The 98,461-nt window shown below is 63.8% G+C and carries 78 protein-coding genes and 1 pseudogene; 37 read left to right on the top strand and 42 right to left on the bottom strand.

Features of this window, described 5'->3' with window-relative positions:
• The 5 genes and pseudogenes from LN450_RS01225 to xerD form a co-directional block, all read right to left on the bottom strand.
• On the bottom strand, window positions 1–2,606 hold a 2,606-nt coding region (locus LN450_RS01225), incomplete at its 3' end, for an adhesin (RefSeq protein ID WP_228892390.1).
• A gap of 646 nt (window positions 2,607–3,252) precedes the next feature.
• Complete coding sequence (purL, locus tag LN450_RS01220) at window positions 3,253–7,299, bottom strand: phosphoribosylformylglycinamidine synthase (RefSeq protein WP_011348588.1); 4,047 nt, start codon at window positions 7,297–7,299, stop codon at window positions 3,253–3,255.
• 317 nt (window positions 7,300–7,616) lie between these two features.
• Window positions 7,617–8,414: a DsbC family protein gene (locus LN450_RS01215; protein WP_011348589.1), complete on the bottom strand. Its 798-nt coding sequence runs from the start codon at window positions 8,412–8,414 to the stop codon at window positions 7,617–7,619.
• 226 nt (window positions 8,415–8,640) lie between these two features.
• Window positions 8,641–8,876 (bottom strand): annotated as a pseudogene (locus LN450_RS23215) (hypothetical protein); the annotation flags it as partial.
• Between the two features lie 18 nt (window positions 8,877–8,894).
• Window positions 8,895–9,866 (bottom strand): site-specific tyrosine recombinase XerD, encoded by a 972-nt coding sequence (gene xerD, locus LN450_RS01210; RefSeq protein ID WP_011348590.1) that lies wholly within the window; start codon window positions 9,864–9,866, stop codon window positions 8,895–8,897.
• A 355-nt stretch (window positions 9,867–10,221) separates the two neighbouring features.
• Here xerD and LN450_RS01205 point away from each other — a divergent pair, with 355 nt between their 5' ends.
• Complete coding sequence (locus LN450_RS01205) at window positions 10,222–10,689, top strand: RDD family protein (protein WP_031424375.1); 468 nt, start codon at window positions 10,222–10,224, stop codon at window positions 10,687–10,689.
• Between the two features lie 110 nt (window positions 10,690–10,799).
• Here LN450_RS01205 and LN450_RS01200 read toward each other — a convergent pair whose 3' ends face one another.
• From LN450_RS01200 to lptF, 3 genes are read right to left on the bottom strand one after another with little or no spacing between them, the layout of a single operon-like run.
• Window positions 10,800–11,099, bottom strand: a complete 300-nt coding sequence (locus LN450_RS01200; RefSeq protein ID WP_011348592.1) for a hypothetical protein — start codon at window positions 11,097–11,099, stop codon at window positions 10,800–10,802.
• A gap of 4 nt (window positions 11,100–11,103) precedes the next feature.
• Window positions 11,104–12,210: an LPS export ABC transporter permease LptG gene (gene lptG, locus LN450_RS01195; protein ID WP_008571792.1), complete on the bottom strand. Its 1,107-nt coding sequence runs from the start codon at window positions 12,208–12,210 to the stop codon at window positions 11,104–11,106.
• Window positions 12,207–13,289, bottom strand: coding sequence for an LPS export ABC transporter permease LptF (gene lptF, locus LN450_RS01190; RefSeq protein ID WP_008571793.1), 1,083 nt, complete (start codon window positions 13,287–13,289; stop codon window positions 12,207–12,209). The genes lptG and lptF overlap by 4 nt, the downstream gene beginning before the upstream one ends.
• A 107-nt stretch (window positions 13,290–13,396) precedes the next feature.
• Here lptF and LN450_RS01185 point away from each other — a divergent pair, with 107 nt between their 5' ends.
• The 4 genes from LN450_RS01185 to LN450_RS01170 all read left to right on the top strand — a co-directional run bounded on the left by LN450_RS01185 (window position 13,397) and on the right by LN450_RS01170 (window position 18,806).
• Window positions 13,397–14,869 carry a leucyl aminopeptidase gene (locus LN450_RS01185; protein WP_011348593.1) on the top strand — a complete coding sequence of 491 codons (1,473 nt, stop codon included), beginning with the start codon at window positions 13,397–13,399 and terminating at the stop codon, window positions 14,867–14,869.
• Window positions 14,869–15,240 carry a hypothetical protein gene (locus tag LN450_RS01180; RefSeq protein WP_008571795.1) on the top strand — a complete coding sequence of 124 codons (372 nt, stop codon included), beginning with the start codon at window positions 14,869–14,871 and terminating at the stop codon, window positions 15,238–15,240. Before LN450_RS01185 ends, LN450_RS01180 begins: the two co-directional genes overlap by 1 nt.
• The gene (locus LN450_RS01175) at window positions 15,240–15,665 is read left to right on the top strand and encodes a DNA polymerase III subunit chi (RefSeq protein WP_008571796.1); all 426 of its coding nucleotides are present in this window, start codon (window positions 15,240–15,242) and stop codon (window positions 15,663–15,665) included. Before LN450_RS01180 ends, LN450_RS01175 begins: the two co-directional genes overlap by 1 nt.
• A gap of 198 nt (window positions 15,666–15,863) precedes the next feature.
• On the top strand, window positions 15,864–18,806 hold the full coding sequence (locus LN450_RS01170; protein WP_039417228.1) for a valine--tRNA ligase: 2,943 nt from the start codon (window positions 15,864–15,866) through the stop codon (window positions 18,804–18,806).
• A gap of 298 nt (window positions 18,807–19,104) precedes the next feature.
• On the opposite strand, the gene LN450_RS01165 is transcribed toward LN450_RS01170, so the two are convergent.
• Window positions 19,105–21,984, bottom strand: a complete 2,880-nt coding sequence (locus LN450_RS01165) for a TonB-dependent receptor (protein ID WP_011348595.1) — start codon at window positions 21,982–21,984, stop codon at window positions 19,105–19,107.
• Between the two features lie 260 nt (window positions 21,985–22,244).
• Here LN450_RS01165 and LN450_RS01160 point away from each other — a divergent pair, with 260 nt between their 5' ends.
• The gene (locus LN450_RS01160) at window positions 22,245–24,218 is read left to right on the top strand and encodes a transglycosylase SLT domain-containing protein (RefSeq protein ID WP_039417230.1); all 1,974 of its coding nucleotides are present in this window, start codon (window positions 22,245–22,247) and stop codon (window positions 24,216–24,218) included.
• Between the two features lie 360 nt (window positions 24,219–24,578).
• On the opposite strand, the gene LN450_RS01155 is transcribed toward LN450_RS01160, so the two are convergent.
• From LN450_RS01155 to pssA, 4 genes are all read right to left on the bottom strand, one after another.
• Window positions 24,579–25,658 carry a pectate lyase family protein gene (locus tag LN450_RS01155; protein WP_011348597.1) on the bottom strand — a complete coding sequence of 360 codons (1,080 nt, stop codon included), beginning with the start codon at window positions 25,656–25,658 and terminating at the stop codon, window positions 24,579–24,581.
• Window positions 25,659–26,463: 805 nt separating this feature from the next.
• Window positions 26,464–26,946: a ribosomal protein S18-alanine N-acetyltransferase gene (gene rimI / locus LN450_RS01150; protein ID WP_007964194.1), complete on the bottom strand. Its 483-nt coding sequence runs from the start codon at window positions 26,944–26,946 to the stop codon at window positions 26,464–26,466.
• Window positions 26,943–27,398, bottom strand: coding sequence for an alanine acetyltransferase (locus LN450_RS01145; protein ID WP_008576989.1), 456 nt, complete (start codon window positions 27,396–27,398; stop codon window positions 26,943–26,945). The genes rimI and LN450_RS01145 overlap by 4 nt, the downstream gene beginning before the upstream one ends.
• Window positions 27,399–27,420: 22 nt before the next feature.
• The gene (gene pssA, locus LN450_RS01140; RefSeq protein WP_008576987.1) at window positions 27,421–28,194 is read right to left on the bottom strand and encodes a CDP-diacylglycerol--serine O-phosphatidyltransferase; all 774 of its coding nucleotides are present in this window, start codon (window positions 28,192–28,194) and stop codon (window positions 27,421–27,423) included.
• 131 nt (window positions 28,195–28,325) lie between these two features.
• On the opposite strand from pssA, the gene LN450_RS01135 reads away from it, so the two are divergent.
• From LN450_RS01135 to LN450_RS01125, 3 genes are all read left to right on the top strand, one after another.
• Window positions 28,326–28,727, top strand: coding sequence for a DUF4124 domain-containing protein (locus tag LN450_RS01135; protein WP_011348598.1), 402 nt, complete (start codon window positions 28,326–28,328; stop codon window positions 28,725–28,727).
• 344 nt (window positions 28,728–29,071) lie between these two features.
• Complete coding sequence (locus LN450_RS01130) at window positions 29,072–30,766, top strand: proline--tRNA ligase (RefSeq protein ID WP_011348599.1); 1,695 nt, start codon at window positions 29,072–29,074, stop codon at window positions 30,764–30,766.
• Window positions 30,767–30,909: 143 nt separating this feature from the next.
• Window positions 30,910–31,371, top strand: a complete 462-nt coding sequence (locus LN450_RS01125; RefSeq protein WP_011348600.1) for an H-NS histone family protein — start codon at window positions 30,910–30,912, stop codon at window positions 31,369–31,371.
• Window positions 31,372–31,426: 55 nt separating this feature from the next.
• On the opposite strand, the gene LN450_RS01120 is transcribed toward LN450_RS01125, so the two are convergent.
• The gene (locus LN450_RS01120; protein ID WP_011348601.1) at window positions 31,427–32,686 is read right to left on the bottom strand and encodes a threonine/serine exporter family protein; all 1,260 of its coding nucleotides are present in this window, start codon (window positions 32,684–32,686) and stop codon (window positions 31,427–31,429) included.
• A gap of 51 nt (window positions 32,687–32,737) precedes the next feature.
• Between LN450_RS01120 and LN450_RS01115 the strand changes: the two genes are divergently transcribed.
• The 4 genes from LN450_RS01115 (at window position 32,738) to LN450_RS01100 (ending at window position 36,465) form a co-directional block, all read left to right on the top strand.
• Window positions 32,738–33,967 (top strand): MlaE family ABC transporter permease, encoded by a 1,230-nt coding sequence (locus LN450_RS01115; RefSeq protein WP_011348602.1) that lies wholly within the window; start codon window positions 32,738–32,740, stop codon window positions 33,965–33,967.
• 85 nt (window positions 33,968–34,052) lie between these two features.
• Window positions 34,053–34,895, top strand: a complete 843-nt coding sequence (locus LN450_RS01110) for an ABC transporter ATP-binding protein (RefSeq protein ID WP_008576976.1) — start codon at window positions 34,053–34,055, stop codon at window positions 34,893–34,895.
• Window positions 34,896–34,897: 2 nt separating this feature from the next.
• On the top strand, window positions 34,898–35,824 hold the full coding sequence (locus LN450_RS01105) for an MlaD family protein (protein WP_008576973.1): 927 nt from the start codon (window positions 34,898–34,900) through the stop codon (window positions 35,822–35,824).
• Window positions 35,821–36,465 (top strand): ABC-type transport auxiliary lipoprotein family protein, encoded by a 645-nt coding sequence (locus tag LN450_RS01100; protein WP_011348603.1) that lies wholly within the window; start codon window positions 35,821–35,823, stop codon window positions 36,463–36,465. Before LN450_RS01105 ends, LN450_RS01100 begins: the two co-directional genes overlap by 4 nt.
• A 553-nt stretch (window positions 36,466–37,018) precedes the next feature.
• On the opposite strand, the gene LN450_RS01095 is transcribed toward LN450_RS01100, so the two are convergent.
• Window positions 37,019–37,618, bottom strand: a complete 600-nt coding sequence (locus LN450_RS01095) for an alpha-ketoglutarate-dependent dioxygenase AlkB family protein (protein WP_008576968.1) — start codon at window positions 37,616–37,618, stop codon at window positions 37,019–37,021.
• 115 nt (window positions 37,619–37,733) lie between these two features.
• Between LN450_RS01095 and LN450_RS01090 the strand changes: the two genes are divergently transcribed.
• Window positions 37,734–39,383, top strand: a complete 1,650-nt coding sequence (locus tag LN450_RS01090; protein ID WP_011348604.1) for an electron transfer flavoprotein-ubiquinone oxidoreductase — start codon at window positions 37,734–37,736, stop codon at window positions 39,381–39,383.
• A gap of 30 nt (window positions 39,384–39,413) precedes the next feature.
• On the opposite strand, the gene LN450_RS01085 is transcribed toward LN450_RS01090, so the two are convergent.
• Both LN450_RS01085 and LN450_RS01080 read right to left on the bottom strand, forming a co-directional pair.
• Complete coding sequence (locus tag LN450_RS01085) at window positions 39,414–40,046, bottom strand: CoA transferase subunit B (protein WP_011348605.1); 633 nt, start codon at window positions 40,044–40,046, stop codon at window positions 39,414–39,416.
• Entirely contained in the window at window positions 40,046–40,777 is a 732-nt protein-coding gene (locus tag LN450_RS01080; RefSeq protein ID WP_011348606.1) for a CoA transferase subunit A, read from the bottom strand. The genes LN450_RS01085 and LN450_RS01080 overlap by 1 nt, the downstream gene beginning before the upstream one ends.
• A 134-nt stretch (window positions 40,778–40,911) precedes the next feature.
• Here LN450_RS01080 and LN450_RS01075 point away from each other — a divergent pair, with 134 nt between their 5' ends.
• Complete coding sequence (locus LN450_RS01075) at window positions 40,912–42,258, top strand: phosphohexomutase domain-containing protein (protein WP_011348607.1); 1,347 nt, start codon at window positions 40,912–40,914, stop codon at window positions 42,256–42,258.
• A gap of 46 nt (window positions 42,259–42,304) precedes the next feature.
• Complete coding sequence (locus tag LN450_RS01070) at window positions 42,305–43,708, top strand: mannose-1-phosphate guanylyltransferase/mannose-6-phosphate isomerase (protein WP_011348608.1); 1,404 nt, start codon at window positions 42,305–42,307, stop codon at window positions 43,706–43,708.
• 289 nt (window positions 43,709–43,997) lie between these two features.
• Here the strand turns inward: LN450_RS01070 and LN450_RS01065 are convergent, their stop codons facing one another.
• The 5 genes from LN450_RS01065 to rfbB all read right to left on the bottom strand — a co-directional run bounded on the left by LN450_RS01065 (window position 43,998) and on the right by rfbB (window position 48,956).
• The gene (locus LN450_RS01065) at window positions 43,998–45,164 is read right to left on the bottom strand and encodes a nucleotide sugar dehydrogenase (RefSeq protein WP_008576953.1); all 1,167 of its coding nucleotides are present in this window, start codon (window positions 45,162–45,164) and stop codon (window positions 43,998–44,000) included.
• Window positions 45,165–45,504: 340 nt separating this feature from the next.
• Window positions 45,505–46,407 carry a dTDP-4-dehydrorhamnose reductase gene (gene rfbD / locus LN450_RS01060; RefSeq protein ID WP_039416342.1) on the bottom strand — a complete coding sequence of 301 codons (903 nt, stop codon included), beginning with the start codon at window positions 46,405–46,407 and terminating at the stop codon, window positions 45,505–45,507.
• Window positions 46,404–46,961 carry a dTDP-4-dehydrorhamnose 3,5-epimerase gene (rfbC, locus tag LN450_RS01055; protein ID WP_011348610.1) on the bottom strand — a complete coding sequence of 186 codons (558 nt, stop codon included), beginning with the start codon at window positions 46,959–46,961 and terminating at the stop codon, window positions 46,404–46,406. The genes rfbD and rfbC overlap by 4 nt, the downstream gene beginning before the upstream one ends.
• Window positions 46,958–47,845, bottom strand: coding sequence for a glucose-1-phosphate thymidylyltransferase RfbA (rfbA, locus tag LN450_RS01050; protein ID WP_011348611.1), 888 nt, complete (start codon window positions 47,843–47,845; stop codon window positions 46,958–46,960). Before rfbA ends, rfbC begins: the two co-directional genes overlap by 4 nt.
• Before the next feature lie 55 nt (window positions 47,846–47,900).
• Window positions 47,901–48,956 carry a dTDP-glucose 4,6-dehydratase gene (rfbB, locus tag LN450_RS01045; protein WP_011348612.1) on the bottom strand — a complete coding sequence of 352 codons (1,056 nt, stop codon included), beginning with the start codon at window positions 48,954–48,956 and terminating at the stop codon, window positions 47,901–47,903.
• A 235-nt stretch (window positions 48,957–49,191) separates the two neighbouring features.
• Here rfbB and LN450_RS01040 point away from each other — a divergent pair, with 235 nt between their 5' ends.
• The 7 genes from LN450_RS01040 (at window position 49,192) to LN450_RS01010 (ending at window position 57,163) form a co-directional block, all read left to right on the top strand.
• Window positions 49,192–49,938, top strand: a complete 747-nt coding sequence (locus tag LN450_RS01040) for an electron transfer flavoprotein subunit beta/FixA family protein (RefSeq protein ID WP_011348613.1) — start codon at window positions 49,192–49,194, stop codon at window positions 49,936–49,938.
• Window positions 49,938–50,882 (top strand): electron transfer flavoprotein subunit alpha/FixB family protein, encoded by a 945-nt coding sequence (locus tag LN450_RS01035; RefSeq protein ID WP_011348614.1) that lies wholly within the window; start codon window positions 49,938–49,940, stop codon window positions 50,880–50,882. Before LN450_RS01040 ends, LN450_RS01035 begins: the two co-directional genes overlap by 1 nt.
• Window positions 50,883–51,406: 524 nt before the next feature.
• Entirely contained in the window at window positions 51,407–52,510 is a 1,104-nt protein-coding gene (locus LN450_RS01030) for a DegT/DnrJ/EryC1/StrS family aminotransferase (RefSeq protein WP_011348615.1), read from the top strand.
• On the top strand, window positions 52,495–53,466 hold the full coding sequence (locus tag LN450_RS01025; RefSeq protein WP_011348616.1) for a glycosyltransferase family 2 protein: 972 nt from the start codon (window positions 52,495–52,497) through the stop codon (window positions 53,464–53,466). Before LN450_RS01030 ends, LN450_RS01025 begins: the two co-directional genes overlap by 16 nt.
• The gene (locus tag LN450_RS23210; RefSeq protein WP_011348617.1) at window positions 53,463–54,392 is read left to right on the top strand and encodes a WxcM-like domain-containing protein; all 930 of its coding nucleotides are present in this window, start codon (window positions 53,463–53,465) and stop codon (window positions 54,390–54,392) included. The genes LN450_RS01025 and LN450_RS23210 overlap by 4 nt, the downstream gene beginning before the upstream one ends.
• Window positions 54,379–54,816: a GtrA family protein gene (locus LN450_RS01015; protein ID WP_039416345.1), complete on the top strand. Its 438-nt coding sequence runs from the start codon at window positions 54,379–54,381 to the stop codon at window positions 54,814–54,816. Before LN450_RS23210 ends, LN450_RS01015 begins: the two co-directional genes overlap by 14 nt.
• Window positions 54,817–54,910: 94 nt before the next feature.
• Window positions 54,911–57,163, top strand: a complete 2,253-nt coding sequence (locus tag LN450_RS01010; protein ID WP_011348619.1) for a hypothetical protein — start codon at window positions 54,911–54,913, stop codon at window positions 57,161–57,163.
• 184 nt (window positions 57,164–57,347) lie between these two features.
• Here LN450_RS01010 and LN450_RS01005 read toward each other — a convergent pair whose 3' ends face one another.
• The 12 genes from LN450_RS01005 to LN450_RS00950 form a co-directional block, all read right to left on the bottom strand.
• Entirely contained in the window at window positions 57,348–58,283 is a 936-nt protein-coding gene (locus LN450_RS01005; protein WP_011348620.1) for an NAD-dependent epimerase/dehydratase family protein, read from the bottom strand.
• Entirely contained in the window at window positions 58,267–59,307 is a 1,041-nt protein-coding gene (gmd, locus tag LN450_RS01000; protein WP_011348621.1) for a GDP-mannose 4,6-dehydratase, read from the bottom strand. Before gmd ends, LN450_RS01005 begins: the two co-directional genes overlap by 17 nt.
• 106 nt (window positions 59,308–59,413) lie before the next feature.
• Complete coding sequence (locus LN450_RS00995; protein WP_011348622.1) at window positions 59,414–61,930, bottom strand: glycosyltransferase family 4 protein; 2,517 nt, start codon at window positions 61,928–61,930, stop codon at window positions 59,414–59,416.
• Window positions 61,930–64,077: a methyltransferase domain-containing protein gene (locus LN450_RS00990; RefSeq protein WP_011348623.1), complete on the bottom strand. Its 2,148-nt coding sequence runs from the start codon at window positions 64,075–64,077 to the stop codon at window positions 61,930–61,932. Before LN450_RS00990 ends, LN450_RS00995 begins: the two co-directional genes overlap by 1 nt.
• A 52-nt stretch (window positions 64,078–64,129) precedes the next feature.
• Window positions 64,130–65,416 (bottom strand): ABC transporter ATP-binding protein, encoded by a 1,287-nt coding sequence (locus LN450_RS00985; RefSeq protein WP_011348624.1) that lies wholly within the window; start codon window positions 65,414–65,416, stop codon window positions 64,130–64,132.
• Window positions 65,413–66,207 carry an ABC transporter permease gene (locus LN450_RS00980; protein WP_005914761.1) on the bottom strand — a complete coding sequence of 265 codons (795 nt, stop codon included), beginning with the start codon at window positions 66,205–66,207 and terminating at the stop codon, window positions 65,413–65,415. Before LN450_RS00980 ends, LN450_RS00985 begins: the two co-directional genes overlap by 4 nt.
• Window positions 66,208–66,289: 82 nt before the next feature.
• Entirely contained in the window at window positions 66,290–69,409 is a 3,120-nt protein-coding gene (locus tag LN450_RS23205; RefSeq protein WP_011348625.1) for a glycosyltransferase, read from the bottom strand.
• Between the two features lie 372 nt (window positions 69,410–69,781).
• Window positions 69,782–70,969 carry a cystathionine gamma-synthase gene (locus tag LN450_RS00970; protein ID WP_011348627.1) on the bottom strand — a complete coding sequence of 396 codons (1,188 nt, stop codon included), beginning with the start codon at window positions 70,967–70,969 and terminating at the stop codon, window positions 69,782–69,784.
• A gap of 99 nt (window positions 70,970–71,068) precedes the next feature.
• Window positions 71,069–72,439 (bottom strand): pyridoxal-phosphate dependent enzyme, encoded by a 1,371-nt coding sequence (locus tag LN450_RS00965; RefSeq protein WP_011348628.1) that lies wholly within the window; start codon window positions 72,437–72,439, stop codon window positions 71,069–71,071.
• A 235-nt stretch (window positions 72,440–72,674) separates the two neighbouring features.
• Complete coding sequence (locus LN450_RS00960; protein WP_003484103.1) at window positions 72,675–72,893, bottom strand: HP1242/YdcH family protein; 219 nt, start codon at window positions 72,891–72,893, stop codon at window positions 72,675–72,677.
• Window positions 72,894–73,244: 351 nt separating this feature from the next.
• Entirely contained in the window at window positions 73,245–74,135 is an 891-nt protein-coding gene (locus tag LN450_RS00955; RefSeq protein ID WP_011348629.1) for an OmpA family protein, read from the bottom strand.
• A complete protein-coding gene (locus LN450_RS00950; RefSeq protein ID WP_005914753.1) occupies window positions 74,132–74,515 on the bottom strand; it encodes a DUF4398 domain-containing protein in 384 nt (127 codons plus the stop codon). Before LN450_RS00950 ends, LN450_RS00955 begins: the two co-directional genes overlap by 4 nt.
• A gap of 98 nt (window positions 74,516–74,613) precedes the next feature.
• On the opposite strand from LN450_RS00950, the gene LN450_RS00945 reads away from it, so the two are divergent.
• Window positions 74,614–75,747, top strand: a complete 1,134-nt coding sequence (locus LN450_RS00945) for a PilT/PilU family type 4a pilus ATPase (RefSeq protein WP_008576907.1) — start codon at window positions 74,614–74,616, stop codon at window positions 75,745–75,747.
• A 397-nt stretch (window positions 75,748–76,144) separates the two neighbouring features.
• Here the strand turns inward: LN450_RS00945 and maiA are convergent, their stop codons facing one another.
• Window positions 76,145–76,807: a maleylacetoacetate isomerase gene (gene maiA / locus LN450_RS00940; RefSeq protein WP_011348630.1), complete on the bottom strand. Its 663-nt coding sequence runs from the start codon at window positions 76,805–76,807 to the stop codon at window positions 76,145–76,147.
• A 31-nt stretch (window positions 76,808–76,838) separates the two neighbouring features.
• Entirely contained in the window at window positions 76,839–77,897 is a 1,059-nt protein-coding gene (locus LN450_RS00935) for a fumarylacetoacetate hydrolase family protein (RefSeq protein WP_170808565.1), read from the bottom strand.
• A 308-nt stretch (window positions 77,898–78,205) separates the two neighbouring features.
• On the opposite strand from LN450_RS00935, the gene LN450_RS00930 reads away from it, so the two are divergent.
• The 3 genes from LN450_RS00930 to LN450_RS00920 all read left to right on the top strand — a co-directional run bounded on the left by LN450_RS00930 (window position 78,206) and on the right by LN450_RS00920 (window position 80,610).
• Window positions 78,206–79,594: a DEAD/DEAH box helicase gene (locus LN450_RS00930; protein WP_008576904.1), complete on the top strand. Its 1,389-nt coding sequence runs from the start codon at window positions 78,206–78,208 to the stop codon at window positions 79,592–79,594.
• A gap of 135 nt (window positions 79,595–79,729) precedes the next feature.
• Window positions 79,730–80,083: a 6-carboxytetrahydropterin synthase QueD gene (gene queD, locus LN450_RS00925; RefSeq protein WP_008576903.1), complete on the top strand. Its 354-nt coding sequence runs from the start codon at window positions 79,730–79,732 to the stop codon at window positions 80,081–80,083.
• A gap of 191 nt (window positions 80,084–80,274) precedes the next feature.
• Complete coding sequence (locus LN450_RS00920) at window positions 80,275–80,610, top strand: phasin family protein (protein ID WP_014091104.1); 336 nt, start codon at window positions 80,275–80,277, stop codon at window positions 80,608–80,610.
• Between the two features lie 112 nt (window positions 80,611–80,722).
• Here LN450_RS00920 and bioD read toward each other — a convergent pair whose 3' ends face one another.
• A complete protein-coding gene (gene bioD / locus LN450_RS00915; protein ID WP_011348633.1) occupies window positions 80,723–81,397 on the bottom strand; it encodes a dethiobiotin synthase in 675 nt (224 codons plus the stop codon).
• Between the two features lie 230 nt (window positions 81,398–81,627).
• Here bioD and LN450_RS00910 point away from each other — a divergent pair, with 230 nt between their 5' ends.
• On the top strand, window positions 81,628–82,110 hold the full coding sequence (locus LN450_RS00910; protein WP_005920832.1) for a GAF domain-containing protein: 483 nt from the start codon (window positions 81,628–81,630) through the stop codon (window positions 82,108–82,110).
• Entirely contained in the window at window positions 82,107–82,505 is a 399-nt protein-coding gene (locus LN450_RS00905) for a TfoX/Sxy family protein (protein WP_008571013.1), read from the top strand. The genes LN450_RS00910 and LN450_RS00905 overlap by 4 nt, the downstream gene beginning before the upstream one ends.
• A gap of 293 nt (window positions 82,506–82,798) precedes the next feature.
• On the opposite strand, the gene gph is transcribed toward LN450_RS00905, so the two are convergent.
• The gene (gene gph / locus LN450_RS00900) at window positions 82,799–83,449 is read right to left on the bottom strand and encodes a phosphoglycolate phosphatase (RefSeq protein WP_011348635.1); all 651 of its coding nucleotides are present in this window, start codon (window positions 83,447–83,449) and stop codon (window positions 82,799–82,801) included.
• Window positions 83,450–83,591: 142 nt separating this feature from the next.
• Window positions 83,592–84,671 carry a DNA polymerase IV gene (gene dinB, locus LN450_RS00895; RefSeq protein WP_008571016.1) on the bottom strand — a complete coding sequence of 360 codons (1,080 nt, stop codon included), beginning with the start codon at window positions 84,669–84,671 and terminating at the stop codon, window positions 83,592–83,594.
• Between the two features lie 346 nt (window positions 84,672–85,017).
• On the opposite strand from dinB, the gene fabA reads away from it, so the two are divergent.
• Both fabA and fabB read left to right on the top strand, forming a co-directional pair.
• Complete coding sequence (gene fabA / locus LN450_RS00890) at window positions 85,018–85,533, top strand: 3-hydroxyacyl-[acyl-carrier-protein] dehydratase FabA (RefSeq protein ID WP_011348636.1); 516 nt, start codon at window positions 85,018–85,020, stop codon at window positions 85,531–85,533.
• Complete coding sequence (gene fabB / locus LN450_RS00885) at window positions 85,533–86,741, top strand: beta-ketoacyl-ACP synthase I (RefSeq protein ID WP_011348637.1); 1,209 nt, start codon at window positions 85,533–85,535, stop codon at window positions 86,739–86,741. Before fabA ends, fabB begins: the two co-directional genes overlap by 1 nt.
• A gap of 277 nt (window positions 86,742–87,018) precedes the next feature.
• Here the strand turns inward: fabB and LN450_RS00880 are convergent, their stop codons facing one another.
• From LN450_RS00880 to LN450_RS00870, 3 genes are all read right to left on the bottom strand, one after another.
• Window positions 87,019–87,726: an SH3 domain-containing protein gene (locus tag LN450_RS00880; RefSeq protein ID WP_011348638.1), complete on the bottom strand. Its 708-nt coding sequence runs from the start codon at window positions 87,724–87,726 to the stop codon at window positions 87,019–87,021.
• Between the two features lie 138 nt (window positions 87,727–87,864).
• Window positions 87,865–89,889, bottom strand: a complete 2,025-nt coding sequence (locus tag LN450_RS00875) for a M3 family metallopeptidase (RefSeq protein ID WP_011348639.1) — start codon at window positions 89,887–89,889, stop codon at window positions 87,865–87,867.
• Between the two features lie 198 nt (window positions 89,890–90,087).
• Window positions 90,088–91,191, bottom strand: coding sequence for a PLP-dependent cysteine synthase family protein (locus LN450_RS00870; RefSeq protein ID WP_005914733.1), 1,104 nt, complete (start codon window positions 91,189–91,191; stop codon window positions 90,088–90,090).
• 91 nt (window positions 91,192–91,282) lie between these two features.
• Between LN450_RS00870 and LN450_RS00865 the strand changes: the two genes are divergently transcribed.
• From LN450_RS00865 to LN450_RS00840, 6 genes are all read left to right on the top strand, one after another.
• Window positions 91,283–91,741 carry a CopL family metal-binding regulatory protein gene (locus LN450_RS00865; RefSeq protein WP_011348640.1) on the top strand — a complete coding sequence of 153 codons (459 nt, stop codon included), beginning with the start codon at window positions 91,283–91,285 and terminating at the stop codon, window positions 91,739–91,741.
• An 86-nt stretch (window positions 91,742–91,827) separates the two neighbouring features.
• On the top strand, window positions 91,828–93,633 hold the full coding sequence (locus LN450_RS00860; protein WP_039417790.1) for a copper resistance system multicopper oxidase: 1,806 nt from the start codon (window positions 91,828–91,830) through the stop codon (window positions 93,631–93,633).
• The gene (locus tag LN450_RS00855; protein WP_011348642.1) at window positions 93,630–94,724 is read left to right on the top strand and encodes a copper resistance protein B; all 1,095 of its coding nucleotides are present in this window, start codon (window positions 93,630–93,632) and stop codon (window positions 94,722–94,724) included. Before LN450_RS00860 ends, LN450_RS00855 begins: the two co-directional genes overlap by 4 nt.
• 161 nt (window positions 94,725–94,885) lie before the next feature.
• Entirely contained in the window at window positions 94,886–95,410 is a 525-nt protein-coding gene (gloA, locus tag LN450_RS00850) for a lactoylglutathione lyase (protein WP_005914729.1), read from the top strand.
• Window positions 95,411–95,733: 323 nt separating this feature from the next.
• Entirely contained in the window at window positions 95,734–96,492 is a 759-nt protein-coding gene (locus LN450_RS00845; RefSeq protein ID WP_039417792.1) for a hypothetical protein, read from the top strand.
• Window positions 96,493–96,598: 106 nt separating this feature from the next.
• On the top strand, window positions 96,599–98,461 hold a 1,863-nt coding region (locus LN450_RS00840; RefSeq protein WP_039417794.1), incomplete at its 3' end, for a peptidoglycan-binding protein.

Genomic DNA, 98,461 nt, shown 5'->3' with positions numbered 1-98,461 from the left:
TTGGCACCCACCGCCGTACTGCCATCGGCATTGACGCGGGCATTGCTGCCGATGGCGGTGTCGTTGGGGCCATGCGCATACGCGCTGCCGCCAATGGCCGTGCCGGTAACGTGGTTGGCCACTGCTGCCGTGCCCACTGCCGTGGACGTGGCCGCCGGCGTGATGCTGCCGTCCACGGCAGCGGTGGGCGTGCCCTGCACCGCCGTGCTTGCGGAAAGCCCAGTTGCAGTGGCCGTCGCTGCAGACGACAAGGCACTGTCGGCTGTGGCGTCGGTTGCCAGCGCTGCCGGCTGCACGCCATCGGCTGTTGCGTCGACCGCTGCAGTGCGCGCCGTTGCCAGGCGTGCGACAGATGCACGTGAGGCAGCTGTTGCCGCGCCGCCTCGGGCATCCAGCTCGCTGACCTTGCTGTCCAACGCCGTCAGTGCCGCACCGACGTTGTTGTAGCTGGCCCCCTGGATCACGTAGGTCGGCGCAACAAATACGCCTTGCGCACCGATCGCCGCACCGCCGCCGAGGAAGCTGGCCGCATTGCTCAACGACTGGAACAACTGGCCGCCATTGATTGCATCGGTGCTGGCACTGGCAATCGTGCCCGCACCCACATTGACGATACGGCGCGTGGCCGGGCCGCCGCGGCCATTGCCGCTGCCCACCGACACCGTATTGGCATCGTAGGTGCGCGAGCCCGAGCCCAGAGCCACCGAATCGGCACCGCTGGCGCCAGCATTCGCGCCCAGTGCCACGGCATTGCTGCCGCTTTCGCGGACGAACGCGTTGTAGCCCAGCGCAACGCCGTTTTCGCCGACGGAATTGGTCTGCCGGCCCATCGCGGTGCTGTTCACGCCGCTGGCGCTGCTGTCCGCCCCTATCGCGCTGGCGCCGGTGGCCGCGGCACGGCTGCCGGAGGCAATCGCTACGCTGCGCTCGCCGGCAGCAACCGCACGGCTACCCAACGCAGCACTGCCCTGGCCAACGCTGGAGGCATTGAAGCCCACCGCGGTGGCAGATGCGCCAAGCGCGCTGCTTGCGCCACCCAGTGCCATGGCGCCCTGTCCCTGCGCAGATGCCGCCGCTGCGTCCGTGGTGGCCGGCGTCACTGCCAGATAGCCATCAATGCGTGACGTGGCGGCGCGCACCGTATCGAGCTGGGCCACATTCACCGCATCGGTGGCTTCGGTACCGGCTGCAACGCTGGTGATCTGGCGCGTCAAGCCGGCTTGCACATCGCCGACCGACACCGTATTGCTGCGAAACGCATAGGAGTGCGCACCCAGCGCAACCGCGCTGGATGCCGAACGATTCCAGGCATCGTCAACCCAGGATCCCACCTTCGCGCCGTAACCGATCGCCACGGCATCCACGCCGTTGGCCTGCGCGTCCGCACCAATGACGGTGCTGTCGCCATTGAACTGCGAGGTCATCGCACGCGCGCCTAACGCCACGCTATTTTCGTTGTAAGCGGTGCTGCCATGTCCGATCGAGATGCCGCCATCGCCGGACGCCAGGGCAAAGCCGCCCAATGACACGGTGCGTGGTGCGAACGACCCGGCGCTGTGCCCGATCGCTACCGCATCGGTATTGCCGGGCGCATTCGGAAACACGTTGGAATCGTAGCCAATGGCAATCGCATAATCGGATTGGCTTTGCGCACCCGAGCCCAGCGCAATGCCGCCAAGACCGGTCGCTGCGGTAATCGAGCCGAAGTTGCTGACGCCGCCTACGACAACGCTCTGTGCTCCGCTGGCCAACGCGGTGTCGCCAACTGCGACGCTACTGGCACCGTCGCTTCGCGCCCTGTAACCGAATGCGGTCGAGGTGTCTGCGCTGGCGCGCGAGGAATAACCGCCGGCAGTGGAAAGAAAGCCACTGGCGCTGGAAAGCCCGCCCACGGCGGTGGCACCGTCGCTGGAAGTCTGTGCGCGATACCCCAGCGCCGTGCTCTGCACGCCACTGGCGCTGGCGCCGCTGCCGATGGCGCTGGCATACGGCGTTCCCGCTACCGCACCACCGCCCACAGCCGTGGCGCCCACACCTGAGGCCTGCGTGGCCTGTTCGCGTTGGCCGATGACGAAGCCGTTGGCATCGTAATCAAACACGGTCGTTACGCCGCCAACCGCAATCGCCGATTCTCCCGCGGCCGCAGCGTTATGACCGATCGCGGTCGCGTCGCGGTCCAAGGCCAGGCTTCCACCGCCCAATGCCATGGTTCCATCGCCTAGCGCATTGCTCGCATTGCCCAATGCCACCGCATCCTCGCCGTCCGCGAATGCCGGGATCTGCGCATCGGCGGCGGATCTTGCTGCCGCTTGCGTGGCGCTGTCGTTGGCTCCTGCAGTAGCGACCTGAGCCACCGTGCCGGCCTCGCCTGGGCACTGCCGCCTGCCATCGATCAGCTGGCACTGCGTGGTCGCTGCCGCCGGTGTGCTCGCGGCGCCGGCCGCCCCGGCCATGCCGAACAACACGATCACCACTGCCGTGGCCAGCACTCCGCCGGCATGGTCGCGCGGCAGTCTCCCCTGCGTATTTCCCACCGTGCGAGCACGCGTCACCGTTTGGTCGTGAGCACAAGACGCGCGACCAGCCTCCAGATAAATTCGCTTCATTAACGCCTAACTCCCCATTTTGGTCTGGTGTGTAAAAAACCGACCACCGCACGAACAGATCGCACGGTCCCCCTGAGGTTTTATATTCGCGCGCACTTGCTTCAGCGATGGAGTTTTCCACCGCGAAAGATTCAACACAGTAAATAAGAAGATGCGGAGATCGAAAGATCGATAACGCCGGATGAATTTATTGAAAAAACCAACTTTCAAATGCGATTGCCGTCACACATAGCACGCAATCAGTCATGCGAAATAAATAACTAATACTTTTGTTAGTTATTTCAAAATGACCAGGTGCCGATTAATTATTTAGTCCCATCTTCGCTGCCACCACAAAAATAGTCTCGAAACAATTCCGAGGCGCATGTGGGTAATCGCGCGACCATCGTCATCGAGCCGCTCCATGGCCTGATTCGAGCGCGCCACACGCGCCACCGTCGCGTGTGCCCGATGCTGGCGAGGCCGGCAACCACGCATGGGTTTGCAATGGGCACCGCGCAATGGAGTGGTAGCGGCAGCGCGCGACAAACCTGCAACCGATTCCAATTGCAGATTCAGCGCGCCTGCCAAAACGACAACGGCCGTGTGCATCGCTGCACACGGCCGTCGGATCAGGTGTCAGCGGCTGCCGATCAGCCGCACGCCATCAACCGCACCACACCCGCGCGTTGCGGAACATCCGCAGCCACGGCGAGTCGTCGCCCCAGCCAGCCGGGTGCCAGCTGAGGTTTGCGCTGCGTGGCGTGCGCTCCGGGTGCGGCATCAGGATGGTGACGCGGCCGTCGCTGCTGGTCAGCCCGGTGATGCCGTCCGGGGAACCGTTCGGATTGAGCGGATACTGCGAGGCCACCCCACCATCGCCATCGATGTAACGCAGCGCCACGCGTGCAGCGGCCTGGTCCACGGCGCTATCGAACGCTGCGCGGCCTTCGCCGTGCGCCACCGCCACCGGAATCCGCGAGCCGGCCATGCCGCGCAGGAAGATCGACGGCGACTCCACCACTTCCAGCAACGCGGTGCGCGCCTCGAACTGCTCGCTGCGATTGCGCAAAAAGCGCGGCCAATGCTCGGCACCGGGAATGATGTCCTTGAGCTGGCTGAGCATCTGGCACCCGTTGCACACGCCCAGCGCGAACGTATCGCTGCGTGCAAAGAACGCGGCGAACGCATCGCGCAACGCCGAGCGCTCCAGGATGGATGTCGCCCAGCCGCGGCCGGCGCCCAGCACGTCGCCGTAGCTGAAACCGCCGCACGCCGCAAAGCCCACGAACTCGCCCAGGTTCACGCGGCCCTCGATCAGGTCGCTCATGTGCACGTCGTAAGGACGGAAACCGGCGCGCTCGAAGTTGTAGGCCATCTCGATCTGCCCGTTGACGCCCTGCTCGCGCAGGATCGCCACCTTGGGCCGCGTACCGGTGGCCACGAACGGCGCCGCCACATCGTCGGAAGGGTCGAACACCAGCTTCGGGCGCAGGCCTGGCGCCTTGAAATCGCGTGCCAGCGCGCGCTCCTCATCGGCGCTGTCCGGGTTGTCGCGCAGCTTCTGCATCGCATGGGTCACCGACCACCAGGCGTCGAACAACTCTTCCCAGCGCCACTCGGCCAGCACGCGGCCCTGCCCGCTCACGCGGATGCGCGGCGTGCCGGTGGGGCGCGCGATGCGCTGCGCGCATTCGGTCAATGCGTGGCGCTCGACCAGGTCGGCGAACGCGGCGCGGTCTTCGCTGTCGATCTGCACCACGGCGCCCAATTCTTCGTTGAACAGGCTGCGGAACGCATCGTCGCCCCACGCATCCAGCGTGATATCCAGGCCCTGCCGCGACGCAAACGCCATCTCGCACAACGCAGCAAACGCACCGCCATCGCTGCGATCGTGATACGCCAGCAACAGCCCGGCCTCGCGCGCGTCGCGGATCAACTCGAAGAAACTGCGCAGCCGCTGCGCATCGTCCAGATCCGGCGCCTCGCCGCCGAACGCCGGCAGCGCGCTGTCGTCGGCATACACCTGCGCCAGCACCGACCCGCCCAGCCGCTGCTTGCCGCCCCCCAGCCCGATCAACCACAGCTCGCTGTCTTCCCCGCTGCGCAGCAACGGGGTCAGCTGCGTGCGCACATCGGTCACCGGCGCGAACGCACTGATGATCAGCGAGACGGGGGAAACGCTTTTGTGAGAGACGGGATTGGAGATTGGAGATTGGGGATTCGCAACAGCGGCGGATTCCGGTGTGTTGCCAATCCCGAATGCCGAATCACCAATCCCGGCTTCAGCCCACTGCGCCTGCATCGACAGCGAATCCTTGCCCACCGGAATGCTCAGCTCCAGCGCCGGGCACAACTCCATGCCGATGGCGCGCACCGCGTCGTACAGCAACGCGTCTTCGCCGCTGTGGCCGGCGGCGGCCATCCAGTTCGCCGAGAGCTTGATGCTGTCCAGCCGCTGCACCGGTGCCGCGCACAGGTTGGTGATGGCTTCGCCCACGGCCATGCGCGCGGATGCGGCGGCATTCAACAGCGCCAGCGGGGTGCGTTCGCCGATCGACATCGCTTCGCCTTCGAAGGTCTCGAAGCCGGCCAGCGTGATCGCGCAATCGGCCAGCGGCAGCTGCCACGGGCCGATCATCTGCTCGCGTGCGGTCAGCCCGCCCACGCTGCGGTCGCCGATGGTGACCAGAAAGCTCTTGGACGCCACGGTGGGATGCGCCAGCACACGCAAACCGGCCTGCTGCAGGTCCAGCGACGCGGTCTGCAGCACCGGCCACCTGGGAGCGGCCGGATGCGCGGCATCGCGATGCATCTTCGGCGCCTTGCCGAAGAGGACGTCCATGGGCAGATCGATTGGAAGCTGGGATTCGGGATTCGGGATTGGGGATTGGTTAGAAGCGGCATCGGTTGCCGGCAATGCGCCGTTGCGAATCCCGAATCCCGACTCCCCAATCCCGTCACCAAGGACGCCATACCCCACCACCAGCCGCTCCTCTTCCGTGGCCACACCGACGGCGGCAAACGGGCAGCGTTCGCGGGCGCAGATGGCGGCGAACTCTTCCAGGCGCGCCTGCGGCACGCCGAGCACGTAGCGTTCCTGCGATTCGTTGCACCACAGTTCCAGCGGCGACAGCGACGGGTCGTCGGTGAGCACGCGGCCCAGGTCGATGATGCCGCCCACCCCCGAATCGTGCAGCAGCTCGGGAATGGCGTTGGACAAACCACCCGCGCCCACGTCGTGGAACCAGCGGATCGGGTTATCCACGCCCAGCGCCACGCAGCGGTCAATGACCTCCTGGCAGCGGCGTTCCATCTCCGGGTTTTCGCGCTGCACGCTGGCAAAATCCAGCGCCTCGGCGCTGTCGCCGGCCGCCACCGAACTGGCCGCACCGCCGCCCAGGCCGATCAGCATCGCCGGGCCGCCGAGCACGATCACCGCATCGCCCGGCTGCAGGCGCAGCTTTTCCACCTGGTTGCGATCGATCGCGCCCAGGCCACCGGCCAGCATGATCGGCTTGTCGTAGGCGCGGGTCAGGCCCTGGCCTTCGGCCAGCTCGAAGCTGCGGAAATAGCCGAGCAGGTTCGGGCGACCGAATTCGTTGTTGAACGCGGCGCCGCCCAGCGGGCCGTCGAGCATGATGTCCAGCGCCGGCGCCATGCGCGGGTTCAGCGCGCGCGGCGCTTCCCACGGCTGCGGCAGGGTCGGAATGCGCAGGTGCGAGACCGAAAACCCGGTCAGCCCGGCCTTGGGCTTGCCGCCACGGCCGGTGGCGCCTTCGTCGCGAATTTCGCCGCCGGCGCCGGTGGCCGCGCCGGGGAACGGTGCGATCGCGGTCGGGTGGTTATGCGTTTCCACCTTGATCGCAAACGCCGACGGCAGCACCGCTTCGCTGCGGTATTGGCCGGTGGCCGGATCCGGGCGATAGCGCGCGGCCGGCACGCCTTCCACCACCGCCGCGTTGTCGCTATAGGCCGACAAGGTGTGCTGCGGGGTCTGCTGATGGGTGTGCTTGATCATGCGGAACAGCGAGCGCTCCTGCGGCTTGCCGTCGATGGTCCAGCTGGCATTGAAGATCTTGTGCCGGCAATGCTCGGAGTTGGCCTGGGCGAACATCATCAGTTCGACGTCGGCCGGGTCGCGGCCCAGCGCGCCGAAACGTTCGCGCAGGTAGTCGATCTCGTCCTGCGCCAGCGCCAGGCCCAGGTCGCGGTTGGCCTGCTCCAGCCCATCCAGCGGCACGCGCTGCAACTGGCCCGGGTCGGGCACGTTGAACAGCGCTTCGGCGGCAGCGGCCGAACCGAGCAGGGATTGCGTCATCGGGTCGTGCAGCAGTTTGGCCACGGCGGCCTGAGCGGCCGCGTCGTCCGGCCAGCCGGCCAGGTCGATGCGGGTGCCGCGCTCCACACGCTGGATCGGCTGCCCGGCCCCGCGCACCAGCTCGGTGGCCTTGCTCGACCACGGCGACAAGGTGCCCAGGCGCGGCACCACGTAGCGCGAGGAGGCATCGGCATCGCGCGCGGCGGGCGCGGCGTTGGCCTGCAGGATCCGCTGCAAGGTGGCCTGGTCGGGCGACTGCCCGGCCTCGGCACGGATGAAGTACACGTGCCAGGCGCCAGTGATACGCAGCGCGGGAACAAGGGTTTGCAGGCGGGTTTCGAGCCGAGCGCGGCGGAACGGCGAAAGGGCGGAAGCGCCCTCGAGGACCATCATGTCCGGGGAACCGTGTCAGAAACGGGGCTGCAGATTGTAACGGAGCTGATGGATCGACGCCGGACCGGGCGTGCGATGGCCGGGAATCGGGAATCGGGAATCGGGAATCGGGAATGGGGAATCGTCGGGCGGGAGCGTTGTCGCCGCTTCCGTGCCAGAGAGTTGCGCCGGCCAGCATGAAGGGGGCGGCCAGATGGCGGCGACTCCCAGAAACGGCAAAGGCCCGGATGCGGTCGCACCTGGGCCCTTGTCATTGCGCAAGCGACCACCGCAACGTCGCCATCGGCGACGCCATGATGATCAGAGCCGAGACGGCCTCAGCGGCTGCCGCCTGCCGTGCTCACGGCACGCTTTTCCAGCGCCTCACGCAACTGCGCTGGCGGCAGGTAGCCACCGAGCTGGGTGCCGTCGGGCGCGAAGATCGCCGGCGTTCCGTTGACGCCCAGGCGCTGGCCAAGGTTGTATTCCATCGACACCGGGTTCTTGCAGTCCTTGGAGGCGACCGGCTGACCCGACTTGGCAGCGGTGAGCGCCTGCTTGCGATCGGCAGCGCACCACACCGCAATCATTTCCTTATGGTCCTGGCTGCCCAGGCCCATGCGCGGGAACGCGAGGTATTCCACCGCGATGCCCTGCTTGTTGAGCTCGCCGATCTCGCTATGCAACTTGCGGCAGTAGCCGCATTCCACATCGGTGAAGACGGTGACGGTGTACTTCGGGTTGGCCGGCGCGAACACGATGCGGTCGGCCTTGGGCACGGTGTCAAGCTGCTTGCGGCGGTAGGCCAGCAAGCCCGGGCTGGCGGCGAACTGCTTGTTCTGGATGTCGAACGGCTGCGCCTGGATCAGGTAACGGCCGTCGTCGCTGAGGTATAGCACCTGCCCGCCGACGACCACTTCGCGGAAGCCGGGGAACGGCGCAGCACCGATGTAATCGGGCTTGAAATCCGGGTCCAGCGCCTTGAGCGCCGTGCTCACGCGCTGGTCCACCGTGCCGGTGGCGGCGGGCGCGGCGGCGGGCTTGGCGCCGGCAGTGCTTGCCGCAGGCTGCGAGGATTGTGCGCAGGCGGTAAGGCTGATCGCGCCCAGCAGCGCGGCGATGGCAAGACGATACATTCACGCATCCAGATGGAATGAGGTGCCCAGATTCTCGCACAGCGCAGATGAAGCCTGGCCGCGGCCGCGACAGTTTGTGAACGCTGCAGGCACCCCGTTGCTGCACCTGTTGGACAGACGCAATACCGAGCGTGGCCTGCCGGGTCTGGCGGCGGGCTCGGCACTTTCGCCGTCGCAAGGCGCCTTGAAGGTGCCCGTAAGCGTCGTCCCCCGCTCTGATTGTTTCCTGGAGTGCACCGCCGCGTGACGTCCGGCGCTGAGCGTCAGCTCGAGGTATGACAACCAGGAGGTCACGCCAGCCGATGCCAGCCTGACCAGCAACGCCGCCGGAGCCGCCGAGCGTGTCTGGCGAGCCACCCAGCAACGTCGGCTGGCGATGTTGGTGCGGCCGCCAGCGCGGCGATGACCTGTTGGCAGTTCTGCCGCAACCGCGACAGGTGCGTCGCCGGCACGCATGCGCATGGCAGGGCGCTGGGCCGACTAACCGCGCGGATGATGGCTGGCGTGCAGTTTCTGCAGATGCTGGCGCGCCACCAGCGTGTAGATCTGGGTGGTCGACAACGAGCTATGGCCCAGCAGCATCTGCAACGCGCGCAGGTCGGCGCCATGGTTGAGCAGATGGGTGGCAAAGCTGTGGCGCAGCCCGTGCGGGCTGACCGTGTCCGGGTCGATACCCGCGACTGCTGCATAGCGTTTGACCAACGCCCAGAACTGCTGTCGGCTGAGCGGCCGGCGCGCGGCGTCGATGAACAATGGCACCTGCCCGTCCACCGCCGCCACCGGCTTGTTCGCGGCCAGCAGCGGGCGCGCCTCGCGCAGGTAACGCTCCAGCCAATGCTGGGACTCCTCGCCCAGCGGCACCAGCCGGTCCTTGCTGCCCTTGCCGGTCACCCGCAGCACGCCCTGGCGCAGGTTCACCCCCACTGCCGGCAGGTTGACCAGCTCGCTCACACGCAGGCCCGCGGCGTACATCAACTCCAGCATGGCGCGATTGCGCAGGCCTGCCGGGGTGTCAACGTCCGGCGCGGCCAGCAAGGCCTCGATCTGACTTTCGGTCAAGGCCTTGGGCAGCGAGCGTGGCAGTTGCGGCGGATCGATCAGGGTGGTGGGGTCGTCGCTGCGCACGCCATCGCGCAGGCACAGCCCGTAGAACGCACGCAAGGTCGACAACAGCCGCGCCGTGCTGCGCGGGGAATAATTGGCCTGGGTACGCCAGCGCAGATAGTCGAACAGGGCGGCACGGTCGATGCCGAGCAAGCCACCATGTGCGCCGTCGCGCCAACGCGCCAGCCCTTCCAGGTCGCGCCGATAACTCTCCAGGGTCTGCCGCGCCACGCCTTGCTCGGCCCAGAACCGGTCGAGAAACCGTTCGATCACGCTGGCATCGGCCGCCTGCACCGGTGGCAGCTGGCGGGCAAGTTGGCGGCGTTCGGCGGGACTGCTGGCAGACATCGCCACAGCATAAAACGCGGCGCGCGTTTTGAGCGCCGATGCGCGTGGGTTGCCGGTAGGTGTGTTGCCTGCGCGCGCGGGGCGGTAGATGTGCGCGTCATTGTTCTGCCTGATCAGCACGCGTCGGCCGCAGGCGCAAAGGCGACCCGGATCGCGACGCCAGCGCCGCCATGGCCGGTAGGTCCCGGCATGGGCATGCGCCCGATTGAACACGCCGCGTCTGCGCACCAGCCGTCGCGCCAGGATGCGGTTGATCGCCGTTCGATGCGTGGCGTGCGTCAGCGCGTGCAGGCACCAGAGCGCGGCTACTGCAGCGCGGCGTTGCGCCGTGCTTGGCGACCGTTATGCTCGCGCCATGACCTCGATCCCTTCGCCTCGCGTTGCGCGCCCCCCTGCCCTGGTGGGCTGGCGGCTGCTGGCGTTGTGCTACGACGCCTGGCCGGTGCTGGCGCTGTCGATGCTGATCTCCACCGTGTTCACGCTGGGCTTTACGCTCGCCGGGCACCCCGCGCGCGAAAACATCGCGCCTTTCAGCGGCTGGCAATGGCTGTTGTGGCTGTGCTGCTGGATCGCCGCAGGTATCTACGCCACCGTGAGTTGGCGGCGCGGCGGGCAGACGCTGGGCATGCGCCCCTGGCGGCTGCGCTTGATCGACCCACGGGTGTCATGGCGTGCGCTGTGGATCCGCTATGCCGTCGGCACCTTGTCGCTGGCGCTGGGCGGGCTGGGGTTCTGGTGGGCGTGGCTGGATCGCGACCGGCTGACCTGGCACGACCGTGCGAGTCACACACGGCTGGAACGGACTGCCAGGCCATTGAAGTAATCAGGTCGGCAGTCCATCACCCCCATATCCAGGCTCCGGCATGTTCCATGCATGCGACTTGCACCTGGAGTGGGATGGGGCCGGCGGCAGTGACCAAGCCAGGCTGCGGCTTATTTGGCGCCCAAGAAGACGCGCGCAATCAGCCACTGAAACGCATGCCCAACTGCATACAGCACTGCCAGAAATGGCGGAACCAACAACGCATAACTTGTCGCCCAAGGCATGTTGGTCAACCAGGCATCCGCGTGGAGAGCATCCAGTGCGATCAGCTGAGGCGTCAACGGCAGTTGCAGCAGAACGAAGTGGCCCTTGGGATCGCCCTGAGCGCTGAGCGCTCCCCACACGCAAAAAGCAGCCGCCGCCAGATGCAGCAGGCAGAGCGCCACACCCAACACGCTTACCCGCCGCATGCGCTCAGCTACTACGCCTGCGGAACAACCACGCCGACACACCCAGCATCACCATGGGCGGCAGCGCATAGGCAATGCGGTAATCCAGCTTGAGGGCGCCGGCCATGCGGCCGAAGAACAGCTGCAGCAGCCAGAAACCCAGCGCGAACAGGATGCCCAGGAACAGGCGCTTGCCCAGGCCACCGCTGCGCAGCGAGCCGAACGAGAACGGGATTGCCGCCATGCACAGCGCCAGCACGTTGAGCGGATAGAACCACCGGCTCCAGTACTGATCTTCGTAATCGCGCGCGTCCAATCCATTGCGGCGACGGTATTCGATGCTCTGCTCCAGATCGTGCGCAGAAAGATTGCGCGGCTTGGCCAGGCCAGCGGCCAGCGCGGCAGGATTCAGTTGCGACTGCCACGGCAATTCGGGAAAGGTTTCGCGCTGCACCGAGCGTTCCTGGAAGGTGTCGCGACGGACCTGACGCAGGGTCCAGCGGCCGTCGCGGTGTTCGGCCACCGAGGCGTAGGTCAACTGCTGCATCCTGCCACTGGGATCAAGGTGGTAGAGCCGCACATCGTGCAGATCCAGTGCAGTGCCACCGCCATCGAGCAGCTTCTCTTCACCGCTCAATGCATTGAGGAAGGTGTCGCCCTCGCGTGCCCACAGCCCGGCGTAGCGCGAAGACGCCATATCGCTGTTGAAGCGGGCACTGGCCTTGAGCGTGTCGGCCTGGTTCTGTGCCCACGGCCCGATGGTTTCGCCACTGATCACCATGCTGGCGGTCAGCAGCGCCATCGCTGCGACAACCGAGGCGGACATGCGCTTGCGCGACACGCCCAGCGCGCGCAGCGCCGTCAGCTCGGAGGTGGCGGCCAACTGGCCCAGGCCCATCAGCGCGCCAATCACCGCGGCAGTCGGGAACAAGGTATAGGCCCGGCGCGGCACGGTGTAGGCCACGTAAGCCACCGCGTGCCCGAAGGTGTAGCTGCCCTGCCCGATGTTCTTGGCTTCGCTGGCGAAGGCGTTGACCAGATCCAGCCCCAGCAGCACCGCCCAGGTCAGCAGCACGGTGAACAGCACCACGCGACCGACATACCAATCGTGGACCCGCGGCGTCAGCTTCATGCGCGCGCCCCCGGCCGACGCACGCGGCCATCGCGCGCATACGCCCACACCGCCACGGCCAGCAGCGGCAGCGTCAACCACCACAGGCCCAGCGCCGCCGGAGTCTTGCCATTGGCGATCCACTGGGTGCCGACGATCATCAGATTGGTGCCCACCATGTAGGCCAGAAACGCCAGCATGATCCGGCCATAACGCTGTTGCCGCGGCGCACTGCGCGACAACGGCAAGGTGAGCAAGGCAAACGCCAGCGCCAGCAACGGCGGCGCCAGGCGCTCATGCAGCTGGGCGCGCGCGGCAGGGCGCTCGTCGGACAGCAGCTGGGTGGTCCACATCACTTCGGGGTCGTTGGCATCGTGCACGCGGGTGCGGTCTGGCAGGGCGATATCGCTGCTGGCGAACTTCATCAAGCGGTAGTCCAGGGTCGCGCCGCTCGCCGGGCCCTCGGTGCGGTAGCCATCGTCCAGGCGCAGGTAACGGTCGGTCTTGCCTTCGAAGAACATCGCGCCGCGGTCGGCGGTGACCACATCGATGCGGTCGTTCTGCTGGCGCTGCATGAAGACCTTGCCCAGGCCCTTGCCGTCGGCAGAGATCGTTTGCAGGTAGACCACCCCGCCGCCGGACAACGGCGTGAACTGGCCCGACTCCAGGCCGGCCATCAGCACGCTGCGGTTGGCATCTTCCAGCATCGCCTCGGCGGTACGGCTCGCCCAGGGGCCCAGCCACAGCGAGCACAACCCGATGACCACCACCACCGGCACCACCAGCATCAGCATCGGCCGCAGCATGCGCCTGGGGCCCACGCCAATGGCGGTAATGACGGCCATTTCTGAATCGCGGTACAGCCGCGCCAGTGCCAGCAGCAGGCCCAGCATCAAGGCCAGCGGCAGGATGATGGGCAGATACGCCACGAATTGCAGCCCTACCTGCGACAGCAGCAAGCGCGCCGGGATGCGGCCGTCGGCGATATTGCCGAGGATATCCACCAGCACGCCGCCGACGCTGACGACCAGCAGCACGATCAAGGTGGCCAGGAAGCTCTGGGTGAAATCGCTAAGCAGGTATCGATCGAGCTTCGGCATGGGGTGGGCTTGTTTTAAACTCTCGGATTCGTTCGCGGCGCCGCCAGCCTAGTCCGGTTGGCGTAAACAGCCCGCGATTGTACGGATTTGCCTACGGAATCTGATCAATGGCCCTGCAATTCACCCTGAACCAAGACGCGCCGGCAAGCGCTGCCGTCGACTGCATCGTGGTTGGCGTGTTCGCCGACAAGACCCTTTCGCCCGCTGCCCAGGCGCTGGACAGCGCCAGTCAGGGTCGCTTGACGGCCTTGGTCGCGCGCGGCGACGTGGCCAGCAAGACCGGCAGCACCACGCTGCTGCACGACCTGCCCGGCGTCACCGCGCCGCGCGTGCTGGTGGTCGGCCTGGGCGAAGCCGGCAAGTTCGGCGTGGCGCCCTACCTCAAGGCCGTCGGCGATGCGACCCGCGCGCTGAAGACCGGCGCGGTCAGCACCGCCCTGCTCACCCTGACCGAACTCAGCGTCAAGGCCCGCGATGCGGCCTGGAACATCCGCCAGGCGGTGACCGTTAGCGACCATGCCGCCTACCGCTACACCGCCACACTGGGCAAGAAGAAGGTGGACGAGACCGGCCTGACCACCCTGGCGATTGCCGGCAACGACGCCCGCGCGCTCGCCGTGGGCGTGGCTACCGCCGAAGGCGTGGAATTCGCCCGCGAGCTGGGCAACCTGCCGCCGAACTACTGCACCCCGGCCTACCTGGCCGAGACCGCCGCCGCATTTGCCGGCAAGTTCCCGGGTGCCGAAGCCGAGATCCTGGACGAGGCGCAGATGGAAGCGCTGGGCATGGGCTCGCTGCTGTCGGTGGCACGCGGCTCGGCCAACCGCCCGCGCCTGATCGTGCTGAAGTGGAACGGCGGCGGCGACGCGCGCCCGTACGTGCTGGTCGGCAAGGGCATCACCTTCGATACCGGCGGCGTCAACCTCAAGACGCAGGGCGGCATCGAGGAAATGAAGTACGACATGTGCGGTGGCGCCAACGTCATCGGCACCTTCGTGGCCACGGTCAAGGCCGAGCTGCCGATCAACCTGGTGGTGGTGGTGCCGGCGGTCGAGAACGCCATCGACGGCAACGCGTACCGCCCGTCGGACGTGATCACCAGCATGTCCGGCAAGACCATCGAAGTCGGCAATACCGATGCCGAAGGCCGCCTGATCCTGTGCGATGCACTGACCTACGCCGAGCGCTTCAACCCCGAGGCGCTGGTGGACGTAGCCACGCTGACCGGCGCCTGCATGGTCGCGCTGGGTCACCAGACCGCCGGGCTGATGAGCAAGCACGACGACCTGGCCAACGAGCTGCTGGCCGCCGGCGAGCACGTGTTCGACCGCGCCTGGCGCCTGCCGCTGTGGGACGAATACCAAGGCCTGCTGGATTCCACCTTCGCCGACGTCTACAACATCGGCGGCCGCTGGGGCGGCGCGATCACCGCCGGCTGCTTCCTGTCGCGCTTCACCGAGAACCAGCGCTGGGCGCATCTGGACATTGCCGGCGTGGCCAGCGACGAAGGCAAGCGCGGCATGGCAACCGGTCGCCCGGTCGGTCTGCTGACCCAGTGGTTGCTGGATCGCGCCGCCTGATGTCGCCGCGCGCTGCACTGGCGCTCATCGCTGGCTTCTCCGTCGTGAATGGAGCCGCCAGCGCGGTGCCGGGCTGGACCAGCCCCGGCATCGATCTGCTCTGGATCGTCGTGCAGCTGTTGCTGTTGTTTGTGTGGCTGGCGGCCGACAGCCGCCGGCTTGGCTACCGCCGGCCGGCCTGGATGAATATCGGCATCGTGGCCTTGGCTGTGCTGTTCCTGCCGGTGTACCTGTACCGCTCGCGCCCGCCCGGGCGCCGCCTGCGCGCATTCGGCGGCCTGCTGTTGGCCGTGCTCGGCTGTGCGGCCCTGTTCGTGGCCGCCGGCATGACCACCGAATTGTTGCTCTCCTCCCGCTTTGTGACCGCCTGATGCCCCGTGCCGACTTCTACCTGATCGCCAAGCCGCGCTTCCTCAACGAACCGCTGCGGCTGGTCTGCGAGCTGGCGCGCAAGGCCAACGACGCCAACCTGCCCACCTTGATCCTGGCCCGCGATACGCAGCAGGCCGAGGCGCTGGACGACCTGCTGTGGGCGTTCGACGACGAAGCCTACGTGCCGCACCAGATTGCCGGCACCGATGAGGAAGACGAACTGGCCCCGGTGCTGATTGCCGCCCCGGAGTTCGCCGCCCCCTCGCGCCCGCTGGTGATCAACCTGCGCGACGACCCCTATCTGGGCGCCTGCGACCGCGTGCTCGAAGTGGTGCCGGCCGACCCCGCTGCCCGCGAACCGCTGCGCGAACGCTGGAAACAGTACAAGGCCCTGGGCCTGGAACTGACCAAGTACGACATGTGAGTGCGGCGGGGATTGGGGAGTTGGGATTGGGGATTCGTAAAGCAGATCTTGCGTCTCCAACGACTGCATCCAACCTCAGACAGCCGATCTTCGCTCCGCAGCACGAACACCGACGTTGACGAGTGGATTGCCGGTGACTCTCGCCGGCCCCATGACGCAACCAATCCCGAATCCCGAACAACGAATCCCGGCGCCCCTATGACCACCCTCGCCTCCAGCTACGACCCCTCTTCCTTCGAATCGCGCCTGTACGCGCAGTGGGAGGCAGCCGGTTATTTCGTGCCGTCCGGCAAGGGTGAGCCGTACACCGTGCTGCTGCCGCCGCCGAACGTGACCGGCACGCTGCACATGGGCCACGCGTTTCAGCAGACGTTGATGGATGCATTGGTGCGCTATCACCGCATGCGCGGGTACGACACCTTGTGGCAGGTGGGCACCGACCATGCCGGGATCGCCACCGAGATGGTGGTCTCGCGCAATCTGGCGCTGGAAGGCAAGGGACAAACGCGCGATTCGCTGGGGCGCGAGGGCTTCATCGCCAAGGTGTGGGAGTGGAAGGCCGAATCCGGCGACACCATCGAGCGCCAGATGCGCCGGCTGGGCACCTCCAGCGATTGGTCGCGCAGCACCTTCACCATGGACCCGCAGCCGTCGGCCGCGGTCAACGAAGCGTTCGTGCGCTGGTACGAGCAGGGCCTGATCTACCGTGGCCAGCGCCTGGTCAACTGGGACCCGGTGCTGAAGACCGCGATCTCCGATCTGGAAGTGGAAAACGTCGAAGAAGACGGCTTCCTGTGGTCGATCCGTTACCCGCTGGCCGATGGCGTCAGCTACGAACACGTCGAGCACGACGCCGACGGCAACGAGACGCTGCGCGAAACCCGCGATTATCTGGTGGTGGCCACCACGCGCCCGGAAACCATGCTGGGCGATACCGCGGTGATGGTGCACCCGGAAGATGCGCGTTATCTCACGCTGCATGACGCCCGCATCGTGTTGCCGCTGACCGGCCGGCACGTGCCGGTGATCACCGACGATTATGTCGACCGCGCCTTCGGCACCGGCGTGGTCAAGGTCACGCCTGCGCATGACTTCAACGATTACCAGGTGGGAGAGCGACATAATCTTCCCCTGGTAAACCTTTTCACCGTAGATGCGAAGATCATCGATCCACGCGAGCAGTATCCGGACGATGAATATCCCGTCGTCGATCAGGGGATTGATTGGCGGGAGCTCAATCAGGTCCAACGCAGGCGTACCGGCCAACATTTCGCCTACTCGATTCCATCCGCCTATGTCGGCCTGGACCGCTACGAAGCACGCAAGCTCGTATTGGCCCATCTGGAAGACGAAGGTCGATTGGTCGAAACCAAACCGCACAAGCTGCAGGTGCCGCGCGGCGATCGCACCGGCCAGGTCATCGAGCCCTACCTCACCGACCAGTGGTTCGTGAAGATGGATGCGCTGGCAAAGCGCGGACTGGAGCTGGTCGAAAGCGGCCAGATCAAGTTCGTGCCGCCGAACTGGATCAACACCTATCGCCATTGGATGGAGAACATCCAGGATTGGTGCATCAGCCGCCAGCTGTGGTGGGGCCATCGCATCCCGGCGTGGTTCGACGAGGCCGGCACGTGCTACGTCGGCCACGACGAGGCGGAAGTGCGCGCCAAACACGGCCTGGGTGCCGACGTCGCGCTGCACCAGGACAGCGACGTGCTGGAAACCTGGTTCTCCTCGCAGCTGTGGCCATTCTCCACGCTGGGCTGGCCGGATGCGCAGGCGATGGCCGAGCGCGGCTTCGCGCGTTATCTGCCGTCGTCGGTGCTGGTCACCGGCTTTGACATCATCTTCTTCTGGGTGGCGCGCATGATCATGGCCACCGACAGCTTCACCGGCCAGGTGCCTTTCCGCGATGTCTACATCACCGGTCTGATTCGCGATGCGCAAGGCCAGAAGATGTCCAAGTCCAAGGGCAACGTGCTCGATCCGCTGGACATCATCGACGGCATCAGCATCGAGGATCTGGTCGCCAAGCGCACCCATGGCCTGATGCAGCCGCGCATGGCCGAGAAGATCGAAAAAGCCACGCGCAAGGAATTTCCGGACGGCATCATCGTCCACGGTGCCGATGCGCTGCGCTTCACCATCGCCGCGCTGGCCACGCATGGCCGCGACATCAAGTTCGATCTGGGCCGCGCCGAGGGCTACAAGAACTTCTGCAACAAGCTGTGGAACGCCACGCGCTTCGTGTTGATGAACACCGAAGGCGCACGCTTTACCGGCGTGCCGCAGCCGCGCACCGAAGCGGAAAAGTGGATTTTGGCGCGCCTGGACAAGGCCACCGCTGAAACCCACGCGCATTACGCCAACTATCGCTTCGACCTGCTCGCGCAGTCGTTGTACGAATTCGCCTGGAACGCGTTCTGCGACTGGTTCGTGGAGCTGGCCAAGCCGGCGCTCAACAACCAGGACGCCGACGCGGCCGCCAGCACGCGCCACACGCTGCTGTATGTGCTGGAGTCGTTGCTGCGTCTGTTGCACCCGCTCACCCCGTTCGTCACCGAAGAGTTGTGGCAGCAGGTCGCGCCGCGCCTGGGCATCACCACTGCGACGATCTCGTTGCAGAGCTTCCCGCAGCCCGGCGATGTCGACACCAGCAGCTATGCCACCGCTGAAGCCGATGTCGAATGGCTCAAGTCGATGGTGTCGGCGCTGCGTCGCGTGCGCAGCGAATTGAACGTGCCACCGTCCAAGCAGGTGCGCCTGCTGCTGCAGGCCGACACTGCCGACGACCGCCCGCGCGTTGCCCGCTTCGCCTCGCAGCTGTCGTTCCTGCTCAAGCTCGAACGCATCGACTGGCTGGACGCTGGCCAGGACACACCGCCGTCGGCCGCCGCCATCGTCGGCGAACTCACGCTGCTGGTGCCATTGGAAGGCTTGGTCGACATGGATGCCGAACGCACCCGCCTGGACAAGGAAATCAAGCGCGTGGAAGGCGAGATCGCCAAGTGCAACGGCAAACTCGGCAGCGCCACCTTCGTGCAGAACGCACCGGCCGCCGTGGTCGAACAGGAGCGTGCGCGCTTGAACGACTGGACCACGCAGCTCACCGGCCTGCGCGAGCAGCGCGCGAAGATCTGAAGCGGTTGATCAGCTGCTAGCGTATCGAGGGCGTAGTGCCCTCGCCGCTGGCGGGACCAGCCGTTACATCAGCATGTCCGTCATGTCTTGATTGCAGACATGCGCACCGACCAGCTCGACTGGTCCTTGCCCGCCCACCGTCGCGGAACCCTTGGCGGCATGGATGCCGCCAAGGAGCCTAAGGACGTACTTGCGGCGTGTCCTGCGCCTGCGATGGTGGGCGGGCGACGACCCTGCATTAAAGTCGCAGCGCCAGTGCCCTTTTGCCAACGCATCGCACCAGCCAGGCGCCGTTGGACTAGAACTTCAAATCCACACGCGCATACCAGAAGCGTCCGCCGGGAATATCGTAGGTGGATGCGTCGTAACCATTGAGGGAGCACGACAGGCAGATCGGCGGATCCTTGTCGAAGACGTTGTTCAAGCCGGCCGTGAGTTGCAGGCCCTTGAGCCAATCGATGCGATAGCCCACCTGCGCGTCGTGATAGGTGATCGCATCCAAGCGGTTGGTTCCCACCGACGGATCCGAACACACCGCAAACTCCACCGCGTCACCGCACTGCTCGGTGAGCTTGGAAATGTGCCGCGCAGTCCACGAAGCCGTCCAGTTACCCAGCGACCAATCCAGTACCGCGTTGCTGGTCCACTCCGGAATTGCGCTGTCCACCACCTCGATGCCAGGCCCTTGCGGCTGTCGCTGACCCGCCGCACCCAGCGCCTCGTAGCGGCCTACCAAAGTGTTCTGCCACGATAGTTTGAAGCGCCCGAATGCGGTTTGCGGCAAGGTCCAGAATAGATCCACGTCCCAGCCGTCGGTCTTGATCGAGCCCAGGTTGGTCAAGCGGTTATTGAAGGCGTTGATGCCGCCGGTGGATGCCCGGCCGATGCCATCGCAGTACAACGCATCCAGCGTATCCACGCACAGATCCAGCTGCGTCTGCGCATTGATCGCCTGGATCGCGCCATCCACATGATGGCGATAGAAGGTCACCTCCAGGTCGAGGCGGTCGGACCAGCTGGCATCGCTAGCAAATCCCGGGCTGAAGACGAAGCCCGCACTGAAACTGCGCGAACGCTCCGGATCAAGTTGCGCGTTACCGCCGGTGGTGACCGAGATCTGCTGGTTGGCCTGCTGATAACCGGCAGGCACACCGAGTGCTGCGCAGCTAGCCGCACTGCCGCGCGGCGCCGTACCGCCCAGACCGATCGAGCACGGATCCGACAACTGCAGGTCCGCACGCGCCGCCGAACCGAACAACTCGCCGATGGTGGGCGCCCGGAAGCCTTCGGCATAACTGGTGCGCAACACGAACTCATCGGTGACCTGCCAACGCAGGCCGTACTTGGGCGTGAATTCGCCACCGAATGTCGAATAGTCCGAATAGCGCCCGGCGATATTCAGATCGAGTTTGTCGCCCAATGCCGAGTTGGCGAAGATCGGAATATTGAGTTCGAGATAGGCTTCGTTGACGTCGTAGCTGCCTGCCGTGGGTAAGGAGGGCACGCCGTTGTAACGCCCGGCCACGGTGAGCGGATCGGGCTGATAAGAGCCTTCGTACTTGCGGTATTCGTAACCGCTGGCGAACGACACCGCACCGCCGGGCAACTGGAACAACTCGCTGCTGAGATTGGCGGTGAACAGGCTCAATTCGTTCTGGCTGCGGTCGCGCACCACCGGTTGGATCCAGCGCAACATCTCCGGCGTGATGCTGCCGGCACCGCTGAAGATATCCAGCGGCACGCAGCCGGCCACGGCCGCGCAGGCAGCCGGGTCGCCCAGCGCCAGGTTGATGTTGTAGAGGTTGTAGCTGCCGTAGTTGGTTTGCTCGGCCTTGTTCTTGCTGTACATGCCGTTGACGTCCCAGAACCAGGTTCGCCCTGCGCCTTCGAACGTGCCGACCAGGCCGGTGCCGAAATATTGGGTATCGACCTGTTGCTCGTAACGCCGCGGCCCGCCTTCCACCGGCCTGCGACCGATCTGGATCAGATTGGTGGCCGAATCCAGATCGAATCCGAACGGGTTGAACGGATTGAGCGCGGAGATCACGATGTTGTCGGCCAGCGGGTTGCCGGTACCGGCATCGGGCCCGAGGAAGATGGGCTCCGGTGCGGCCTGGTTGGTCGATTCGCGCCGGTTGCCCAACGCCTTGACGTACCACTGCACGTCGTCGTTGAAGTAATAGCGGAACTGTGCAAACACGCCCTTGCGCTCGGACGGCGTCAGCAACAGGTTCTGCTCGGCAAAGTTGTAGCGGTCTGCGGTGCCGAAGCAGTGATAGTCGTCGCTGCGCGTGCAACCGCCGCTGCCATCGTATTGCGGTGTGCCCACGCCGGCATTGGGCGTGAGGTTCTGGCGCACGCCGGTGTTGGGATCGACGAACTGGAAGCGGCCATCCGGCGTTGCCGAGCTGGCGAAGGTCAGCCCGGTGCCAGGAATCGGGAAGCGGGCCTGCGCACGATCGCGCGCATAGATCGGATCCTGTTTGACGTAGCTGGCGCCCAAAAACAGGCTGAAATCCTCTCCGCTCTTACCCCAGGCCAGATCCATGCCCTGGTTGGCGCCATCGCCCTTGCCGTACTGCCCGTAGTTGAGCGTGACCTGCGCACCGTCGAACGTGCGACGGGTGATGATGTTGACCACACCGGCAATCGCATCCGAGCCGTACAGCGACGAGGCGCCGTCTTCGAGCACTTCGATGCGCTCGACGATCGCCAGCGGAATGGTGTTGAGATCGGTGGACGAACCCACGCCGGAGGCGGAGGATTCGTTGACCCAACGAATGCCATCCACCAACACCAGCACACGCTTGGAACCGAGATGGCGCAGATCCACCTGCGCCGAGCCTGCACCCACGCCACTGCCATCGGGCGGAAAGCCGAAGTTGCCGGACGAATTGAACTTGGCATTGAGCGCCGAACCGGACGCGGTGAGCTCCTGCAGCACTTCGCCGATGGAGGTCAGGCCGGTGCGTTCGATATCGGCACGATTGAGCGTCTGGATCGGTACCTGGCCCTGCAATTCGGCGGTCTTGATGCGCGTGCCGGTGACCTGCACGCTGTCGAGCGTGCGCGTGTTCGGTGCGGCCTCGGGCTGTTGCGCCCAGGCCAGTGTGGGAATCAGACACAATGACAACTGCACGGCCAGGCATGACCGACGGGGGCCAATCAGACGCTTCATCCTTTCTCTCTCCAGAAAAATTCTTGAGTGTCCGCACGCCCCCGTGCCCTGCGGTCCTTCCCAATTCTTAAACGAAACATTAACGCATCGCAACTGGCGGTGCAGCAGCGCACCGCGCGACAGCGGTCGCAACAAGGTGTCATCTGCACGCACGCGCGTGCTCGACCCATAGCGCTTGCAAGCGAAGACTTTCCTCACTATCACGCGCAAGCGACGCGCATTCACTCAGGCGCTCAGGCGTGCTTGGGTATCATCACTTCATGACTTATGCCCCCCGCCTTGCCACTGTTTTCATCGGCCTGCTGTGCCTTGGCAGCACCGCATTGCACGCGCAAACCCTCGACCCGCAGCTGACTGCAATGCGCGATGCCATCGCGGCCGCAGAGCGCGGCCAGACCGATGCCGGTCAGCTCGCTGCGCTGAGCCGCCATCCGCTGTATGGATGGCTGGAATTTGCCACGCTCAAGCGCACTATCGACACTGTCTCCAACGCGCAGGCGCAAGCATTCTTGCAGCGCTACGCCGGCCAGCCTGTGGCTGAAAGCTTCCGCAGCACGTGGTTGCCGGCAGTGGCGCGGCGGCAGGACTGGAACACGCTGCTGGCCAACTGGAAGTCCACCGACAACGTTGGCCTGCGCTGCGCGCAACTGACCGCGCGCCTGGCCACTGGCAAGGCCGATGCCCAATGGAGCCGCGATGCGCTGACGCTGTGGCGCAACGGCAAGGCGCTGCCCGATGCTTGCGATGCAGTGGTTGCCGGGCTAGAATCGCGCGGTGAACTCACGCCGGCGCTGCGCTGGGAACGTGTGGAAGCTGCTGCCGATGCACAACAGCCTGCAATCATGCGTACGGCCGCACGCGGGCTACCCGCCGCCGATCTGGCCCTGGCCACCGATTACGCTGCATTTCTCGACAAGGTCCACCCGCGTGCACTAGGTTGGCCCAAGACCGAGCGCAGCCGCCGCATCGCGGTGGACGGGCTGGCCAAGTTGGCCAAGAGCGATCCCGACGCTGCCGAGCAGCAGCTACCGCAACTTGCCGGTGCGCTCGGCTTCAGCCAGGCGCAGCGTGGGCAGGTGCTGTACCAGATCGCATTGTGGACCGTCGCCTCGTACCTGCCGGACTCGGCGCGTCGGCTCAATGCCGTACCGGACGCGTCCTACGACGAACGCCTGCACGAATGGCGTGCACGTGAGGCGATGTCGCGCGGCGATTGGCCGGCGGCATTGGCCGCGATTCGCAAGATGCCGGCGAGCCAGCGCAGCGACTCACGTTGGCAGTACTTCGAAGCCCGCCTGGCCGAAAAGACCGGCGCTGCTGCGGCGGCCCAGCCGCTGTATCGCGCCGCCGCGCAATCGCCGACCTTCCACGGATTCCTGGCCGCCGACCGCCTGCAGCAGCCTTACCGGCTGTGCCCCTGGGAGCCCAACGACAGCGCGCAGGCGAAGGCCGCTGTTGCGCGCGACCCGGCCCTGGTCCGCGCAATCGCGTTATTTCAGATCGACCGCCCCGGTTGGGCCGTGGCCGAATGGAACGATGCCGCCACCCGCTTCGACGACACCCAGCGCCGTCTGGCAGTGGAAGTTGCCGGCGACAACGGCTGGTTCGACCGTGCGGTGTTCGCGCTCGGCAAGCAGCCGGACGAACAACGGCTGTATGCGTTGCGTTTTCCGCTGCACCACGACGACAGCATTCGTCGCGAGGCCGCCAAGAATGCGATCGACCCAGCCTGGGTGGCTGCGGAAATTCGTGCCGAAAGCATCTTCAATCCGCGCGCGCGCTCGCCGGCCAACGCAATGGGCCTGATGCAGGTGTTGCCTGGCACTGGCGCGGCCGTCGCCAAGGGGATCGCCCTGCCCGGCTATGCGGGTGCCACCAGCCTCTATGAGCCGGACACCAACATCGCCATCGGCACGGCGTATCTGCGCCAGTTGCTCAACACCTACGTACTGCCCTACCTCACCATTGCCGCCTACAACGCAGGTCCAGGCCCCACCGGGCGCTGGCAGTCGCAGCGGCCGAATTTCGAGCCGGACTTCTGGATCGAAACCATCAGCTACAAGGAAACCCGCGACTATGTCGCGCGCGTGTTGGCCTTCAGCGTGATCTACGACTGGCGCCTCAATGGCGACATGCTGCCGCTCAGCGACCGGCTCATGGGCAAGCTGGTGGACAAGCGCTTGAAGCCGGTCTGTACCCCGGGCCAGGCAGGCAATAACACCACGCAGGATTGAGTGACGCCAGGTGCCCTGCACGGTTGCAGGGCCTTGGCGAGTGCGTAGCGCCGTCATTGCGTACGGCAGCTGACGCAGCATGGACGCCGCGCAGGGACGGGCAAGGATGTACCTGCAGCGCGTCCAGCGATCATGGATAGGCTTGGATAGGTTAAGGGTGCTGCAAGCAGCTCCCGACTGCCCGTTGCAACGCCGCTACTTCCGTGAGACCCCACATCGCCACGCGGAACGCACAACGCCCGCATCACTGCGGGCGTTGTGCAACGACGTACGGCGCTGACTTTGCAACCCTGCAACCAGTGGCGGTTAGAGCTTGCCGGCGCCTGCCTTGGCCTTGACGTCTGCAGCGACCTTGTCGGCCTAGAGCGGGTTGTAGGTATAGGGCGGGGTCCAGCCGATGTTGGTATTCCACGAGCACGACAGCGCCTTGCCATTGAGCAGGGAACCCTGATCGCGATACACGCTGCCACCATAGTCGGCGGCAATCTTGTCGCAGCTGCTGACACCGCTGATCTCGAACACGTTGCGCTCGGAGAAGATCTTCGACTCCTTGCCCACGCCATGCGCGTAAGAGAACGGATAGACCTTATTGCTGGTGCTGCCGACGTGGTAGTTGTTGTACAGATGCACCTGACCGAAGCGCACACGCGGGGCGCGCGCGGAAATGTTTTCGAACAGGGTGTTATGAATGGTGACCTTGAGCTTGCCGCTGTCGGTACTGGACGCGCTGTCGCTGGAGCCGATCAGGTTGTTCTTCTCGTGCGACTTGAAGGCCGAATACGAGACGGTGACGAAATTGGCGCCTTTCTTGATGTCCATCGCGCCATCGTGGTGCTGTTTCGGACGGCCATTTGCGGTGCCGTTCTGATCGTCAGTCCTGCGGCCATCGGTGAAGGTGACATGGTCCACCCACACGTTGCTGGCGCCTTCCACGGTCAGGCCGTCGTACTCCGCATTCCAGTTGCCGGCGCTGCCGTCATCCGGGTCCCAGACCGGTTCCGGGTCCCATGGATTTTCGATGGTGAGGTTGCGGATGATGACGTCGTTGGCCTTGACGTACATGTAGCCTTCGCGGATTTCCGCGTTGCTGGTGATGCCTATCAAGGTGGTCTTGGTCGGAATATCCAGGCGCGCACGTGACTTCATGTCCGAGGTCTTGGTGTACGGCTTGCCTTCGCTGACATCGATGATGCCGCTGACCTTGATGATGCGTCCGTTGCTACCGACGCTTGCGCTCAATGCAGCTTTCAACTCGGCGGCATTCTTGACGGTGTAGATATTGGCGGCAGCCGCTTTGGAGCCGCCCTTGGTGCCGCCGTTCTGGGTTGCCCAGCCCGTGGTTGCAACCTCCAACGCCGCATCGGCATAGGCAACGCCGGTGAGCAGCAACGACCCAACGAACAGCGACGCGGCGGCCGCCGTCGAAAATTTCGGCTTCATCTTGATCTCTCCCTCAGATGGGTTCGATGCGCCACGCAGCGGCGCACCCCTGGCCCAGCAGACTCGGAACGTATTATTCAGCTGTGGAATATTCCATTCCGCGGAACCGATACTAGGAGCATTGCAACCGCTTGTATCTAGACGTTTTTCGGACATGCATGCGTAATCACGCAAACGCTTGCGAGACACAAAAGAAGAGACAAAACGCTGCGATCAGGACACACGGAGACAGCGCAAGGACACTGCAACGCAGCAAGATTGGGTGTCACGCCATGCGGGGTGCCACGCGAGAAAGCGCGCCACCGTGCAAATACCTGTATTTTTCGGCGCGCTCGTCGTTGCAATCCATTGCCGCGCTGCGGCATTGGACATACACCGCAACGAAAAAAGCGCTTATCGGCCCATGGCGAAACATTCGCCACCTCGCAGACGGACGTATCTGCCAACGCCCTGCGCGAAGCGCAAACCCATCGCCGCAGTGTTGCCGGCATTCCACATGACCACGTTGGGATCGATTGCACAGGCGCAGCATTGTGTTGACCCCACGCGTTTTGATACGCATGGGTCAGCGCTGCCCTTAATCAATTGGGCTACCGTTTCGCTGCGGACCTCATCAAGCCGGGTGGTAGTGCGCAAGACCAGCCCGTTGGGCAAGCGTGATGCCACACGGGCCATGCGCAGGTGCGTCACGCAACCGCTCAGCGCAAGCATCGAATCGAAAAACCATCAGCGCCGGCATCCAGCGCAGCAATCGCGCACCGCAGCGACGCCAACCAGCCGCATCCTCAACGACGAGTGCGTGCGCTCAGGAAAACCCTTCGAAGAACAATTCGATCGCCATCACCAACGCGTCTTCGCGCCCGGTGTGGGATGGGTAATAGCGCGGGCGCCGGCCGATTTCGTTGAAGCCTTCGGAGTGGTACAGCGCGATCGCCGATGGATTGGACGGGCGCACTTCCAGGAACGCGCGCCGCGCACCGCGATCGCAGGCGCCCTTGATCAGCGCGCGCAGCAACACGCGACCGTGTCCTTGCGATTGCGCCTCCGGTGCGATGCAGACGTTGAGCACGTGCGCCTCGTCGGCGGCGATACTGATCACGCCATAGCCGATGACACGGCCGCCCTGCTCCATCACCCAGCCGGGGTACCCGGCCTGCAGGCAGTCGCGAAAGATGTTGCGCGTCCACGGAAATGGATAGGCGCGCAGCTCGATCTCCATCACCGCATCCAGGTCGCTCTCGCGCATGGCGCGCAGCGAGGTTGGTTGCGGCGCGTTCAATGCGCTCACGCCGGGTCCCGGCGCCGACGCAGCGCGCGCAGCTGCGGCCACAGCGCACGCTTGGCGGCCGGATTGCCGCGCAGTTCCGCCAGCGGCCAGGAGGCCATCAAGGCCTGGGTCGCAGGATCGCCCGGATTGCAGCCGGACGCGCGCAGCAAGGCCATCTGCAGGCGATCCGGCATGCCGACACGGCTGCGCCGTTGCGGCGCCGACGCTGGCGCAGTGCTGGGCGCGCGGGGCGCTTGGGCCGGTGCCGCCGGTGCATTCCGCCGCGCAACGGGCGCATTGGCCGTTGCAGGGTACGGCGCACGTTCCATACGCGTCGGTGCGGCCGTGGGTGCGCGCTCGGCAACCTCGACAGGCGCCGGCAATGCATCGACCGCAGCGCGATCCAGATACACGGTGTGCCCCAACGCCTGCAGATAGGACACCTGCAGATCGGACCACATCGGCTCGCTCATCGCCTCGCTCACGAAAACCGGCTCATGGCAGCTCGGGCACGCGCCGCCAGCGTCGCCACAACCACATCAACGGACCCGACAAGGCGTACAGAACCCCGATCACCAGCAACGAGCGCGCCAGATCGATCACCAGCAGCGCAATCACCACCGTGGCGATCGCCAGCGCCAGGAACGGCACGCGGTCGGCACGCGGGCCGCGCGCGCCGCCCTTGAAGCTCCAGAACCGGATCCGGCTGACCATCAGCAACGCCGCCACCACCGTGACCGCCAGCGCCACATAGCGCAGCTGCTCGCCATCGAAGCCCAGGCTGTCGTCGGCGAAGGCCCAAACGAAGGACATCATCAGACCAGCCGCCGCCGGGCTGGCCAGGCCGATGAACCAGCGTTTGTCGACCACGCCGACCTGGGTGTTGAAGCGCGCCAGCCGCAGCGCCGCGCAGGCCGCATACAGGAAGGCAGCCGACCAACCGACCCGGCCCATCACGCTACTGTCGTACTTCAGTGCCGACAGCGACCAGTGGTACATCACCAGCGCGGGCGCCATGCCGAAGCTGACCAGATCGGCCAGCGAGTCGTACTGCACACCGAATTCGCTGCTGGTATTGGTCAGACGCGCCACCCTGCCATCCAGCCCGTCCATCACCGCAGCCACGAACACCGCCATGGCGGCCTGGACGAACTGTCCATTGGCGGCGGCGATGATGGCGTAGAAACCGGAAAACAGCCCGGCGGTGGTGAACAGGTTCGGCAGCAGGTAAATCGTGCGCGAGCGCGGGGGCGGTCTCATCTCATCCATCCGCCAAGTGTAGGGCCTGAGGTCTGTCCGGCGGTAGCGCGCTGGCTGGTTCAGCGCCCTGCGCGCCCATCACTTGCCAGCGCCCGCTGCGGATGCTGCAATCGCGGCGGGAATCATCCAGGGGAAGCCACATGCAGCTGTCGTCCGGGCTTTGCGCCCTGTTGATGCTGGTCAGCGCCGCCGCCGGCGCGACCGATCTTTATAAGTGGAAGGACGCCAAGGGCGTGACCCACTACACCGAAACCCCGCCACCGACCGGCCAGCGCTATGAAGCGCGCCGAATCGATGCGCGCAGCGGCACCGCCGCCATCGCTGCAGCAGAGACGGCCGCGCCCGAATCGGCCGACTGCCTCACCGCGCGCCGCAATCTGGAACTGCTCAGCGGCAAGGGCGAGGTCTCCATGGCGGCCGGCGCCGATAGCAAGCCTGGCGCCGTCCTGGACCAGGAAGCCCGGGCGACCCAGAGGAACCTGGCCGACGCCGCCGTCAAGGCCTATTGCAAGCCGGCAGCCCCAGGCGGCCCGGCCACCTGAGCCGGGAAAAGCTCCCAGGGGACGGGAGTTGCCGTCCCGCCGCAGGGCTGCGGTTCAGCGCCTGGTGCCGCGGCCACCGGCAGAGCCAGCGCGCCCGACCCGATGGCAACACATGCGTAGGTGGTGGCAAGCGCGGCCCGGGGAGCTGCACCAGCGCCGGGCACCGGTGATGGATGCATGCGGACGACCGCGCGGCCTACGGCGCACATGCGCCGGCAAGCCTGCCACTCGAGCCGCCCCGCAGGGGCCTGCGCCGGCCAGCGACAACCGGCAACGCGCGCCTGGCAATGACCGGCAGGGCGCGAGGCTGGCAAACTAGCGGCTTTCCGCCCAAGCGAAGCCCGATGCGTCTTTCCCAGTTCCACCTGCACACCACCAAGGAAACCCCGGCCGACGCCGAGTTGGTCAGCCACCGTCTGATGCTGCGCGCGGGCATGATCCGCAAGCTGGCCTCCGGGCTGTACACCTGGTCGCCGCTGGGCCTGCGCGTGTTGCGCAAGGTCGAAGCCATCGTGCGCGAAGAGATGAACCGCGCCGGCGCAGTGGAAGTGCTGTTTCCCACCATCCAGCCGCGCGAGCTGTGGGACGCTACCGGGCGTTGGGAGAAGTTCGGCGGGCAGCTGCTCAAGATCAAGGACCGCAAGGAACAGGAGTTCTGCTACAGCCCCACCGCCGAAGAGGCCGCGGCCGAATTCGCGCGCCAGGAAATCAACAGCTACAAGCAGCTGCCGCTGAATTTCTATCAGATCCAGACCAAATTCCGCGATGAGATCCGCCCGCGCTTCGGCGTGATGCGTGCGCGCGAGTTCCTGATGAAGGACGCGTATTCGTTCCATCTCACTGACGAGGACATGGCACGCGAATACGACAACATGCGCGCCGCCTATACGCGCATCTTCACCCGCCTGGGACTGGATTTTCGCGCCGTGCAGGCCGATTCCGGCGCCATCGGCGGCGATGCATCGCAGGAATTCCACGTCATCGCCGACTCCGGCGAGGACTCGCTGGCGTTCTCCACCGGTTCCGATTACGCCGCCAACGTGGAAACCGCCAGTGCGGCACCGCCGGCCCCGCGCGCCGCGGCCAGCGAAGCAATGCAGCAGGTGGCAACGCCCACCCAGAAGACCTGCGAAGACGTGGCCCAGTTGCTCGGCATCGCGCTGCAGCGCACGGTCAAGTCGGTGGCGGTGATGACCCAGGCCGGCTTTGTGCTGGTACTGGTGCGTGGCGACCACGCGGTCAACGAGATCAAGCTGGCCAAGGTGCCCGGTCTGGCCGATTACCGCCTGGCCAACGAAAGCGAAATCCGCGAACACCTCGGCTGCGAGCCGGGCTTCCTGGGCCCGGTCAACACCGCGCGCCCGGTGCGCGTGGTGGCCGACCGCGATGTCGCCGCACTGGCCGATTTCGTGGTCGGCGCGAATGTGTCCGGCGCCCACCTGGTCGGCGTCAACTGGGGCCGCGACCTGCCCGAACCGGAAACCGTGGCCGATGTGCGCAACGTGGTCGAAGGCGAACGCGCGGCAGACGGCGGTGAACTGCGCCTGGCTCGCGGCATCGAGGTGGGCCATGTGTTCCAGCTTGGCAGCCAGTACGCGCAGGCGCTGCAAGCCACTGTCATCGACGAAGGCGGCAAGGCGGCGGTGATGAAGATGGGCTGCTACGGCATCGGCATTTCGCGCATCGTGGCCGCGGCGATCGAACAGAACCACGACGATGCCGGCATCATCTGGCCCGCGCCGATGGCGCCGTGGCAGGTGGTGGTCTGCGTGATCAATCCCAAGCAGGACCCACAGGTGCTCGCCGCCGCACAGGCCTTGCTGGACCAATTGCTTGCCGCCGGCCTGGATGCCGCCCTGGACGATCGCGGACTGCGCCCGGGCGCCATGTTCGCCGATATGGAACTGCTGGGCATTCCGCATCGGGTGGTGGTCTCGGAACGTGGATTGGCGGCTGGCACATTTGAATATCGCGCCCGTACCGCCGATGCAGCGGAAAGCCTGGATAAAGCAGCGTTATTCTCCCGCCTGGGGCATTGATCAAACCCCGGGTATCGGCTTCAAATGGATGAACACAAAGCGCCGAATTATTTCGGCGCATTTGTCACACCGGTTTTCTCACTTTATGATGGCCACCGCTGCCATGGACCGGCATTCTTTTTCTCTCATCTTCCGGAGCAGTGATGTCGATCGATCTTAGTGGCCTGTCGGCCAAGCAGTTGAGCGCCCTGATCAAAAATGCAAAGAAGCAGCAGACCGTGGTTGCCAAGCGCGCGCCGATCGCCAAGGTCCGCACGCAGCTGGTCCGCGCTGCAAAAGCCCAGGGTTATTCCATCGAAGAATTGTTTGGCGCTTCTGCCAGTGCCGGTCCGGGCCGTCCGGCCGGTGCCGGCAAGCCGGGTCCGCGTGCCGGCCGCAAGCTGGGCAAGGTGCCGCCGAAGTATCGCAACCCCGCCAACGCCCAGGAAACCTGGACCGGCCGTGGCAAGCAGCCGCGCTGGCTGGCCGAGTTGACCGCCGCCGGCAAGAAGGTGGAAGACTTCCTGATCAGCAAGGTCGGCGGTGCGAAAAAAGCAACCGCCAAGAAGTCCTCGCCGCGCAAGGCCGTCACCAAGCGCGCCGCCAAGAAGTCCAAGGCTGCCTGATTCAAACCAATAAAACGCCGGCCATGCCGGCGTTTTTATTGCGGGGTGTTTGCCCTTATAAATTCTTGCGGGCCGGAATGAGCAGATTGCCAAACAGCAATCCGGCCATCAATGCCATCACGATATTGGTCACCGCCAAGAGTGCGGCTTGTCCGACGCTGACATCCTGTTGCTGCACCAAGGTCAAAAAGCCACGCAAACTGACGCTCCCGGGCACCAGCATGATGATGCCGGGCAACCGGATCAGCGCACCGGGCTTGTGGACCACGCGCCCGAATAAATTGCCCGCAGCGGTCAATGCCATTGCCGAAGCGAATACCCCGGCCGGACCACCCCAGGCATGTCCTGCATAACGCGCGATGACATAACCTGACATGGCCGCCGCCATGATCCATAAATAATCGCGTCGATTGGCCTTGAACAGGACCGCGAACGCATAAGCGGCCACCACCAGCGAGGCCCATTCCACCCAGCCGGCCTGCGGCCGCAGGGCGGCCCCCTGGGGATGCAGGCCAACCAGTTGGGTCAGGGTCACCGCAATGACCGCACCTACGGTCAGCTTGAGCACCGTGGTGACCGCACCGGCCAGACGCGCGGTGCCGGAGACCCAATGCTGGCTGGCCAGCTCGTTGAACGCATTGGTCAATGACATGCCCGGCAGTAGTACCACCAGCGAAGCGATGATCACCGTGTTGAGGTTCAACGGCCCGATCAGCGAGGCCACCAGCGCGGCCACCACGCCCGCCAGCAGACCGGCCAGCGCCTCGCCGGCTTCCTTGGTGGCAGCGCGCTTGTCGGTGTACTGGGTGAGCAGGCCGATCGACATGCCGATCGCCCCGGCCGTGGCGATATCCAGCCATGGCAGCTTCCAGAGCCCGGCCACGCCGGCGGCGGCCAGCCCGAACGCCAGCACCTGCAGGGTCTTGCCGCGCCGGTCCACCTCGCGGTCCAGCCGGCGCAATGCGGTGTGTCCTTGCGCGATGCTCATGCGGCCGTTGGCCACGCTGTCGGCCACATAATCGGCCACGCTGAGCTTGTAGAGATCGTTTTCGCCCGGCGCGAGGCGAATCACCCGGGTGATGTCGCTGGAACCGATCGCCTTGGTGGGGTCGCTGAAGCTCAGGATGATGCCAGTGGGGTTGGACCAGGGCTCGCAGTCCAGGCCCAGCTTCTGCGACAACCCCACCACCGCTGCTTCCAGCCGCTGCGCGGTGGTGCCATAGGAATGCAGGCGCCCGGCAATTTCGGACACGAAGGCGACGCGCTGGGCGTAGGTGGCGCTGGCGGAAGGGAGGACGACGGTGGCAGCGGACATGCGTGGCGGGTCGGATCGGAGAAACGCCGTGTCCGGCGAGGCCGCCAGTGTATGCCGCAGCGCGCGTACCCGGCGCCCTCATCGACGGCCATCGGCACACCGCTGCGGTTGCGTCCCCATCCGTCGCTCACATTGGCCCTGTATGCTGGCGCCACGGACAGGCCACCCATGATCAAACCGCAACCTCCACGCATCGAACAAGACTCGCAGGATCAGGCACAGGTCCGCCTCGTTGGCAGTTGGGTCCTGGCGACCGCCCTGCCCCAGGCAGAACTGCTGCAGGCCGTACCCGACGGGGTGCGCCGCATCGACGCGCGCGGCATCCAGCAGCTGGATTCGGCCGGCGTACTGCAGCTGCTGCGCTTTGCCGGCCGCATGGGCCTGAAGGAAGACGCGATCGATTTCCGCGATGAGCACCAGGCACTGGTGTGCACCATTGAGGAACTCAACGACGAGCGCCCCAAGCCCAAACGCGATTACGGCTTCGTCGCCGCGCTCGACCGCCTGGGCCGGGCCACGCATCGCGTCGGCCAGGACATCCTGGAGTTGAACAGTTTTCTGGGCGAAAACCTGGTCAAGATCATGCGGCTGATCCACGAGCCGCGGCGCTTCCGGCTAACCTCCACCGTGCATCACATGGAGCAGGTGGGCCTGGACGCGGTGCCGCTGGTGGTGCTGCTGTCGTATCTGGTGGGCGCGGTGATCGCCTTCCTGGGCTCGACCATCCTGCGCGACTTCGGTGCGGAAATTTACGTGGTGGAGCTGGTGTCCATCGCCTTCCTGCGCGAATTCGCGGTGCTGCTGACGGCAATTGTGTTGGCAGGCCGCACCGCCAGCGCCTTCACCGCGCAGATCGGCGCGATGAAATCGCGCGAGGAAGTGGACGCGATCCGCACCCTGGGCCTGGACCCGATCGACCTGCTGGTGATCCCGCGCCTGCTCGCGCTGATCTTCACCCTGCCGCTGCTGACCTTCATCGCGATGATCGCCGGCCTGGCCGGTGGCGTCACCGTGGGCGCGTTCGACCTGGATATTCCGCCGCAAATGTATCTGGCGCGCATGCACGAAACCATCCAGTTGCGGCATTTCCTGGTCGGGCTCTCGAAGGCGCCGCTGTTTGCGCTGGTGATCGGCCTGATCGGCTGCCTGGAAGGGCTGAAGGTCAGCGGCACCGCGCAATCGGTGGGCGAACGCACCACGTCCTCGGTGGTGCAGACGATTTCCCTGGTCATCATCCTCGACGCGATCGCGGCGTTGTGGTTCATGAAGATGGGGTGGTGATGAAGCCGGGATTGGACATGCGTGATTCGGGATTCGTACAAAGCCGCAGCGCGGCGCTTGCACTGGTATTGGAGAGGAAGGTGCTGTGACCACTCCCGAATCCCCACTCCCCAATCCGGGCCCACAGGCCGAGGCCGACGACGAACAGCTGGCGATTTCCGTGCGCGGGCTCACCAACCGTTTCGGTAGCCAGACCGTGCACGAAGACCTGGATCTGGATGTGCGGCGCGGCGAAATCCTCGGCGTGGTCGGCGGTTCGGGCACCGGCAAGTCGGTGCTGATGCGCAGCATCCTGGGCCTGCGCGATCCCGATGCCGGCAGCATCCAGGTGCTGGGCGCGGACGCGCGCTCGGGCCGGTTCGCCGACCGCCAGCACATCACCCGGAACACCGGCGTGCTGTTTCAGGACGGGGCGCTGTTTTCGTCGATGACCGTGGGCGAAAACGTGCAGGTGCCGCTGAAGGAACACCATGGCGAGTTTCCCGAGCGCTGGTATTTCGAACTGGCGCTGCTGAAGATCAAGCTCGCCGGCCTGCCGGCCGATGCGCTGGACAAGCTGCCTTCGCAATTGTCCGGCGGCATGCGCAAGCGTGCCGGACTGGCACGTGCGCTGGCGCTGGATCCACCGTTGCTGTTCCTGGACGAACCCACCGCCGGGCTGGACCCGATCGGTGCGGCCGCCTTCGACCGTCTGATCCGCACCTTGCAGCAGGCCCTGGGCCTGACCGTGTTCCTGATCACCCACGACCTGGATACGCTGTACGCCATCTGCGACCGCATCGCGGTACTGGCCGACCGCAAGGTGATCGCCAACGCGCCGCTGGCCGAGGTCGAGCAGATCGATCACCCCTGGATCCAGGACTATTTTCACGGTCCGCGCGCCCGCGCCGCGCGCGCGGCCAAGACCGACTCCACCGAGACCGCCTGAGCATGGAAACCAAAGCCAATTACGTCCTGATCGGCGCCTTCACCATCGTGGCCGGCCTGGCCCTGCTGCTGTTCGGGCTATGGGCCGCCAAGTACTCCTCCGACCGCACCTGGCAGCAATACCGGGTGGTGTTCCGCGAGGCAGTGACCGGCCTGTCGGTCGGCAGCCCGGTGCAGTACAACGGCATCGCGGTCGGCTCGATCACCGAGCTGACCCTGGCGCCGAACGACCCGCGGCAGGTGGTCGCGCATGTGCGCGTCAACTCCACCACGCCGATCAAGAGCGACACCCGCGCCAAGCTGGCGATCACCAGCCTGACCGGCCCGTCGATCATCCAGCTCTCCGGCGGCACGCCCGAAGCGCCGGCGCTGACCAGCATCGACAAGAGCGACGCGCCGATCATCCAGACCACCCCGTCGGCGCTGCAGAACATCACCGACACCGCCAATCGCATCGTCGAGCGCATGGACCAGATGCTCTCGGACAAGAATGTGGCCAGCATTTCGGCCACGCTGCAGAACCTGGAGAAGATCAGCGGTGGCATCGCCGATCGCGACGAAGGCATGCAGGCACTGATCGTCAGCGCGCGCGACGCCGCGCGCAATCTGGACACCACCCTGACCACCACCAACGGCACCATCAAGCGGCTGGACCAGAACCTGGTACAGCAGCTGCCGGGCATCCTGGAAAAACTCGATGCCACCCTGGTCAAGCTGGATTCGGCCGCCGGCAATGCCGACAACATCCTTGGCGAGAACCGCGCGGCCATCAATAGTTTTGCCAACGATGGGCTGGGCCAGCTCGGCCCCACACTGACCGAATTGCGCGGCCTGATCCGCGACCTGCGCCGGGTCAGCGACAAACTGGACAACAACCCTGCGCGCTACCTGCTCGGCCGCGACGCACCCAAGGAGTTCGAACCGAAATGACTGCTATGCGTGTGTTGCGTCCCCTGTTGTGCGTGTCGTTGCTGGCGCTGGGCGGCTGCTCGGTGCTGGCCGGAGGCGACAAGAAGCCGGCCACCATCTACGCCCCGACGGTGCGCGTGACGCCCAATCCCACCTGGCCGCAGGTGACCTGGCAGCTGGTGGTGGCCAAGCCCAGCGCCGCACGCGTTATCGACAGCCCGCGCATCAATGTGCGCCCGACCCCTGGCGAACTGCAGGTCTACCACGGCGCTGGCTGGGCACAGCCAGCCACCGACATGCTGGAAGACAGCGTGGTGCGCGCGTTCGAAGACTCCGGCAAGATTGCCGCGGTGGCCCATATCGGCACCGGCATCCGCTCGGACTACAAGCTGGCGATCGACCTGCGCCGCTTCGAATCCGATTACGCCGGCCAGTCGCTGCCCTCGGCCACGATCGAGCTCAACGCCAAACTGCTGCATTCGACCGACCAACGCGTGGTCGCCTCGCGCACCTTCCTGGTCGCGCGCCCGTCCACCGGCACCGATACCGCCGCAGTCGCGGTGGCTTTCGAGCAGGCGCTGACCCAGATCACCACCGAGCTGGTCGGCTGGACGCTAACCGCCGGGCAACAGGACAGCCAGAACGTGCCGCGTTCGTTGTAAGCGCAAGCGACAGGCTTGAAGCGGCTGACAGGCGACGTCACGCCGGTCTCTTGCAGAGCGGCTGATCTGTGCCATGGCTGCAGGGCGCTTACCCGCCCACCATCGCCAGCCACGCTGCAAGTACGTCCCTGCATGCTTCCTGGCGGCATCCATGCCGCCAAGGGCTCGGCGAGGCTAGGCGGGCAAGGACCAGTTGAGATGCTCGGTGTGCACAGCTTTCAAAAAAGCACGTAGCGGCTTCTCGACGCGGTCTGCTCGTTCTTCAACACAGCAGCCAGTCGACTGTCTGGGCGGGGCGTCCTCGCTCTTCAATCACGTCATCAATGCACTTTCTGGTGCGGTGTCCTTGCCGCTTGCGGGACCGTTGGCGGCATGGATACCGCCATCGAGCCCGCATGGATGGGTTCACGGCGTGTTACGCAAGCGGTGAGGGAACCGCGCACTCGATCCACTCATCGTTTGACCTGGATTGCTGGTTGCGCCCACGCAAGCTGCGGCCGACACGCCCACCGGGCTCACTGCCCAGGCGAGCGCGCTGCAAGTTGCTAGCCGCTCATGGCTGGGACACGCGCACCGCGATCTGACGAAAGGTCAGATTGATGCGCTCGTCGACCGGCTTGGCGGTGCGCGGCAAAGCGTGTTTGTAGTGGCGCTGGGTGTCGCCGCCCATCAGCAACAGGTCGCCGTGACCGAGCTCCAGCATTTGCTTCAGGGCCGCATCGTCGCGGTGCTTGAACGCAAAGCGCCGCGTCGCACCCAGGCTCACCGAGGCAATCAATGGCTGCGCGCCCAGCTCAGGCTCGTCGTCGCTGTGCCAGCCCATCGCATCGCTGCCACTTCGGTAGCGATTGACCAGCACGCTGTTGAACCGGTGACCGGTTTCGTCCTCCAGCCGCATGCGCACGGGCTGCAGCACCTCCAGCCAGGGCTGTGGCGAGAACCGTGTGCCCGAGTAGCGATAGCTCGCCTCCGGATCGCCGATCCAGCTGCTCAGGCGCGGCGAATCCACCATGCGTCCGAACATCCGGATGCGGTGCACCTCCCAGTGCGCCTGCGCCAGCAGCGCCTGCATCAGCGCATCGGCCTGCGCGGGCGGCAGCCAACCGCGCCACCAGTTGATCTCCGCCCCCGGCAATGCCACCCGAATCTTCATGCCGGAAACGCTAGCACGCAGCCCGGCATGGCGCGGATGAATCGACCCGATTTGCCGCCGTCACATGCAATCCCGGAAAATGCGCAACAGCCATCGAGCCAACGGGAGCGGAGCAATGTCGGAAGCGGGAGTGGGCGCACACGCGTCAGAGGCGGTCGAGCGCGACGTCATGGAATACGACGTCGTCACCGTCGGTGCCGGTCCGGCCGGGCTGTCGTTCGCGATCCGGCTCAAGCAGCTCGATCCGAACATCAGCGTCTGCGTGATCGAAAAATCCAGCACCATCGGCGCGCATATCCTCTCCGGTGCGGTGATCGAGCCCGGCCCGCTGGATGCATTGCTGCCAGGCTGGCGCGACAATCCGCCGCCGATCTGCGTGGCGGCCACCGACGACGAATTCTGGTTCCTCGGCAAGGACAGCGCGCGCAAGTTCCCGGTGGTGCCGCCGGGCATGCGCAACCATGGCAACTTCATCGTCAGCCTGGGCGCGATGTGCGCCTGGCTGGCGCCGCAGGCCGAAGCGCTGGGCGTGGAAATCTATCCCGGGTTCGCCGCCGCCGAAACGCTGCACGACGACAGCGGCCAGGTGGTGGGCGTGCGCATTGGCGACATGGGTATTGCAAAAGACGGCACGCACAAGCCCGGCTACACCGCCGGCATCGACATCCGCGCCAAGGTCACCGTGCTTGCCGAAGGCGCGCGTGGCCACCTGACCAAGCGGCTGCTCAAGCGCTTCGACCTCACCGCCGACAGCGACCCGCAAGGCTATTCGATCGGCATCAAGGAGCTGTGGCAGGTGCCCGAAGGCCGCGTCACGCCCGGCAAGATCGTGCACACCATCGGCTGGCCAGCCGACAACCGCACCTACGGCGGCAGCTTCGTCTATCACCTGGACAACAACCAGATCGCGCTCGGTTATGTAAGCGGGCTGGACTACAGCGACCCGGCCTACCAACCGTGGGAAGCCTTCCAGCAATGGAAGAACCACCCCATGATCAAGCCGCTGCTGGAAGGTGGCAGCATTGTGTCTGCCGGCGCCCGCGCACTGGTCAGCGGCGGCTGGCAATCGTTGCCGAAAGTGGACATGCCCGGCGCCTTGCTCATCGGCGACACCGCCGGCCTGCTCAACGTACCCAAGATCAAGGGCACCCACCAGGCGATCCGCAGCGGCATGCTGGCCGCCGAACACCTGGTGCAATCGCAGCTGGCGCCGCAGGGCTTCGATGCCAGATTGCGCGCCTCCGAGGTCATGTCCGAGCTGAAGCAAGTCCGCAACATCAAGCCCGGTTTCAAGAAGGGGCTGTGGTTCGGCCTGCTCAACGCGGCCTGGGAAACCGCGCTCAAGGGCGCTTCGCCGTGGACGCTGAAGAACAAACCCGACTGGTCGGCGCTGCACAAGCTCGGCGAGTACGAACAGCCCAAGCGCGACTACGTCACCCGCGACCTCGCCCCGCGCGATCGCCTGCAAGCCGTGTATTTCGCCGCCACCGAGCACGATGAAGACCAGCCGGTACATCTGAAGGTGTTGGACACCGATGTATGCGCCACCCGCTGCGTGACCGAATACGACAACCCCTGCACCCGTTTCTGCCCGGCCAACGTCTACGAAATGGCCGCAGACACCGCCAGCCCCTCCGGCAAGCGTCTGCAGATCAACGCGGCCAACTGCGTGCACTGCAAGACCTGCGACATCAAGGACCCGTACGAAATCATCACCTGGGTCACGCCGGAGGGTGGTTCTGGTCCGAACTACCAGAATCTCTAAAAGCCAGGGGCCTGACAGGCCCCTGCTTATTTATGCGGCAATGAATGCAACGCCTGTTTTTTTGCGCAGTTCCTCCAGCTCCACTCCATCGGCGTGTTCAACCAGCACCAATCCATCTGCAGTGACATCGAACACCGCTAGATCGGTAATGATGCGGTCCACCACGCCGACGCCGGTCAGTGGCAGGTCGCATTCGCGCAAGATCTTGTGGCTTCCGTCCTTGGCGACGTGCTCCATCAACACCACCACGCGTTTGACGCCGGCCACCAGATCCATTGCACCGCCCATGCCCTTGACCATCTTGCCGGGCACCATCCAGTTGGCCAGATCGCCACGGTCGGTGACCTGCATTGCGCCGAGAATCGCCAGGTCGATGTGGCCGCCACGGATCATCGCGAATGAATCGTGGCTACCGAAATAGCTGGCACCGGCGCGGGCGGTCACGGTCTGCTTGCCTGCATTGATCAGGTCTGCATCCACTTGGTCTTCGCTTGGAAACGGGCCGATGCCAAGCAGGCCGTTCTCCGACTGCAGCCACACATCCACACCGTCGGGGATGTGGTTGGCGACCAGCGTCGGCAGGCCGATGCCCAGGTTGACGTAGGCACCATCGGTCAGTTCGCGTGCCGCGCGTGCGGCCATCTGGTCTCTGGTCCAGGCCATCACTGCTGTCCTTCGCGCACGGTGCGCTGTTCGATGCGTTTTTCCGGCGTGGCGTTGAGCACCAGGCGGTCCACGTAAATGCCGGGCAGATGCACCTGATCCGGATCGATAACGCCCAGCTCCACGATGTCCTCGACCTCGGCGATGCACACGCGTCCGGCCATGGCGCAGGCGGGATTGAAATTGCGCGCGGTCTTACGGAATACCAGGTTGCCGGCGGTATCGGCGCGCCATGCCTTGACCAACGCCACGTCGGCCTGCAACGCGGTTTCAAGCACGTAATGCTTGCCGTCGAATTCGCGCGTTTCCTTGCCCTGGGCCACGATCGTGCCGTAGCCGGTGGCGGTGTAAAACGCAGGAATGCCCGCGCCACCGGCGCGCAAACGCTCGGCCAGGGTGCCTTGCGGATTGAACTCCAGCTCGAGTTCGCCCGCCAGGTATTGGCGTTCGAATTCCTTGTTTTCGCCCACGTAGGACGAAATCATCTTGCGGATCTGCCGGGTGGCCAATAATTGACCAAGCCCGAATCCGTCGACGCCGGCGTTGTTCGAGATCACCGTCAACCCGCCGATCCCACTGTCGCGCACGGCTGCAATCAATGCCTCCGGGATTCCACACAACCCAAAGCCGCCCACCGCCAGGGTCTGACCATTGGCCAGTACCCCGTCCAGTGCTGCCTTGGCATCGGCATAGCGTTTGCCGCTTGCCGCACCGCGTCCGTCACTGCGCATCACCGCCCTCACCTCGCTGATGTGAAGCGCCCATTCTATCCGCTGACTGTTCCCTGTCCCCGGTCGCAATTCCGCCACACCCAAGACACGGCGCAGCCGCTAAACTCGGGCGTCCCCCACTTCAGGATTTGCCCATGACGCTACCCGCCTTCAAGGCCTACGACATTCGCGGCCGTGTGCCGGATGAACTCAACGAGGACTTGGCCCGCCGCATCGGCGTGGCGCTGGCGGCGCAGCTGGATCAAGGGCCGGTGGTCCTGGGCCACGACGTGCGCCTGGCCAGCCCGGCGCTGCAGGAAGCGCTTTCGGCGGGCCTGCGCGCCAGTGGCCGTGAAGTGATCGACATCGGCCTGTGCGGCACCGAGGAAGTCTATTTCCAGACCGATTACCTCAAGGCGGCCGGCGGCGTGATGGTGACCGCCAGTCACAACCCGATGGACTACAACGGGATGAAGCTGGTCCGCGAGCAAGCGCGACCGATCAGCTCGGACACCGGTCTGTTCGCCATCCGCGACACGGTCGCGGCCGATACCGCAGCGCCGGGCGAGCCCACCGCCAGTGAGCAGAGCCGCACCGACAAGACCGCGTACCTGGAGCACCTGCTCAGCTACGTGGACCGCAGCACGCTCAAGCCGCTCAAGCTGGTGGTCAATGCCGGCAATGGCGGCGCCGGTCTGATCGTCGACCTGCTTGCGCCGCATCTGCCGTTCGAATTCGTGCGCGTGTTCCATGAGCCCGATGGCAACTTCCCCAACGGCATTCCCAACCCGCTGCTGCCGGAAAACCGTGACGCCACCGCCAAGGCGGTCAGGGACAACGGCGCCGATTTCGGTATCGCGTGGGACGGCGACTTCGACCGTTGTTTCTTCTTCGATCACACCGGCCGCTTCATCGAAGGCTATTACCTGGTTGGCCTGCTGGCACAAGCCATCCTTGCCAAGCAGCCGGGCGGCAAGGTCGTGCACGACCCGCGCCTGACCTGGAACACGGTCGAGCAGGTCGAAGAAGCCGGCGGCATTCCGGTGCTGTGCAAGAGCGGCCACGCCTTTATCAAGGAAAAGATGCGCAGCGAAAATGCCGTCTACGGCGGCGAGATGAGCGCGCACCACTATTTCCGCGAGTTCGCCTACGCAGACTCCGGCATGATTCCGTGGCTGCTGATCGCCGAACTGGTGTCGCAGTCGGGCCGTTCGCTGGCCGATCTGGTCGAAGCGCGCATGCAGAAATTCCCCTGCAGCGGCGAGATCAACTTCAAGGTGGCCGATGCCAAGGCCTCTGTTGCCCGCGTGATGGAGCATTACGCGTCGTTGTCGCCGGAGCTGGATTACACCGACGGCATCAGCGCCGATTTTGGTCAATGGCGTTTCAACCTACGGAGCTCCAATACCGAGCCGCTGCTGCGCCTGAACGTGGAAACGCGCGGCGATGCCGCACTGCTGGAAACGCGTACGCAGGAAATTTCCGCCTTGCTGCGCGGCTGATCTACCATTCTCCCCCACCTTTGACGCACTGGAGTTTCCCCCGCCCATGAGCGACGTCCTACCCATTATCTTGTCCGGCGGCTCCGGCACGCGCCTGTGGCCGCTGTCGCGCGAGTCCTATCCTAAGCAATTCCTGCCGCTGGTCGGCGACAAGAGCATGCTGCAGTCCACCTGGTTGCGCGCGGCTCCCGTCGCAGGTCACGCCCCCATCGTGGTCGCCAATGAAGAACACCGCTTCATGGCCGCCGAGCAGTTGCAGCAGTTGGGCGTGAAGCCTTCGGCCATCCTGCTGGAGCCCAAGGGACGCAACACGGCGCCGGCAATTGCCGTTGCAGCGCTGGAAGCGACCCGCGACGGTGCCGACCCGCTATTGCTGGTGTTGCCTTCCGACCACGTCATTCAGAACGAAGCTGCGTTCCAGGCGGCAGTGACCTTGGCGGCGACTGCTGCTGAGCAAGGCAAGCTGGTGACCTTCGGCATCAAGCCGACTGCGCCCGAAACCGGCTATGGCTATATCAAGGCCGGCGCCGGTACCGGTGCAAGCGCAGTCGAGCGCTTCGTCGAGAAGCCCGACCTCGCCACCGCACAAAGCTACCTGGCAAGCGGCGAGTACTACTGGAACAGCGGCATGTTCCTGTTCCGTGCGTCGCGTTACCTGGAAGAGCTGCGCAAGTTCCATCCGGCCATTGCCGATGCGTGCCAGAAGGCGTGGGAAAACGGCAAGCGCGACGCCGATTTCACCCGTCTGGACAAGGACGCCTTCGCCGCCAGCCCGTCGGATTCGATCGATTATGCCGTGATGGAAAAGACCGCCGATGCGGTCGTGGTGCCCTTGGACGCGGGCTGGAACGACGTCGGTTCGTGGTCTTCGCTGCGGGATGTTTCCAAGCAGGATGCGCAAGGCAACGCGCACCATGGCGACGTGATCCAGCTCGATTGCCAGAACACGTATGCGTACGGCTCGCGCCTGATCGCCATGGTTGGGCTTGAGGATGTGGTGGTCGTTGAAACGCCGGACGCCGTGCTGGTCGGCCACCGCGACCGCATCCAGGAGGTCAAGGACATCGTCAGCCAGATCAAGACCGCTGGCCGTTCCGAGGCCACCTGGCATCGCAAGGTCTATCGTCCATGGGGCGCTTACGATTCCATCGACATGGGCCAACGCCACCAGGTCAAGCGCATCACCGTCAAACCCGGTGCAGTGCTGAGCCTGCAGATGCATCACCACCGCGCAGAACACTGGATCGTGGTGAGCGGCACGGCCGAAGTGACGCGTGGCGAAGAAGTGCTGCTGCTGACCGAAAACCAGAGCACCTACATCCCGCTGGGCGTCACCCATCGCTTGCGCAATCCGGGCAAGCTGCCGCTGGAATTGATCGAGGTGCAGTCCGGCAGCTATCTGGGCGAAGACGATATCGTGCGCTTCGAAGACACCTACGGCCGCGCTTGATCGCGCGTCTCACCGTAGACGGCAATATCGACGGCGGCCTTCGGCCGCCGTCCTGCGTTATCCGTGGCCACGTTTATCGCGATACGGCGCGCGCGCGGATCAGAGGCCACACGCCTCATTGGCTGTGTCGCACACCTGTGAATGCGGGCAACGCAGCTGCATCGCCCACGGTTCGCCACCGCGGGTACCTGCCTGCGAAGCAGGTACATAGCACCGCATCGCCGTGAGTCCCATGGGCGTCCTGGACGGATGGCATCGCCACCCGCCAGGACTCAAGCGCCTGTCTGGCTCAGTTGTCGCCGAACAGGTCGCGCGTATACACCTTGTCCTGCACATCCTGCAGCGCGTCGGCCATGCGATTGCTGATGATGACATCGGCTTCGCGCTTGAAGGCCTCCAGGTCGTTGACCACGCGCGAACGGAAGAACTCAGGATCGCTCAGCGTCGGCTCGTACACGATGACGTCCACGCCCTTGGCCTTGAGGCGCTTCATCACCCCCTGGATGCTGGACGACCGGAAATTGTCCGACCCGGCCTTCATGATCAGCCGATAGATGCCGACCACCTTGGGATTGCGCCGTAGCACGTCGGCGGCAATGAAGTCCTTGCGGGTCGTATTGGAATCGACGATCGCCCGGATGATGTTCTGCGGCACGCTCTGATAGTTGGCTAGCAACTGCTTGGTGTCCTTGGGCAGGCAGTAACCGCCATAGCCGAAGGAAGGATTGTTGTAGTGGCTGCCGATACGCGGATCCAGGCAGATGCCCTCGATGATCTGGCGGCTATCCAACCCATGGGTAAGCGCGTAGGTGTCCAGTTCGTTGAAGTAGGACACGCGCATCGCCAGGTAGGTATTGGCGAACAGCTTGATCGCCTCGGCCTCGGTCGGCTCGGTGAACAACACCGGCACGTCGGGCTTGAGCGCGCCTTCCTGCAACAGCCGCGCGAAGGTTTCCGCACGCGCCGAACGCTCGCCGACGATGATCCGGGACGGGTACAGGTTGTCGTACAACGCCCGGCCTTCGCGCAGGAATTCGGGCGAGAAGATGATGTTGTCGGTACCGAACTGCGCGCGCAGCTTGGCGACGTAGCCGACCGGAATGGTCGACTTGATCACCATGGTCGCCTGCGGATTGATCTCCAGCACCTTGGCGATCACGACCTCGATCGACCCAGTGTTGAAATAGTTGGTGTCCGGATCGTAGTCGGTGGGCGTAGCGATGATCACGAACTCTGCGCCGGCAAACGCCTCCTTGGCGTCCAGGGTGGCCTTGAAGTTCAAGCCACCCTGGGCCAGCGCGGCTTCGAGTTCCTTGTCGACGATCGGCGAGCGGCCTTCGTTGAGCAGCTTCACCTTGGACTCGACGATGTCCAGCGCCACTACCTCATGGTGCTTGGCGAGCAATACGCCATTGGACAGACCGACATAGCCGGTACCCGCGACAGCGATCTTCATTGGAATTCCTTGCGACATTGGATGGGGGAGGATGTAGCGCGCTGCATGCAGGTCGCGGCGTAATGACGGGACGGCCGAGCCCGCAATGGGGCTGGCGCGCCCGCTGGGGGATACGCGAGAACCTGCACGGTGCCGGCTGATGCGATACAGCGCACACCTGCATGCATCCAACGTATGCATCGTGCGTGGCATCCGCTTCAGCGGCACATCCACGTCGGCCGCGACCTGCGTGGAGCAGATCGCCGGTCCGGCGCGGATCAACCCTGATGGTAGCCGAAGCGAAGTGCAAGCTATGAGTCGGTGCTGAAGCCGCACCGATCGATGGCACCACCGACGACGCTCATCGTTGGGCGAGCGTGTCCAGCACCTGGCTCAGTCCATCCTGCCAGTCCGGCAGGCGGACGCCGAAGGTGTCCTGCAGGCTGTGGATATCCAGTCGCGAATAGGCCGGGCGCGTGGCCGGCGTGGGATAGTCGGCGGTGCTGATCGCCTCCACGCGCGGCGCACGGGCGAGCAGGCCGCGCGCGCGCGCCTGCGCGAAGATGGCTTCGGCGAAGCCGTGCCAGGTGGTCTGCCCGGCGGCGGTCAGATGCCACAAGCCGGAGGGTTCGCCCGGCTGGCGCAGCGCGTGCGCCGTGATGTCGGCGATTAACGCCGCTGGCGTTGGCGTGCCGATCTGGTCGGCGACCACGCGCAGCACGTCGCGCTCGGCGCCCACGCGCAGCATCGTGCGCAGGAAATTGTGTCCATGCGCCGCGTAGACCCAGGCAGTGCGGAAGATCAGATGACGGCCGCCGGCCGCCTGCACTGCCTGCTCGCCGGCCAGTTTGCTTTGCCCGTACACGCCGAGCGGCGCGGTGGCATCGTCCGGCCGATAGGGGTGCGTGCCCTGTCCATCGAAGACATAGTCGGTCGAGTAATGGACCAGGGGCACACCGGCGCGCGCGCACCATTGCGCGATGACCGCCGGCGCCTCGGCATTGGCACGGAAGGCGGCATCACGCTCCTGCTCGGCACGATCGACGGCCGTATAGGCGGCTGCGTTGACGACGCAACTTGGCTGCAAGCGGTCTAGCAAGCCAGGCAATGTTTCCGGCGCATCGAAATCCGCGGTCTCGCAGGTCGTACCGTCAGGTAGCTGCCCGCTACGGGTCGCTGCCACCACCTCTGCCCCGCCCCTTGCAAGTGCACGCAACAGCTCTGTACCGACCTGTCCGCTGGCACCAACCACCAACGTGATCATGCTGGGAAGGTTGGCAAGCGATCAGGCGGCACATCGGCCAGAAATGGTGCAGCTGCGTCCTTGGTAGAGAGCACAGGATTGCTGATCGGCCAGTCGATACCGATCGCAGCATCGTCCCAACGAACGCCGGCATCGGCCTCATTGACGTAGATATCGGTGCACAGGTAACTGAACAGTGCTGTTTCCGAAAGCACTGCAAAGCCATGTGCAAAGCCCTCCGGTATCCAGACTTGGCGACGGTTCTCAGCGCTCAGCAGGACAGCTGTCCAACGCCCGAAATGAGGCGAGCCAGACCGCAGATCAACAGCAACGTCATACACCTCACCGGCAAGGACGCTAACCAGCTTGCCCTGTGGACGTGGCCACTGATAATGCAGACCACGTAGGACACTCTTGGCGGAGGTGGAGACATTACTCTGCACAAAGTTCTGCGGCAGGCCGTGCTGCTTGAAACGCTCGGCATTCCACGTTTCGAAGAAGTATCCCCTAGCATCTCCAAAGACTGATGGCTCTATCACAACGCAGCCAGGCAACGTCGTTTCGATCACTTTCAACGGACCACTCCGCGCTTGGCTAGGGCGTTTAGATACTTACCGTAGTCATTTTTAGCCAGCGGCGCCGCAAGGCGCTCCAGCTGTTCGGTGTCGATCCAGCCCTGACCAAATGCGATTTCCTCAGGACAGCACACCTGCAGACCCTGCCGCATCTGGATGGTTTCGATGAAGTTGGCCGCTTCATGCAAGGACTGATGCGTACCGGTATCAAGCCACGCATAGCCACGCCCTAGCGGCTCGAGATGCAGCTTGCCGGCTTCCAGATAGCAGCGATTGAGGTCGGTGATCTCCAATTCGCCGCGCGGCGATGGCTTCAGGGCAGCCGCATAGTCGCTTGCTCTTCCATCGTAGAAATACAAACCCGTTACCGCATAGTTCGAACGGGGCTTCTCAGGCTTTTCGGCGATATCGATCACCTTGCCCTGCTGATCGAATTCGGCAACGCCGTAGCGCTCCGGGTCGTTGACCCAGTAACCGAACACGGTCGCCCCCTGTTCACGCGCATCGGCGCGGCGCAGGGTCTCGGTCAGGCCATGACCGTGGAAGATGTTGTCGCCCAACACCAGGCAGCTCGGCTTGCCGTCCACGAAGTCGCGGCCGATCAGATACGCCTGCGCGAGCCCGTCTGGACTCGGTTGCACGGCGTACTGGATATTGACACCCCATTGCGAACCATCGCCCAGCAACGACTGGAACAGCGCCTGCTCGTGCGGTGTGTTGATGATCAGGATGTCGCGGATGCCCGCCAGCATCAGCACGCTGAGCGGGTAATAGATCATCGGCTTGTCGTACACCGGCAGCAGCTGCTTGCTGACGCCCTTGGTGATTGGATACAGGCGGGTGCCGGAGCCGCCTGCCAGGATGATGCCTTTGCGTTGTGTCATGAGAGCTTCCTTGGAAGGTCGGCACGCACCTGAGCGGCCACCAGAGAGAGGGATGTCAGGACGCCGCGCCGATACGTTCCAGACGGTAGCTTCCGTCCAGCACGCCCTGTACCCACGCCTGATTACCAAGATACCACTCCACCGTCTGCGCGATGCCCTGCTCGAAGGTATAGGCAGGCTCCCAACCCAATTCGTTCTTCAACTTCGAAGCATCGATCGCGTAACGACGGTCGTGCCCGGGCCGGTCGGTCACATGGGTAATCTGGCTCGCGCGTGGCTTGCCGTCTTCGCGCGGACGATGCTGATCCAGCAATGCGCAGATGGCCTGCACGACCTCGATGTTCTGCCGCTCGGAATTGCCACCGACATTGTAGGTTTGGCCGACCCTACCGTTGCCCAGCACCGTACGGATCGCCTCGCAGTGATCGCTGACGAACAGCCAGTCACGCACCTGCTTGCCGTCGCCGTAGACCGGAAGCGGCTCGCCAGCCAGCGCCTTGGCGATCACCAGCGGGATGAGCTTTTCGGGGAAATGATATGGGCCGTAATTATTCGAGCAATTGGTGGTCAGCACCGGCAGCCCATAAGTGTGGTGGAATGCGCGCACCAGATGATCCGAGGCGGCTTTCGACGCGGAGTACGGTGAGTTCGGCGCATATGGCGTGGTCTCAGTGAACTTGCCGGTCTCGCCCAGGGTGCCGTAGACCTCGTCGGTGGACACGTGCAGGAAGCGGAACGCATCCCGACTCGCATCCGGCAACGCCTTCCAGTAATCACGCACTGCTTCGAGCAGGGCCAAGGTCCCGACGACATTGGTCTGGATGAAGGCGCCAGGCCCATCGATCGAACGATCGACATGGCTCTCGGCAGCGAAATTCAGCACCGCATCGGGCCGGTGTTCTTGCAGCAGGCGGGTGACGAGCGCACCGTCACCGATATCGCCCTTGACAAAGACATGGTCAGGATTGCCCTCCAACGACGCCAGTGTGTTCAGGTTTCCCGCGTAAGTCAGGGCGTCCAGATTGACCACGCGGACGCCGCGGGACACCGCTTCCAGCACAAAATTGCCGCCGATGAAACCGGCGCCGCCGGTTACAAGCCAAGTCGTCACTGTTTACCCCTTGTGTGCTGGTCACGCGAACCGTGCCGCGCTTTTTAAACCACACAGGATATACGGTCCCAGCCGCATCCGGCTTAAGCGCGGCACGTGCTGCGGCAAGCTTGGTGGTGCACCGCACCACCCATACGCCATCGCATGGTTCGCTTCACCCGGTTAGAATGCCCCCACTCCCGTGCCTGCCGCCGCGGCCGGGCCTTCCCGCAATAGCTGAAGGATCTCGTACACGATGAAAATCCTCGTCGCCTACAAGCGCGTGGTGGACTACAACGTCCGCATTCAGGTCAAGCCGGATGGCTCCGGCGTGGTGACCGAGGGCGTCAAGCTCTCGCCCAACCCGTTCGACGAAATCGCCCTGGAAGAAGCATTGCGCCTGCGCGATGCCGGCATCGCCACGGAAGTCGTGGTCGCCACCCTGGCGCCGACCGATGCGGCTGCGCACCTGCGCAACGGCCTGGCCATGGGCGCAAATCGCGCAATCCATGTGGTGACCGATGCGGCTGTTCAGCCGCTGACCGCCGCGCGCGCGCTGCTCAAATTGGTCGAGAAGGAACAGCCGGATCTGGTCATCCTCGGCAAGCAGGCCATCGACGACGACGCCAATCAGACCGGCCAGATGCTCGCCACCCTCTGGGGCCGCCCGCAGGCCACCTTCGCCGGCAAGCTCGTCGTTGCCGATGGCAAGGCCACGGTGACGCGCGAGGTTGATGCCGGCCTGGAGACGCTGGAAGTGGACCTGCCGGCAGTGATCACCACCGATCTGCGCCTGAACGAGCCGCGCTTCATCAAGCTGCCGGACATCATGAAGGCCAAGAGCAAGCCGCTGGAAACGCTGGCGTTTGCCGACCTGGGCGTCGACGCGCATGACAGCCTGACCACCACGCACTACGCCGCGCCGTCCAAGCGCAGCCGCGGCGTGATGGTCAAGGACGCCGCCGAGCTGGTGGCCGCACTCAAGCAGAAGGGGTTGCTGTAATGGCCAAGGTTCTCGTTGTTGCCGAACATCTCAACGGTCAGCTCAATGCGGCCACCGCCAAGACCCTCAGCGCTGCGCTGGCGATCTCGGCCAACTCAATTGATGTGGTTGTGCTGGCTGCCGACCCGGCCGCGGTTGCAGCGCAAGCCGCGCAGTTAGCCGGTGTTGCCCGAGTGCTGACGGTGGCGAACGCCGCAAACGAACACGCCATCGCGCAGGTGCTGGGGCCGCAGATCGCCCAGCTTGCCGGCCAGGGCTACACGCATGTCTTTGGACCCTCCACCACCTTCGGCAAGGACCTGATGCCGGTCGTGGCTGCACTGCTGGGCGTCAACCAGATCTCCGATCTGATGTCGGTCGAAGACGCTTACACCTTCAAGCGTCCGATCTATGCAGGCAACGCCATCATCACCGTCAAGGCCCCGGCCGAGCAGATCGTGGTCGCGACAGTGCGCAGTGCCTCTTGGCCGGAAGCGGCCGGCGGTGGAAGCGCGACGGTCGAGGCGGCCACGGTGGAGGCCGCGTTGCCGACCCATACCCGTTTTGTCGGTCTGGCAGCAGGCAGCTCCGACCGCCCCGACCTGCAGAGCGCAAAGCGCGTGGTCTCTGGTGGCCGCGGCGTCGGCTCGGCCGAGAACTTCCAGCATATCTACAGCCTGGCCGACAAACTCGGCGCCGCCGTAGGCGCCTCGCGCGCGGCAGTGGACGCAGGCTACGTACCCAACGAGCTGCAGGTCGGCCAGACCGGCAAGATCATCGCTCCGGAACTGTATGTGGCCATCGGCATCAGCGGCGCCATCCAGCACCTGACCGGCATCAAGGACGCCGGCACGATTGTGGCGATCAACAAGGACCCGGAATCGCCGATCTTCGAGATTGCCGATATCGGGTTGGTGGGAGATTTGTTTACGCTGCTGCCGGAGTTGGAACAGGCACTGGCCTGAGTGTAGCCGCCGCGGGCGTTCAGCTTCGCGGCGCCTTCAGAATTGTGTGGAATGGCGGGCAACCTTTCCGCCACGTTGGCTCGTGCCGCTATAATCCGCGATCACTTCGCGGGATACCTTGGATGCCCTTTCTGAGCTTCCAGGCCCCGGCCATTCGACGGCTGAAATCCCCTCAGCACTGCGTCGCCGCTTTTGCTGCTGGAACTGACGACTCGGCAAATCCAGGTGCTGCGGATGAAGATACGATAGACAGCGTGGCAAAGAGTCAGTATTTGCCGGCCGGCATGGCATACGGACTGTTTCAATCATTCCAGGGCGGGCGCTTGTGCTCGCTTGAGCGCGTCGCCCCATACCGCAGGTTTGGCGCAATACCAGATAAGTGGGGTCGGCACCCCCGCTCACTAGCCGAAGTCAGCTAGCCCGCTGACACCTGCCGCACACGATATCCTTCCGGTCAAAGATCCCTCCTGCGGCATGCCGCAGTATTTCAATCCAACCGCACATCACTTGATACTTCGGATTCCATGGACGCCCTGATTCCCGTCAACTCGTTATCCCGCCACATTGCACCCATACAGGATGCACTGTCTCAGATTGCAACCACGATCGTTGCAAGTGGCTACTATGTGCTTGGTCCGAACGTCAAAGCTTTTGAGCAGGAGTTCGCCAACTACTGCGGCAGTCGTCATTGCGTCAGCGTTGCCAATGGAACCGACGCTCTTGAGCTATCCCTAAAGGCACTGGGCGTCGGCCCCGAGGATACGGTGGCGGTTGTTGCCAATGCGGCGATGTACGGCACCAGCGCGGTCCTGGCCTGCGGCGCTTCACCGGTCTTTGTCGATACGGAAGCGGGGACCGGGCTGATGGCCGTACCTGCGCTGGAAGCGATGCTCGCCGGCGACTGTGCACCGGCAGCTGTGATCGTGACCCATCTCTATGGCCAACTGGCTGACATCGAAGCGATCGTCGCGCTGTGTCAACCGCGTGGCATAAAGGTCGTAGAAGACTGTGCACAGGCACATGGCGCAGAACGAAATGGCCGCCGCGCTGGTAGCTTTGGTGATATTGCTTCCTTCAGTTTTTATCCCACCAAGAATCTGGGCGCCCTGGGAGATGGCGGCGCGATTGTGACAAACCATGACGACTTGGCTATCCGTGCCGCACAACTGCGCCAGTATGGATGGACGGCCAAGTACACCAATACCCTGCGTGGGGGCCGCAACAGCCGCCTCGACGAATTGCAGGCAGCCATGCTGCGCCACATGCTTCCCCTGCTGGACGGCTGGAACCAGCGTCGCCGGGATATCGCAAACCGTTACGCTCAGGGATTGTCCAATCCAAGAATCGAAGTTTGCGGCGTGGTAGGGGCCGACAATGTGGCGCATCTGTATGTCGTGCGCTGCGATGACCGCGAGCAGCTGCGGTCGCACCTGCAATCCGCCGGGGTGCAGACGGAGATCCATTACCCGCTGTGCGACCATCGTCAACCCTGCCATGAGGGTGCATTCGATTCAGTGGTGTTGCCAAACACGGAAGCCGATGCGGTGCGCGTGACGACGCTGCCATGTTTTCCGGAGCTGACCGATGAAGAAATTGATCGGGTTGTCGAAGCATGCAACCGGTTCTGAGCAAGGTGCAGTCACCTTCCCTCAGTCTGGTCGTCCCGATCTACGGCAATGAAGGCTCGATCGACGACCTCCTGCAGGCTGTCGATTCGATCGCTCGCAGCGTCAACGGGAAGTTTGAAGCCATCTTCGTGGTAGATGGTAGTCCCGATCGCAGCTACGCCCTGCTGCGCGATAAATTGCCTGCCGTCGCTTTTAGTGCGCAGCTGGCGACCCTGACCAGAAATTTCGGCGCTTTCCCGGCAATCCGCACCGGCTTGCAACTCAGCCGCGGCGAATTGACCGCGGTAATGGCGGCCGACCTACAGGAACCTCCCCAGTTGGTCATCGATTTTTGGCAGCGCTACGCTAGCAAGCGATATGACGTTGCCTTCGGCGTGCGCGAGGCGCGGAGCGATCCTGCGGCCTCGAAGCTGGCGTCGACCCTGTTCTGGGCGACCTATCGGCGCATGGTCATCAAGGACATTCCCAAGGGTGGCGTGGATATCTTCGCTGTCAGCCGTGACTTCCTCGAACGGCTGTTGCTGTTGAACGAAGCTCATTCCAGCCTGCTCGCGCAACTATTCTGGCTGGGCGGCAAGCGCGAATTTGTCAGTTACCAGCGACGCGAGCGGCAGCACGGCAAGAGCGCCTGGACCTTGAGCAAGAAACTGCGGTATCTGTCCGATAGCGTCTTTGCTTTCACCGACCTGCCAGTCCGCATGCTGACGGCGCTGGGCCTGATCGCGCTGGCATTTACCACGTTGCTCAGTGCGCTGGTGCTGGCTGCGAAGTTTTCCGGACTCGTCGCAGTGCCGGGCTATACCCTGACTATCTTGACCATTCTCTTTTTCGGCGCACTCAATTCATTGGGACTGGGTATTGTAGGTACATACGCTTGGCATGCCTTCGAAAATACCAAGGCACGTCCATTGTCAATCATGCAGTCAGTCGAAAACTTCGAAAAGGATAACCAGTGAGCTATTTCGTGCACCCCAACGCTCTTTGCGAGAGCGCCACCATTGGCGAGGGCACCCGCGTCTGGGCATTTGCCCACGTACTGCCAGGCGCTCGCCTTGGTCGTGACTGCAACATCTGCGATGGCGTATTCATTGAGTCCGACGTCGTGATCGGCGATCGTGTGACGGTCAAGTGCGGCGTGCAACTATGGGATGGCGTGCGCTTGGAAGACGATGTCTTCGTAGGCCCTAATGCAACCTTCACCAACGATCTGTTCCCCCGCAGCCGGGTATATCCCGAGAAATTTCTCGGCACTTTAGTGGAATCAGGCGCGTCGATTGGGGCCAACGCGACAATCCTGGCTGGCACCACTATCGGCAGTGGCGCGATGATTGGCGCAGGTGCAGTGGTCACGCGCTCGGTGCCGCCCAATGCCATCGTAGTTGGCAATCCTGCGCGCATTGTGGGTTATGTATCCGACAAGGACGCGGATCAAGCGGCTTCACTGCCCGTCGTTCAGGGCATCACCGACACCATCGTTCCCGGCGTCAAGCTTTACCAGATGCCCAGCTTTTCCGACATGCGCGGATCTCTGTCAGTCGGAGACTTCGACAGCTTCCTTCCCTTCAATGCGCGGCGGTACTTTCTTGTCTACGGTGTACCCACCCAGGAGACCCGTGGCGAGCATGCGCACAAGCGCTGCCATCAGTTTCTCGTATGCGTTTCCGGTTCGGTCAGGGTGCTGGCAGACGACGGTGCGCGCCGCATCGATGTCGAACTCAACTCACCGAACCAGGGCATCCATCTGCCGCCGATGATCTGGGGCACACAGTACAAGTACTCCAAAGATGCCGTGCTGCTGGTGTTTGCGTCCGAGCCCTACGACACCGATGAGTACATTCGCGATTACGCGTCCTTCAAGAGTCTGGCGAATGCGGGCGGATGAGTCCCCACATGCCGATGCCCTGCTTCGGCGGCATCGGTCATTGTTCGCTGTGGCCCTACGCTTCCTGTTGGGCGGAGCACTCAACACGGGCCTGACCCTGGCACTGTACTGGGTGCTCCTTGATTTTATGTATTACCAGTGGGCTTATCTTGCGAGTTTCTGTGCAGGCATATTGCTCAGTTATCTAATCAACACCCGTTACGTCTTTCGTGCTCAACACAGCTGGTTGAAATTTGCAGCGTTTCCGGTCATCTATCTGGTGACCTACGCAGTTGGAGCCCTGGCGCTGAAAATCAGCGTAGGGCATCTAGGCGTGCCGGCGGCAGTCGGCCCGCTGATCTCCATCGTTGTCACGCTGCCAGTGTCGTTTATCCTGAGCAAGTTATTGTTGCAGCCTCCCAAGCCAGACTCCCACCAAGGCTGAGACATACACAGCGTAGAATGTTGCCCTACCTCCCGCCTGCCTGCCTGCCTGCCTCCCGTTGGCGCGGCGCATCCATTCTTGAATCGTGGATTACATGATTACCCTATTTCCTGCCACGGCGCCGGCCAGTCCCCTGATCAAGGCCGAATGGCTACCCCTGCTGTTAGGTGCCGTTATGTCCGTCGTGGCGGGCAGCCTCCTGCTGGTCGGCTGGCCGGCTGGCCTCTTGTCCTTGCTGGATTACCCATTCTCGTATAAGGGCGACGCCTTGAGCAGCCTCTGGCTGACGCAGCGAGCGATGGAAGGATGGATTTTTGAGAACGACCGCAGCGGATTCCCATTCGGCTCCTCCTTCCTGGATTATCCTGGAGCAGATTCCGGCAGCTTTCTGTTCCTGAAGCTCGCCGGCATGCTGACCGGCAGCAGTGCCGCCGCAATCAATCTGTTCTTCCTGCTGGGTTTTGCCGCGAACTTTCTGACGGCATATTGGGTAATGCGCTGGCTGCGCGTCGGTCGTTTGCTGTCCTTTACCACTGCCATACTCTTTACGTTGGCACCGTTCCATTTCCTGCGGTTGCAGCACATCTTCTACACCTGGTATTTCGGCGTCCCGATCTACTTCATGCTTGCGATTCGAATTGTGCGCGCCGATGTATCGCTGGATTTCTGGAGCGCGCGGCCCGCACGTAAGATCACGCTTGCCGCGCTGTACCTGATCCTGAGCTGTTTCGGCGTTTACTACACGGCATTCGGTCTGATCCTGATTGGAACGGCTTGCCTCATGGCGCTGTTCCAGAAGAACTGGACGTCCATCAGCCGCCTCGCAGCACCCGTCATTTTCTTCCTCGCGCTCGGTACGCTGGCAAATGTCGCACCCAATGTGATCAACGATCAGATCAACGGTCACAACCCGGAAGTCGCTGCTCGCGCGCCAGCAGAGTCCGAGATCTACGGCGTGAAGTTGATGCAGTTGATCCTACCGCGCCCCGACCACAGGCTACCCAAGCTGGCCAATGTCACGGCCCGGTACATGGCCAGCACACCGTTGATCAACGAGAACACGACCGCCTCCCTGGGCCTGATCGGTTCCATCGGCCTTGCCATCCTGGCGCTGGTCACGTTCGCGCGCCTGGCCGAGCAGCGCAATGAAGAACGCATTGCCCTGTTGGCGATTCTCTCCGGCGTCCTTCTGGCATTCATGACCATCGGCGGACTTGGCTCACTCTTCGCGCACCTTGTATCGCCCTCCATCCGCGGCTGGAATCGGGCCAGCATCTTCATCACATTTAGCACGCTGGCTGCGGTGGCCATTGCAGTGCAGATGTTATCCGACAAGGTGGGGCGTCGACACCACATGACCATTGCCTCGATCGCTGCGGCCAGCATGCTGGTCATCGGCATCTGGGATCAGACCTCAGCTGTGTGCGGCCAGTGTCAGTCCAGCGCGCGCACTGCGTACGAGCAGGACAAGCGTTTCATCCGCAGCATTGAAGCTGCCCTCCCTTTCGGTGCAGCAGTTTACCAGTTGCCCTACATGCCCTTTCCGGAAGTGCCGCCTAAGAATGCCTTGCACACATATGACCTTGCGGTGGGATTCGTCCACTCGCAGCACTTAAAGTGGAGCTACGCAGGCATGAAAGGCCGTGAGGGCGACCTGTTCTACCGGAATCTGGAAACCCAACCCGCCGCAGCGCAGCTCCAGGCAATCGGTCGCTTCGGCTTCGACGCTATCTATATCGACAAGCGCGGTTATGCCGACCAGGGAGCGCAAGTCATTGCTGAATGGACACAGGCCATTGGCGCGCCGCCAGCAATGACTCGCGAAGATGGAGCGGTTGTGGTCTTTCGTCTCCCAGGGGGGGCGAAGCCTGCAAGCATCGAAGCTGCCAAAGAGGCGGCGTTCGCCGAGCCTGCCGTAGATACCAGCATAACCCTCCCCTCGCTGCGCAGCCTACTGACACAAGGCTGGTCGTCAGATGAGGCATGGGGCGTCTGGTCCGCAGGTACAAGCTCATCGCTGAGCTATCGTGTCACCCCGACAACAGTCGGCAGAACAACAGTAATTTTGCGTGGTAACCCGTTTCTGGCTGGCCGCCATCAAGCGCTTCGCATCCGTGCCTCGGTCAACGGCGTTCAAGCGCTCGACACCCTAGTCACTCCAGCACAAGCCCTGCCGCTGGCACTACGGATTCCCGTCACAAGCCGCCAGCCGGGTGAAGTGGTGCATATCGTCCTGAACTACGAAACACCGGTCTCTCCCGCTAAGATCGGCATATCCGCAGACCAACGGCTGCTTGCCTTCGGGCTGACAAGTCTTGAAATCTGCAAGGCCGATTGCGACAGATAAGCTGCCGTGGCCGCACGATCGCCAGTGTCGCCTGCCACTTTCAGCTGGCGCAGCTCCTCGCGGCCGGCGGTTCATCAGTGCTTACCATAACGCCGAACCAATTCGCAAGGCGGGGCTTCGGCTGAATTTTCCAGCCGAAGCTCGATTGCCTTCAATTCCCTTGGATTGTTCTAACTGCCCAGTCCTAGTGCTGGCAGCTAGCTTCGAGCATCCAGCGCAGCGTGTCCTCTAACGCAAGACTCTGCCAATCGCCGATCAGCTCCTGCAATCTGGCATTGCTGCCAAGCAACTTCTTGACTTCATTCTCTCGAACGAATGCAGGGTTCACCTGGACGTCAATGTCGTGGCCAGTGATTTTCGAGCAGATCCCGATGATGTCCCCCAGCGAACTGGCGACACCCGAACACACATTGACGATCTGCCCTTCGGCCGCCGGTGCCTGCAGGAGCTTCCGGTAAGCCAGCACGACCGATCTGACATCGCCGAAATCGCGCCACACTTCGGTGTTGCCCAACTCGATGGAAGAGGCATGAGATGCGAAATGGGAAACGATCTTGGGAATCAGGAAATTGGTCGCCTGACCGACCCCGGTATAGTTAAAAGGGCGGGCAATCACCAGGGATAGCCGCTCGCGCCACAAGCTGGCGACATATTCCATGGCGAGCTTGCTCACCGCGTAGTCGTTCGCGGGCGCGGGTGTGACCGCCTCGTCGATCACGCCCTCAGTTGCATTGCCGTAGACATTGGCACTGCTGGCGATCAGCACCCTTTCCGGACGGTGGCGGCTTGCGGCCAACGCCTGCAAGAGGTTCCGGGTGCCGAGCAGATTGACACGATAAAAATCGTCAGCATCCCCGTGACCGACAAAGGCCACTGCCGCTAGATGTACAACGTAGTCGGCTTGGGCATGCGCAACGATGCGAGCGACGTCGGCAGCGTCGCGCAGATCCATCGGCCAGAACTCGTCGGTACCAGCCGTGCCGGTACCATCCGAACGCGTTCCGACGCCGATGACCGTGCAGCCCTGTTCCTTGAGCTGCTGGGCCATGTAGCGCCCGGTGAACCCGGACGCTCCGCTTATCAGAACCCGCTTACCCGTCAGGTCAGAATGAGAAGCCACGCTCGTTCCTCTTCAGATCAGCCTCGACCATCATCTGGCACAGCTGCTCCAGCGTGGTTTCAGGCTTCCAGCCGAGGATACGGGCCGCCTTTTCGGGATCGCCGATCAGCAGCTCCACTTCTGCAGGGCGGTGGAACTTCGAGTTGATGCGCATGACCACCTTGCCGGTGGCAATGTCCACCGCAGTCTCTTCAGCGTCCTCTCCACGGAACTCGACGTCGATGCCTGCGCCCTTAAACGCCATGCCGACAAAATCGCGCACGGTTTCGGTGCGATTTGTCGCGAGCACGAAAGTGTCCGGCTCCTCGGCTTGCAGCATCCGCCACATACCTTCCACATACTCGCGCGCAAAGCCCCAGTCACGCTTGGCGTCCAGGTTTCCCAACTCCATGCAGTCCAGCAGCCCGAGCTTGATCTTAGCCACCGAGTCGGTGATCTTGCGGGTAACGAATTCCCGGCCGCGCAGTGGACTTTCGTGGTTGAACAGAATTCCGCTGGATCCGAAGATATCGTAGCTCTCGCGATAATTCACCGTAATCCAGTGGGCATACAGCTTAGCAACGCCGTATGGGCTACGTGGCCAAAACGGCGTGTCTTCCTTTTGAGGGACTGCCTGGACCTTACCGAACATCTCCGAAGTCGATGCCTGGTAGAACCGGATCTTCGGGTTCACCAGACGAATCGCCTCAAGCAGGTGCAGTGCGCCGATACCGGTAATCTGCGCTGTCGTTGTCGGCTGATCGAAACTGACTCCGACGAAGCTCTGGGCAGCGAGATTGTAGATCTCGTCGGGCTGGATCTTCTGGACCATCGCGATCGTCGTCCCCAGATCCGTGAGGTCATACTCCACCAACTCCAGATTCGGATGTTTCGCGACGCCAACCTCCTCGAGGCGCCAGAAGTTGACGGAACTGGTCCGTCGATATGTGCCATACACCTTGTAACCCTTGCCAAGCAACAGCTCGGTCAGGTAAGCACCGTCCTGTCCGGTGATACCGGTAATGATTGCAATCTTGTTAGTCATCTACATTCTCTTCGGATATTTGTGAAAGCAACCCCGCTCTAGATCACGCCCATGAGCGCCCCGAGCATCGCCGTGCAGGAAGCGCGCCATCATAACTTGCCTGACCTCAATTGGCCTCCTGGCTCGGATATACCAGACTGGCGGCCGGCTTCAGAAGTGCGGCGGCAAGCTGATCGGCGCTCTGCGCCCAGGTCAACCAGGACAGCTCGTCAGTCCGCGGATGCGCGTTCTGTGTATGCAGTTCGAGCCATTTTTCGATGGCGCTCGCTATCTCCACCGGCGTGTGCCCTGCGAAGTAAGTTGCATGCTCGCCAGCAACCTCGCGGAACACCGGGATATCGCGGGCCAGAATTGGCAGTCGTCGCTGTCCCGCCTCGATCAGTGGCAAGCCAAAACCTTCGCCCTCAGAGGCGGCGATGAGGCAGGTGCAGGCTTGGTAGAGCTTTTCCAAGAGCTCGTCGCTGGCGGAGCTGAGCCAAAACAGATTGCGATGAAGCTGGGGATGCGTTTCCAACTTTTCGCAAAGCTCGTCCACCATCCAGCCTTTCTTGCCGACGATCACCAAGGCGATATCCTGCCCTGCAGACCATAGATACTCGAATGCGGCCAACACGCCGGCATACCCCTTGCGGGGTTCGAGCGTGCCCACCATCAAGAAACTCCTCACCTGCTTCAGGCGAGAGAGAAGCGCGTCGGCATGATCCGGCATGCCCCGACTGGGAGCGCTTCCTTCAAGATCAGCACCAAGGTGGAACCATGCGACGTCCGGCTGCTTGCCGATTCCATTTTCCAGCATCCATCCAGTCACATCATCTGCAACGGCCTGGGAAATACAGATCAACCGATCCGATACGGAAACGATACCTCGCAGCCAGCGCTCGTGGTGCTGCCCGCCGGGCCCGGGCCACCATTGTGGATTCCGCACAGGAAGGATGTCATAGACCACGAAATTGATCACTACCCCTGCAACATGAAAGTAATCGAACCAATCGGAGGCCAGATCAACAGCGTGTCCCACCAGATCCAGGCCGACGAAGACGTCGCCCGCGTGACACACCAGTGCCGCATCCTCACCGAAATCCTGACCTAGAAGGTGGCCGGCGTAGGCATTGGCGCACACATAGCGACGTGACTCGCGATCCAACCTGACGAGCTGGATGCGGTAGCCATGCGGCGGCCGGCGCAGCCACTCATTCGAGATAGCGCGCGTCACGCGCTGGATACCCGTCCCACGATCGTGCGCGGCCAGCTCGGTAACGTCGAGCATGAGCATGCGCTCCTCTGGCGCTATGCTGCGGTCCAACGCATCTGCTGCTGCAACCACTGCGAGCGTTTGCGTACTTTTCCGGCCAAGTGCGGCCATGGCTATATTGAGTGCCTGACCAGCATCGGTGCGCGGCAAGGATCGCAGATGCACGCTCTCGCAAGCGTCGAGAAACGCTGTTGCGCTTCTCTCCCAAGAGAACGCAGTAGCCCGATGCTCCGAAAAAGCGCGAGCTTCCGCTACGGCTGCATCATCCTCAAGCATCCAGCGGATCCGCTCGGACATCTCGGCAGTGTCATACGGATCAAACAGCATGGCCGGCTCCGTGGCAATCTCCGGAATACTTGAAGCGTTGGCTGCAATGACCGCTGCACCACATGCCATTGCTTCCAATACCGGCAAACCAAATCCCTCGTGCCAGGACGGAAACACGAAGAAGCGGCATTCGTTATACAGCGCAACCAGCTCTTCGTCTGAAACATAACCGGTAAAGATGATCTCGTCCGCTCGCAGCCCCCGCTCCAATGCGACGCGATTGAGATCGTCCACCAACGACGCAGGCATGCGTCCGGCCATGACCAGACGGGCAATCTTGCGCGTTGCCACGGGGAGTGCCGCATATGCATCGATCAAGCGGTTCAGATTCTTGCGCCGATCCGCTCCACCGGTATAGAGAAAGAATTCGCCTTCGATCCCGAACTTGGCGCGGACCAAGCGACGCGCCGGATGCTGGATTTCCAACTGTGAGAAGACAGCATCGCATCCTGCAGAGATGTTGAAGACCTTATCGCTGCCAAATTTCCCAACCCGGCGCGCCTCGTCAGCTGAACTTTCCGATATCGCTAAGACAGCATCCGCCCGCTGCAAAAAAGAAAATTTCTCCGCGTAAGCTTTGGCATAGACTGGGTCGTGATTGAGATAAACCTCTGGGTTCATCATCGGAATCAAGTCATACATCGTCACCACGGTCGGGATCTGGAAGACACGACCAATGCTGGTCAATGCGTTGTCGCCGTAACCTTCAAACAGACTGGATACATGCACGATATCGGGCTTCAATGAAGCCAGCGTTGCCTCCCGCACGATCTCGGCATGACTGCACCGCGTGCTATTTCCAGTATCGCAGGCATGCACGGGAAGAGGCACATGCCATACATGGATATTGCTCTGCGGAATGAGCCCCTTAAATGCAGTCCGAATATCCTTCACTGCCTCCGGAAATGCACCGTTCAATGCGAGATGGATATCGTGCCCCCGTGCATCGCGGGCTACTGTAAGCGCTAACGCCAGGCTATAGCGCCCGATACCCCGGAAACGACTCTCCGACTGTGCTCCCTGAAGATCCATCACGATGCGCATTAAGCAGACTCCCCATTGCGTATGGCCAACATGCGCTCATAGATCTGATGACCACGGGCAGACAGCCTCGCTGCCGCGACCGGCTCGGCAAGCACGGTGACATCCACAACCTGGTCGGGGCGCGGCCGATCCTCCATCACTGGCTGAATCACGCGATCAATCCCCATATCCGCCGCGACGGCGCCCCTGATCCTGGCATGGACAGAAGGCGCCATACGTAACCAGTTGTTTAGCGCACGGGCAAGCGCCGGGCGCTTGAGAACTCGGCGAACCAGAGCAAGTAGGATCCGCTTCAGCGATGCGCGAGGCGACCTCACCAAACGCGCCATCCCTCTTAAAGGGCGCGTCAGACGCCATGACGCGCTAGTCTGGATATCGTGCAGGTTTTGCTCGGCAGTGCTGGCACGCAGGCACCAGTGGTGGGCGTTTTGAAGTGAAGAATCGAGCTGCATGCGGAGTTCATCCAGCTGCTCACGGACGACCGTGAAGCTGGCACCTGAAGTTTCCAATCTCCGGCGGAGGTCATGGATGTTCGAGGTGCCCGACAGCTGCAGATGATGCAACTCGCCGATAGTGTCTTTCAGCCCATTGATCTCGCTGTTCAGCTTGTCGATGGCCTCTTCGCGCTCATTTGCGCGCAGATACCAGTGATGCGCGTTACTCAGCGACTCATTGAGCTTGGTCTGGACTTCGGCCGAGCGTGCTTCGGCCGCCCGGATGGCCTGCTCATAGATGAGAAGTGCACGCTCCTGCTTTCGCAACAGCCATACCCAGCCGGCTCCCTCTGCCTCCCCATCTTCTTGGCCGATCGCCTCCCTCAAAGCGCGAAACGTCCATTCCCCACTTGGGCGATTGAATATCGTATAGAACGCGACCCGGTAGCGAGCCGGCAGCATGGAGATATCGAGGAGCGGGCGGCGAACGGGCAAAGGCGGTGCGATCTGCCCCTGCACCAATTCCCGCAGCGTTATCAAAAGCGAAAGAAGCAGATCATCAGGCCAGACGCAATCAACTGCGCTAGTCGAGACGGCACCATAGTCGATAAAGGTGGCAGTGCCATTATCGTTGACAAGCAGGTTCCAACAGCGCAGATCGTTGTGGTAAAGCCCGACCGCCTCCAGCGCAACAAGTTGCGCAATGATGGAATCGGCTATCTCCTCGTAGGAATACGGGGCCTTGTCTTGGATCATCTCCGAAAGCAGGCGCCCTGGCAGCTGCTCTCGCAGAATCCATACATCGCGACTGTCCTCCAGGTTGTGCATCAGAGCCGGAACAGCCACCCCAGGAGGCGGATCACGCAAGAAGCTCACTTCGTTCTCGTACTCTGCGAGGTTGATCTTCTTCCTCGACGTCTCAACCAATGACATCTGCTTGAGAATCACGCCATCGGCAAAGTAGTAGCGTCGCGTCCCTGCGTGACTGTTCATCGCATGGGCGTGTGATTCCGTGCGCCACGAGAGAAATTCGCGGAAGTCATTACCAAGCAGCCAGTAACGGCTGCTTGCGAAATACAAGGGCCTGGCGATACCTGACAGATGCGTTCCCTGATGAGCCAGCACTCGGAGAAACGCATAGCGCTGCAGCAATTGCGCGGGATCACCCGGCTGCGATGCACCCCAATACAGCGGCTCTTCCCGCACAGCAAGCTCGTATATGCCAACTGCGATGCAGGCGTCGATCTGCCCAATCAACCCGACAATAGGCTCCAGGCCATGCTCATGAATCAGGTGATGAAAGACGCTCAGCCCGAGGACGAGATCATATCTGCCAACCTCCAGCCCCCCGACGATGTCCTCGATCCGGGCACATTCGAAGGTGGCGGCCACGAAGCCCTGCTCTTCCGCCAGCGCCCGGCAGACCGCTACATTGCGATCAAGAAAATCCGCACCATGGACGATGGCCCCCCGCGCCGCCAGGTTGAGGGAGAAATAGCCTTGCGCGCATCCAAGATCGAGCACCCGAATCGGACGCCCCAATGCCATCCGCAGGTGGTCGACCACATCGAGGATGACCTTCAGGCGGTCCTCGCAACCACGGGAGCTACCGTCGGAAATTTCTGGATGGCCAAAAATGGGCTGATACTTTTCGGGTAACGCAGCAACGAGATCGGCGATAGAACTGTTGCCCGGGGAAACGGAATGCGTCATCAATAGAAACCTGGAATTAGCGGCACGCCGGCGGCGCGGACACGGACGGCAATCAAGAAACGTCGGCGGAAAATTCGGCATTCAAGTCAACGATGCCCCAGAACTGCATGGGACGGCTGACATCCAGCAAGATGGAATCATAGCGCCTGTCCAGGGGCACCAACTCGCCGAGCGGATCGCCGCTCGACACCCCCAACGACACCATGTAATGCCCCTCATTGACGCTCAGCGGCAATGCGAAATGGCAGGTAATCACATCGCCTGCGCGTGGGGAAAGCATCTTCCGCCCGTCGCTCGCCAAAAATGAATTTGTCCCATAGAGGAACAGCCCTTCGAGCGTCTTCAACAACAGACCTGGGACCACGTTGTCAAAGTCACGCTCGAAAAAGATCTTCATGTGGAATTTCGTGACCGCACCGCTGTCGATACGCGCGGGAAAACGCTCGCCACTACTGGTCACCGCATAGTCGACGATCTTCGCTCCGCCCTGACCCCAACGATGCTCGTTGCGGTTATACAAAGGGCGAGTGTGGAATACGTCATCGATGCTTTCGCCTGGGATCGCTTTGATCGGAACGTCCGCACGCGCAGAATCAGGACTGCTCTTTCGCCCAAAAAGCTCGTCCAGATAAAGATTGGAAACTTCACGCGCCGGGCCGTCGGCATAGACGCCGCCATCTTTGATGAATAGCACGCGCTCGCAGTGCTTGACGATGTCACCCACTGCATGACTCACCAGGATCAATGTGGTTCCCAGCTCCTTGAATTCCTGGACGCGCTTGAAGCACTTCGCCTGAAAATAGGCGTCTCCCACAGAAAGCGCCTCATCGACGATCAACACGTCGGGGCGGAACGCCGTCGCTACGGCGAATGCCACCCGCACCTGCATTCCGCTGGAGTAGGTCCGCACTGGCGTATCGAAGTATTCTCCAACCTCGGCGAACCGCTCGATGCCGGGCATGGCCGCATCGATTTGCTGTTGAGAGTACCCCATCAAACCTGCTGAATGGTACGCATTCTGCCTGCCTGTCAGGTCCGGGTTGAATCCCATGCCCAGCTCCAGGATCGCCGCGATTCGCCCCGACCGGGCAATGACGCCTTCAGTAGGCTGCACGGTTCCGGTGATCAGTTTCAGCAGCGTACTTTTACCCGCACCGTTGCGCCCCACTACGCCAACGGATTCGCCGGTCTTGATCGAAAACGACACATTGCGCAGGATCCAATGTTCCTCGCGCGCCTGCACTGGAGCACCGAACCAACTGGCCGCCCGCAACCATTGACTGCTCCAGACCCGATAGGCCTTGCCAACGTCCTCAACACGCATTACGACATCGCTCATAGCGCATCCACCATTTCTTGACTGGCACGTCGGAACACCACTAACGACATCAGGCCCAGTATCGCAGTGGCCGCACATAGCGGCATCAATGAGCGCCAATCCGGTGTTGTGCCGTAAAGCAGTACCTGCTGATAAGCCGTCACCAGCGGAAACAGGGGGTTGAGTTTAAAGACCTTGGCGACGTCCTCGGGAAGAATGCTGATGTTGTAGACAATGGGCGTCAGCCAGAAAAGCGCCTGAAGCACCACTGGCACGACTTGGGCGATGTCGCGCATGAATACATTGAACACCCCTAGCAACAAGCCCAACGACATCGCGAAGGTCAATGTCAGCACCAGCAGGAACGGCAACCAAAGGACCTGCAACCCCGGATAATGACCAAGCACCGCAAACACGATGAAGATGGCGAGCAGCAGCAGAAGGTTGTTAACCAGCATTGCTCCTGCGGCAATGAAGGGAAGGCATATCCTTGGGAATGCCATTTTCTTCATCAGGTTTCCGTTTTCCACGAATAGCGAGACACATTTATTGATAGTCTCGTTAAACAGGCTCCAGCATAGTGTTCCAGACATCAAGTACAGCGCATAGGCATATTTATTGTCGATTCCAGGCAGCTTCGCCGCGAGAACCTCGGAGAGGATCGTTGCGAAGATCAGTACCTGCATCAGCGGATGGATGATCATCCACAACGCACCAAGCTTGCTTTGGATAAAGCGCATCCTCAATTCGTTCTTGATCGAAGAGAAGATGAAGTATCGGTATACCCATAGGGGGCGCAGCAGGTCTTTCATGAGATTAAGCTTACCGAAGAGAGCGGGATCAGAATTGTCACGATCGCGGAAACCGAAAGAGAGAGGCCGAAAAGAATGACTGTCACGAGCAGACTACCTCTGCAGGCCGCGGCGAGAAAATCGAAGGATCAGCATGCCGCTGCCACAGCAGTGCACGGACGATGCTCCATACACGCAACGCAGATTGCTGGATCTCCACGTTGTCCCCAAGGGTGGGGAGGATCGCCGTGTTCGCACTGACGCCCTGGCTCTTGAGCAGATTGAGATCGGCAAACCCCTCGACCAGGACGCGATCGCATCGCCTGAGTGCACGAATCAGCGCAGGCTCCCAAGGATCGGATGCGGCAACTCGACGCAACAGCACAACGACAATCCGACCACGATCGAGTTGATCCTCCAACAGGCCAGCGAACCAATGACCATGATGCAGGATGTGAGGACAATCGATTACCACCGCATTGGTCAGCTGATGGCCGATGACAGGAAGGGAGCGGGTTGGGCAATGGCGCGGTTCAGACAGGGAAACCAGGCCTGCCGGCATCGTCGCGCCTGAATATATGATCGATGCGTCGATCTCAAATAGCGTTAACTCGCCAGCCAGGCCACTGAGCTCAGCGAAAACGCCACCCGAGCTCTGAGCTGGCGAGGAGGGCGCAATCCACGCGATGAGAGGCGTGGCAGTGCGAATCGGCCGAGCCCACAGGTCGCGAACAAACGCCAGGAGCCGCTGCGCCACATCCGCCCATTTGAAGTGGCCCTGCAGGAGCTGTCGACCACGACGGGTCCGCTCGTTGCGCTGCTCGGCGGGGAGACGGTGCACTTCGCGCAAAAGTCGGCTTAGCCCTGTCCGGGAGGGTTCAGCCCAGACCGAGTGAGGGAGCCCAAATACCGTCTCAGCAGGCGCGAATGTGTAATCAATCAACCAGGCGGTCTGGTCGTTGCAGAAATCGCATTGACCACCCCACGCAGTGGTGATGACAGCAAGACCAGACAACATCGCCTCTGCCAATGGCAGCCCAAAGCCCTCGGCCCGGCTTGGCGCAACCATCACGTCGCACTGCGAGTAAAGACGTTTCAAGCTGGCACTGTCGAGATCTTCCTCGATCAGAATCACATGAGGAAAGTCGGCCCGGGCGCGTCGTACGCCATGCAGCAAACGACGAACTTCGTTCTGAGGGTTGGCGAAGGTCTTGATGATCAGCGATACGTCGTCGCGATCGCTGAAGGCATCGCCGTAGGACTGCAACAGGACGTCCACACCCTTGCGAGGAAGGCAGGAAGACACATGGAGAAAACTGAAACCACGTTGCTGCAACGAAGTACCCTCTGCCGCAGCAATTGATTCCCAGTGATCCACCCCGGCGCCACAAACGCCGAGTGGGATCGCGACCCCACTGTCCACCAATGCCTTGACCACATGTGTGGAAAGCGCGGAAATGCCTTGGACGAACTCGTTGAAATCGGCAACCCAAGCCTCGGGCACGGCCGATTCTTCCCAGGCATAGGCATGCAGCAGGTTGAAGCGGGAGTCCATGTCGGCAACGCGAGGCGGATACAGCAGCCTGCTGCACACGTCGGCCGCAACCGGCGCGCTTCCAGATGCGCGCGAATGAAGCCGCGCAATCTGCTGATCGGAAGCGAGGAATTCTGGATCGGCGTCGAAGTCTCCCGAGCCATCGGTCGAATGCAAGAGCACATTCAGCCCCTGCGCATCAAGCGCACGCGCCAGTTCACGATTTACCAGGGCGAGGCTATAACTGCTGTCAAACGGCCCTTCCACACGCCACGAGGGGAACTGGGGGAGCGGATGTTGCCTTCGCAACACGTCGCGCAGCAGATCTTCATTTGCATCCATGGCGACGGCCACTTGCACCAGGTCCGTATCCGCAACTGGCACGCGGCTGCCGCATGCGTGCGCCAAGTCCGTGACGAGCGCAGCACGCTTTTTCTGCAACGCCTCGCTCGTCTCTCGCCAGCCCCACTTAGCGGCCGGATGTAACTGGCCGTAGGCCTCGAACGCATCTAGCGCGCGCGACGCACTGCCTGCCCATGAGAATGCACGGGCGCGTTGTGGCCCATGGTGGCGGAGGCTGCGCGCAAAGTCCGTGTCTTCCAGAACGCGCCGCATCGCTCCAGCGATAGCTGCAGGATCGGTCGGATCGAACAAGGCATCGTCGCGCCCGATCACCTCCGGAATGCTACTTGCGCGTGCACCAATCACGGCGGTTCCACAGGCCATCGCCTCGAGCAACGGTAGGCCGAATCCTTCCTGCAAAGAAGGCAGGACGAACAGCTCAGCACCGCAATACAGTTCGACCAGCGACTGATCAGTCACGTGTCCCGTACAGACGATCCGGTCCGGCGACAACTTCAATCGACGCGCAACTAGCGCAAGCCGCGCGCGCTCCAACTCGTCCAGGTGGCCGGTGACCACCAGCTGATAACGTTCCTGCTTCTCTTTACCCAGCAGCGCATAGGCTGCGACCAAGGCCTCGAGATTCTTGCGAGGATCCATTGCCCCGCTGTACATCACGTACCCGCCGACAATCCCATGCTCGTGCGCAAATCGTCCACGCAGCACGCTATCGACATGGATCGGCCTGAAGATCTGCGAGGCCGCAGACGAGATATTGACCACGCGCTCCGGCGCTACCGACAACCGCTCGATTGCATCGTTCCGAACGTAATCGGAGATCGAGAGCAATACATCGGCCCGCTGCAGCGAGGCGACCTTATCTGCATACCATTCTGCGGCCCATGGGGTGGCAATGTATCGCGGATCATGGAGCGGGATGAGGTCGTACAAGGTTGCAGCAGTGCGTGCCCCCCCCGTTCCACGACCGATGGAGGTCACCGCTCCATCGCTCGCACCCTCGATCACGCTAGTGACGTGGACGATATCCGGCTGCAAGGCCTGCAGGAACGACTCGCGCATATGCTCGGAGGCCGTTCGCCGCCACGCGTTTGCCGGATCGCGCCAATGCACGGGCTGAGCCGTGCGGAACGCCACCACGCGCTCGCGTGGCAACAGAGCAGCAAGCGAATCGATCGCGTCGCTGGCAATATCGCCATTGATGACCAACCAGAACTCATGCGCGCGCGGCTCACGCAGCATCGCCTCAGCCAATGCAAGCGAATAACGCCCGATCCCTCTATGCCTGCTGGCGGTCTGGGCTGCCTGTAGATCGATGGCGATGCGCACGACTCAACGATCCCTGGCGGCCATCGCCCGACGCAGATCTTCGTAGATCCGGGCGGCACGCGCAGTCATGCGTCCTTGCGACGCCAGACCACTCGCCCTTCCATTGATCGCCAGGTGACCGGGCCCCATCAGGCCGCCAAATCCGAAACGTACCCCAAGGCGTTTGATCGCCATGAGTAGGCCCGGTGTCGCTGACAGCGCACGCATCAACCGGCGTTTCAGCGACGGTCGCACAAGGACATAGCGAATTGCCCCAGCCAGGACCGCACGTAGAAACCCGGTGCTCGGCAAAACTCGCGACGTGCGCGCCTTCATTTGGCCACTGCCAAGCCGCGCGATGAGCGCCAGGTTTCCGTTACGTGGATGTGCTGCTTAACGCGCAAGCGCCCACTCCAAATCCCCACGCAAATCCCCCACATCTTCAATCCCCACGCTCAACCGCACCAGCGCATCGCTGATACCAAGCTGGTCACGGCGGGCAACCGGAATGGAGGCGTGGGTCATGACGGCGGGATGGTTGAGCAGGCTTTCCACGCCACCGAGCGATTCGGCCAGGGTGAACAATTCGGTCTTTTCGCAGAAACGCTTGGCTGCGTCGAAGCCGCCCTTGAGGACAATGGAGACGATGCCGCCGAAGCCGGACATCTGGGTTTTCGCGAGCGCATGCTGCGGGTGCGAAGCAAGGCCGGGGTAAATGACCTTTTCGATCGCAGGGTGGGTTTCCAGCCATTGCGCGAGCGCCAGGGCATTCTCGCAATGCGCGCGCATGCGCAGCGGCAGGGTCTTGAGGCCGCGCAGGGCGAGGAAGCTGTCGAACGGGCCCTGGACGCCGCCGATGGAGTTCTGCAGGAACGCCATCTGCTCGGCGAGCTCGGCGTTGTCGCCAACCACCGCGATGCCGCCGACCATGTCCGAGTGGCCGTTGAGATACTTGGTGGCCGAGTGCACGACGATATCCGCACCCAGGCTGAGCGGGCGCTGCAGCATCGGGGAAGCGAACGTGTTGTCGACCACGATCAACAGGCCGTGCTTGCGCGCGATCGCGGCAATGGCAGCGATATCGACCAGCTTGAGCATCGGGTTGGTCGGGGTTTCGATCCACACCATCTTGGTATCGGGGCGGATTGCAGCTTCGAAAACGGCCGGGTCGGTCAGGTCGACGAAGCTGAAATCCAGGCCGGCGGTGCGACGGCGCACGCGCTCGAACAGGCGGAAGGTGCCGCCGTACAGGTCGTCCATCGCCACCACGTGGCTGCCGGCATCCAGCAACTCCATCACCGTCGAGGTGGCAGCCATGCCGGAAGCGAACGCAAATGCGCGCGTACCGCCTTCCAGCGCGGCAACGCAACGCTCGTAGGCGAAGCGCGTGGGGTTGTGGGTGCGCGAATATTCGAAGCCCTGGTGCTCGCCGGGGCTGGACTGCGCATAGGTGGACGTCGCATAGATCGGCGGCATTACCGCGCCGGTGCTCGGATCTGGCGACTGCCCTCCATGGATCGCCAGCGTTGCGAGCGACAGCGCGCGCTCGCCGTCATGGCTATGAGTGGTGCGATTGGACATGGAGGTTCCCGAAAAAGTGGGCGATTGTAACAAGCAGGTCTGAATGGCCCGTGCCGCGCGTCTCATCCGAGCGCGCGGCGGTGCCGGATTACTGCACGATCACTGCACGCGACGGCGCAGGTAGTTGAGCAGGTCGATGCGGGTGATCAAGCCAAGAAATTGCGTGCCGTCCATGACGATGGCGACCTGGCCACGGTCGAACACCGGCAGTAGCGCTTCGATCGGCGACGCGACGTCCAGACGATCCAGCTTGCTGACCATGGCAGTGGAAATCGGGTCGCGAAAACGGGCTTCGTCGCCATAGACATGCAGCAGCACGTCGCTTTCGTCCACGATGCCCACCAGCTCGCCTTCATCGATCACCGGCAACTGCGAGACGTCGTACAGCTTCATGCGCTGGTAGGCGGTGGTCAGCAGATCCTTCGGGCCCACCACCACGGTGTCGCGCTTGTTGTAAGGGCGCAGGATCAGGTCGCGCAGATCGCCATGTTGCGGGCGCTCCAAAAAGCCGTTGTCGAGCATCCAGTAGTCGTTGTACATCTTCGACAGATACTTGTTGCCGGTATCGCAGACGAACACCAGCACGCGCTTGGGCGTGGTCTGCTCGCGGCAATACTTCAGCGCCGCGGCCAGCAGGGTGCCGGTGGACGAGCCGCCGAGGATGCCCTCCTTGGCCAGCAGCTCGCGCGCGGTATGGAAGCTTTCCGCGTCGCTGATGGAATAGGCCTTCTTGACCCGCGAAAAGTCGGAGATATCCGGCAGGAAATCCTCGCCGATGCCTTCGACCAACCAGCTGCCGGACTTTTCGCTGACCGTGCCCTCTTCGATGTATTGGGTCAGGATCGAACCGACCGGGTCGGCCAATACCAGTTCGGTGTGCGACGAGGCGCTGGCGAAGGCGCGCGACAGGCCGGTCATGGTGCCGGAGCTGCCGCAACCGAACACGATGGCGTCCAGTTGGCCGCCCATCTGCGCCAGGATTTCCGGGCCGGTGCCGAATTCGTGCGCGGCCGGGTTGTCCGGGTTGCCGAACTGGTTGATGAAGTAGGCGCCGGGAGTCTCGGCTGCGATCCTGGCAGCCAGGTCCTGGTAGTACTCGGGGTGGCCCTTGGCCACATCCGAGCGCGTCAGCACCACGTTGGCGCCCATGGCCTTGAGATTGAAGATCTTCTCGCGGCTCATCTTGTCCGGCACCACCAGGATCAACTGGTAGCCCTTCTGCTGCGCCACCAGGGCCAAGCCCAGACCGGTGTTGCCGGCGGTACCCTCCACCAGGGTAGCGCCGGGCTTGAGATCGCCGCGCTGCTCGGCCGCTTCGATCATCGACAGACCGATACGGTCCTTGATCGATCCGCCAGGATTATTCGCCTCCAGCTTGAGGAACAGCTCGCAGACGCCGGTGTCCAGGCGCTGGGCCTTGACGATCGGCGTGTTGCCAATCAGTTCGAGTACGGAGGAATGAATCGCCATCGGGATATCGTCGCTGCGCCACGCGGGCTAGACCGGTCATTATCCGACGAACCGCCGGGGAATGCTCATTCAGCATTGAACCGATTGCACAGGCCGATGAACGAACAGGCTCAACCGTTCGCCGATGTGCCCCCGCCAGCAAACGCCGCTCCAACTAAAGACGCGGACGGTGGCAAGCCGACGAGGAGGCCGCCACCGCCCGCGACGGTGAACTTGTTCTAACGGTGGGGAAGGATCAGTGGGTGAGCTGGTCGTACATCCGGGTGAGCTTTTCTTTTGCCTGCAACTTCTCGCGCTTCATCTGGCCCAAGGTCACGTCGTCGATCGGGAGCACCCCGAGTTCGGCATCCATGCATTTCTTGTTCAATAGCTTGTGGCGTTGGTAGAGCTGCTTGAACTGGGGATCGGACTTCATCAATGCGTCGATTTCGGTCTGCGGTTGCCCTTCGAACATGGCGTTACCTCCTTCACTTAAAACAAGAACGCCCCGGCTAGCGAAGGCACGGGGCGCAGCTTGGGAATGGAAGACCAACGCGTTGCAAAGGCCGACACACCGGCGGAACCACCAACAACTGCTCCACCATGTTGTCTCGCTGCGTGCCTCTGCATCACTGGCCCGACCCTCCGTACTTCCCGGGCCGCGGAGTTGCTGCCCGGAGGTACGACCCTACGCCGGTCGCCCAGGGGGTTCAAGACCGAAACGGCCGCATTTGCCGTTCCCTGCCTCAATCAGTGACCGCGGTTCAACCAGGCGTCATGCACGGGTTAAAAGACCTTAACTTCCAATCACTTGCAACAAATGACATCAGGGCGCGACAACGACCTCGGCCGCGCGGGTCTTGCTGGCCGCGCCTTTGGTGCCGGTGACCTGCAGCCGCGAGGCCGACACGCCGCCTGCCACCAACGCATCGCGCAGTGCTTCGGCACGCTTCTTGGCAATGGCTGGATCGGTGTCGAAGCCGACGATGCTGACCCGGCCCTTCTTGCCGATGTTCAGATATTCGGCCAATGCCTTGGCCTGCCCGGCGGCATCCCCGGACAACGCCGCCTTGCCACCGAAGGCGCCACTGCCCAGGGAAAACACTTCGCCGCGGCTGTCGAACTTGGCGGCCGGCAGCTTGGCCCCGGCGACCAGCTCGGCCTCCTCATGCGCCAGTTGCACCGCCTTCTGCTGGGCCGCGTTGAGCTTGGCGGTCTGCTTGCCGGCCACGCTGGTCAACGCCAGCTCGGCGTCCTGGCGGGCGAGCGCTTCCTGTTCGGCGGCCTGGCGTGCCTGCTCGGCGGCCTCGGCCTGGATCTGCGCCTGCACGCGCAGGCGTTCGGCTTCCTGGCGCGCCCGTGCGGCATCGCGGCGGCTGGCTTCGATCAGCAAGTCGTTGCGCGTGCCTTCCAGGCGGTCCAATTCGCGCCGCGCCAGCGCGGTACGGGCGGTGAGTTCGGCGATTTCGACCCGGCGGTCGGCCAGAAACACCAGCTCGTCGCGGTCACGGCGTTTGGCCTCGGCCAGCGCAGCCACGCTTTGCTGCGCCTGCAGCCGCTCAAAGCGCGCCAGATCGTTGGTCTGCGGGTCGTTCTGTAGTGCGGCCAGGCGCCGGTTGAGCGCGTCGGCCTGCGGGTCGTCCTTGGCCGCCATCGCCAGCGGCGGCAACGTGGCCAGGCTCAACACACCGAGATACAGCAGGGGGCGCAGTTTCATCGGCCGCCCTCCCCGGTATTGAGGGTGTTCTGCAACTGCGCCACTTCCTTCCTGCGCTGTTCCAGTTGAGCGGTGACCACCGCTTCTTCGCTGCGGGCCTTGGCCAGGTCGGCGTCGGCGGCGGCGCGCAAGGCGATCTGGGGCACCTGCTTGCGCTGGCGCTTGTCCAGTTGCGCCTGCTGGGCCTGCATCAATTCCTGGCGGGCCAGGTTGACCAGATCCGGGGCGTATTGGTCGGCATCGGCCTGGGTGGCACGTTGCACGGCCTGTTCGGCGGCGGTGAGCTCCGGTGCCACCTGGGCGGCAGCCGGAGAGGAAAGGACCATGAAACAGGCGATGCCATACAGGGATCGCCGCAAGTATGCGAAGCTAGCCGTCATTAGGGGAGCCGTAGCGAGAAGTCTCGAGCACGGCCATTGTCGGAAGCCTGCGGCGGACTTGCAACGAGACGCTGCTGTTTGTTGGGGAACCATTGCGCATGGATATCGGCTACTTCCTGAAGCTGATGACCGAAAAGAATGCCTCGGACATGTTCTTGACCACCGGCGCGCCGGTGTACATCAAGATCGAGGGCAAGCTTTACCCGCTCGGCAATACGGGGTTGCCGCCGGGAATGGTCAAGAAAATCGCCTACTCGTTGATGGACGAAGGCCAGGTGCCGCAGTTCGAACGCGAGCTCGAGCTCAACATGGCCATCGCCCTGCCCGATGCCGGCCGTTTCCGCGTGAACGTGTTCAAGCAGCGCGGCGAGGTGGGCATGGTGATTCGCGCCATTCGCAGCCGGATTCCCAGCATCGAAGAGCTCAACCTGCCGCAGGTGCTCAAGGACGTCATCATGACCCCGCGCGGGCTGGTGCTGGTGGTGGGTTCGACCGGTTCGGGCAAGTCGACCTCGCTGGCGTCGATGATCGACCACCGCAACAGCACCACCACCGGGCACATCCTCACCATCGAGGACCCGATCGAATACCTGCACAAGCACAAGATGTCGATCGTGAACCAGCGCGAGGTGGGCCTGGACACGCACGCCTTTCAGAGCGCGCTGAAGAACGCCATGCGCGAGGCGCCGGACGTGATCCTGATCGGCGAGATCCTGGACGCCGAAACCATGGAGGCGGCGATCGCCTTCGCCGAAACCGGCCACCTGTGCCTGGCCACGCTGCACTCCAACAACGCCGACCAGACCATCGAGCGCATCCTCAATTTCTTCCCTGAAAGCGCGCACAAGAACGTGCTGATGAACCTTGCGCTGAATCTGCGCGCAGTGGTCTCCCAGCGCCTGGTCAAGGGCGTGGACGGGCGCCGCCGCCCCGCCACCGAGGTGTTGCTCAATACCCCGATGATCCGCGACCTGCTACGGCGCGGCCAGGTGCACGAGGTCAAGGCAGCGATGGAAGAGTCGCTGGAAGAAGGCATGCAGACCTTCGACCAATGCCTGTTCCGGATGGTGAAGTCGGGCGAAATCGAGCAGGAAGAAGCACTGCGCGCGGCCGACTCGCGCGACGGCCTGGCGCTGAAGTTCCGTCTCTCCGAGGGCGGCTCCGGCGAGCACGACCCGTATGCGGATTACGAAGCGGCCGCGGCACCGAAGATCAGTCACGGGTTCATCTAATCGGTTTGGCGGCGACGATCGGTGATCTTGCGGCACCGGGGGGCCGCTGGATCCTGGTGGTTAAGAGCGAACTCTGCGACGTGCTCCGCATTCGCGATGCCGATGCAACCGGCGCCCTCATCCGGCGCTGCGCGCCACCTTCTCCCGCTTGCGGATAAGGACGAGATCGGCGCCCCGCTTGCGGCAGGAGGAAAAGGCCGGCGGCCTCCCTCCTGCGGGAGAAGGGAGGGATCGGCGCTCGCACGGTGCTTTCAGGTGCCGGTGCCGAAGCTCTCAAACTTACATTTCGTTGTCGCCTGGCGTGACGCCGACTGCCCGAACCGGGTGATTGCCTGCCCTTTTCCCGTGGCACGGAAGAAGGTCCCGAAGGGCGGATGAGGGCTGTGACAGCCTGCCCTCAGCCCACCGCGTCGGCCTGCATCTCCGGGCGCGCCGCGTCGAAGGCCGGTAACTGCAGGCAGGCCTGCTCGATGCGCCGCAGGGTCGGATACGGCGCCAGATCGACCTCGAACCGGTGCGCGTTGTAGAGCTGCGGGATCAGCACGCAATCGGCCAGGCCCGGTGCATCGCCGTGGCAGAAGCACCCGGTCTGCGCATCGCGCGCCAGCTGCGTTTCCAGTGCCGCAAAGCCCCGCTCCATCCAGTGCCGTGTCCACTGCTGGCGTTGTGCGCCCTCCAGCGCGAACTCGCGCTCCAGCACCTGCATGACGCGCAGGTTGTTGAGCGGGTGCACGTCACAGGCGATGAGCTGCGCCAGTGCGCGCACCCGGGCGCGTTCGGCAGGCGCGCGCGGCAGCAGCGCCGTGGTGCGCGCGAATGCCTCTTCCAGATACTCCAGAATCGCCAGCGACTGCGTGATGACCACATCGCCATGCCGCAACGTCGGCACCAGTTCCTGCGGATTGAGTTGCGCATAGGCCGGCGCGTGCTGCTCGCCCCCATCGCGCACCAGATGCACCGGGCGGGCGATGTAATCCAGCACCTTCAGCCCAAGACCGATGCGCACGCGATACGCCGCGCTGGAGCGCCAGTACGAAAACAGCTCCAGGGCCGCGCTCATACGCGACCGCCTGTCGTCGCTGCGCCGCAGGTCATGGCAGCGGCTGCCGCTCGACGCGCTGTTCGATCGCACCGAAGATGCTGGCGCCACTGGCATCGAACATCTCGATCCGCACCATGTCCCCGAACGCCATGAACGGCATGCTGGGCTTGCCGTCGCGCAGCGTCTCGACCACGCGTTGCTCGGCAAAACACGAGGCGCCCAAGGCGGTGTCCTGGTTGGCGATGGTGCCCGAGCCCACGATGGTGCCGGCCGACAGCGGACGGGTCTTGGCGGCGTGGGCGATCAGTTGGGCGAAGTCGAACTGCATGTCGTTGCCGGCTTCGGGCGCGCCGAACCAGGCGCCGTTGACGTGCGTGACCAGCGGAAGATGCACCTTGTTGTCGCGCCAGGCATCGTCCAGCTCGTCGGGGGTGACGAACACCGGCGACAGCGCCGAACGCGGCTTGGATTGCACGAAACCAAAGCCCTTGGCGAGCTCGGCCGGAATCAGGTTGCGCAGCGAGACATCGTTGACCAGGCCCACCAACTGGATATGCGCGGCCGCCTGCTCGGGCGAGGCGCCCATCGGCACGTCGTCGGTGATGACCACAATCTCCGCCTCCAGGTCGATGCCGTAGTCCTCGCTGATCACCTTGATGGCATCGCGCGGGCCATAGAAGCCGGCGCTGGTGGCCTGGTACATCAGCGGGTCGGTGTAGAAGCTTTCCGGCACTTCGGCATTGCGTGCGCGGCGCACCCGCTCCACATGCGGCAGGTAGGCACTGCCGTCGACGAACTCGTAGGCGCGCGGCAAGGGGGCGGCCAAGGCCTGCACATCCAGATCGAACACGCCGTCGGCGCTGCCATCGTTGAGCGAGGCCGACAAGGCATTCAGGCGCGGCGCCACATTGCTCCAGTCCTCCAGCGCGCGCTGCAGCGTGGGCGCGATGCCGGTGGCGCGCACGGCGGTGCGCAGGTCGCGCGAAACCACGATCAGGCTGCCGTCGCGACCGCCTTCCTTCAGGGAACCTAGCTTCATGACCATCCTGTGCTGTGGCTGATCGGACGATTGTACGGCCTGCCGCACTACTGGTTGCACCTGAAACAACTGACCGTGACCACAACCGCGAAACCGCGATTTTGTGCAGCGCGCCAAACGCGAGTACACTTGCCGGGTCTGCATGCGGCCGTCCGTTTCCCTTAGGGACAGCCGGCGAGGCCAGGATCGATCGATCCGCTCGCCCGCCCCACCCGACGCCTTTCGTGGTGCCGACAAACCCATCGCTCCTTGATCGGGTTGATCCACCATCTCGCAGCGCGGTTCACGGGAACGCTCCGAGCCTCACCTTCTTGCATCTGCAATGCGTTTGCGCTCCGGGCTTGGCTTGGCGGCGACGCTTTACTTGGAGCTTCCTGATGTCTTTTGAATCCCTGGGCCTTGCGCCCTTCCTGCTGCGCGCGTTGGCCGAGCAGGGCTACGAAACCCCCACCCCGATCCAGCAGCAGGCGATCCCGTTGGTGCTGGCCGGTCACGACCTGCTGGCCGGCGCGCAGACCGGCACCGGCAAGACCGCTGCCTTCGGCCTGCCGCTGCTGCAGCACCTTGGCACCGCGCCGCAGACCGTCAACGGCCCGCGCAAGCCGCGCGCGCTGATTCTGACCCCCACCCGCGAACTGGCCACCCAGGTGCACGACAGCCTGCGCGGCTACAGCAAGTACCTGCGCATCCCCAGCGCGGTGATCTATGGCGGCGTGGGCATGGGCAACCAGCTCGATGCGCTGCGTCGTGGCGTGGACCTGCTGATCGCCTGCCCGGGCCGCCTGATCGACCATATCGAACGTCGCAGCGTGGACCTGTCCGGCATCGAAGTGCTGATCCTGGACGAAGCCGATCGCATGCTCGACATGGGCTTCCTGCCGTCGATCAAGCGCATCCTGACCAAGCTGCCGCGCCAGGACCGTCAGACGCTGCTGTTCTCGGCCACCTTCGAAGAGAACATCAAGCAGTTGGCGCTGGAGTTCATGCGCAACCCGATGCAGATCCAGGTCACCCCGAGCAACACCGTGGCCGAGAGCATCACTCACCGCGTGCACCCGGTCGACGGCGCCCGCAAGCGCGATCTGCTGCTGCACCTGCTGGCGCAGGACAGCCGCGAGCAGACCCTGGTGTTCGCGCGCACCAAGCACGGCAGCGACAAGCTGGCGCTGTTCCTGGAGAAGTCCGGCATCAAGACCGCGGCGATCCATGGCAACAAGAGCCAGGGTCAGCGCATGCGCGCGCTGAGCGACTTCAAGGCAGGCCGGGTGACCGTGCTGGTGGCCACCGATATCGCCGCGCGCGGGATCGATATCGACCAGCTGCCGAAGGTCATCAACTACGACCTGCCGATGGTGGCCGAGGACTACGTGCACCGCATCGGCCGCACCGGCCGTAACGGCTCCACCGGCGAGGCGATTTCGCTGGTGGCGCAGGACGAAGCCAAGCTGCTGCGCCAGATCGTGCGCATGCTGGGCCGCGACGTGGAAATCCGCGACGTGCCGGGCTACGAGCCGCAGACCCCGATCCGTTGGGGCAACAGCGCGCCGGGTCGCGCCGAGCAGCCGGGTGGCGAGCGCGCGCCGCGCAAGAGCCACGCCCGTCGTCCACATGGCGATGCACCGCGTCAGGCGCATGCGCATGCCGGCCCGAAGAAGCCGGGTGGCCAGCGCAGCGGCGGGCCGCGTCAGGCCAACGCTGGCGCGGGCGCAGGCCGTCGCGATGGTGGACGTGGCGGCAATGGCCGTCCGGCCAACCGCGGCGCCTGAGCGCTGGGCATGCGCTAAGAACAAGGGCCGCGATGCGGCCCTTGTTCTGTCCGTCCCGGCCTGCCCGGTCTCTTGCGGGATCCTGCCCTGTGCAGTCACGCATCCCTCCCTCTTCCTGCTTGCCGAACCACCATCATGGACATCTTCAAGGTCTTCACCCTGGAAGCCGCGCACCGGCTTCCCAACGTGCCGCCTGGGCATAAATGCGCGCGCCTGCACGGCCATTCGTTTCGCGTCGAGCTGCATGTCAGCGGCGAACCCGGCGCCGAGACCGGCTGGATCATGGATTTCGGCGACATCAAGGCGGCTTTCCAGCCGATCTACGACCGCCTGGACCACCATTACCTCAACGACATCGAAGGGTTGGAAAACCCCACCAGCGAACGCCTGGCGATCTGGATCTGGCAGCAGCTCAAGCCGGCGCTGCCGCAGCTGAGCGAGATCGTGGTGCACGAGACCTGCACCTCCGGCTGTCGCTATCGCGGCTGAGCGGCAGCGCAGTGGGGTGACCTGAAGCCGCCAGCTGGCGGCTTTTCTCATCTGAGCGGCCAGCTAAGCTATTGATGTTAAAGCGCTTCTACGCACGTTTGGAAAATCTTCAGGAAACGTGTTGCATCGCAGCAACATCGGCGTATGCTGCAACGCAACAAACGGTCACGGCTTTCCCCAAGGGGTTCGCAATGTCGGCGCAGTTCGAAAACAGCTTCACCAATCAGTTCGCGTCTGTCGCAGCACGTGCCAACCAGTTGGCCTTGGAGACACTGGAACGCAACGTCAACGCGACCAGCAGCTTCTTCGGCGAGTTTGCGCAGGCGCGCGATCTGGGCGCCTACCAGACGCTCTGGCCGAAAGGCTTGCAGGTTGCGCGCGACAACCTGGAACGCCTGGCCTCGGTCAATCAGGAAGTGGTCGGGCTGGGATTGAAGATGTCCAGCGAGCTTGGGCAGTTTGCCAAGCAGCAGTTCGAAAACGGCAGCGACCAGGCCGGCGCATCAGGCAAGACCCGGCGTAAGTAAGCGCCAATAAATTCAGCGTCTTTGCATGGGTCCCTCCCCCCGTGCAATCCGGCCCGACAGATCCCTCCCTCTGTCGGGCTTTTTTATTGCCCGCGCGAGCGCGCCGTGCCAGCTAGCGCGGCAACTGCAGCCCGTGTGCCTGGGCGGCAGCGTCGGCGCCCGGCCGCCACGGGATCCGGCCCCAGCACGGCATCGCCAGGCGCTGGCGCAGCATGCCGATGTTCTCTTCGATGCGCTCCATCTGCGGATCGATTTCATTGGCGATCCACCCGATGCACTGCAGCCCATCGGCGGCGATGGCCGCAGCAGTGAGCCGCGCGTGGTTGATGCAGCCCAGCCGCACGCCGACCACCAGCACCACCGGCAGCTGCAAGGCGCGCACCAGATCGGCTTGGTCCAGGGTCGCGCTCAGCGGCGCGGCCCACCCGCCCACCCCTTCCACCACCACCACCTCGGCCTGCGTGAGCAATTGCGCGAACGCGTGTGCGATGGGCTCCAGCGCCAGCGTTACGCCGACATCGGCCGCCGCCAGTTCCGGTGCCAGCGGCGCCGGCAAGGCGTAGGGATTGAGCGTGGCGTAGTCCGGCTGCGGATCGCTGGCCGCCTGCAGCGCCAGCGCGTCTTCGTTACGCCAACCCTGCGGCGTGTGCTCGCAGCCGCTGGCCACCGGCTTCATGCCGACGGCGCGATGGCCGCGTGCGCGCAAGGCGTGCAACAGCGCGGTGCTTCCCATGGTCTTGCCGATGCCGGTATCGGTGCCGGTGACATAAAAAGCTGGATGCTGCATACGCCTGATCCTGCGGCCGCGCCGCCATTGCCGTGAGGGCGCGCAGCATACCGTGCGCGCTGCACGTGCGGCTGAGGACAGTTGGTGTCGTTTGCCTGCGAAGCCACATTGCCCATGTGCGGGCCCCTGGCTGCCTTGGCCAATGATCGCGATTCAGTGCTGGAAAGCTCCTGCGCGTTCCTTGCCCGATCGCAACCACGCTGCAAGACGGCCACTGCTAAACTTTGCCGATGTTCGCCACCTCTTCGCTGACCGGCAGCAAGCCGGAACAATATGCCCAGCTCACCGCCCAGGCCCAGGCACTGGTGCACGGCGAGCCGGACCGGATCGCCAATGCCGCCAATCTGGCCGCGCTGATCTTCCATTCGTTGCCGTCGCTCAACTGGGCCGGCTTCTACTTCTACGACGGCCGCGAGCTGGTGGTGGGGCCGTTCCAGGGCCTGCCGGCGTGCGTGCGCATCCCGCTGGACAAGGGCGTGTGCGGTGCGGCCGCCAGTACCCGGCAGAGCCAGCGCATTGCCGATGTGGACGCGTTCCCCGGGCATATTGCCTGCGATTCGGCATCGCGCTCGGAGCTGGTGATTCCACTGGTCAAAGGCGATGCGCTGATCGGCGTGCTGGACCTGGATAGCCCGGAGCTGGACCGCTTCGATGCCGACGATCAACGTGGCCTGGAAGCCATTGCGCAACTCTTCGTAGACGCGCTGGCGTGACCACCGAGCGGATGCGCAACATCGGGCCCAAAAGCGCGGCATGGCTGCGCCAGGTCGGGCTGCGCACGCAGCAGGACCTGCAAGCGGTGGGTGCGGTGGGCGCATTCGTCAAGGTGCGCCGCGCGGGCTTCAAGCCCAGCCTCAACCTGCTGTATTCGTTGGAAGGCGCGTTGGCCGATTGCCATTGGCAGGACGTGCCCGAAGCGCGCCGGCATGCCTTGCTCGCTGAATATGAAGCGGCCAGCGCGCTGCTGCCGGTGCGCGGCCGTGCCGTCGGCGGTCCGGTGGAAACCGTGCACTATGTGCGCGCCGACAACGACGATACGCACGGCGACGCGGATACGGCAACCGACCTTTACGACGCTGCGGATGCAGAGCGAGCAGGCGAGGATTGAATCGGCCGGCAGCGCCCGGCAATCGGCTGATCGATGCAGCTGGCCCATACGCGCGCTCATGCATGCAGCCTCGCGTCGCACTACGCATGGCCCGTTTCAGAGCCTGAAGCGCAAGGTCCTGCGACGACACGCACCGGTCGGCATGCATGGCTCACCACCGTGTCTTGGGTGCTGGCTGCTCAGCGGCACAGGTCGCTGTTGCACAATCTCCCGCTTCAGCGCAGACGCCCGAGCTTGGGCCTGCGGCCGTAACGCACGCCGCCGCATCGGTCGATCCGTGGTGCGCGCGCAGGTCAGCGCAACGCGAGCAGTTCACGCATGTCGTCGACGATGGCCACGGCACCGGCGCGCTGCACATCGAAACCGCGCAGGTAGCCGTAACGCACCATCGCCAGCGGCATGTTCGCGGCGTTTGCGGCGGCGGCATCGGTGGCCGAATCGCCAACCATCAAACACTGTTGCGGGCTGCGTTGAAAGTGACTGGCAAGCTGCAGCAGCGGTGCCGGGTCGGGCTTGCGCTGTGGCAACGAATCGCCCCCGAGCACACGGCTGAAATGCGCGGCGATACCCAGATGCTCCAGCAACGGCGCGATAAAACGCGCAGGCTTGTTGGTGCACAAGGCCAGCGTGGCGCCCGCATCGCGCAGGCCGGCCAGCGCCTCGGCAACGCCCGGGTACAACTGCGGGTCGTGCAGCAGGCTCGCCTCGTAATGGCGCATCATCACCGGCATTTCGGCATCGGCATCGCGCGTGCTGCCGGCTTCGCGCAATGCGGTGGCAAGCAATACCTTGACGCCTTCGCCGATCCAGCTGCGGATCGTGGCTTGGCTGAACTGCTGTAGCCCCAGCTCCTGCAATGTGCCGTTGAGAGCCTCGGCGATATTGGGTGCGCTGTCCACCAGCGTGCCATCCAGGTCGAAGATCACCAGCGGATACGGAAACATTCGGACGGCCTCGTGCGTGGGAGAGCCGCAGTGTACGCAGTGCAAGATTCAGCGCGTGTCACTGCCAAGCACCGTGGATTGCTCGCCACCTGCGTTAGATGCAGTCATCGCCGCATGCGAGACGCAATGCAGCCCGCGCCGCTCACTCCAACGGCGGCATCTGGCCGAACAACTGCCCCTGCACGGCGCCATCTTCGACATCGCTGAAACCGCTCAGGCCCACACCGACCAGGCGATAGCGCGTCTGCGTGGGCAGCTCCACGCGGCGGGTCAATGCCAGGGCAATCTGCGCCAGCGCCTCCTGCGAGGTAGGCGGCTGCTCGGGCGTGTAGGAGCGCGTCAGGATGCGAAAATTCGAGGTCTTCAATTTCAGCACGACCGTGCGCCCGATGCGTTCGGTGCGGCGCGTGGCGAGCCAGGTCTTTTCGGCCAGCCGCAGGATGTGCGGGTCCAGTGCATCAAGCGCCAGATCTTCGCTGAAGGTGTCTTCCGAGGAGACCGATTGCACTTCCTGATCCGGCTCGACCGGGCGCTCGTCGATGCCGCGCGCGCGGCGATACAGGCTCTGACCGAAACTGCCGAAATGCGCCTGCAGTTCCTCCAATGGCCGCTGGCGCAGATCGGCCACAGTGACGATGCCCAGCGCCGCCAACTTGCCATCCATCACCTTGCCTACGCCGGGAATGCGATTGACCTTGAGCGGCAGCAAAAATGCATCCACGCGGCTGGGCGCAATCACGAACTGGCCATCGGGTTTGCGCCAATCCGACGCAATCTTGGCCAGGAACTTGTTCGGCGCGATGCCGGCCGATGCGGTGAGCTGGGTTTCCTCGCGGATCTGCGTACGGATCAACTGCGCGACCTCGGTGGCCAACTGCATGCCGGTTTTGGCGTGCGTGACGTCCAGATAGGCCTCGTCCAGCGACAACGGCTCCACCAAGTCGGTATGACGATGGAAAATCTCGCGTACTTGCCGCGACACCGCCTTGTAGCGCGCAAAATCCGGCGGCACGAAGATCGCGTCCGGGCACAGGCGCTCGGCACGCACGGCCGGCATCGCCGAGCGAATACCGAAGGTCCGCGCTTCGTAGGAGGCCGCGCACACCACCGAGCGCGCGCCGCGCCAGGCCACCACTACCGGCTTGCCGCGCAGGCCCGGATCGTCACGCTGCTCCACGGACGCGTAGAACGCATCCATGTCCACGTGCACGATCTTGCGCATCAAGCGGGGTTCTCTGTCGCAGGTCTGCGCCCATGATAAGCCAGCGCCGTCTCACCCCTTGCGTCGAGAGACATCGCCACGGATTGGCAAAGCGAACACGAGCGCGTACTCAATAGCAAGGTAACGCATCCGACGACAGCGCCTGCACGGCCAACCATGCAGGCCTGCCACGTATGTGCCGACGGCGGTCCCGAGCACCGCGACTTCGCCTGCAACAGTGCATCTGCGCACTGCGCACTCAGCGGAAAACAGCACGCATGCGTACGGATAAAACGTTTGATTGAACCGCGCGACCTCATGCACCCTTCCCCGCCTCGCCTCTCGCTCCTTGCAGGACACGTTCGTCATGACTCGTCAAAGTACGTACTCGCGCGACCAATTGCTGGCCAGCGCGCGTGGGGAATTGTTTGCGCCCGACAGCGGCCGTCTGCCCAACGATCCGATGCTGATGTTCGACCGCATCACCGAGATCAGCGACGCCGGCGGTACACATGGCAAGGGGCTGATTCGTGCCGAACTGGATATCCGCCCGGACCTGTGGTTCTTCGGCTGCCACTTCATCGGCGACCCGGTGATGCCAGGCTGCCTGGGCCTGGATGCGATGTGGCAACTGACCGGCTTTTTCCTCACATGGATCGGCGCGCCGGGCCGTGGCCGCGCGTTGGGCTGCGGCGAGGTCAAGTTCACCGGCCAGGTGCTGCCCAGCGCCAGGCTGGTGCGCTACGAGGTCGATGTCAGCCGCGTCATCAACCGCAAGCTGGTGATGGCGCAGACCGATGCACGCATGCTGGTGGATGGGCGCGAGATCTACACCGCCAAGGATCTGCGTGTGGGCATGTTCACTTCAACGGAGAATTTCTGATGCGTCGCGTCGTCATTACCGGAATGGGCATCACCTCATGCCTGGGCAACGATCTGGACACCGTCTCCAGTGCACTGCGCGTGAGCCGCTCCGGTATCACCGCGCTGCCCGATCACGCCGAAGCAGGCCTGCGGAGCCAGGTCGGCGGTGCGGTGGCGCTGGATCTGGACAGCCTGATCGACCGTAAGCTCAAACGCTTCATGGGCGATGCCTCGGCCTACGCATACCTGGCAATGCGCGATGCGATCGCCGATGCGGGCCTGGATGCCGAGCAGGTCAGCGGCCTGCGCACCGGCGTGATTGCCGGCTCCGGTGGCGGCTCCAGCCAATGGCAGGTGGAAACCGCCGATCTGCTGCGCAACCGTGGCGTGCGCAAAGTAGGCCCATACATGGTGCCGCGCACGATGTGTTCGTCGGTGTCCGCATCGCTGGCCACCGCGTTCAAAATACGCGGGCTGAGCTACTCGCTGTCGGCCGCGTGCGCGACGTCTGCGCATTGCATCGGTGCGGCGGCAGATCTGATCCGGCATGGCGCGCAGGACGTGATGTTCGCCGGTGGCGGCGAAGAACTGCACTGGACCATGAGCGTCATGTTCGATGCGATGGGCGCGCTGTCCACCGGCTTCAACGATCGCCCTGCCGTGGCCTCGCGCCCGTACGATGCGCAGCGCGATGGCTTCGTCATCGGCAGCGGCGGCGGCATGCTGGTGCTGGAAGACTACGAACACGCCATCGCGCGTGGCGCACGCATCCATGCCGAACTGCTCGGCTATGGCGTGACCTCCGACGGTGCCGACATGGTCGCGCCCAGCGGCGAAGGCGCCGTGCGCTGCATGCACATGGCCATGCAGGGCTTGCAGCGCCCGATCGATTACCTCAACACGCATGGCACGTCCACGCCGTTGGGCGATGTCACCGAACTGGGCGCGGTGCGCGAGGTATTCGGCGACTACGTGCCGCCGCTGTCTTCGACCAAGGGGCTCTCCGGGCACTCGCTGGGCGCGGCCAGCGTGCACGAGGCGATCTACAGCCTGCTGATGCTGCGCGATGGCTTCATGGCCGGCTCGGCGCATATCGACGAACTCGACCCGAGTGCCGAAGGCTTTCCTATCCTGCGGCAGACACAGGACGCGACCTTGAACACGGTGATGTCCAACAGTTTCGGCTTCGGTGGCACCAACGCGGCACTGGTCTTCGGCCGGGTGTAACCACTGGCGCCACCGCCGCGATCACGCTGCGGTGGCTCGCCTGCGATGCGGCAACGCGCGCGTAGATCACGCAATGCTGCCAGGGTCTTGCAGGCACTCAGCCGAAGCGTCAGGCCTGCCGTAGCAAGCGCACGCTTGCGCCGCTGGTGCCGGCCCGGGGACCAGCCGCGCGTATCCTCCTAGTGCACGCCGGGCCCGGTTCGACGAGCGGTTGGCTGGCAATCGTGACGGCCACCAATTTCCATTGCCGAGGCAATTTGTCGCACTCGATGCGTGCCTAATCGATGCAACGCGGTAGCGCGTCATCCTGGTTGCGTGAATTTTCGCACCGTTGCCGAACCGATTGCTCGTAATCGCTGCGTGCCTGGGAGATACAGCTCTGCACGGTGTCGTCCTGACTTCCCGAGCGTTCGCATCGATGTATCTTGTCGTCCCGCCTGTCGGCATCTATCCGATTCAGCGCAGCCCGGTCGATCACGGCCCGCTCGCGCTGGGTGCGCTCGGTTTCTGCGCGTGTTTCGGCCTTGGCGCGCCTTGCCAGGGACTGTACTCCGTCCGCCGTCACGCCCCCGCCAGGTGCCAGCAGCTCTAGTGGCAGCGAGTCCCCTGGAGTGTGATCGCGCCAGTAGGCGCGCTCGCTCTCGACGGTCCATTCGCGGCCGCGATAATGCGTGTCCCAGTAGGCATCCAGCGAAAACGTCAGCTTCGGCACCACCTGATTCAAGGCGCCGTGAGCGAGCACGATCGAGGCCGCAGGAAGCCAGCCACGTGCCTCCGGTGAACGCACATCGCACCAAGCGCCGCTGTCGAGACAGCCATAGACCTGCAGCGTACCGCCGGGCTGAACTTCGCCCACGCGCCGGTACTCTTCGGAAGGTCCGGCGCGCAGGCCAACCAGACTGTTGGCGTGGCCGGTGTGCTGCGCCCAAACCGGCAGGGCCACGGCCATCAGCCATAGCGCACTCCATGAAAAACGTCGCTGCATTGCGCTCTCCTTGTGCCCTATCCCGCCGCATGCTTCGCCCCCGAAGAGGCGCCAGGTCGCGGTTATAGGACAGCTCACCTCAATGCAATGCGAACGCCGTGGCGACGGTAGCAGATGACGACTGCGCCATCGGCGCCGTCAGCCCGCCATGCCGTTATGCCGTAGCAGCGCATCGATGGTCGGGGCCCGACCGCGGAACGCGCGGAAGTTCTCCGCCGCCGGACGACTGCCGCCACGCGCAAGCACCTCGGCGCGGAACCGTGCGCCGGTCTGCTCCAGTTGATCGGGCGCCTCTTCGAATGCGGCATAGGCATCGGCGCTGAGCACTTCGGCCCACTTGTAGCTGTAATAGCCGGCCGCATAGCCACCTGCAAAAATATGGCTGAACTGATGCGGGAAGCGATTCCATGCCGGCGGCCGATTGACCGCCACTTCGTCGCGCACGCGCTCGATCAATTGCAGCACGCTGTCCTGCGAGGGGTCGTAGGTGCTGTGCAGTTGCATGTCGAACAAGGCGAATTCCAGCTGACGCACGGTGAACATGCCGCTCTGGAAATTGCGCGCCGCCAGCAGGCGATCGAACAGATTCCGCGGCAGCGGTTCGCCGGTCTGAACGTGCGCGGTCATCGCCTGCACGCGCTCCCACTCCCAGCAGAAGTTTTCCATGAACTGGCTGGGCAGCTCTACCGCGTCCCATTCCACGCCATTGATGCCGGCCACGCCCAGCTCGCCAATCTGCGTGAGCAACTGATGCAGGCCGTGGCCCATTTCATGGAACAGCGTGGTGACTTCGCCGTGGCGGAAGGTGGCCGGTGCATCGCCGCTGCCACGCCCGAAGTTGCACACCAGATACACCAGCGGCGTCTGCACACCGTTGGCGGTGTTGCGGCGATTGCGGCAATCGTCCATCCACGCGCCGCCGCGTTTGCCTTCGCGCGCGTACAAGTCCAGATAGAACTGGCCAACCAGGGTGCCTTGCGCATCTTCCAACCGGTAGAACCGCACGTCCGGGTGCCACACCGGCGCGCTGTCGGGTTTGACGGTGAGCCCGTACAGGCTGTGGATCACATCGAACAGGCCGGCCAGTACCTTCGGTTCGGTGAAGTACTGCTTCACCTCCTGCTCGGAAAAGCTGTAACGCGCCTGCTTGAGTTTTTCCGAGGCGTAGGCCAGGTCCCAGGCCTGCAGTTCATCCAGACCCAACTCGTCGCGCGCAAAGGCTTCCAGCTCGGCGCGGTCGCGCTGTGCATGCGGCTTGGCGCGCGCGGCCAGATCGCGCAGGAAGCCCATCACCTCGTCGGGGCTCTGCGCCATCTTGGTGGCAACCGAATAGTCGGCGTAACTGGCAAAGCCGAGCAGCTGCGCCAACTCGGCGCGCAGGGCCAGGATGCGATCGATGTTGGCGCTGTTGTCCAGCGTGGCATCGCCGAATTCGGACGCGCGCTCGGCATTGGCGCGATACAGCCGCGCGCGCAGGTCGCGGCTGTCGGCATCGCTCTGCACCGGCAGATAGCACGGCATCTGCAAGGTGAATTTCCAGCCCGGCACGCCGTCCTTTTCGGCGGCGGCGCGCGCGGCGGCAATCACTTCTGCCGGCAGGCCCGACAGCTGGGTCTGGTCTTCGGTCACGTACGACCACGCATCGGTGGCGTCGAGTACGTTCTGCGAGAATTTGGCTGCCAACGCTGAGAGTTCTTCCTGGATCTGTGCGAACCGCGCCTTGGCGGCATCATCGAGTTCTGCACCGCCCAAGCGGAAATCGCGTAGCGCGTTTTCCAGCACCTTGCGACGCGCCTCATCGAAGTGTGCGGCTTCCGGCGATTGCGCCAGCGCCTTGTATTGCGCATACAGCGCCAGATTCTGCGCCAGCGCGCTGCCGAAGCGGCTCACCTTGGGCAGATTGCAGTTATAGGCCTCGCGCAGCTCGGGCGTGTTGACCACCGCCTGCAGGTGCCCCACCTGCCCCCACGCACGCCATAGCCGCTCGGTGGCATCGTCCAGCGGCGTGACGAAGCTGTCCCAGCACACCGGGCTGACCTGCTCGGCCGCCTTCACCGCCGCCTCGGCCTCGGCGAGCAGTTGGTCGATCGCCGGGCCCACGTGTTCGGGGCCGATCGCATCGAAGGACGGCAGTCCGGACAGATCGAGCAGCGGGTTGGTCATGGAGCGCTCCGGCAATGGACTGGATGAGTGGATTCAAGGATCGGCAAACGTGGCAGGCACACCGTGGCACGCAACCGTCAGCAGGTGAGCACGGCACCGAGGGCACGGTGCGCGCCTGGACCTGCCGACTGCGGACACCGATCGCACGGGCGTGGCGGTGAGCGCAGCGCCTTGATGCCTACGTCCCGGATATGGCGGTCATTCCAGCGCCGCACAAGGCAAGGCAGGCAAATCGCCGCCGTTCACGGCCAGCGCAATGGCTGTATCGCTGTCGCTGACATCGATCGCGCGCGCCTGGTACCAGGCCGGGTCGTAATAACTGTGCGCGTATCGTTCGCCGGCATCGCACAGGATGGTGACGATGGAGCCCTGCCGGCCTTCGTCGCGCATGCGCCGGGCAGCCTGCAGCACGCCGACGAAGTTGGTGCCGGTGGAGCCGCCCACGCGGCGGCCCAGCGTGGCGCTGACGTGGCGCATGGCCGCCAGGCTCAGCGCATCGGGCACCTTGATCATCACATCCACGCAGCTGGCAATGAAGCTCGATTCCACCCGCGGGCGGCCGATGCCTTCGATGCGCGAACCGCCGGTGATGGCCAGCTCCTTGGGGCATTGGCCGTCCACTGCGCGGCAATAGCCGTCGAAGAACACCGACACTTCCGGGTCGGCGCACAGGATGCGGGTGGCATGGCGCCGATAGCGCACGTAGCGGCCCAGGGTGGCGCTGGTACCGCCGGTGCCGGGGCTGCAGACGATCCAGTCCGGGATCGGGTGCGGCTCTTCGGCCAGTTGCTTGAAGATCGATTCGGCGATGTTGTTGTTGGCGCGCCAGTCAGTGGCACGCTCGGCATAGGTGAACTGGTCCATGAAGTGCCCGCCGGTCTCGCGTGCGAGCTGGTGCGAGGCGCTGTCCAGGTCGCAGGCGCGTTCGACCAGGTGGCAGCGGCCGCCCTGGAATTGAATCGCGGCGATCTTCTCCGGCGAGGTCGAGGCGGGCATCACCGCGATGAAGGGCACGCCCAGCAGGCGCGCGAAATATGCTTCGGAAATGGCCGTGGAGCCACTGGACGCCTCGATCACCGGGCGCCCGGCGCGCAGCCAGCCATTGGTGAGCGCGTACAGGAACAGCGAGCGCGCCAGGCGGTGCTTGAGGCTGCCGGTCGGGTGGCTGGACTCGTCCTTGAAGTACAGGTCGATGCCTGGATAGCCCGGCAGTTCCATCGGAATCAGGTGGGTGTCGGCCGAACGATTGAAATCGGCCTCGATCTTCCGGATGGCGGCGGCCACCCACTGGCGCTGCGACATGGCAGGACTTGGCTGCGAAAGTAGCCTCAATTCTACCGCCCCCACCTGCCCGCTTACGCACCCAGCGCATCGGGCGGACAGCTGGGGGCCGATGCTATGCTCGCTGCACCTGTCACTGCCGCGACTACTTGTGCTGCATCGCCTGCTCCGCCTGCTGCTGTGCCTGAGCCTGGTTGCCAATACGGCCACCGGCGCGTGGGCGTCGGTGGGCATGGCCATGCCGGCAATGGCGTCGGGCGCGATGCCCGCCGCGACCATGGCGGGAGGCACCGCCGCGACCCAGAGCGAGTTACCGGCAGCCGTGCCGTGCCATGACGCGATGCCTCCGCCGACAGCCATGCAGTGGCAGCACGACAAGGCCACGCATGCGCACGCGCCTGACTGCTGCAAGCTGGGCAGCTGCGATTGCCTGCAGCACGCCAGCCTCGCCTTGTTGACCTTGCCTGCCGTAGCCGCCGGCCTGCTCGGCCACCCGGCGGTGCCGGACACCCTGACCGAGGGGCGCAGCAGCCCGCTGCCCGACCAACCGGTACGACCTCCCATCGCCTGAGCGCCGACGGCCCTGCCTTGGCCGTCCTCGGCCCCGCGCGTGCTTGCGCGGGTTTCCTCAGTTTTGCGCTGCGCTCCATCTTGCCGATGGAGCGCGCAGGAGATGTCATGTCTTTCGATCCCCCGTTTTCCCACGGCTCAACCGCCAGCGGTCTGAGCCGGCGCCGCTTCGTCCAGGGCCTGGCCCTGGGCGGCGTCGCCGCAGCCAGCGGCCTGTGGCGCTACGACGCGCGCGCCGCCGCCCAGGCCACCACGCCGGTGCTACGTGGAAGCAGCCAGTCGCTGCAGATCGGCCGCCTGCCGGTGAACTTCACCGGACACACCCGCTCCGCAATCACGGTCAACCAGAGCCTGCCGGCGCCTACCCTGCGCTGGCGCGAGGGCGACACGGTGGGCGTGCGCGTGCGTAACGCGCTGGCCGACCAAGCCACCTCGGTGCATTGGCATGGCCTGTTGCTGCCGGCCAACATGGACGGCGTGCCGGGGATGAGTTTCGACGGCATCGCGCCGGGCCAGGAGTATCACTACCGCTTCACGCTGCGCCAGTCCGGCACCTACTGGTACCACAGCCATTCGATGTTTCAGGAGCAGTCCGGGCTGTATGGCGCCATCGTCATCGACCCGCTGACGCCGCCGCCGTACCGGCACGATCGCGAGCATGTGGTGCTGCTCTCGGACTGGACCGACCTGGACCCGGCCGCCCTGTTCCGCCGGCTCAAGCAGATGCCCAGCCACGACAATTACGCGCAGCGCACGGTCGTCGATTTCCTGCGCGATGCGCGCGACGACGGCCTGCGCGCCACGCTGGCCGACCGCGGCATGTGGGGGCGCATGCGCATGATCCCGACCGACCTGTCCGACGTCAACGCCAACACCTACACCTACCTGCTCAACGGCGTGGCGCCGGCCGGCAACTGGACCGGGTTGTTCAAGCCAGGCGAAAAGGTGTTGCTGCGTTTCATCAACGGCTCGTCGATGACCTACTTCGACATCCGTATTCCCGGCCTGCGCATGACCGTGGTGGCCGCCGACGGGCAGTACGTGCATCCGGTCAGCGTGGACGAACTGCGCATCGCCGCGGCCGAGACCTTCGACGTGATCGTCGAACCGCTCGGCCAGGATGCGTTTACGTTATTCGCGCAGGACATGGGCCGCACCGGCTTTGCCTGTGGCACGCTGGCAGTGCAACACGGCTTGCAGGCGCCGATTCCCGCACTGGATCGGCGCGCCATCCTGACCATGCAGGACATGGGACATGGCGATGGGATGCACCACGCGCTACCCGCAATGCACGGCGCGCCCGGGATGTTGGCGGCGCATGGGACGCACACCATGCACTCGCACGACGATGCCCAGGCACACGACAAGGCGCCGCATCATCCCGCCAGCGAAACCGGCAACCCGCTGATCGACATGCGCAGCAATGCCACCGCACCGCGCCTGGACGACCCCGGCGTGGGCCTGCGCGACAACGGCCGCCGCGTGCTGTGCTACGCCGATCTGCATAGCGTGTTCGAGGATCCGGATGGGCGCGAACCCGGGCGCGACATCGAGCTGCATCTGACCGGGCACATGGAAAAATTCGCCTGGTCCTTCGATGGCATCGCGTTCGCTTCCGCGCAACCCTTGCGTCTGCAATACGGCGAGCGGCTGCGTATCGTGCTGGTCAACGACACCATGATGCAGCACCCGATTCACCTGCATGGCATGTGGAGCGACCTGGAAGATGCACACGGCAACTTCCAGGTACGCAAGCACACCATCGACATGCCGCCGGGCACCCGCCGCACCTACCGCGTGCGTGCCGATGCGCTCGGCCGCTGGGCCTATCACTGTCATCTGCTGTACCACATGGAAGCAGGAATGATGCGCGAAGTGCGGGTGGAGGCATGAGTCGCTTTCGCACACAGGCCTGGTTGGCTGCTGCGTTCCTGGCGAGCGCATCTGCACTTGCGCAGGAGCATCAGCACGATGCGCTGGAGGACGCACCGCAGGACATGCAGGACCATGCGATGCAAGTGACCGATGGCATGCAGACGACCCCTGCCTCATCTCAGGCCGCTCACATGGACCACGCTCACATGGCGCACGCTGACACGGGTACCGGCCCCATGGACGATGAATCGATGAAGCATGGATCCATGGGCGATGCATCCATGCACCACCAGGCGATGGATCACGCGTCGATGGATCACTCCAAGATGCACCACACGCAGCCCACACACGCTGCACAAACTCCTGCATCACCCGCCGAGACACGCAGTCACCCACTCCCTCGCGACCCCATTCCCCCACCCACGGCGGACGACATCGCCGCCGCATTCGCACCATTGCACACGCATACGATGCACTCGGCAGGTATCAACCACTATGTCCTGCTCGATCGGCTTGAAGCGTCCAACACGCATCGCGGTAGCGGCCAGGCCTGGGAATCGCGCGCATGGATCGGCGGCGACATCGACCGGCTCTGGCTGCGCAGCGAGGGCGAACGGCACGACGGGCGCACCGAACCTGCCTCGCTGGAGGCGTTCTATGGCCATGCCATTTCGCCATGGTGGGATGTACTCATCGGCGCGCGCCAGGACATCGGCGCAGGCGAACATCGCAGCTGGGCCGCTTTCGGCGTGCAAGGCCTGGCGCCCTACAAGTTCGAAACCGAAGCCACGCTGTATGTGGGCACTGGCAGCCGCGCGGCGCTGCGGCTGGAAGGCGAATACGAGGTACTGCTGACCAACCGTCTGATCCTGCAGCCGCGTGCGGAAGCCGACATCGCGCTTACCGACGACAACCGCCGCGGCATTGGCAGCGGTCTGGAAGCGGTGGAACTTGGCTTGCGCCTGCGCTACGAGATTACCCGCCGCTTCGCGCCGTACATCGGCTGGGTGCACAGCCGCAGCTTCGGCGATAGCGCACAACGCGCCGCGATGGACGATGCCCCCGCACGCGACAGCCGCTTTGTTGCCGGTGTGCGCGTGTGGTTTTGAGGCGATGGCATCGTGCACGGGCAGATGCAGTTGGCCCTCTCCTCCAACGCCAGCGCATTCGAACCGCTGCCCTTTCGCCATGACACGCCGACAACCCTGCCCTGGCTACCATCCCCCTTCGCGCAACACCCCCCACCCGCAATCCACACCAGGAGACCGCCATGCCTTTGAACGATCTGCAACACGTGCCAGGCGCCAATGCCGCGCCCGCCGACACGCACGGCTTCGTGTTCAACCACACCATGCTGCGCGTCAAGGACGCAACACAGTCGCTGGATTTCTATACCCGTGTCCTGGGCTTCCGCCTGCTCGACGCACGCGATTTTGCCGACGCAAAATTCAGCCTGTATTTTCTCGCGCTGCTGCCCGAAGGCACGGCCATTCCCGATGACGACGCGCAGCGTCGCCTGTGGATGGCCGGCATCCCCGGCGTGCTCGAACTCACCCACAACCATGGCACCGAAACCCAGGATGGCCCGGTCTATCACGACGGCAACAGCGACCCACGCGGCTTCGGCCATATCTGTATCTCGGTGCCGGACATCCATGCTGCCTGCGCACGCTTCGACAGCCTCAACGTGCCGTATCAGAAACGCCTGGAAGACGGCCGCATGAAGCACCTGGCCTTCATCAAGGACCCGGACGGTTACTGGGTGGAGATCATTTCCAATACGCCCTTGGCGTAAGTCCGCCGCTCAGCGGCAAGCTGGCGCGTCAGCGAATGCACAGGCCGAACGCGGCGCATCCGCGACGTCGAAGCCCCGCGCCGCAACGACGTGCGGGAGCCGCCAGGCCCGGTGCAACGACTGGACACAACGGCGGGCTGGAGTAGACTTTCGCCGCCCTCCGCAATGGATGCACCCCAATGCTCGTCAGGAAGATTTCACTTGTCCTTGCGCTAGCAACGATCGCCGCCTGCACACAGGCGACACCGGACGCCACCGCTCCGAAGACCGCCGCGGCCGCGGCCGGCACTCCTCCAAAACCGTCAGAAAAGGATGCACCTCCCATGCAGGACGCAACCCAGGGATCGACCCAGCAATTGCAGCCGCCGCGGACCGACAGCGTGTTGTATTTCATCAGCAACGTGGACGGCGATGGCGCAACCTCCTACGAGGTCGCCAATGGCAGCTGGATCAATTATTGGTACGGCTTTCAGTTCGAACTCGGCGGTACCCGGTATTACACCGGCTTCGCCTGGGAAACGCCCGAGCTCTATGGCGCCGAGCGCGAGAATCACGATGCTGCCCCTGGTACCAAGGTGACGCTTGCTCACGCCACGTTTGTGGCCAGCGAACCGGGGAGCAAGTCTCCATGGAAGCTGCTTGGCGCAGAGCCTTACATCGGCGAATTCGGCGGCATGGAGCAGGGCAACACCGTCGACACGACGCGTCAACCACAGACCTTTGTCACCGATGACGGCAGGCTGGTGCTGGCCGTGCCGACGTGGAGCCTGCAGTCGGGCGTGCGCATCCTTTCCTACGACGCACTCGTGTTCAACCCGAAAGAAACCGATAACGTCAACGACAAGCATTGGACCTATATCGGCAACATTCCGGCGGGTGAGGACAACAGCGCCAACTGTGGCGAAGATGCGCCCGGCAAGATTGCCTGCGTCAAGAACACCAGCACGTTTGCGTTCGTGAAGCAGCCAGGACTGCCCGCATTGCGGGTAACGGTCTCTGCCGTTCCCCCGACGAGCGGGGGTGACGCGACGGTTGAATACCGCTACGATGCCGCCAGCAAATCGTATTTGCCGACCCCTTGATACAGGACCAAAGGAATTGGTTCGGGCGGCGTACCGCTGCAGCCGCGTGGCTGCAGCACTCAATCAAGGACCTTGAGCGATGCCGACGAACTACTCACGAGCCCAAGTGCTCGACATCATCGAACGCGAAGCGGCCGAGCGGAATATTCCGCGTGACGACTTCCTGCGTTTTGCCCACGTAGAGACTGGCGGCGCCTTCGACGAGTTGGCCAGTCGCGGCCCCGGCGGTGCGAAAGGACTATTCCAGTTCACGCCGCCAACTGCCCAGCAGTACGGCATTGCCGGACGCGAGCTGGACGCGGTGGCCAATACCGACGCAGCAGCGCGGCTGTATCTGGACAACCGGACGAGCCTGGTCAATCGGCACGAACGCGATGGGCGGCCGTACCTTTCGGGCAAGCCCGAGCCCGATGGCCTGGATATGTATCTGGCCCATCAGCAAGGCGCCGGTGGCTATCGCTCTTTGCAGACCGCGATCGCCACGGGATCTTTTGGCCTGGAAAGCACACGCGCCAACATTCTCAACAATGTCGGCGAGAAAGAGCTGAAGTCCCTGACCGGCGTCGATTCGGCGACGTTCCGGCGCATGTCCGACAAGGACATGGCACAGACCTTCGTGCAGTACTGGGATACGAAGATGGACCGTATCCGGATTCCTGAAAAAGGCATCGAGCCGATTTCGACCACGCAGCAGGCACCCTCGCACGCTGCGCCAGCGCACTCTGCGCCTGCCCAGCCGGAAAAACCCGCAGCGCAAGGCATTGCGCTTCACGCAGCCTATGACCTCACCAACAAATACGATCACGTCAAATACGGCCTGGGCGCGAAAGATCCCGACAAAGGCAGGGTCGATTGTTCTGGCTGGGTGGTCGAGATGCAGAACGCGACCATGGACGAGATCAACAAGGGCGCCGGCAAGGCCATCTTCACCAAGGACGAAAAGTTCAGTCCTGGTTTCGACAGTGCATCCGAACTGCTGCGCAAGGCCGAGCTGCGCTCCGGCGTGCTGATCCAAGGCAAGGATGTGACTGCCCAGACCCTCAAGGAAGGCATGATCATCGGCGAGGACAATGGCCCGCAGAGTTGGGACAAGGGACGCTACAAGGGCATCGACCACATCACGATGGTGGTGCGTGACCCCAAGGATGGCCAGCTCAAGATCAGCCAATCCCGTGGCGGCGAGGGTGTCGAGCTCAGTTCGCTGGATTCCTACCTCGAGCGCAAGCACGCCAAGGGCGTCAAGCTGTATGCGAGCGACCCGCTGTCTGAGGCGCGCGACCTGCTGCAGGAGCGCAGCCAGAACAAGCAGCAATCTCACGCAGCGACCGAGCACAAACCCAGCCAGGCACACGCCGCCGCTGATGCGCCGGGTGTCCTGCGCGAAAATGCGCGTGGCGCAGAAGTGCGCACATTGCAGCAGACGCTGCAGCAACTGGGTTACAAGGACGCAGGCGGTAACGAACTCAAGGCTGACGGCGCCTATGGCCAACGGACCAGCGAGGCGGTCAAGGCATTCCAGCGTGCGCATGGGCTGCAGGACGATGGCGTGGTTGGCCGCGATACGCAGGCTGCGTTGAAGCAGGCGGAAAAGACGCCCCTGCTCTCGGAGAAAACCAATCCCGACCACCCGCTGTTCAATCAGGCCGTCAACAAGCTGGAGCAGCTCGGTCCGAATGCCTTCGCCAATCGGCAGCAGTTGGTAAATGCGGCCGGCCACATGACCTTCGAAGCCAAGGTCAGCGGCATGCAACGCATCGACATGGTGGCGCAAAGCAAGGACGGCAACGGACTGTTTGCCGTGCAGGGTCAGCCAACCGACCCGGCGCATCAGCGGATCTACACCGACAAGGCAACCGCTGCGGAACGGCCGCTGGAGCAGAGCAGCAATGCTGTGCGGCAGGAAGCGCAGACGCAGACGCAGGTTCAAGATCAGCACGAGCAACAACGCAGCCAGGGGCGCAGCGTCGGT

Origin of the sequence: Xanthomonas euvesicatoria pv. euvesicatoria, assembly GCF_020880415.1 — a bacterium.
GTDB classification, from domain to species: Bacteria; Pseudomonadota; Gammaproteobacteria; order Xanthomonadales; family Xanthomonadaceae; genus Xanthomonas; species Xanthomonas euvesicatoria.
Note: the sequence above shows the minus strand (reverse complement) of the source record. Positions and strands in the feature narration are given on the sequence as shown.

Coding starts and splice junctions, on each gene's coding strand:
- LN450_RS00875 (WP_011348639.1), bottom strand. CDS start 89,889: ATGACCAACCCGCTGCTCGATCTGTCCGGACTGCCGTCCTTCGATGCG.
- fabA (WP_011348636.1), top strand. CDS start 85,018: ATGACTCGTCAAAGTACGTACTCGCGCGACCAATTGCTGGCCAGCGCG.
- gloA (WP_005914729.1), top strand. CDS start 94,886: ATGCCTTTGAACGATCTGCAACACGTGCCAGGCGCCAATGCCGCGCCC.
- fabB (WP_011348637.1), top strand. CDS start 85,533: ATGCGTCGCGTCGTCATTACCGGAATGGGCATCACCTCATGCCTGGGC.
- LN450_RS01215 (WP_011348589.1), bottom strand. CDS start 8,414: ATGTATCGTCTTGCCATCGCCGCGCTGCTGGGCGCGATCAGCCTTACC.
- lptF (WP_008571793.1), bottom strand. CDS start 13,289: ATGCCGAAGCTCGATCGATACCTGCTTAGCGATTTCACCCAGAGCTTC.
- LN450_RS01085 (WP_011348605.1), bottom strand. CDS start 40,046: ATGGCCTGGACCAGAGACCAGATGGCCGCACGCGCGGCACGCGAACTG.
- LN450_RS01180 (WP_008571795.1), top strand. CDS start 14,869: ATGTCGCCGCGCGCTGCACTGGCGCTCATCGCTGGCTTCTCCGTCGTG.
- LN450_RS01200 (WP_011348592.1), bottom strand. CDS start 11,099: ATGCGGCGGGTAAGCGTGTTGGGTGTGGCGCTCTGCCTGCTGCATCTG.
- LN450_RS01125 (WP_011348600.1), top strand. CDS start 30,910: ATGTCGATCGATCTTAGTGGCCTGTCGGCCAAGCAGTTGAGCGCCCTG.
- LN450_RS01115 (WP_011348602.1), top strand. CDS start 32,738: ATGCCGCAGCGCGCGTACCCGGCGCCCTCATCGACGGCCATCGGCACA.
- LN450_RS01015 (WP_039416345.1), top strand. CDS start 54,379: ATGCGGGCGGATGAGTCCCCACATGCCGATGCCCTGCTTCGGCGGCAT.
- LN450_RS01175 (WP_008571796.1), top strand. CDS start 15,240: ATGCCCCGTGCCGACTTCTACCTGATCGCCAAGCCGCGCTTCCTCAAC.
- LN450_RS01010 (WP_011348619.1), top strand. CDS start 54,911: ATGATTACCCTATTTCCTGCCACGGCGCCGGCCAGTCCCCTGATCAAG.
- LN450_RS01205 (WP_031424375.1), top strand. CDS start 10,222: ATGACCTCGATCCCTTCGCCTCGCGTTGCGCGCCCCCCTGCCCTGGTG.
- LN450_RS01165 (WP_011348595.1), bottom strand. CDS start 21,984: ATGAAGCGTCTGATTGGCCCCCGTCGGTCATGCCTGGCCGTGCAGTTG.
- LN450_RS00855 (WP_011348642.1), top strand. CDS start 93,630: ATGAGTCGCTTTCGCACACAGGCCTGGTTGGCTGCTGCGTTCCTGGCG.
- LN450_RS01080 (WP_011348606.1), bottom strand. CDS start 40,777: ATGCGCAGTGACGGACGCGGTGCGGCAAGCGGCAAACGCTATGCCGAT.
- dinB (WP_008571016.1), bottom strand. CDS start 84,671: ATGCGCAAGATCGTGCACGTGGACATGGATGCGTTCTACGCGTCCGTG.
- LN450_RS00970 (WP_011348627.1), bottom strand. CDS start 70,969: ATGTCCAATCGCACCACTCATAGCCATGACGGCGAGCGCGCGCTGTCG.
- LN450_RS01130 (WP_011348599.1), top strand. CDS start 29,072: ATGCGTCTTTCCCAGTTCCACCTGCACACCACCAAGGAAACCCCGGCC.
- LN450_RS00845 (WP_039417792.1), top strand. CDS start 95,734: ATGCAGGACGCAACCCAGGGATCGACCCAGCAATTGCAGCCGCCGCGG.
- LN450_RS01100 (WP_011348603.1), top strand. CDS start 35,821: ATGACTGCTATGCGTGTGTTGCGTCCCCTGTTGTGCGTGTCGTTGCTG.
- maiA (WP_011348630.1), bottom strand. CDS start 76,807: ATGAGCGCGGCCCTGGAGCTGTTTTCGTACTGGCGCTCCAGCGCGGCG.
- xerD (WP_011348590.1), bottom strand. CDS start 9,866: ATGTCTGCCAGCAGTCCCGCCGAACGCCGCCAACTTGCCCGCCAGCTG.
- LN450_RS00950 (WP_005914753.1), bottom strand. CDS start 74,515: ATGACGGCTAGCTTCGCATACTTGCGGCGATCCCTGTATGGCATCGCC.
- LN450_RS01065 (WP_008576953.1), bottom strand. CDS start 45,164: ATGAAGATCGCTGTCGCGGGTACCGGCTATGTCGGTCTGTCCAATGGC.
- LN450_RS00865 (WP_011348640.1), top strand. CDS start 91,283: ATGCTATGCTCGCTGCACCTGTCACTGCCGCGACTACTTGTGCTGCAT.
- LN450_RS01095 (WP_008576968.1), bottom strand. CDS start 37,618: ATGAAGATTCGGGTGGCATTGCCGGGGGCGGAGATCAACTGGTGGCGC.
- LN450_RS01160 (WP_039417230.1), top strand. CDS start 22,245: ATGACTTATGCCCCCCGCCTTGCCACTGTTTTCATCGGCCTGCTGTGC.
- LN450_RS01145 (WP_008576989.1), bottom strand. CDS start 27,398: ATGAGCGAGCCGATGTGGTCCGATCTGCAGGTGTCCTATCTGCAGGCG.
- LN450_RS00860 (WP_039417790.1), top strand. CDS start 91,828: ATGGAGCGCGCAGGAGATGTCATGTCTTTCGATCCCCCGTTTTCCCAC.
- rfbD (WP_039416342.1), bottom strand. CDS start 46,407: ATGATCACGTTGGTGGTTGGTGCCAGCGGACAGGTCGGTACAGAGCTG.
- LN450_RS01185 (WP_011348593.1), top strand. CDS start 13,397: ATGGCCCTGCAATTCACCCTGAACCAAGACGCGCCGGCAAGCGCTGCC.
- rfbA (WP_011348611.1), bottom strand. CDS start 47,845: ATGACACAACGCAAAGGCATCATCCTGGCAGGCGGCTCCGGCACCCGC.
- LN450_RS00965 (WP_011348628.1), bottom strand. CDS start 72,439: ATGGCGATTCATTCCTCCGTACTCGAACTGATTGGCAACACGCCGATC.
- LN450_RS00990 (WP_011348623.1), bottom strand. CDS start 64,077: ATGACGCATTCCGTTTCCCCGGGCAACAGTTCTATCGCCGATCTCGTT.
- LN450_RS00980 (WP_005914761.1), bottom strand. CDS start 66,207: ATGAAAGACCTGCTGCGCCCCCTATGGGTATACCGATACTTCATCTTC.
- gmd (WP_011348621.1), bottom strand. CDS start 59,307: ATGACTAACAAGATTGCAATCATTACCGGTATCACCGGACAGGACGGT.
- LN450_RS01035 (WP_011348614.1), top strand. CDS start 49,938: ATGGCCAAGGTTCTCGTTGTTGCCGAACATCTCAACGGTCAGCTCAAT.
- LN450_RS00960 (WP_003484103.1), bottom strand. CDS start 72,893: ATGTTCGAAGGGCAACCGCAGACCGAAATCGACGCATTGATGAAGTCC.
- LN450_RS01105 (WP_008576973.1), top strand. CDS start 34,898: ATGGAAACCAAAGCCAATTACGTCCTGATCGGCGCCTTCACCATCGTG.
- LN450_RS01075 (WP_011348607.1), top strand. CDS start 40,912: ATGACGCTACCCGCCTTCAAGGCCTACGACATTCGCGGCCGTGTGCCG.
- LN450_RS00880 (WP_011348638.1), bottom strand. CDS start 87,726: ATGCAGCGACGTTTTTCATGGAGTGCGCTATGGCTGATGGCCGTGGCC.
- LN450_RS01025 (WP_011348616.1), top strand. CDS start 52,495: ATGCAACCGGTTCTGAGCAAGGTGCAGTCACCTTCCCTCAGTCTGGTC.
- LN450_RS01170 (WP_039417228.1), top strand. CDS start 15,864: ATGACCACCCTCGCCTCCAGCTACGACCCCTCTTCCTTCGAATCGCGC.
- LN450_RS01155 (WP_011348597.1), bottom strand. CDS start 25,658: ATGAAGCCGAAATTTTCGACGGCGGCCGCCGCGTCGCTGTTCGTTGGG.
- LN450_RS00920 (WP_014091104.1), top strand. CDS start 80,275: ATGTCGGCGCAGTTCGAAAACAGCTTCACCAATCAGTTCGCGTCTGTC.
- pssA (WP_008576987.1), bottom strand. CDS start 28,194: ATGGATGAGATGAGACCGCCCCCGCGCTCGCGCACGATTTACCTGCTG.
- bioD (WP_011348633.1), bottom strand. CDS start 81,397: ATGCAGCATCCAGCTTTTTATGTCACCGGCACCGATACCGGCATCGGC.
- LN450_RS01120 (WP_011348601.1), bottom strand. CDS start 32,686: ATGTCCGCTGCCACCGTCGTCCTCCCTTCCGCCAGCGCCACCTACGCC.
- lptG (WP_008571792.1), bottom strand. CDS start 12,210: ATGAAGCTGACGCCGCGGGTCCACGATTGGTATGTCGGTCGCGTGGTG.
- LN450_RS00955 (WP_011348629.1), bottom strand. CDS start 74,135: ATGAAACTGCGCCCCCTGCTGTATCTCGGTGTGTTGAGCCTGGCCACG.
- LN450_RS01090 (WP_011348604.1), top strand. CDS start 37,734: ATGTCGGAAGCGGGAGTGGGCGCACACGCGTCAGAGGCGGTCGAGCGC.
- gph (WP_011348635.1), bottom strand. CDS start 83,449: ATGTTTCCGTATCCGCTGGTGATCTTCGACCTGGATGGCACGCTGGTG.
- LN450_RS01135 (WP_011348598.1), top strand. CDS start 28,326: ATGCAGCTGTCGTCCGGGCTTTGCGCCCTGTTGATGCTGGTCAGCGCC.
- purL (WP_011348588.1), bottom strand. CDS start 7,299: ATGATGGTCCTCGAGGGCGCTTCCGCCCTTTCGCCGTTCCGCCGCGCT.
- LN450_RS01030 (WP_011348615.1), top strand. CDS start 51,407: ATGGACGCCCTGATTCCCGTCAACTCGTTATCCCGCCACATTGCACCC.
- LN450_RS00985 (WP_011348624.1), bottom strand. CDS start 65,416: ATGAGCGATGTCGTAATGCGTGTTGAGGACGTTGGCAAGGCCTATCGG.
- LN450_RS00945 (WP_008576907.1), top strand. CDS start 74,614: ATGGATATCGGCTACTTCCTGAAGCTGATGACCGAAAAGAATGCCTCG.
- LN450_RS00995 (WP_011348622.1), bottom strand. CDS start 61,930: ATGCGCATCGTGATGGATCTTCAGGGAGCACAGTCGGAGAGTCGTTTC.
- LN450_RS01070 (WP_011348608.1), top strand. CDS start 42,305: ATGAGCGACGTCCTACCCATTATCTTGTCCGGCGGCTCCGGCACGCGC.
- queD (WP_008576903.1), top strand. CDS start 79,730: ATGGACATCTTCAAGGTCTTCACCCTGGAAGCCGCGCACCGGCTTCCC.
- LN450_RS00930 (WP_008576904.1), top strand. CDS start 78,206: ATGTCTTTTGAATCCCTGGGCCTTGCGCCCTTCCTGCTGCGCGCGTTG.
- LN450_RS00870 (WP_005914733.1), bottom strand. CDS start 91,191: ATGTCGCAGCGCCAGTGGGTGGCCGCCGCCATCCGGAAGATCGAGGCC.
- LN450_RS00910 (WP_005920832.1), top strand. CDS start 81,628: ATGTTCGCCACCTCTTCGCTGACCGGCAGCAAGCCGGAACAATATGCC.
- LN450_RS01040 (WP_011348613.1), top strand. CDS start 49,192: ATGAAAATCCTCGTCGCCTACAAGCGCGTGGTGGACTACAACGTCCGC.